General features: G+C 68.8%; 118 protein-coding genes, 1 other RNA gene and 4 pseudogenes (1 of these 123 running past the window's edge). 47 read left to right on the top strand and 76 right to left on the bottom strand.

What is annotated here, in order from left to right; all coding sequences use genetic code 11:
- A protein-coding gene (locus tag CSW60_RS14925; protein ID WP_099538121.1) for a beta-L-arabinofuranosidase domain-containing protein crosses the window boundary here: on the top strand, positions 1-607 show its final stretch. Its footprint begins 1,322 nt before the window's first position; the window shows 607 of its 1,929 coding nt (coding positions 1,323-1,929); its start codon lies off the left edge, out of view; its stop codon occupies positions 605-607.
- Here the strand turns inward: CSW60_RS14925 and folP are convergent.
- The 15 genes and pseudogenes from folP to ruvC form a co-directional block, all read right to left on the bottom strand.
- Complete coding sequence (gene folP, locus CSW60_RS14920) at positions 604-1,431, bottom strand: dihydropteroate synthase (protein ID WP_099538120.1); 828 nt, start codon at positions 1,429-1,431, stop codon at positions 604-606. The two genes, CSW60_RS14925 and folP, sit on opposite strands and share 4 nt — an antisense overlap.
- A 10-nt stretch (positions 1,432-1,441) precedes the next feature.
- Positions 1,442-3,567 (bottom strand): annotated as a pseudogene (locus tag CSW60_RS14915) (ATP-binding protein).
- A gap of 52 nt (positions 3,568-3,619) precedes the next feature.
- On the bottom strand, positions 3,620-5,500 hold the full coding sequence (gene ftsH, locus CSW60_RS14910) for an ATP-dependent zinc metalloprotease FtsH (RefSeq protein ID WP_099538118.1): 1,881 nt from the start codon (positions 5,498-5,500) through the stop codon (positions 3,620-3,622).
- 34 nt (positions 5,501-5,534) lie between these two features.
- Positions 5,535-6,761, bottom strand: coding sequence for a tRNA lysidine(34) synthetase TilS (gene tilS / locus CSW60_RS14905; protein ID WP_236634333.1), 1,227 nt, complete (start codon positions 6,759-6,761; stop codon positions 5,535-5,537).
- Between the two features lie 219 nt (positions 6,762-6,980).
- Entirely contained in the window at positions 6,981-7,841 is an 861-nt protein-coding gene (gene ybgF, locus CSW60_RS14900) for a tol-pal system protein YbgF (protein WP_099538116.1), read from the bottom strand.
- Positions 7,842-7,917: 76 nt separating this feature from the next.
- A complete protein-coding gene (gene pal / locus CSW60_RS14895) occupies positions 7,918-8,487 on the bottom strand; it encodes a peptidoglycan-associated lipoprotein Pal (protein ID WP_099538115.1) in 570 nt (189 codons plus the stop codon).
- Between the two features lie 203 nt (positions 8,488-8,690).
- Positions 8,691-9,989 carry a Tol-Pal system beta propeller repeat protein TolB gene (gene tolB / locus CSW60_RS14890; protein WP_099538114.1) on the bottom strand — a complete coding sequence of 433 codons (1,299 nt, stop codon included), beginning with the start codon at positions 9,987-9,989 and terminating at the stop codon, positions 8,691-8,693.
- Positions 9,990-10,018: 29 nt separating this feature from the next.
- Positions 10,019-10,834, bottom strand: coding sequence for an energy transducer TonB (locus CSW60_RS14885; RefSeq protein WP_099538113.1), 816 nt, complete (start codon positions 10,832-10,834; stop codon positions 10,019-10,021).
- 7 nt (positions 10,835-10,841) lie between these two features.
- Positions 10,842-11,363, bottom strand: a complete 522-nt coding sequence (locus CSW60_RS14880; RefSeq protein ID WP_099538112.1) for a biopolymer transporter ExbD — start codon at positions 11,361-11,363, stop codon at positions 10,842-10,844.
- A 4-nt stretch (positions 11,364-11,367) separates the two neighbouring features.
- Entirely contained in the window at positions 11,368-12,060 is a 693-nt protein-coding gene (gene tolQ, locus CSW60_RS14875) for a protein TolQ (protein ID WP_099538111.1), read from the bottom strand.
- Between the two features lie 119 nt (positions 12,061-12,179).
- Positions 12,180-12,626, bottom strand: a complete 447-nt coding sequence (gene ybgC, locus CSW60_RS14870) for a tol-pal system-associated acyl-CoA thioesterase (protein ID WP_099538110.1) — start codon at positions 12,624-12,626, stop codon at positions 12,180-12,182.
- Entirely contained in the window at positions 12,623-13,489 is an 867-nt protein-coding gene (locus CSW60_RS14865) for a hypothetical protein (protein WP_099538109.1), read from the bottom strand. Before CSW60_RS14865 ends, ybgC begins: the two co-directional genes overlap by 4 nt.
- Positions 13,479-14,519 carry a Holliday junction branch migration DNA helicase RuvB gene (gene ruvB / locus CSW60_RS14860; protein WP_099538108.1) on the bottom strand — a complete coding sequence of 347 codons (1,041 nt, stop codon included), beginning with the start codon at positions 14,517-14,519 and terminating at the stop codon, positions 13,479-13,481. The genes CSW60_RS14865 and ruvB overlap by 11 nt, the downstream gene beginning before the upstream one ends.
- Complete coding sequence (gene ruvA / locus CSW60_RS14855; RefSeq protein WP_099538107.1) at positions 14,516-15,136, bottom strand: Holliday junction branch migration protein RuvA; 621 nt, start codon at positions 15,134-15,136, stop codon at positions 14,516-14,518. Before ruvA ends, ruvB begins: the two co-directional genes overlap by 4 nt.
- Positions 15,133-15,654: a crossover junction endodeoxyribonuclease RuvC gene (ruvC, locus tag CSW60_RS14850; RefSeq protein ID WP_201723068.1), complete on the bottom strand. Its 522-nt coding sequence runs from the start codon at positions 15,652-15,654 to the stop codon at positions 15,133-15,135. Before ruvC ends, ruvA begins: the two co-directional genes overlap by 4 nt.
- Positions 15,655-15,755: 101 nt before the next feature.
- Here ruvC and CSW60_RS14845 point away from each other — a divergent pair, with 101 nt between their 5' ends.
- From CSW60_RS14845 to CSW60_RS14835, 3 genes are all read left to right on the top strand, one after another.
- The gene (locus CSW60_RS14845; RefSeq protein ID WP_099538105.1) at positions 15,756-16,055 is read left to right on the top strand and encodes a hypothetical protein; all 300 of its coding nucleotides are present in this window, start codon (positions 15,756-15,758) and stop codon (positions 16,053-16,055) included.
- Between the two features lie 62 nt (positions 16,056-16,117).
- Positions 16,118-16,399, top strand: coding sequence for a hypothetical protein (locus tag CSW60_RS14840; RefSeq protein WP_099538104.1), 282 nt, complete (start codon positions 16,118-16,120; stop codon positions 16,397-16,399).
- A gap of 50 nt (positions 16,400-16,449) precedes the next feature.
- A complete protein-coding gene (locus CSW60_RS14835) occupies positions 16,450-16,854 on the top strand; it encodes a GFA family protein (RefSeq protein ID WP_099538103.1) in 405 nt (134 codons plus the stop codon).
- Here CSW60_RS14835 and CSW60_RS14830 read toward each other — a convergent pair.
- The 3 genes from CSW60_RS14830 to CSW60_RS14820 form a co-directional block, all read right to left on the bottom strand.
- A complete protein-coding gene (locus tag CSW60_RS14830) occupies positions 16,851-17,783 on the bottom strand; it encodes a nucleoside hydrolase (protein WP_099539141.1) in 933 nt (310 codons plus the stop codon). The genes CSW60_RS14835 and CSW60_RS14830 overlap by 4 nt on opposite strands.
- A 49-nt stretch (positions 17,784-17,832) precedes the next feature.
- Complete coding sequence (locus CSW60_RS14825; RefSeq protein ID WP_099538102.1) at positions 17,833-18,525, bottom strand: MgtC/SapB family protein; 693 nt, start codon at positions 18,523-18,525, stop codon at positions 17,833-17,835.
- A 220-nt stretch (positions 18,526-18,745) separates the two neighbouring features.
- Positions 18,746-19,501 (bottom strand): YebC/PmpR family DNA-binding transcriptional regulator, encoded by a 756-nt coding sequence (locus CSW60_RS14820; protein WP_099538101.1) that lies wholly within the window; start codon positions 19,499-19,501, stop codon positions 18,746-18,748.
- Between the two features lie 147 nt (positions 19,502-19,648).
- On the opposite strand from CSW60_RS14820, the gene CSW60_RS14815 reads away from it, so the two are divergent.
- Positions 19,649-20,299, top strand: coding sequence for a glutathione S-transferase family protein (locus CSW60_RS14815; protein WP_099538100.1), 651 nt, complete (start codon positions 19,649-19,651; stop codon positions 20,297-20,299).
- Here CSW60_RS14815 and CSW60_RS14810 read toward each other — a convergent pair.
- The 7 genes from CSW60_RS14810 to CSW60_RS14780 all read right to left on the bottom strand — a co-directional run bounded on the left by CSW60_RS14810 (position 20,296) and on the right by CSW60_RS14780 (position 25,272).
- Positions 20,296-20,709, bottom strand: coding sequence for an organic hydroperoxide resistance protein (locus CSW60_RS14810; RefSeq protein ID WP_099538099.1), 414 nt, complete (start codon positions 20,707-20,709; stop codon positions 20,296-20,298). The genes CSW60_RS14815 and CSW60_RS14810 overlap by 4 nt on opposite strands.
- Before the next feature lie 69 nt (positions 20,710-20,778).
- Positions 20,779-21,612, bottom strand: coding sequence for a TIGR00282 family metallophosphoesterase (locus CSW60_RS14805; protein ID WP_099538098.1), 834 nt, complete (start codon positions 21,610-21,612; stop codon positions 20,779-20,781).
- A gap of 30 nt (positions 21,613-21,642) precedes the next feature.
- Positions 21,643-22,242 (bottom strand): 5-formyltetrahydrofolate cyclo-ligase, encoded by a 600-nt coding sequence (locus CSW60_RS14800; protein WP_099538097.1) that lies wholly within the window; start codon positions 22,240-22,242, stop codon positions 21,643-21,645.
- Between the two features lie 25 nt (positions 22,243-22,267).
- Positions 22,268-22,432, bottom strand: a non-coding RNA gene (gene ssrS / locus CSW60_RS14795) — 6S RNA.
- Between the two features lie 63 nt (positions 22,433-22,495).
- Entirely contained in the window at positions 22,496-24,484 is a 1,989-nt protein-coding gene (locus tag CSW60_RS14790; RefSeq protein ID WP_236634291.1) for a S9 family peptidase, read from the bottom strand.
- 83 nt (positions 24,485-24,567) lie between these two features.
- A complete protein-coding gene (locus CSW60_RS14785) occupies positions 24,568-24,894 on the bottom strand; it encodes a cell division protein ZapA (protein WP_066686679.1) in 327 nt (108 codons plus the stop codon).
- A 3-nt stretch (positions 24,895-24,897) separates the two neighbouring features.
- Positions 24,898-25,272, bottom strand: a complete 375-nt coding sequence (locus CSW60_RS14780; RefSeq protein WP_099538095.1) for a hypothetical protein — start codon at positions 25,270-25,272, stop codon at positions 24,898-24,900.
- Positions 25,273-25,575: 303 nt separating this feature from the next.
- Here CSW60_RS14780 and gap point away from each other — a divergent pair, with 303 nt between their 5' ends.
- From gap to fba, 4 genes are all read left to right on the top strand, one after another.
- Positions 25,576-26,583, top strand: coding sequence for a type I glyceraldehyde-3-phosphate dehydrogenase (gene gap / locus CSW60_RS14775; protein WP_066686673.1), 1,008 nt, complete (start codon positions 25,576-25,578; stop codon positions 26,581-26,583).
- Complete coding sequence (locus CSW60_RS23195) at positions 26,583-27,077, top strand: hypothetical protein (RefSeq protein ID WP_143324192.1); 495 nt, start codon at positions 26,583-26,585, stop codon at positions 27,075-27,077. The genes gap and CSW60_RS23195 overlap by 1 nt, the downstream gene beginning before the upstream one ends.
- A gap of 7 nt (positions 27,078-27,084) precedes the next feature.
- Positions 27,085-28,275 (top strand): phosphoglycerate kinase, encoded by a 1,191-nt coding sequence (gene pgk, locus CSW60_RS14770; RefSeq protein WP_099538094.1) that lies wholly within the window; start codon positions 27,085-27,087, stop codon positions 28,273-28,275.
- Between the two features lie 209 nt (positions 28,276-28,484).
- The gene (fba, locus tag CSW60_RS14765; protein WP_099538093.1) at positions 28,485-29,576 is read left to right on the top strand and encodes a class II fructose-bisphosphate aldolase; all 1,092 of its coding nucleotides are present in this window, start codon (positions 28,485-28,487) and stop codon (positions 29,574-29,576) included.
- Positions 29,577-29,640: 64 nt separating this feature from the next.
- Here the strand turns inward: fba and nrsF are convergent, their stop codons facing one another.
- Both nrsF and CSW60_RS14755 read right to left on the bottom strand, forming a co-directional pair.
- The gene (gene nrsF / locus CSW60_RS14760; RefSeq protein WP_099538092.1) at positions 29,641-30,279 is read right to left on the bottom strand and encodes an anti-sigma-F factor NrsF; all 639 of its coding nucleotides are present in this window, start codon (positions 30,277-30,279) and stop codon (positions 29,641-29,643) included.
- Positions 30,269-30,805 carry a sigma-70 family RNA polymerase sigma factor gene (locus CSW60_RS14755; RefSeq protein WP_099539140.1) on the bottom strand — a complete coding sequence of 179 codons (537 nt, stop codon included), beginning with the start codon at positions 30,803-30,805 and terminating at the stop codon, positions 30,269-30,271. The genes nrsF and CSW60_RS14755 overlap by 11 nt, the downstream gene beginning before the upstream one ends.
- Positions 30,806-30,992: 187 nt before the next feature.
- On the opposite strand from CSW60_RS14755, the gene CSW60_RS14750 reads away from it, so the two are divergent.
- The 4 genes from CSW60_RS14750 to CSW60_RS14735 all read left to right on the top strand — a co-directional run bounded on the left by CSW60_RS14750 (position 30,993) and on the right by CSW60_RS14735 (position 33,420).
- The gene (locus CSW60_RS14750; RefSeq protein ID WP_099538091.1) at positions 30,993-31,271 is read left to right on the top strand and encodes a DUF2282 domain-containing protein; all 279 of its coding nucleotides are present in this window, start codon (positions 30,993-30,995) and stop codon (positions 31,269-31,271) included.
- Positions 31,272-31,388: 117 nt separating this feature from the next.
- Positions 31,389-32,216, top strand: coding sequence for a DUF692 domain-containing protein (locus CSW60_RS14745; protein ID WP_099538090.1), 828 nt, complete (start codon positions 31,389-31,391; stop codon positions 32,214-32,216).
- Positions 32,209-32,955, top strand: a complete 747-nt coding sequence (locus CSW60_RS14740) for a DNA-binding domain-containing protein (RefSeq protein ID WP_099538089.1) — start codon at positions 32,209-32,211, stop codon at positions 32,953-32,955. The genes CSW60_RS14745 and CSW60_RS14740 overlap by 8 nt, the downstream gene beginning before the upstream one ends.
- 12 nt (positions 32,956-32,967) lie before the next feature.
- Positions 32,968-33,420 (top strand): DoxX family protein, encoded by a 453-nt coding sequence (locus tag CSW60_RS14735; RefSeq protein WP_099538088.1) that lies wholly within the window; start codon positions 32,968-32,970, stop codon positions 33,418-33,420.
- Positions 33,421-33,430: 10 nt separating this feature from the next.
- On the opposite strand, the gene CSW60_RS14730 is transcribed toward CSW60_RS14735, so the two are convergent.
- Positions 33,431-34,006, bottom strand: coding sequence for a tryptophan-rich sensory protein (locus CSW60_RS14730; protein ID WP_066686660.1), 576 nt, complete (start codon positions 34,004-34,006; stop codon positions 33,431-33,433).
- A 328-nt stretch (positions 34,007-34,334) separates the two neighbouring features.
- Here CSW60_RS14730 and CSW60_RS14725 point away from each other — a divergent pair, with 328 nt between their 5' ends.
- Both CSW60_RS14725 and CSW60_RS14720 read left to right on the top strand, forming a co-directional pair.
- Positions 34,335-36,140 (top strand): methyl-accepting chemotaxis protein, encoded by a 1,806-nt coding sequence (locus CSW60_RS14725; protein WP_161495652.1) that lies wholly within the window; start codon positions 34,335-34,337, stop codon positions 36,138-36,140.
- 39 nt (positions 36,141-36,179) lie between these two features.
- The gene (locus CSW60_RS14720) at positions 36,180-36,686 is read left to right on the top strand and encodes a GNAT family N-acetyltransferase (protein WP_099538086.1); all 507 of its coding nucleotides are present in this window, start codon (positions 36,180-36,182) and stop codon (positions 36,684-36,686) included.
- A gap of 6 nt (positions 36,687-36,692) precedes the next feature.
- Here CSW60_RS14720 and bfr read toward each other — a convergent pair whose 3' ends face one another.
- Positions 36,693-37,175, bottom strand: a complete 483-nt coding sequence (bfr, locus tag CSW60_RS14715; RefSeq protein ID WP_099538085.1) for a bacterioferritin — start codon at positions 37,173-37,175, stop codon at positions 36,693-36,695.
- A gap of 111 nt (positions 37,176-37,286) precedes the next feature.
- Positions 37,287-37,472, bottom strand: a complete 186-nt coding sequence (locus tag CSW60_RS14710) for a bacterioferritin-associated ferredoxin (protein ID WP_099538084.1) — start codon at positions 37,470-37,472, stop codon at positions 37,287-37,289.
- A 237-nt stretch (positions 37,473-37,709) separates the two neighbouring features.
- Between CSW60_RS14710 and thiE the strand changes: the two genes are divergently transcribed.
- The 5 genes from thiE to CSW60_RS14685 all read left to right on the top strand — a co-directional run bounded on the left by thiE (position 37,710) and on the right by CSW60_RS14685 (position 42,476).
- The gene (gene thiE, locus CSW60_RS14705) at positions 37,710-38,366 is read left to right on the top strand and encodes a thiamine phosphate synthase (protein WP_099538083.1); all 657 of its coding nucleotides are present in this window, start codon (positions 37,710-37,712) and stop codon (positions 38,364-38,366) included.
- Between the two features lie 86 nt (positions 38,367-38,452).
- The gene (locus CSW60_RS14700) at positions 38,453-38,860 is read left to right on the top strand and encodes a hypothetical protein (protein ID WP_099538082.1); all 408 of its coding nucleotides are present in this window, start codon (positions 38,453-38,455) and stop codon (positions 38,858-38,860) included.
- 172 nt (positions 38,861-39,032) lie between these two features.
- Positions 39,033-39,833 carry an inositol monophosphatase family protein gene (locus CSW60_RS14695; RefSeq protein WP_201723067.1) on the top strand — a complete coding sequence of 267 codons (801 nt, stop codon included), beginning with the start codon at positions 39,033-39,035 and terminating at the stop codon, positions 39,831-39,833.
- 203 nt (positions 39,834-40,036) lie between these two features.
- On the top strand, positions 40,037-41,107 hold the full coding sequence (locus tag CSW60_RS14690; RefSeq protein WP_099538081.1) for a glycerophosphodiester phosphodiesterase: 1,071 nt from the start codon (positions 40,037-40,039) through the stop codon (positions 41,105-41,107).
- 67 nt (positions 41,108-41,174) lie between these two features.
- Positions 41,175-42,476, top strand: a complete 1,302-nt coding sequence (locus CSW60_RS14685) for a hypothetical protein (RefSeq protein WP_099538080.1) — start codon at positions 41,175-41,177, stop codon at positions 42,474-42,476.
- Between the two features lie 121 nt (positions 42,477-42,597).
- On the opposite strand, the gene CSW60_RS14680 is transcribed toward CSW60_RS14685, so the two are convergent.
- Positions 42,598-44,451 (bottom strand): ABC transporter transmembrane domain-containing protein, encoded by a 1,854-nt coding sequence (locus tag CSW60_RS14680; RefSeq protein ID WP_201723066.1) that lies wholly within the window; start codon positions 44,449-44,451, stop codon positions 42,598-42,600.
- Between the two features lie 124 nt (positions 44,452-44,575).
- Between CSW60_RS14680 and rpmE the strand changes: the two genes are divergently transcribed.
- Entirely contained in the window at positions 44,576-44,806 is a 231-nt protein-coding gene (gene rpmE, locus CSW60_RS14675) for a 50S ribosomal protein L31 (RefSeq protein ID WP_066686633.1), read from the top strand.
- A gap of 74 nt (positions 44,807-44,880) precedes the next feature.
- Here the strand turns inward: rpmE and CSW60_RS14670 are convergent, their stop codons facing one another.
- Together CSW60_RS14670 and CSW60_RS14665 are read right to left on the bottom strand one after the other, a co-directional pair.
- Positions 44,881-45,300: a hypothetical protein gene (locus CSW60_RS14670; protein ID WP_099538078.1), complete on the bottom strand. Its 420-nt coding sequence runs from the start codon at positions 45,298-45,300 to the stop codon at positions 44,881-44,883.
- A gap of 69 nt (positions 45,301-45,369) precedes the next feature.
- Positions 45,370-45,858 (bottom strand): YcgN family cysteine cluster protein, encoded by a 489-nt coding sequence (locus CSW60_RS14665; protein ID WP_099538077.1) that lies wholly within the window; start codon positions 45,856-45,858, stop codon positions 45,370-45,372.
- Between the two features lie 54 nt (positions 45,859-45,912).
- Here CSW60_RS14665 and CSW60_RS14660 point away from each other — a divergent pair, with 54 nt between their 5' ends.
- Positions 45,913-47,973 carry a PBP1A family penicillin-binding protein gene (locus tag CSW60_RS14660; RefSeq protein WP_099538076.1) on the top strand — a complete coding sequence of 687 codons (2,061 nt, stop codon included), beginning with the start codon at positions 45,913-45,915 and terminating at the stop codon, positions 47,971-47,973.
- Positions 47,974-48,113: 140 nt separating this feature from the next.
- Here CSW60_RS14660 and CSW60_RS14655 read toward each other — a convergent pair whose 3' ends face one another.
- From CSW60_RS14655 to CSW60_RS14640, 4 genes are read right to left on the bottom strand one after another with little or no spacing between them, the layout of a single operon-like run.
- Positions 48,114-50,441, bottom strand: coding sequence for a GH92 family glycosyl hydrolase (locus CSW60_RS14655; RefSeq protein WP_099538075.1), 2,328 nt, complete (start codon positions 50,439-50,441; stop codon positions 48,114-48,116).
- 37 nt (positions 50,442-50,478) lie between these two features.
- Complete coding sequence (locus CSW60_RS14650; RefSeq protein ID WP_099538074.1) at positions 50,479-51,189, bottom strand: aspartate/glutamate racemase family protein; 711 nt, start codon at positions 51,187-51,189, stop codon at positions 50,479-50,481.
- Positions 51,190-51,238: 49 nt separating this feature from the next.
- Positions 51,239-51,964: an ABC transporter permease gene (locus CSW60_RS14645; RefSeq protein ID WP_099538073.1), complete on the bottom strand. Its 726-nt coding sequence runs from the start codon at positions 51,962-51,964 to the stop codon at positions 51,239-51,241.
- Positions 51,964-52,899, bottom strand: a complete 936-nt coding sequence (locus CSW60_RS14640) for an ATP-binding cassette domain-containing protein (protein WP_099538072.1) — start codon at positions 52,897-52,899, stop codon at positions 51,964-51,966. The genes CSW60_RS14645 and CSW60_RS14640 overlap by 1 nt, the downstream gene beginning before the upstream one ends.
- A gap of 103 nt (positions 52,900-53,002) precedes the next feature.
- Here CSW60_RS14640 and CSW60_RS14635 point away from each other — a divergent pair, with 103 nt between their 5' ends.
- The gene (locus CSW60_RS14635; RefSeq protein ID WP_099538071.1) at positions 53,003-53,467 is read left to right on the top strand and encodes a DUF2975 domain-containing protein; all 465 of its coding nucleotides are present in this window, start codon (positions 53,003-53,005) and stop codon (positions 53,465-53,467) included.
- The gene (locus tag CSW60_RS14630; RefSeq protein ID WP_099538070.1) at positions 53,467-53,706 is read left to right on the top strand and encodes a helix-turn-helix transcriptional regulator; all 240 of its coding nucleotides are present in this window, start codon (positions 53,467-53,469) and stop codon (positions 53,704-53,706) included. Before CSW60_RS14635 ends, CSW60_RS14630 begins: the two co-directional genes overlap by 1 nt.
- On the opposite strand, the gene CSW60_RS14625 is transcribed toward CSW60_RS14630, so the two are convergent.
- On the bottom strand, positions 53,673-54,236 hold the full coding sequence (locus tag CSW60_RS14625) for a GNAT family N-acetyltransferase (RefSeq protein WP_099538069.1): 564 nt from the start codon (positions 54,234-54,236) through the stop codon (positions 53,673-53,675). The two genes, CSW60_RS14630 and CSW60_RS14625, sit on opposite strands and share 34 nt — an antisense overlap.
- Before the next feature lie 77 nt (positions 54,237-54,313).
- On the opposite strand from CSW60_RS14625, the gene CSW60_RS14620 reads away from it, so the two are divergent.
- Positions 54,314-55,303, top strand: a complete 990-nt coding sequence (locus CSW60_RS14620) for an acyltransferase (RefSeq protein WP_099538068.1) — start codon at positions 54,314-54,316, stop codon at positions 55,301-55,303.
- On the opposite strand, the gene CSW60_RS14615 is transcribed toward CSW60_RS14620, so the two are convergent.
- Positions 55,275-56,360 (bottom strand): 5-(carboxyamino)imidazole ribonucleotide synthase, encoded by a 1,086-nt coding sequence (locus tag CSW60_RS14615; RefSeq protein WP_099538067.1) that lies wholly within the window; start codon positions 56,358-56,360, stop codon positions 55,275-55,277. The two genes, CSW60_RS14620 and CSW60_RS14615, sit on opposite strands and share 29 nt — an antisense overlap.
- Before the next feature lie 9 nt (positions 56,361-56,369).
- Entirely contained in the window at positions 56,370-56,861 is a 492-nt protein-coding gene (gene purE, locus CSW60_RS14610) for a 5-(carboxyamino)imidazole ribonucleotide mutase (protein WP_099539138.1), read from the bottom strand.
- A 191-nt stretch (positions 56,862-57,052) separates the two neighbouring features.
- Between purE and CSW60_RS14605 the strand changes: the two genes are divergently transcribed.
- From CSW60_RS14605 to CSW60_RS14595, 3 genes are all read left to right on the top strand, one after another.
- Positions 57,053-57,772, top strand: coding sequence for a GGDEF domain-containing protein (locus tag CSW60_RS14605; RefSeq protein WP_099538066.1), 720 nt, complete (start codon positions 57,053-57,055; stop codon positions 57,770-57,772).
- Positions 57,773-57,894: 122 nt separating this feature from the next.
- Positions 57,895-58,257 carry a response regulator gene (locus CSW60_RS14600; RefSeq protein WP_099538065.1) on the top strand — a complete coding sequence of 121 codons (363 nt, stop codon included), beginning with the start codon at positions 57,895-57,897 and terminating at the stop codon, positions 58,255-58,257.
- 67 nt (positions 58,258-58,324) lie between these two features.
- Complete coding sequence (locus CSW60_RS14595; RefSeq protein WP_236634290.1) at positions 58,325-60,034, top strand: M61 family peptidase; 1,710 nt, start codon at positions 58,325-58,327, stop codon at positions 60,032-60,034.
- Here CSW60_RS14595 and CSW60_RS14590 read toward each other — a convergent pair whose 3' ends face one another.
- From CSW60_RS14590 to CSW60_RS14580, 3 genes are read right to left on the bottom strand one after another with little or no spacing between them, the layout of a single operon-like run.
- Positions 60,035-60,265: a YdcH family protein gene (locus tag CSW60_RS14590; protein WP_201723105.1), complete on the bottom strand. Its 231-nt coding sequence runs from the start codon at positions 60,263-60,265 to the stop codon at positions 60,035-60,037.
- Positions 60,266-60,322: 57 nt separating this feature from the next.
- Positions 60,323-60,784 (bottom strand): TIGR02444 family protein, encoded by a 462-nt coding sequence (locus CSW60_RS14585; RefSeq protein WP_099538063.1) that lies wholly within the window; start codon positions 60,782-60,784, stop codon positions 60,323-60,325.
- Between the two features lie 5 nt (positions 60,785-60,789).
- On the bottom strand, positions 60,790-61,419 hold the full coding sequence (locus tag CSW60_RS14580) for a UbiX family flavin prenyltransferase (protein WP_099538062.1): 630 nt from the start codon (positions 61,417-61,419) through the stop codon (positions 60,790-60,792).
- Positions 61,420-61,548: 129 nt separating this feature from the next.
- On the opposite strand from CSW60_RS14580, the gene CSW60_RS14575 reads away from it, so the two are divergent.
- Entirely contained in the window at positions 61,549-61,722 is a 174-nt protein-coding gene (locus tag CSW60_RS14575; RefSeq protein ID WP_066686601.1) for a YdcH family protein, read from the top strand.
- Positions 61,723-61,837: 115 nt separating this feature from the next.
- Here CSW60_RS14575 and CSW60_RS14570 read toward each other — a convergent pair whose 3' ends face one another.
- The 3 genes from CSW60_RS14570 to CSW60_RS14560 all read right to left on the bottom strand — a co-directional run bounded on the left by CSW60_RS14570 (position 61,838) and on the right by CSW60_RS14560 (position 64,397).
- The gene (locus CSW60_RS14570) at positions 61,838-62,551 is read right to left on the bottom strand and encodes a DUF1013 domain-containing protein (protein WP_099538061.1); all 714 of its coding nucleotides are present in this window, start codon (positions 62,549-62,551) and stop codon (positions 61,838-61,840) included.
- A gap of 113 nt (positions 62,552-62,664) precedes the next feature.
- The gene (locus CSW60_RS14565) at positions 62,665-63,390 is read right to left on the bottom strand and encodes a DUF72 domain-containing protein (RefSeq protein ID WP_099538060.1); all 726 of its coding nucleotides are present in this window, start codon (positions 63,388-63,390) and stop codon (positions 62,665-62,667) included.
- Between the two features lie 32 nt (positions 63,391-63,422).
- Positions 63,423-64,397, bottom strand: coding sequence for an NAD(P)H-quinone oxidoreductase (locus tag CSW60_RS14560; RefSeq protein ID WP_099538059.1), 975 nt, complete (start codon positions 64,395-64,397; stop codon positions 63,423-63,425).
- Between the two features lie 74 nt (positions 64,398-64,471).
- Between CSW60_RS14560 and CSW60_RS14555 the strand changes: the two genes are divergently transcribed.
- Both CSW60_RS14555 and CSW60_RS14550 read left to right on the top strand, forming a co-directional pair.
- Complete coding sequence (locus CSW60_RS14555; RefSeq protein ID WP_066686761.1) at positions 64,472-64,678, top strand: DUF1192 domain-containing protein; 207 nt, start codon at positions 64,472-64,474, stop codon at positions 64,676-64,678.
- Between the two features lie 180 nt (positions 64,679-64,858).
- Positions 64,859-65,368, top strand: a complete 510-nt coding sequence (locus tag CSW60_RS14550; RefSeq protein WP_066686592.1) for a DUF1465 family protein — start codon at positions 64,859-64,861, stop codon at positions 65,366-65,368.
- Positions 65,369-65,380: 12 nt separating this feature from the next.
- On the opposite strand, the gene CSW60_RS14545 is transcribed toward CSW60_RS14550, so the two are convergent.
- Positions 65,381-66,061 (bottom strand): COQ9 family protein, encoded by a 681-nt coding sequence (locus CSW60_RS14545; RefSeq protein ID WP_099538058.1) that lies wholly within the window; start codon positions 66,059-66,061, stop codon positions 65,381-65,383.
- 182 nt (positions 66,062-66,243) lie between these two features.
- Between CSW60_RS14545 and rpsU the strand changes: the two genes are divergently transcribed.
- Positions 66,244-66,480 carry a 30S ribosomal protein S21 gene (rpsU, locus tag CSW60_RS14540; protein ID WP_082769410.1) on the top strand — a complete coding sequence of 79 codons (237 nt, stop codon included), beginning with the start codon at positions 66,244-66,246 and terminating at the stop codon, positions 66,478-66,480.
- Between the two features lie 82 nt (positions 66,481-66,562).
- Positions 66,563-66,680, top strand: a pseudogene (locus CSW60_RS24065) (hypothetical protein); the annotation flags it as partial.
- 20 nt (positions 66,681-66,700) lie between these two features.
- Here CSW60_RS24065 and CSW60_RS14535 read toward each other — a convergent pair.
- Entirely contained in the window at positions 66,701-67,654 is a 954-nt protein-coding gene (locus tag CSW60_RS14535) for an alpha/beta fold hydrolase (RefSeq protein WP_099539136.1), read from the bottom strand.
- Between the two features lie 60 nt (positions 67,655-67,714).
- A complete protein-coding gene (locus CSW60_RS14530; RefSeq protein WP_236634289.1) occupies positions 67,715-68,479 on the bottom strand; it encodes a M23 family metallopeptidase in 765 nt (254 codons plus the stop codon).
- 420 nt (positions 68,480-68,899) lie between these two features.
- Here CSW60_RS14530 and CSW60_RS14525 point away from each other — a divergent pair, with 420 nt between their 5' ends.
- Positions 68,900-69,241 carry a UrcA family protein gene (locus tag CSW60_RS14525; RefSeq protein WP_099538056.1) on the top strand — a complete coding sequence of 114 codons (342 nt, stop codon included), beginning with the start codon at positions 68,900-68,902 and terminating at the stop codon, positions 69,239-69,241.
- A 109-nt stretch (positions 69,242-69,350) separates the two neighbouring features.
- Here CSW60_RS14525 and CSW60_RS14520 read toward each other — a convergent pair whose 3' ends face one another.
- From CSW60_RS14520 to CSW60_RS14490, 7 genes are all read right to left on the bottom strand, one after another.
- On the bottom strand, positions 69,351-70,769 hold the full coding sequence (locus CSW60_RS14520; RefSeq protein WP_099538055.1) for an NAD(P)(+) transhydrogenase (Re/Si-specific) subunit beta: 1,419 nt from the start codon (positions 70,767-70,769) through the stop codon (positions 69,351-69,353).
- A 23-nt stretch (positions 70,770-70,792) separates the two neighbouring features.
- Positions 70,793-71,113, bottom strand: coding sequence for a proton-translocating transhydrogenase family protein (locus CSW60_RS14515; RefSeq protein WP_099538054.1), 321 nt, complete (start codon positions 71,111-71,113; stop codon positions 70,793-70,795).
- Positions 71,114-71,138: 25 nt separating this feature from the next.
- Positions 71,139-72,281 (bottom strand): Re/Si-specific NAD(P)(+) transhydrogenase subunit alpha, encoded by a 1,143-nt coding sequence (locus CSW60_RS14510; protein ID WP_201723065.1) that lies wholly within the window; start codon positions 72,279-72,281, stop codon positions 71,139-71,141.
- A gap of 118 nt (positions 72,282-72,399) precedes the next feature.
- The gene (locus tag CSW60_RS14505; RefSeq protein ID WP_099538053.1) at positions 72,400-72,630 is read right to left on the bottom strand and encodes an aa3-type cytochrome c oxidase subunit IV; all 231 of its coding nucleotides are present in this window, start codon (positions 72,628-72,630) and stop codon (positions 72,400-72,402) included.
- Between the two features lie 60 nt (positions 72,631-72,690).
- Positions 72,691-73,626, bottom strand: coding sequence for a glycosyltransferase family 9 protein (locus CSW60_RS14500; protein WP_099539134.1), 936 nt, complete (start codon positions 73,624-73,626; stop codon positions 72,691-72,693).
- 56 nt (positions 73,627-73,682) lie between these two features.
- A complete protein-coding gene (locus CSW60_RS14495; protein ID WP_099538052.1) occupies positions 73,683-74,606 on the bottom strand; it encodes an alpha/beta fold hydrolase in 924 nt (307 codons plus the stop codon).
- 3 nt (positions 74,607-74,609) lie between these two features.
- A complete protein-coding gene (locus tag CSW60_RS14490) occupies positions 74,610-75,083 on the bottom strand; it encodes a PaaI family thioesterase (protein ID WP_099538051.1) in 474 nt (157 codons plus the stop codon).
- 102 nt (positions 75,084-75,185) lie between these two features.
- Between CSW60_RS14490 and CSW60_RS14485 the strand changes: the two genes are divergently transcribed.
- Entirely contained in the window at positions 75,186-75,689 is a 504-nt protein-coding gene (locus CSW60_RS14485; protein ID WP_099539133.1) for an RNA polymerase sigma factor, read from the top strand.
- Positions 75,679-76,278 (top strand): hypothetical protein, encoded by a 600-nt coding sequence (locus tag CSW60_RS14480; RefSeq protein ID WP_099538050.1) that lies wholly within the window; start codon positions 75,679-75,681, stop codon positions 76,276-76,278. The genes CSW60_RS14485 and CSW60_RS14480 overlap by 11 nt, the downstream gene beginning before the upstream one ends.
- Here CSW60_RS14480 and CSW60_RS14475 read toward each other — a convergent pair.
- From CSW60_RS14475 to CSW60_RS14465, 4 genes and pseudogenes are all read right to left on the bottom strand, one after another.
- On the bottom strand, positions 76,275-77,627 hold the full coding sequence (locus tag CSW60_RS14475; RefSeq protein ID WP_099538049.1) for an AarF/ABC1/UbiB kinase family protein: 1,353 nt from the start codon (positions 77,625-77,627) through the stop codon (positions 76,275-76,277). The genes CSW60_RS14480 and CSW60_RS14475 overlap by 4 nt on opposite strands.
- Positions 77,628-77,630: 3 nt before the next feature.
- Positions 77,631-77,737, bottom strand: a pseudogene (locus tag CSW60_RS24060) (hypothetical protein); the annotation flags it as partial.
- Between the two features lie 24 nt (positions 77,738-77,761).
- Positions 77,762-79,552: a M3 family oligoendopeptidase gene (locus CSW60_RS14470; RefSeq protein WP_099538048.1), complete on the bottom strand. Its 1,791-nt coding sequence runs from the start codon at positions 79,550-79,552 to the stop codon at positions 77,762-77,764.
- 41 nt (positions 79,553-79,593) lie between these two features.
- Positions 79,594-79,965, bottom strand: coding sequence for an MmcQ/YjbR family DNA-binding protein (locus tag CSW60_RS14465; RefSeq protein ID WP_099538047.1), 372 nt, complete (start codon positions 79,963-79,965; stop codon positions 79,594-79,596).
- 153 nt (positions 79,966-80,118) lie between these two features.
- Here CSW60_RS14465 and CSW60_RS14460 point away from each other — a divergent pair, with 153 nt between their 5' ends.
- Positions 80,119-81,585, top strand: a complete 1,467-nt coding sequence (locus tag CSW60_RS14460; RefSeq protein WP_099538046.1) for a sigma-54 dependent transcriptional regulator — start codon at positions 80,119-80,121, stop codon at positions 81,583-81,585.
- 2 nt (positions 81,586-81,587) lie between these two features.
- Positions 81,588-81,728 carry a hypothetical protein gene (locus CSW60_RS24385; protein ID WP_201723064.1) on the top strand — a complete coding sequence of 47 codons (141 nt, stop codon included), beginning with the start codon at positions 81,588-81,590 and terminating at the stop codon, positions 81,726-81,728.
- Positions 81,729-81,896: 168 nt separating this feature from the next.
- Here the strand turns inward: CSW60_RS24385 and CSW60_RS14455 are convergent, their stop codons facing one another.
- The 6 genes from CSW60_RS14455 to ykgO form a co-directional block, all read right to left on the bottom strand.
- Positions 81,897-82,376: a hypothetical protein gene (locus CSW60_RS14455; protein WP_099538045.1), complete on the bottom strand. Its 480-nt coding sequence runs from the start codon at positions 82,374-82,376 to the stop codon at positions 81,897-81,899.
- 287 nt (positions 82,377-82,663) lie between these two features.
- The gene (locus CSW60_RS14450; protein WP_099538044.1) at positions 82,664-83,023 is read right to left on the bottom strand and encodes a hypothetical protein; all 360 of its coding nucleotides are present in this window, start codon (positions 83,021-83,023) and stop codon (positions 82,664-82,666) included.
- Between the two features lie 140 nt (positions 83,024-83,163).
- Positions 83,164-83,433 carry a DUF2312 domain-containing protein gene (locus CSW60_RS14445; protein ID WP_099538043.1) on the bottom strand — a complete coding sequence of 90 codons (270 nt, stop codon included), beginning with the start codon at positions 83,431-83,433 and terminating at the stop codon, positions 83,164-83,166.
- Between the two features lie 88 nt (positions 83,434-83,521).
- Entirely contained in the window at positions 83,522-84,397 is an 876-nt protein-coding gene (locus CSW60_RS14440) for an NAD(P)-dependent oxidoreductase (protein WP_099538042.1), read from the bottom strand.
- Between the two features lie 75 nt (positions 84,398-84,472).
- Positions 84,473-85,093, bottom strand: coding sequence for an HAD family phosphatase (locus CSW60_RS14435; RefSeq protein ID WP_099538041.1), 621 nt, complete (start codon positions 85,091-85,093; stop codon positions 84,473-84,475).
- On the bottom strand, positions 85,093-85,218 hold the full coding sequence (ykgO, locus tag CSW60_RS14430; RefSeq protein WP_004616427.1) for a type B 50S ribosomal protein L36: 126 nt from the start codon (positions 85,216-85,218) through the stop codon (positions 85,093-85,095). The genes CSW60_RS14435 and ykgO overlap by 1 nt, the downstream gene beginning before the upstream one ends.
- Positions 85,219-85,432: 214 nt before the next feature.
- Between ykgO and CSW60_RS14425 the strand changes: the two genes are divergently transcribed.
- A complete protein-coding gene (locus tag CSW60_RS14425) occupies positions 85,433-86,740 on the top strand; it encodes a lytic murein transglycosylase (RefSeq protein WP_099538040.1) in 1,308 nt (435 codons plus the stop codon).
- Here CSW60_RS14425 and CSW60_RS14420 read toward each other — a convergent pair.
- Entirely contained in the window at positions 86,730-87,575 is an 846-nt protein-coding gene (locus CSW60_RS14420) for an aldose 1-epimerase (RefSeq protein WP_099538039.1), read from the bottom strand. The two genes, CSW60_RS14425 and CSW60_RS14420, sit on opposite strands and share 11 nt — an antisense overlap.
- Positions 87,576-87,980: 405 nt before the next feature.
- Between CSW60_RS14420 and CSW60_RS14415 the strand changes: the two genes are divergently transcribed.
- The 5 genes from CSW60_RS14415 (at position 87,981) to CSW60_RS14395 (ending at position 93,704) form a co-directional block, all read left to right on the top strand.
- A complete protein-coding gene (locus tag CSW60_RS14415) occupies positions 87,981-88,481 on the top strand; it encodes an RNA polymerase sigma factor (RefSeq protein ID WP_236634288.1) in 501 nt (166 codons plus the stop codon).
- 85 nt (positions 88,482-88,566) lie between these two features.
- Positions 88,567-89,544 (top strand): FecR domain-containing protein, encoded by a 978-nt coding sequence (locus tag CSW60_RS14410; protein ID WP_099538037.1) that lies wholly within the window; start codon positions 88,567-88,569, stop codon positions 89,542-89,544.
- Positions 89,545-89,652: 108 nt separating this feature from the next.
- Positions 89,653-91,965 (top strand): TonB-dependent receptor, encoded by a 2,313-nt coding sequence (locus CSW60_RS14405; RefSeq protein ID WP_099538036.1) that lies wholly within the window; start codon positions 89,653-89,655, stop codon positions 91,963-91,965.
- A gap of 125 nt (positions 91,966-92,090) precedes the next feature.
- Entirely contained in the window at positions 92,091-92,918 is an 828-nt protein-coding gene (locus CSW60_RS14400; RefSeq protein WP_099538035.1) for a glycosyltransferase family 2 protein, read from the top strand.
- Positions 92,919-92,927: 9 nt separating this feature from the next.
- Positions 92,928-93,704: a polysaccharide deacetylase family protein gene (locus CSW60_RS14395; RefSeq protein WP_099538034.1), complete on the top strand. Its 777-nt coding sequence runs from the start codon at positions 92,928-92,930 to the stop codon at positions 93,702-93,704.
- A 2-nt stretch (positions 93,705-93,706) separates the two neighbouring features.
- On the opposite strand, the gene CSW60_RS14390 is transcribed toward CSW60_RS14395, so the two are convergent.
- Both CSW60_RS14390 and CSW60_RS14385 read right to left on the bottom strand, forming a co-directional pair.
- Entirely contained in the window at positions 93,707-93,832 is a 126-nt protein-coding gene (locus tag CSW60_RS14390) for a hypothetical protein (RefSeq protein WP_013077777.1), read from the bottom strand.
- Between the two features lie 91 nt (positions 93,833-93,923).
- Positions 93,924-95,372, bottom strand: a complete 1,449-nt coding sequence (locus tag CSW60_RS14385; protein WP_099538033.1) for a protein adenylyltransferase SelO — start codon at positions 95,370-95,372, stop codon at positions 93,924-93,926.
- Between the two features lie 246 nt (positions 95,373-95,618).
- Between CSW60_RS14385 and CSW60_RS14380 the strand changes: the two genes are divergently transcribed.
- On the top strand, positions 95,619-98,135 hold the full coding sequence (locus CSW60_RS14380) for a TonB-dependent receptor (protein WP_099538032.1): 2,517 nt from the start codon (positions 95,619-95,621) through the stop codon (positions 98,133-98,135).
- A 187-nt stretch (positions 98,136-98,322) separates the two neighbouring features.
- The gene (locus CSW60_RS14375) at positions 98,323-100,740 is read left to right on the top strand and encodes a M20/M25/M40 family metallo-hydrolase (RefSeq protein WP_099538031.1); all 2,418 of its coding nucleotides are present in this window, start codon (positions 98,323-98,325) and stop codon (positions 100,738-100,740) included.
- A gap of 4 nt (positions 100,741-100,744) precedes the next feature.
- Here CSW60_RS14375 and CSW60_RS14370 read toward each other — a convergent pair whose 3' ends face one another.
- From CSW60_RS14370 to CSW60_RS14340, 6 genes are all read right to left on the bottom strand, one after another.
- Positions 100,745-102,613, bottom strand: a complete 1,869-nt coding sequence (locus CSW60_RS14370) for an AMP-binding protein (protein ID WP_099538030.1) — start codon at positions 102,611-102,613, stop codon at positions 100,745-100,747.
- A 97-nt stretch (positions 102,614-102,710) separates the two neighbouring features.
- Positions 102,711-102,926, bottom strand: coding sequence for a hypothetical protein (locus CSW60_RS14365; protein WP_099538029.1), 216 nt, complete (start codon positions 102,924-102,926; stop codon positions 102,711-102,713).
- Positions 102,927-103,028: 102 nt separating this feature from the next.
- Positions 103,029-104,564 carry a class I SAM-dependent methyltransferase gene (locus CSW60_RS14360; RefSeq protein ID WP_099538028.1) on the bottom strand — a complete coding sequence of 512 codons (1,536 nt, stop codon included), beginning with the start codon at positions 104,562-104,564 and terminating at the stop codon, positions 103,029-103,031.
- Between the two features lie 836 nt (positions 104,565-105,400).
- The gene (locus CSW60_RS14350) at positions 105,401-105,583 is read right to left on the bottom strand and encodes a DUF3606 domain-containing protein (protein WP_099538027.1); all 183 of its coding nucleotides are present in this window, start codon (positions 105,581-105,583) and stop codon (positions 105,401-105,403) included.
- 63 nt (positions 105,584-105,646) lie between these two features.
- Positions 105,647-105,829: a DUF3606 domain-containing protein gene (locus tag CSW60_RS14345; RefSeq protein WP_066730332.1), complete on the bottom strand. Its 183-nt coding sequence runs from the start codon at positions 105,827-105,829 to the stop codon at positions 105,647-105,649.
- Positions 105,829-105,990, bottom strand: coding sequence for a hypothetical protein (locus tag CSW60_RS14340; RefSeq protein WP_099538026.1), 162 nt, complete (start codon positions 105,988-105,990; stop codon positions 105,829-105,831). Before CSW60_RS14340 ends, CSW60_RS14345 begins: the two co-directional genes overlap by 1 nt.
- 343 nt (positions 105,991-106,333) lie before the next feature.
- Between CSW60_RS14340 and CSW60_RS14335 the strand changes: the two genes are divergently transcribed.
- A complete protein-coding gene (locus tag CSW60_RS14335) occupies positions 106,334-106,846 on the top strand; it encodes a hypothetical protein (protein WP_099538025.1) in 513 nt (170 codons plus the stop codon).
- A gap of 13 nt (positions 106,847-106,859) precedes the next feature.
- On the opposite strand, the pseudogene CSW60_RS24380 reads toward CSW60_RS14335, so the two are convergent.
- Positions 106,860-106,994 (bottom strand): annotated as a pseudogene (locus tag CSW60_RS24380) (hypothetical protein); the annotation flags it as partial.
- Between the last annotated feature and the right edge of the window lie 80 nt (positions 106,995-107,074).

The following is a 107,074-nucleotide window of genomic DNA, read 5'->3' as shown; positions in this document are numbered from 1 at the left end:
CCTGTTCATTCCCTCGAAGGTCGCCTGGAAGGCCCACGACGCGACCCTGACCCAGACCACGACCTTCCCGGACGATCCGACCACCACCTTGCGCTGGAGCCTGAAGCGCCCGACCGCCCTGACCCTGAAACTGCGCCAACCGGGCTGGAGCCGCACAGCCACCGTGCTGGTCAACGGCAAGGTCGCCCTGCGCTCGAAGGTCCCGGGCTTCCTTGAGATCGCCCGGACGTGGAAGGACGGCGACACCGTCGAGCTGCGGCTGGAGATGCGGACCGGGTTCGAGACCGACCCGGCCGCCACGAGCATCGCCGCCTTCACCCATGGTCCGTTGGTGCTGGCCGCCGCCCTGGGGACCGAGGGCCTCGCGCCGGGCGCGGACATCGTCGTCAACGAGCGGCTGTATGGGAAGTACAACGACGGGCCGTTCACCCCGCCCACGCTAACGGGCGATCCGGCCTTGGTCGCCGCCCGCATCCGGCCGACGGGCAAGCCGCTGGAGTTCACCGTGACCTCGGCGGAAGGCGGCGAGGTGCGGCTGGTCCCCTATCACCGCATCGCCCACCAACGCTACGCGACCTACTGGCGGCTGAATGTCGATGAGGCTTAGGCCCCCGCGATCGCCGCCTGGACCGCCAGCGCCTGCGCCGTCTCGCGCACGTCGTGGACCCGCACCGCCGCCACGCCGGCGGCGGCCCCGGCCAGGTGCGCGGCCAGCGAGCCGCCCAGGCGGTCTTCGGCCTCGCGGGCCGACGGATCGATCCCGGCGATGAACCGCTTGCGGCTGGCGCCCAGCAGGATCGGATAGCCCAGGGCCACGAACCTCGGCAGGCCCGCTAGCAGGGCGAGGTTATGCTCCACCGTCTTGCCAAAGCCGACGCCCGGGTCGAGCCAGATCTTCTCCTTAGCCACACCGGCGGCCATGGCGGTGAAGGCGCGGGCCAGCAGGAAGGCCTCGACCTCGGCGACGACATCGTCGTAGCGCGGCGCGTCCTGCATGGTCCCCGGCTGGCCCAGCATGTGCATCAGCACGACCTCGCAGCCCAGCTCGGCGGCGACCTCGGGCGCCTCGGGCGCGAAGCGCAGGGCGCTGACATCGTTCCAGATGGTCGCCCCGGCCCGGACCGCCGCGCGGGCGACCTCGGGCTTCATGGTGTCGATCGAGATCGGAACCGCGCTGGCCGCGCGCACGGCCTCGATCAGCGGGACCACCCGGCGGATCTCCTCGAAGGCCGAAACCGGCGTCGCCCCCGGCCGGGTGCTCTCGCCGCCGATGTCGAGGATGTCGGCGCCCTGGGCGATCAGCCGCCGCGCGTGCTCGATCCCCTCGGCGGGGTCGAAGAACCGGCCGCCGTCCGAAAAGCTGTCGGGCGTGACATTGACGATCCCCATCACCTTGGGGCGCGAGAAGGCGGGGCGGGCGGCGGGGCTCATGCGCCGGGTTCTAGCCGTCCCGCAGCATCCGGTCGATGCGTCCGGTCAGATCGCCGATCGCGAACGGCTTGGTCAGCACCTCCATGCCGTGCTCGATGTGGCCGTGGTTCAGCACGGCGTTCTCGGCGTAGCCGGTGATGAACAGGACCTTCAGGTCCGGACGCAAGGCGCGGGCGGCGTCGGCCACCTGGCGTCCGTTCAGCCCGCCGGGCAAGCCGACATCGGTGATCAGCAGGTCGACCCGGCGATCGCCTTGCAGGATGCGCAGCCCCGCCGCGCCGTCCTGGGCTTCCAGGCAGGCGTAGCCGAGCTCGCTCAGGGCGTCGACCACCAGCATCCGCACCGTCGGCTCGTCGTCCACCACCAGCACCGTCTGGTCGGCGTGGGTCGCCGCGGCGTCCAGCGCGGCGGGCGTCGGCTCCTCGTCCTCCTCGCCCAGGTGGCGGGGCAGGTAGAGGCAGACCATCGTGCCCTGGCCGACCTCGGAATAGATCCGCACGTGGCCGTTCGACTGGCGGGCGAAGCCATAGACCATGGAGAGGCCCAGCCCGGTCCCCTGGCCGATCGGCTTGGTGGTGAAGAAGGGATCGAACACCCGCTCCAGCGTGGCCTTGTCGATGCCCGAGCCGGTATCGCTGACGCACACCGAAACGTACTGGCCCGACTCCAGCCCGTGCTCGCGGGCGGTGCGCTCGTCCAGCCAGCGGTTGCCGGTCTCGATCATGATCCGCCCGCCGTCCGGCATGGCGTCGCGGGCGTTGATGCACAGGTTCAGCAGGGCGTTCTCAAGCTGGTTGGAGTCGACCAGGGTCGGCCACAGGCCCGAGGCGGCCACCATCTCGACGTCGATCGACGGCCCGACCGTGCGGCGGACCAGCTCGACGAAATCGGCCATCAGCCGGTTGATGATGATCGCCTTGGGGGCCAGGGTCTGACGGCGCGAGAAGGCCAGCAGGCGGTGGGTCAGGGCCGCCGCCCGCCGCGCCGCTCCCTGCCCCGCGCCCAGATAGCGCTCGACGTCGCCGGTCCGCCCCTGGGCCAGCCGTGCGCCGATCATCTCGAAAGCGCCCGAGATTCCGGCCAGCAGGTTGTTGAAGTCGTGGGCGAGGCCGCCGGTCAGCTGGCCGACAGCCTCCATCTTCTGCGCCTGGCGCAGCTCCTCCTCGGTGCGTTCGCGCTCCGCCAGGGCCTGGGCGATACGGGCTTCAAGGGTCTCGTTCAGGTGGCGTAGCTCGGCTTCCGTACGCTTGCGATCGGTGACGTCCTGAAACAGCACGGCCACCTGCTTCAACTCGGGCGGCTCTATGCGGAACGACGACAGGGACAGATGCCGGCCGGTGGCGACCAGCTCCTGCTCGAAGCGGATCGGCGCGCCGGTGCGCAGCACCTCGCCATAGCGCGCGACCCAGGCGTCGGCCTCGTCCGGGACCATCTCGCGCAGCTTCTGCCCGACGACATTGGGAATGCCGGCGTGCCGCTCGTAAGCGGCGTTGGCCATGATGTGGATGTAGTCGCTGTCGGGGCCGTGCGGACCGTCCAGGAACTCGATGACGCAGAAGCCCTCGTCCATCGACTCGAACAGGGCGCGGTAGCGGCGTTCCTCGGCCAACCGAGCCCGATCGTCGAGAACCCGGGCGGTGATGTCGTTGCAATGGACCAGCACGCCGCGCACAACGCCGTCCTCGTCGCGCACGGGCGAGGCCAAGAGGTTGCACCAGGCCTCCTCGCCGGCCCGTGTGAACGGGACGTTCTCCAGCTTGACGCTTTCGCCGGCGCGGCCTCGCGCCAACAGGTCGCCCGCCTGGGCGATGGGCAGGACCTCGGCGAAGGGGCGGCCCGCCACGTCGGGCAGGTCCAGCATGGTCCGGGCGGCGTCGTTATGCAGGGTCGCCCCGCGCTCGCCCCAAGCCAGGAACGAGGGGATCGGCGAGGCCAGCATCATGCCGGCGGCGACCTTCAGGGCGGCCGGCCAGGCGGACGGCGAAGGCAAGCCGGCGTCCGTCCAGTCGCCCGTGGCGATGGTCGCGGCGGCCGTATTGTCTGTCAGCGTGGTGACCATCGGTCGGCGTCGCCCCAGACCGCGAACTTGCGGTGAAGCTTGAACGCCTCCCATGCGAACCCGTTGCAGCTGGGCAAGAAAAAAGCCGGCCCTCGCGAGCCGGCTTGATCCTTTACGCCTTGAGAGACGTCAGGCGGTGACGCTGGCGCCCGCGCCCGGAGACAGCGGCACCAGCGACGGGGCCACGATCGTCTCCTTGGTCTCTTCCTCTTCGCGCTTGGGCGGAACGCCCTTCAGCACGCCGGCGATCTCCTCGCCCGAGAGGGTCTCGTACTCCAGCAAGGCCTTGCCCAGGGTGTGCAGGTCCTCGATCTTCTCGGTCAGGATGCGACGGGCCTCGTCCAGGCCGTACTGCACCAGGCGCTTGACCTCGCTGTCGATCAGGCGGGCGGTCTCTTCAGAGACGTTCTGGGTGCGGGCGACCGAGTGGCCCAGGAACACCTCGTCCTGGTTGTCGCCATAGGCCACCGTGCCCAGCACGTCGGAATAGCCCCAGCGGGTGACCATGTTGCGGGCCAGGTCCGTGGCCGCCTTGATGTCGCTGCTGGCGCCCGAGGTGATGTTCTCCTTGCCGAAGATCAGCTCCTCGGCCACGCGGCCGCCCATCATGATGGCCAGGCGCGAGGTCATCTGCTGGTACTTCATCGAGTAGCGGTCGCCTTCCGGCAGCTGCATGACCATGCCCAGGGCCCGGCCGCGCGGCACGATGGTGGCCTTGTGGACCGGGTCGGCCAGCGGGACGTTCAGGGCCACGATGGCGTGACCGCCCTCGTGATAGGCCGTCAGCTTCTTTTCTTCCTCGTTCATGGCCATCGAGCGGCGCTCGGCGCCCATCATGACCTTGTCCTTGGCTTGCTCGAAGTCGCTCATGGTGACCATGCGGCGGTTCTTGCGGGCGGCCATCAGGGCGGCCTCGTTGACGAGGTTGGCGAGATCCGCGCCCGAGAAGCCCGGGGTGCCGCGCGCCAGCGTCTTGACGTCGACGTCGGCGGCCAGCGGCACGTTCTTCATGTGCACGCGGATGATCTTCTCGCGGCCCGAGACGTCCGGGTTCGGGACCACGACCTGACGGTCGAAGCGGCCCGGACGCAGCAGGGCCGGGTCCAGGACGTCCGGACGGTTGGTGGCGGCGATCAGGATGATGCCTTCATTGGCCTCGAAGCCATCCATTTCGACCAGCAGCTGGTTCAGGGTCTGCTCGCGCTCGTCGTTGCCGCCGCCCAGGCCAGCGCCCCGGTGACGACCGACGGCGTCGATCTCGTCGATGAAGATGATGCAGGGGGCGTTCTTCTTGGCCTGCTCGAACATGTCGCGGACGCGGCTGGCGCCGACGCCGACGAACATCTCGACGAAGTCCGAACCCGAAATGGTGAAGAACGGCACGCCGGCTTCGCCCGCGACCGCGCGGGCGATCAGGGTCTTACCCGTACCGGGAGGGCCGACCAGCAGGGCGCCCTTGGGGATCTTGCCGCCCAGGCGCTGGAACTTGGCCGGATCCTTCAGGAAGTCGACGACCTCCTGCAGCTCCTCCTTGGCCTCGTCGACGCCGGCGACGTCCTCGAAGGTGATGCGGTTCTTGTTCTCGGTCAGCAGCCGGGCCTTGGACTTGCCAAAGCCCATGGCGCCCTTCGCCCCGCCTTGCATCTGGCGCATAAAGAACAGCCACACGCCCACCACCAGCAGGATCGGCAGCAGCTGGACCAGGATGGCCAGGAAGCTGATCGAGCCGCTCTTGAACTTCACGTCGGCGTTCTTGGCGACCATGCGGTTGACCAGCTCATCGGAGTCGATCGGCGCGTTGACCGTCAGCACCTTGCCGCTGGCGTCCTTGGCCTGGACGACCTGGCCGGAGATCTCGGCCGACTTGATCTGACCGGCGTCGACCTGCTTGAGGAGCTGCGAATAGCTGATCTCGCCGCCGCCCTTGGTGCGCGCGTTCTGGCTCACGAAGAACACGCCCAGCAGGGCCGCCACGATCACCAGCCAGATGGCTGCGTTCCGAAAATTCATACGGGTTGTCTTCCCAACGATAGGTCTTCGCCCTTCAAGATAAGGGCTCGCGAGCGGTTGCGCCACGGACGCGACGTCCGGTCACGCATTCTTGGTCATAAAGGCCGACCGCGGCCTCGAAACGACCCAGAACGAGCAGACGCGCGCGCCCTCCCCCTTCGGCTGCAAAGTCCGGGCCGTCAAGCGTGGGCGAGCACGGCGCCGCGCCATGCCGCAGGATCAAGGGCAAGCTGGGCCGGACGGCGGCGGGCAGCTTGACCAGACGCGCGCGCTGCTCAGGCGACAGGCTGGAGGCCTGGCCCTTCAGAGCTCTGATGGTCAGAGGCGCGTCGCCGGCGGCGATCTCCCATCGGCCGTCCCACACCCCAGCCTCGCCCGGTGCCAGCGTCAGGGGCGCAAGACCGCCCCGCGCCGTCTCGCCCGCGTCGCGGCAGATCAGCACCGTTTCGTCCGCCTCGATCCGCGCGCCCGCCAGGGTGGCGGCGAAGGTCTCGTCACGCCGGAGGCGCTGGACCAGCCGCTCCAGCCGCTCGCCGCGCGGCGGCCGCTCGGTCCCGGCCGCGCACAGCAGGGCGGCGGCGAGGTGAGCGGCGGCGACGCCGCGCGGCAGGCGGATGGCGCCGGCGTCGTCGATGGCGAAGACAGGCGGCGGGCTCATGGTGTCCAGTTCCAAGACCGCCGCCTCGACCCCGCCTGCCCGCGCTCGGGCCCGGGCGTAGCGGAGGTCGGTGTTGGCCGGATCCTCCAGCCAGGTCTCGCCATCCGCGGCGAGCGCCCCCCGGATCTCGCCTCGCGTCAGGGTCAGCAGCGGCCGCAGCAGGAAGATGTCGCGCCCCTCCGGCCAGACCGGCGACGGCGACCATTCGCGGGGATCGGGCACCGTCGAGCCCTCGGCCCGCATCGCCGCGCTCTCGGCCAGATCGCTGGCGGTGTGGCCCAGCAGCAGGACGGAGGCGCCAGCCTCCCGAGCCGCGGCGGCCAGCAGGGCGTGACGGGCTCGACGAGCGGCGGCGGGCAGGCCCGTGGCGGGCTTGGGCCCGGCCCAGGCCAGAGCGCGCGCCTCGGCGCCCAAGGCTCGCGCCTGATCGACCGCGTCGGCGGTCCAGCGAGCGCTATCGGCCTGCAGCTGATGATCGACCACGAACGCCAGCACCGACCGGCCACGCGGCCGCGCCCAGTCCAGCGTCGCCTTCAGGAGGAACAGGGAGTCCCCGCCGCCGGAGAAGCCGACGGCCAGCGGGGCCTTGGACAGGGCATCCAGGCGACGATCGAAGGCGCGGCGAAATCCCTCTCTCTTTGAGAGAGGGAGGGGCCCGCCGCCGGAGGCGGTGGGAGGGTGAGTGGTTTCACCGTCCACCGGACAATCCCTAGCCCTTCATGATGCGCCATGTTCGCCAAGTTCAGTGAGAGCGTAACCTCTCACCCTCCCATCGCAAGCGATGGGCCCCTCCCTCTCTCAAAGAGAGAGGGGTTCAGGTCCTTACGAACACTTCGCCGCGACGCGGGTCGAGGCCGCGCGGGAGGTGATCTGCGACGAGGCCTTCGGATAGCGCTTGGCCAGTTCGTCCAGGGTGCGGCAGGCCTCGGTGGTCTTCTTCAGCGCCACCATCGAGCGCGCCAGCTTCAGGGTGGCGTCGGGCGCCCAGCTCGTCTGCGGCCAGCCGCGGATCGCGCCGATATAGGCGGCGGCGGCGTCGGTATAGGCCTCGCGCACGAACAGGGTCTCGCCCAGCCAGTAGCGGGCCTCGGGCGTCTTGGCGTTGTCGGGATAGTTCGTGACATAGACCGAGAAGGCCTGCTCGGCGTTAGCGTAGTCGCCGTCCAGCAGCAGCTGGCGCGCCTGCTTGAAGGCCACGGCCGGATCGGCCGGCGGCGGGGGCGGCGGCGGAACGGCCGCGCCTGCGGCGGGGGCCGAAGCGACCTGGGCCGCGGCGGCGGCCTGCAGATCGGCGAGAGTCTTCTCGATCGCCGCCAGGCGCTGCTCCAACGCGTCGGCGCGAGCCTTCTGGTCGGCGGCCGCCCTGTTGGCCTTGGTCAGCTCGAAGGTGACGGCCTCGTTCTGGCCGTTCAGCTTGGTCAGGGTCTGCTCCAGGTCCGTGACCCGGTCGTTCAGGGCGGCGATCTGGGCGTCGGTCTCGGCCGGCTGGACCACCACGGGCTTACCGGTGTCGCGGCCCTGGAAGACGATCGACCGCAGCTCGCGAACCACCTTTTCCATCCGTTCCACGCGCTTGGCCGAGCGATCGTCCAGCGGATCGGCTTCCGGCAGCGGGGTCTGAGCGACCGCCACGGCGGCGCTGGACGCGAACAGGACGGCGAGCAGGGCGGATTTGAGCTTCATGACCGTGATTTACCGGTAGGAGGCGGACAAAACTAGGGCGGCGTCTCGTGAGAGAAGCCGCCCTAGAATGCTTGGCTTAACGGGCGCCGTCCGTGATGGCCGTGTGGCCGTTACGGTTCTTGGCCCAGGCCTCTTCGGTCGAGCCGGCGTCGATCGGCTTTTCCTTGCCGAACGAGATCGTCTCGATGCGCGAGGCGGCGACGCCCTGAGCGATCAGGAAGTCGCGGATGGCGTTGGCGCGACGGGCGCCCAGGGCCAGGTTGTATTCGCGGGTGCCGCGTTCGTCGGCGTTGCCTTCGATGCGGACCTTCACGGCCGGATAGCGGTTCAGCCACTGGGCCTGGCCGGCCAGGACCGGCTGGGCGTCGGCGCGGACCGAATATTCGTCGGTATCGAAATAGACGCGGTCGCCGACATTGACGACGAAGTCCTGCACCGAGCCCGGCAGCGGGCCTTGGGCGACCGGCGGGGCCGGCGGCGGGGTGTAGGGAGCCGGTTCCTGGGCCGGCGGCGGCGCCGGCGGCGTCGGGGCGACGGGCTGGGGCTTCGGACGCGAAGCGCAGGCGGCAAGCGAGGCGGCGGCCAGGCCGACGAGCGCCAGTCTAGCGGCGCGCTGGGTGTCGAAGCTCATCCAGTTTCTCCTCAAGTCAACAACTCTGGACCTGATCCATACCTGCGACATGCCGGCAATGGACCTGCTAAATGCCTGACGTGACCTCACAATGACGTCAGAAGTCCGGCAGGCGACGTCGAAACTCTTCCGCAAGGGAAATCCCGGCGTCTGGCGACGCCGAGTTAGAGCCCTGGGAACGCGCTCGCAAGGCTAAGGTTGCGCGTCCCGACGATTTGTCAGTCCAGAAGCGGCGACCAGGCCGGATCCGAGCCCGAACCATTATAGGCGGCCGGCCGCAGGATCCGGCCGGTGATGTCCACCGTCCAGAGCTTGGGATTGCCGCCGCCGCCCTCGCGGAAGAACATCAGCACCCGGCCGTTCGGCGCCCAGGTCGGGCCCTCGTCCAGATAGCTGGTGGTCAGAAGGCGCTCGTCGCTGCCGTCGGGACGCATGACGCCGATGTGGAACTCGCCGCCGGTCTGCTTGGTGAAGGCGATGAAGTCGCCTCGCGGGCTCCAGACGGGCGTCGTATAGCGGCCGCCGCCGTACGAGATGCGACGAACGCCCGTGCCGTCGGTGTTCATCACATAGAGCTGCGCCTGGCCGCCGCGGTCGGAGTTGAACGCGATCTTGGTCCCGTCCGGCGAGAACGAGGGCGAGGTGTCGATGGCGGGATCGGTAGTGATGCGGGTCGTCGCGCGGCTGCGCAGGTCCATCACATAGATGTCGCTGTTGCCGTTCTTCTCGACCGAGAAGGCCACCTTGGCGCCGTCGGGCGAGAAGCGCGGGGCGAACACCATGCCGGGGAACTTGCCGACCGTCTCCTGGCGGCTGGTCTCGAGGTTCAGCAGGTAGATCGACGAGCCCGTCGGCCGCAGGGCCATGTAGGTCAGCTCCTGGCTCGTCGAGCTGAAGCGCGGGGTCATGACGATGTACGAGCCGTCGGTCAGGTACTGCGGGTTGGCGCCGTCCTGATCCATGATCGCCAGGCGCTTGACGCGGGCCAGCTTGGGGCCGCTCTCGGCGACGAAAGCGACGCGGGTGTCGAAATAGCCCTTCTCGCCGGTCAGCCGCTCATAGACGGCGTCGCTGATCTTGTGGGCGACCCGGCGCCAGTTGTCCGGCGTCGAGGAGAACTGCAGGCCCAAGAGCTGCTGCTGGCTGAACACGTCCCACAGGCGGAAGTCGACGCGCAGGCCGCCGTCGGGGCCGACCGTGACCTGGCCGTTGATCAGCGCCTGGGCGCCGGTGGCCTGCCAGTCGGGGAAGCGCGGCTGGATGTTGACGTCGGCCAGCTTGTCCGGAACGCCCGAGACATTCAGCGGCTGGAACAGGCCCGAGCGTTCGAGATTGCCGCTGATGACCTGGGCGATCTCGGCGCCGCGCGTCGCGCCCGAGAAGGCGGGGATGGCGATCGGCAGCGGCTTGACCGCGCCGGCGTTGATGTCGACCTCGATCTGCGCGGCGGCCGGCGTGACGAAGGCCGCGCCGCTCATCAGGGCGGCGACCATCAGCAACAGGGCTCGGAAGCGCATCGGAGTCTCCTTCTTGTTCCTTCCGGACATCAACGCGAACAGGCCTGTTTTGCGTTGAAGTTCAGGGCGATTTTCTGACCGTACAGGTCCGACGGCAGGTAGGCGAACGGCGAGGCGGCGAACAGCGCGCGGATGGCGCGGTCCGAAGCGGCCTTGACCACCGGATCGGGCGAGCTGGTGCCCGGCGACTCCGGCTGGCCGACGACGCGGCCGCCCGGCCCGATCACGAAGACCACGCGAACATTGACGTTGGCGCCGCCCTCGACCTCGCAGTTGGGGTTCCAGCGCTGCTGCACCTCGCCCTGCAGGCGGCCCAGCGCGGCGGCCGAGAGGCCCGTGGCCGCGCCCAGAGCCGGACGGGCCGAGACCGAGGTCTCCTGCCGCGCAGGGCCCTTCGGCGCGTTGGAAGTCGGCTTGCCGGTCGCCTTCTGGGACTTGGCGATCGAGGCCTCCAGCGAGGCGAAGAAGTCGTTGTTGTCGGTCTTCTTCTGCGGCGTGGGCTTGGCCGGTGTCGGGGTCGGAACGGGCTTGGGGACCGGCGTCGGCTTGGGCGGCGGCGCGGGAGCGGGCGTCGGCGTCGGGGCAGGCGTGGGCGCGGGCGGCTGCGGCGTGGCCTGCGGCTCGGGCTCGGGCGTCTGGGCGGTCTGCTCGACCGGCGCTTCCTCGGCCGGGCGGACATTGGTCGGACCGTTGGCGACGATGGTCACCGGCACCGACTCGCCGATGGTGATCGGCTTGGACGACTTCCACGGCAGGCCGAACGCGATCAGCGCCGCGACCGCGCCATGCAGCGCGATCGAGCCCAGCAGAGCCGGAGAGACCCGTTGTTCGCGGCGGGCGATCATGCCGCCCCTACTGCGCCGGCCGCAGGTCGCCCGCGTCCGCCGGCTTGGCGTCGCGCGGGGCCGCGCCCGAAGAGGGACCGCCCGTCTCGGTGATCAGGTTGATCTTGTTGAAGCCGGCGTTCGACAGGCCCGCCATCACCTGGGCGACGACCGAATAGGTCGCGCCGCCGTCGGCCCGGACGAAGATCGGCTTGTCGTAGCCGTCGCCGGCGATCGCGCTGATGCGCGGCGCCAGGTTCTCGAACGGAATCTGGGTCTCGCCGACGAAGATGCCGCCGTCCTTGCGGATCGAGACGGTGATCGGCTCGTCCTGGTTCTGCAGGGCCGCGGCTTCCGTCTTGGGCAGCTCCAGCGGCACGCCGGCGGTCAGCAGCGGCGCCGAGATCATGAAGATGATCAGCAGCACCAGCATCACGTCGACCAGGGGCGTGACGTTGATCTCGGACAGGGCCCCGCGCGTGCGGCGGCCCCGGCGGCGGCGGCCTCGGCCGCCCCCGGTGGCGAAGGCGTCGTTGGAGGACATCGCCATGGGCTTAGCGCTCGGTCAGGCGACGCTGGATCGCGGTCGACAGGTCGTCGGCGAAGCCTTCCAGGCGGCCGGCGTACTTGCCCGCGTCGGTCGAGAACTTGTTGTAGGCGATATAGGCCGGGATGGCGGCGATCAGGCCCACGGCCGTGGCGAACAGGGCCTCGGCGATCGACGGCGCGACGACGGCCAGCGAGGTGTTCTTCGACAGGGCGATGTTCTGGAAGGCGTGCATGATGCCCCAGACCGTGCCGAAGAGACCGATGAACGGGCTGGCGGTGGCGACGATGGCCAGGCTGCCCAGCCCCTCTTCGACCTTGGCGGTCTCGCGGGCGATCATGGTGTCGAGGATGCGGTCGATGCGGGCGACCAGGAAGGCCGTCTGGTTCTCGGTCATGGCCCGGGTCTTGGCGTCGCGCCATTCCTTCAGCGCCGCCTGCAGCATGCGCGGCAGGGCGTGCGGCGGATTGGCGCCGGCCTCGCCCGCCACGTCCTCCAGCGAACGTCCGCCGCTGACCTGCTCCTCGAAGCGGTCGGCCGCGCGGTTCAGGGTGTTGAAGCGGAACAGCTTGTCCAGGATCACGGCCCACGAGCCCAGCGACGCCAGGATCAGGCCGATCATCACGCCTTTGACGACCCAGTCGGCCTGCATGAACAGGGCGAAGAACGAGAAATTGGGGGCGGCGGCCGAGGCGTCCATGCGGGATAGGGCTCCGTTGGGGCGTCTGATCAGGACAGGTGTGCGCCGTATGGCATGAAGCGGCGCTTGGGTGAAACTATGACGAGGGTCGATCGATCCGAAAAAATGGGGACGCCGCCTCAAGCCTCGTTCGGCGGCGCCAGCCAGGGCGCCAGCTTGGCCGTCATCTCCGCCGTCGGGCGGCGCGGACGGCCCGAAAGACTGATGCAGACGGCGACCGCCTTGGCCTCCAGGATCGTCTCCTCGCCGCGCGTGATCCGCTGGCTGACGTGAAGCCGGACGCCCTCGACCCGCTCATACAGGGTGCGCACCACCAGGGCGTCGTCGATCTTGGCCGCGCGCTTGAAGTCCAGCTCCATGCGGATCACGGCGAAGCCCGTGTCCTGCTGGGCGAGCTCGCTGTGCGAGATGCCGACCATCCGGAAGAAGTCGCTGCGACCGCGCTCCAGATAGCGCAGGTAGTTGGCGTGGTAGACGATGCCGGTGAAGTCGGTGTCTTCATAGTAGATGCGCACGGGCAACTGATGCTCGCGGCCCTCGAAGACGCCGGCGGTGGGTTCAATCATGACGCGGGCGGGTCCTGGTTGGCGGAATCGCCGAGCACCAGCCCCAGGGACAGGCCCCAGGCCAGGATCGGCGCGGCGCCGTAGCCTAGAACGGGCGCGGGATAGTTTCCAAACAGGGCGCCGGCGATCCAGCCGGTCCACAGAGCCGCCAGCGCCAAGGCTTCGGCGCGACGTTCCGGCCGCGCCTGGGCGACGGCGAGGAAGGGCGCGGGCAGGCCGATCATCAAGACGCCCGCCACGAAGCCCAGCACCGGGTTGGCCTTCATCGTATTGGCGAGAAGTCCCTCGACATAGGGCACGGCGGGCAAGGTGTCGGGCGCGACCCAGGCGGCGTAGGCCAGGAGCCCGGCGACAATGACGCACGCCCAAGGCGTCAGCTGACGCGGGCGCTCCACCAGCGCTCCAGCGGCGAGCGCCAGGGCGAAGGCCAGCGAAGAGGCCGCGTCGTGCTGATAGAGGAGAAGGAAGGCGATCAGGGCCGCGATCGGCGCCGCGCGACGGTCGCCGAAGCCCTTGGCGAAGGCCCAGACCGCGAACGGCAGAACGATAGACGCCGTGTGGAGCTGGATCGGCCCCAGCGCCAGCCACCGCTTGGCCCCCTCCAGCGAGACGCCATTCATCAGCGTCAGGACCAGGGCCAGGCCGCAGGCGGCCATCAGCACCCAAAGCCGCCAGCGCGCTCGCCGCCAGAACCGTCCGACCAGCAGGGCCAGGCCCAGGGCCAGCACGGCGGAGAGCCCCTGGACGATCAAGGCGTTACGCGGTGCGCCGGCCGCGCCGATGGCGGCCAGGGAGACGGCGAGACCCGCGGCGGCCAGGACGGCCGTGAACAGTCGGATAACGCCCAGGTCGCTAACCTTCATCGAAAAGGCCTCCCTGCGCCTGGCCCGGCGGGGCGGCGGGCGGGGTGAGGCCCAGGTGGAGGTAGGCCTTGCCGCAGGCCATGCGGCCGCGCGGCGTGCGCTGGATGAAGCCCTGCTGCATCAGATAGGGCTCGATCACGTCCTCGACCGCGTCGCGGGCCTCGGCGATGGCGTAGGCGATGGTCTCCACGCCCACCGGCCCGCCGCCATAGTGCTCGATCATGGCCCGCAGGTAGCGACGGTCCAGGCTGTCGAGGCCGCTTTCGTCGACTTCCAGACGAGCCAGGGCGAGGCCGGCGGCCTTGCGGTCGATGATCGTCGCGCCGTCGGCGGTGGCGAAGTCGCGCACGCGGCGCAGCAGGCGGCCGGCGACGCGCGGCGTGCCCCGGGCGCGCTTGGCGATTTCGTCGGCGCCGTCGTCGGACAGCGGGGCGCCCATCTTGCGGGCGGCGTGCTGAAGCACGTGGCGCAATTCGGCCGGGGTGTAGAACTCCAGCCGGATCGGGATGCCGAAGCGGTCGCGCAAGGGCGTGGCCAGCATGCCCGCCCGCGTCGTCGCCGCCACCAGGGTGAAGGGCGCCAGGTCGATGCGGATCGAGCGCGCCGAGGGTCCCTCGCCGATCACCAGGTCCAGGACGTGGTCCTCCATGGCCGGATAGAGGATTTCCTCGACGTTCGACGACAAGCGGTGGATCTCGTCGATGAACAAGACGTCGTTGGCTTCCAGATTGGTCAGGATCGCGGCCAGGTCGCCGGGCTTGTTCAGCACCGGGCCCGAGGTGGCGCGGAAGTTCACGCCCAGCTCACGGGCGACGATCTGGGCCAGGGTGGTCTTGCCCAGGCCCGGCGGGCCGAACAGCAGCACATGGTCCAGCGCCTCGCCCCGGCCCTTGGCGGCCTCGATGAAGACGCGGAGATTGCCCTTGGCCTGCTCCTGGCCGACGAACTCGGCCAGGGTCTGGGGCCGCAGGGCGCGGTCGGCGGGCGCGAGATCGCCGTGTTGCGGCTCGCCGGAGATGACCCTCGTCATCGGCCGAGTTCCTGCAGGCCGGCCTTGATCAGGGCCTGCACGGTGGCCTCCTCGCCGAGGCGATCGGCGGCCGCCTCGACGACGCGGCGGGCGTTCACCTCGGCCACGCCCAGGCCCATCAGGGCGGCGACGGCGTCGCCGGTCGGGGCGGGCTTGGCTGGGGCCGAGGCCGCGGCGCCGGCGGCGGGCGCTGTCATCAGCACGGGCCCGTCGGTGATCGGCTTGTCCTTCAGCTCGGTGACGATGCGCAAAGCGAGCTTGGGCCCCACGCCGTTGGCGCGGCCGACGGCGGCCTTGTCCTCGCGGGCGACGGCCGAGGCCAATTCAGCCGGCGACAGGACGTCCAGCACCGCCATGGCGGCCTTGGGCCCCACGCCCTGGATCGCCTGCAGCAGCACGAAGGCGCGGCGGTCCTCGCGGGTCAGGAAACCGTAAAGCCGAAGCCCGGCGCTCTCGCTCCACTGGCTCTCGATGTGCAGCAGGGTCTCCTCGCCCAGGGCCGGCAGGCGCTGCAGCGTGCGGTGACCGCAGCGGACGACGTATCCGACGCCCATGACGTCGATCAGGGCCTCTTCCTCGCCGACCTCGGCGACGGCGCCTCTGAGACGACCGATCATGCGACCCTCCGGTGGGCGGCGCGCAGGTTGGCGTGGGTGATGGCGACGGCCAGGGCGTCGGCGCAGTCGGCCGTGGTCTTGCCCGCCGTCGGCAGCAGGCGGGCGATCATGAAGCCGATCTGGGCCTTGTCGGCCGCGCCGGTGCCGACCACAGCCTTCTTGACCAGGCGCGTGGAGTATTCCGCGACCGGCAGGCCGGCGCGGGCCGGCGCGATCAGAGCGGCGGCCCGGGCGTGGCCCAGCTTCAGCGTCGATTGGGCGTTGGTGTTGAGGAACACCTCCTCGACGGCGGCCTCGTCGGGGCGGTGCTGCTCGATCACGGCGCAGATGCCTTCGAACAGATGCAGCAGGCGCTGGGCGAAGTCGGCCTTCTCGTCAGGGACGATGACCCCGTGGGCGACGTGGCTCATGCGCGCGCCGTCGATGGTCAGCACGCCCCAGCCGGTGCGGCGAAGGCCCGGATCGAGGCCGAGGATGCGGATGGGCGTGCGATTCGCGTTCATCATGTGTTCTCGCACTTTCCTCGCTTCCGCCCCCGAGGAAAAGCCCCGACTTCGCTAACGAGTCGTAAACGCCGCGCGCTCTTGCGCCGGGAGGCGGGCGGGTCGAAAACGCCCCCATGATCGTCTCCCACTTCCGCTGCGACTGGATCCATCCGCCGAGCGACGACCCGGTCGCCATCTTCTACGAGGTGGATGGCCGAGGCGGCGTGCCGCGCCTGATCGACGTCTTCGCCGACGGCCGCCGCGCCTGCGCCGAGGCCGAGTTCGGCGGCAGCCTGGTCGAGGGCGCGTTCCGCGACATGGCCGCCAACCTGCTGGAGGGTCACGTCGCCGAGCACGAGGGGGAGCGCCTGACCCTGACGCCGATCACCGCGGCGATGTTCGAAGACGAATGGAAAGCCGGCGGCGGAATTTGATCCAAACCCTGGCGAGCCCGGCGGCGCTCCCTATCTAGCGGGCAGTCGTTAGGGAGACGCCGATGGTCAGCACGTCGGACGAAGGAATCCTGGCCGAGTACATGGTCAGCTACTGGTCGATGAAGCACGAAAAGGTCGACCGCCCCACCAAGCTGTTGGAGACCCTGCACATCGTCGAGCGATATCGCGCGGGCGACAGCTTGCAGGAGGCGCGCTCGGCCTACGACCACGCGATCTGGAACGGCGTGCCAGTCACGGAGATGGACCGCCGCCTGGCCGATCTGGACCAGTTCATGCGCGACCTGGTCCGCGAGCGCGCGGCCCAGTGGGGCCAGCCGCACTAGGGCTTGCCCACGCGCTGCGGTCCGCGCCACTCTCCGGCGAGGAGATCAGCATGACCTTGCGAACAGGCGGCTGCCGCTGCGGCGAAATTCGTTATGAGCTCTCGGCCGCGCCGATGTTCCACGTGGCCTGCCATTGCCGAGACTGCCAATACGTGGCTGGCGGCTCGCCAAACCTGACGATGGTGTTTCCCGCCGACTCCTTGAGCGTGATCCGGGGCGAGCCTCGCGTTTACAAGGCGCGCGAAACCAGCGGCGGCAGCTATTTCTGCGGAACCTGCGGTGTCCACGTCTTCTCGCGGCCGGACAAGAACCGCGACATGGTGGCGGTCAAGGTGGGCGGCTTGGACGACGCCGCCGACTTCAAGGTGCAGGCCGACATGTGGATGGCCAGCGCGCCGCCTTGGCATCGCCCCCACGACGGCGCGATGCAGTTCGAGCAAAACCCGCCAGCTTAGGCCGCCTCGACCGCCTTCGCGCCAAATAGGCCGCTGACGATCAATCGCGTCACGGCCTCGACGTCGAGCCCCACGCAGACCTCGGCGTTCGGCGCGCCGTCGATGCGTTCGACGCGACCCAGGCGCGCCCCGTCGACCGCCACGCGAACCCGCGCCGGCTCGAACGTGAAAAACTCCGGCGCGATCAGGCTGGCGGCGGCCACGGCGTCGTGCGGCCGACAGCCCTCGCCGCCCCAGACGCCCTTGTGGAAGGCGATGTAAGGCCCAGCCGCCTTGGTCAGCCGCGCCGACAACGGCGAGCCGCAGCAGTCGGCGCCGCGCGCCAGGTCAGCGGCGGTCACCTCGACCTGATGGCTAGCGTCCAAAGGCATCAGCCGCGGCATGACGCCGGACTCCAGGGTGCGCTGCAGGGCTTCCGGATCGCTCCAGCTGTTGAAGTCGGCGCCGCCCGCCGCCTTGCCCTCGACCTCGAAGGCGCCGGCCATGACCGTCGGCCGCCAGTCGCGAAAGGCGGCGGGATCCTCCAGCAGGCCCTTGGCGAGGTTGGTCAGCGGCCCGAGGAACAGGCCCGCGACCTTTCGACGGGCGGCGAAGGCCAGGAAGTTCGCCGAATGGCCGCGCTCCAGCTCCGGCAGCTTCCAGCGTTGCGAGAAGCCGGCCCCGTTCAGGCCGTCCACGCCATGGGCCGGCCGCATCCGCTCGACCCGCCGCTTGGCCAGGCCCGAGCCGGCGCCGATATAGACCTCGGCCCCGCAACCGGCGAGGCGCAGCACGCCGCGCGCATTGGCGGCCGCCTGGTCGACATAGGTGTTGCCGAACACCGCCGAGACCGAGACCACCTCGACCGCCTGACGGGCGCGCGCCAGCAGCGCCAGCGCCAGCGCGTCGTCCACGCCGCAATCGGTGTCGATGTGTACCCGCAGGACCATCCCGCCACTGTAGCCGGGCAGGATCACGGGGAGAAGACGACGCGGCGGCTCAATCCTTGCGCGGCAGGATGTCGAACTCGACGACGCGCGGATCGGACCGCAGGCGATGAGCCACCTCGCGCAGGCGCAGCGCGCCCTTGCCGGAGAAGGCGCCGGCCAGCTCGAACACCGCGCCGCCGTCGCGCAGCCTGTGATTCAGCTTCTGGCCCTTGAGGTCGTACTCGGCCATCAGGCTGCGCAGCTCCTCTTCGTCCAGCGGCGTCTCGCGGCGCGAGCGGACGCTGATCTCGGCATAGTTCTTCTGCGGCAGGCCGTGGTCCAGCCATCGCGCGGCGCTCAGGGTGGCCACCGCCAGCACCGTGCCGAGGATCGCCAGCTCGTAGAGGCCTACGCCGAACAGAGTCCCGATCGCCGAAGTTATCCACAGGGAGGCGGCGGTGGTGAGGCCATGCACCGACACGCCCTGCTGGAAGATCACCCCGCCGCACAGGAAGCCGACGCCGGTCAGCACGCCGTGGGCCATGCGGACAGGGTCGATGCGCAGGACGTCGGACGGGGTGTCGCTCATCCACCGCACCTGATGGACGGCGGCCAACATCAGCAGGGCCGAGGCGAGGCTGACCAGAATGTGGGTGCGCAGGCCCGCCGGCCGGGCGCGGTACTCACGCTCGAACCCAATGACGCCGCCGGCGACCAGCGCGCCGAGGATGGGCAGGAAGTCTGCGGGGGACAGCCAGGCCATGAGGGCTGTAACGGCTCATGGCGTTTCGTGATCCCTCTCCCCCTTGCGGGAGAGGGGGCCCCGAAGGGCCGGGTGAGGGGTCGCTGGAACGGAAAACGCCGCGACGGCGGTCGAGCCAGTCGCGGCGTTCAGGATATTCAACCCCTCATCCGTCGCCGTTGGCGACACCCCGGGTCGAGCCCGGGGCAGGCTCTTCTCCCGCAAGGGGAGAAGCGAGACCTCACCCCAGCTTGGCCAGGTCTTCCTCGCTGATGTCTTCGTTCGAGTAGACGGCCTGGACGTCGTCGTCCTCGTCCAGCATGTCGAGCAGCTTCATCAGGGTGGCGACGCTGTCGCCGGTGACCGGCACCTGCATCTTCGGACGCCAGGCGATCTTGGTGTTGGCCGCCGCGCCGAACTTGGCTTCCAGGGCCGCGGCCACTTCGTTCAGGTCCTCGAAGGCGGTGTAGATCGTGTGGCCTTCGCCTTCCTCTTCCATGTCCGAGATGACGTCGTCGGCGCCGGCCTCGATGGCGGCTTCCATCATCTCGTCTTCCGAGGCGGTCTTGGCCGGATAGCTGATCTGGCCGACGCGGTCGAAGTTGAAGGTCACCGAGCCGGTGGCGCCCATGTTGCCGCCCATCTTGGTGAAGTAGGAGCGGACGTTGGCGGCGGCGCGGTTCTTGTTGTCGGTCATCACCTCGACGATGATCCCGACGCCGCCGGCGGCCACGCCCTCGTAGCGGATTTCGGTGTAGTCGGCCGCGTCGCCCATCTGCGACTTCTTGATCGCGCGATCGATGACGTCCTTGGGCAGGCTCTCGGCCTTGGCGTTGTTCACGGCCAGGCGCAGGCGCGGGTTCATGGCCGGATCGGGCAGACCCGACTTGGCCGCGACGGTGATTTCCCGCGACAGCTTGGAGAACAGCTTGGACCGCGCGGCGTCGGCGCGACCCTTGCGGTGCATGATGTTCTTGAATTTCGAGTGGCCGGCCATTCGGAGGCTCTGTCTCTGGTCTGAAAATGGAGTGTGGGCGCGCTTCTAACGCCCGGGAGCGGGTTTTGTCACCCCCACCGCCGGGCTTGCCTCCCGATGCGCGCCGATATAGTTAGGCAATCACTTAAGTGTAGAGGAGCGACCGCCATGAGCCTGACGCTGCACGCCCACCCGCTGTCCTCCTTCTGCTGGAAGGCGCTGATCGGCCTCTACGAGAACGACACGCCCTTCGAGAACGCGATGGTTGACCTGGGCGACCCCGCCAAGCGCGAGGCGTTTCGCAAGCTGTCGCCGATGGGCAAGATGCCCGCGCTGCGTGACGAGGCGCGGGGCGAGACCGTCAACGAGACCAGCGTCATCCTCGACTACCTGGACCTTCACTATCCCGGCCCCGTTCGGTTCACGCCGATCGATCCGGACGAGGCCTGGCGCATGCGCTTCTGGGACCGCTTCTTCGACCACTATGTCCACCATCCGATGCAGCGGATCGTCGCCGATCGACTGCGTCCCAAGGAGGCCAAGGACGGCTTCGGAGTCGACGAGGCCTACGCTCAGATGTCCACGGCCTGCGACCACCTAGAGAGCGCGCTGGCCGACGGCCGGACGTGGATATGCGACGACTTCGGCCTCGCCGACTGCGCGGCCATGCCGGCGCTGTTCTACGCGAACAAGGTCCAGGCTCTGGCCGAGCGCTGGCCGCTATGCCTGGCCTATCTGGAGCGGCTGAAGGCCCGGCCCGCGGTCCAGCGCGTGCTGTCCGAGGCCGAGCCGTTCTTCCACTACTTTCCCGAAGCTTAGGCGACTTCCAGATCGACTTGGACGTTGCCGCGCGTGGCCTTCGAGTAGGGGCAGACCTCGTGGGCGGCGCGCAGCAGCTTCTCGGCCGTTTCACGGTCCAGTTCGGGCGCGCTCAGCTTCAGGCGCACGCCGACGTGGAAGCTGGTCTCGTCCTTGATCAGGTCGACCTCGGCGTCCAGGCTGTGCTCGCCCAGCTTGACGCCCTGGTTGCGAGCGACAAGACCCAGGGCGCCTAGGAAACAGGCGCTGTAGCCGGCGGCGAACAACTGCTCGGGGTTCGTGCCATTGCCGTCGCCGCCCATCGACTTCGGATAGGCCAGCTTGACGTCCAGATGGCCGTCATCGGACTTGGCCGTTCCATTGCGGCCACCGACGGCGTGGGCGTGGGCGGTGTAGATGGCGTCGGTCATGGGGAGCTCCTGTAGAGGGGGAGCCGCATCTGAGACCGCTATCGTGACAGCCGCAAGCTGAGCCTCGGATCAAACCGCCGGAATGTGAGGGCTCAGCCGCCCGCCCACCCGGATCGGCTCCACCCGCGTCGCCAGGCCGGTGCGGTCGTCCGTCTCGACGAAGACGCCGCAGACCGTGGCCGGGCCGCTGGCCGGCTGGTAGCGGCCGCCGCTGATCTTAGTGGTGAACCGCCGCAGCGGCTCTTCCTTCTGGTTGCCGATCACGCTGTCATAGTCGGCGCAGGCGCCCGCGTCGGTCTGGTAGGCGGTGCCGCCCGGCAGGACCTGGCAGTCGGCTGTCGGCACGTGGGTGTGGGTGCCCACCACCAGAGAGGCGCGGCCGTCGCAATAGTGGCCCATGGCCATCTTCTCGGACGTCGCCTCGCAGTGCATGTCGACGATCACCGCGTCGGCCACCTGGCCCAGCGGCGCCTTGTCCAGCTCGCGGTCGGCGGCGGCGAACGGATCGTCCATGGCGTCCATGTGCACCCGGCCCAGCAGGTTGACGACGAAGATCGTCTTGCCCGAGTCCGTCTGGAAGAGGTGGCTGCCCCGGCCCGGCGCGTCCGACAGGATCGGATAGTTGGCGGGACGGATCAGGCGCGGCTCGCGCACGATATAGGTCAGGGCCTCGCGCTGGTCCCAGCTGTGGTTGCCCAGGGTCAGGCAGTCGGCGCCGGCCTCGAACAGCTCGCGCGCGGTGTTCTCGGTGATGCCGAAACCCGCGGCCGCGTTCTCGGCGTTGATGATGACGAACTCCAGGCCGAGACGGCGGCGAAGGTCGGGCAGATGGTCGGCCAGGCCGTCCCGGCCCGACTTGCCGACGACATCGCCGAAAAAGGCGAAACGCATCGAGAGTCCCAAGAAACTGTATGGATCGAGCCCCTGGGGGGCTCAGGCTTTGACCGCGATATACTCTTTTTCGGTGAGAATGGCGTCCAACCTTTGATCATGCGACTCGTGCGGCAAATTCTCCGCCTGCTGACCGCTGTAGGCGACGCCCAGCACGACGACCGGCTTGCGGGCCCGCAAACTCGCCAGCGCCCGGTCGTAATAGCCCCCGCCCTGCCCCAGCCGCACGCCGTCGCGCTGGAAGGCCAGCAGCGGCGTGATGACCAGATCGGGCTCCACGACGGGGTTCTTGGCGCTGGGGGCCCGCAGGCCGATCGTGTCGTGGACCAGGTGCTCGCCGGGCGTCCAAGCGCGGAACACCATGCGATGCGCGTCGGGATCGATCACCGCCGGCAGGGCCAGGCTCCAGCCGGCCTCGCGCAGATGATCGCCCAACAGAAGCGGAGAAAGCTCCGAGCCCAGGCCGTGATAGAGCGCCGCGACCTTGCCAACGGGATCGGGGAAGAGGCGCGCCAAGGGCTCACGCCCCACCTCGGCGATCATCCAGTCGGCCTGAGGATGCTCGCGGGCCAGCTGCTTGCGCTGGTTGCGCAGGAAGACGCGCAGGGCCGTCTTGGCCGCGACGGGGTCGGCGATGGTCATGCGCCGCTTATAGAAGGAAAAGGGTGGCGGCGCCGCGAAGAACCGTGGGCGACAGTTTCAATCCACTCGGACCTGGCATGCCAGGTGGGCGCCGTATTTCCGCAGCCACGGCCACGGAAAGGCACAGCTCCCAAGAGAGTCGATTAAGGTCCCCGGGATGTGAAGTCCCCGACGCGAACCGCAGCAAGACCCGCCGGGGACATAGATAGGCGCTCGCCCCTGGAAACGCCAGCGGCGCCGTGACGCGGGGTCCTCAAAGCCCGAGAGCGGTCTTCAGGAACGCGTCGGCCTTACCCAGCATCTGGGTCCGCGCCGCGTCGTCGGCCAGCTGGTGATCCAGCCCCTTGAACTCGATCAGCTCGACCGACCGTCCCGCCGACTTCAGCTTGCGCTCCATCAGCCGGGACTCGCCGATCCCGACATTGGCGTCGAGGTCGCCGTGGAACAGCAACACGGGCGCCTTGATGGCCGTGGCGTTCTGGGCCGGCGAGCCTTCGGTCACGTGCGGTCCCTTGCCGATGAAGGCGCTGACCTGCGGGTAGTCGACGAAGTCCAGATGCTCGGACCGCAACGTCTCCAGGTCCGTCACGGGGGCGATCGCGACCACGGCCTTGAACAGGTCCGGATCCAGGACGGCCGACTGCAGGGCCGCGTAGCCGCCATAGGACCAGCCGACGATGGCCAGCTTGCCGGGCTTGGCGATGCCTTGCGCCTGCAGCCAGCGACCGCCGTCATTGACGTCGCCGATCGCCGTGCGCCAGGACTGGAAACCGTTCTTCTGGAACCAGTCCGCGCCATAGCCGGCCGAGCCGCGATAGTTGGGCTGCAGCACCGCATAGCCCTGATGGGCGAAGAACTGCGCCAGCCAGTCGAAGCCCCATTCGTCGCGCGCGCTGGGCCCACCGTGCGGCATGACGATGGCCGGCAGGTTCTTGCCGTCGCTCCCCGCCGGCAGGGTCAGATAGGCCGGGATCTGGGTCCCGTCCGCCGCCGGATAGGTGACGGCCTTTACCGTCGCCAGCTTGAACGACAGCAACTGCGGACGCGCGGGGATCAGCTCCTCCATGCGCCGCGTCTTCTTGTCGAACAGGTAGTAGATGCCCGGATCGCTGTCGCTGCCGGCGAACAGCAGCAGCTTGGACTCGTCGACCGAAGCGTCGACGAAGGTGACGAGCCGCCCCGGCAGGGCCTTGCCCAGCGCCGTCCCCAGCTTGCGCAGCTCCGGATCGAAGAATTCGGTCTCGCGCCGGTCGGTGACGAAGGACGCCCCGACCACGCGCTGCTGCCGGCCGATGCGCACGACGCCCGCCACGTCCACGTCGGGCCGCGCCAGCACCAGCTCGCGCTTCAGGGTGTCGTCCAGCGCCACCTTGAATAGCGCCCGCCGCCCGTCCTGGCCGTCGAAGCCGTAGACGACGTTCAGCTGCGGATCGACCGCATAGGGATCGAAGCCGCTATAGCCGTTGGAGCCGACCGTCAGCTGGCCCAGCGGCCGCCAGTCCCGCTTGTCCGCGGCGCGGTAGTAGTACTGGATGGTGTCGCTGGCGTAGCCCGTGGAGCGCTTGGGCCGAACGCCCATGATCCGCACGACGCCGCGACCATCGCCGATATATTCCACGGCGTTCGGGTTGGGTCGCTCGACCGGCTGACGGGCCAGGGTGACGGTGTCGACGCGGTCCACGCCAAGCCCGTCCTCCTCATTGGCCAGGTGGGTGCCCGTGCTCCGTTCGGGAACATAGTCGCGGGTCATCAGCACGCCGCCGGGCGCATAGTCGGTGGCCCAGTCGATGATCGCGCCGCCGTTCTGCGACATTCGTAAGGAACGCTCATTGGTCTGGGCGCTGAGGACCTTCAGCGGACCGCCGTCGCTGTTGATCGCGATCAGCCGGGTGAAGCCCAGCCGCCCCTGCTCGCCCTTGAGCACCACATAGATCTGGCAGACGAGCCGCGTCTCGGTGGACCAGTTGCACCGGGTCAGGCGCTCGGGATCGCCGCTGGACGCCAGGATCGCGCGCGGCTCCTTGGCGCCGGTCAGGTCCAGGATCACCAGCTGGTAGCCCCGACCCGCCGAGGGCGTGACCATCGCGGCCTGCTTGCCGTCCGGCGACAGGCTGATCTGGTGGACATATTCCCGCACGCCAAAAGCCGCGGCCGGGGCTACGTCGGCCGCCAGCGCGAGATCGCCGAACGCCCAGCCGCCAAGGCACAGGCCCGCCAGCGCAAACGCCACGCTCAGTTTCATTGGATACCTCATCCCCCAACTCAGGGAGACGATAGGCGAAGCCTCGCGCGGAACACAACCTTAGCCATCAGGGAAGCTGACAGCTACTCCGCCGCGAGCTTCTCGATCTTCTCGGCGGCGGCGTCGAGGGCGCGGATGGCGGCGATCTCGGCCTTGGTGCCTTCTTGCTGCATGCGGGCGATCTCGCTCTGGGCGTGGGCCAGGCGCAGCTTCATGTCCGACAGCTCGTCGGCCAGCAGCAGGGCGCCCATCAGGAAGAGCCGCGTCTCGCCCAGTTGGCCGACATCGGCGCTGACCTGGCGGACCTGGCGGTCGAACAGGCGGGCCAGCTCGGTCAGGTGCGGCTCCTGCCCGTCCTCGCAGCCCACGATATAGGGCCGGCCGTTCACCTGGATCGTCACCTGGGCCATGGGTCAGGCCTCCTCGGAGTCTTCGAACAGGTCATCGTCGTCGTTCGGCGCGTGCAGGTCGTTGGCGACGCCCTCCTCGCCCAGGGCGGCGCGGATCTCGGCGATGGCGCGGCCCAGCGCGACCGAGGCCTGCTCGCCGGCCTCCTCCAGCGCCTTCTCGCGCTCGCGGGCGGCTTCCAGGTCGGCGACCAGCTGGGCCTTCTCGTCCTCCTCGAACAGGCCAGGCGCGGCGGCGCTTCCGCCGCCAGCGGCGGCGGCCGCGGCGAGGGCGCGCTTGGTCTCGGCGGCCTTGGCCGCCAGGCGGTGCTCGAGCTGGCTCACCGCGCGCTCCAGACGGCGCACGGCAAGGTCGAGGGCCGTACCGTCGGCCGGGATCATCGGCGGATTTCCATCATGCGACGCAACATACAGATCGATGCCCTCTAAGCCAGCCGCGCGGGGCGACAATTGGGCGACGCAAATGCCCATAGCAGCATTCGCCGCCTTTTGTCCGCGCTCCATGCGGGCGAAAGCTTGTTTCGTTGGGGATGGGCCAAGCTCCGGGCAAGGCCCGATTTTGGCGCCGCGAGCTCCAAATCACGGCCTCCCGGGCTTGACTTCGCGCCCCCAGCCCGCAAAACGCGCAGCGAAAATAGGGAACGCCGATCGATCCCGCTCGGCGGCCAAACAGGAGAAAGACCCATGGCTGTTCGCGTCGCCATCAACGGCTTCGGCCGCATCGGACGTCTGGTCCTGCGCTCCATCGCCGAGCATGGCCGTCGCGACATCGAGGTCGTCGCCATCAACGACCTGGGCCCGGTCGAGACCAACGCCCACCTGCTGCGCTACGACAGCGTCCACGGCCGCTTCCCGGGCGTCGTCACCTCGGGTGAGGACTGGATCGACGTCGGCATGGGCAAGATCAAGGTCACGGCCATCCGCAATCCGGAAGAGCTGCCGCACAAGGACCTGGGCGTCGACATCGCCTTCGAGTGCACCGGCATCTTCACCGCCAAGGACAAGGCCAGCGCCCACCTGAAGGCCGGTGCCAAGCGCGTCCTGGTCTCGGCTCCCGCCGACGGCGCCGACAAGACCATCGTCTACAAGGTCAACCACGAGACCCTGACCGCCGACGACATCGTCGTCTCGAACGGCTCGTGCACCACCAACGCCCTGGCCCCGGTCGCCAAGGTCCTGCACGACCTGTTCGGCATCGAGCGTGGCTACATGACCACGATCCACAGCTACACCGGCGACCAGCCGACGCTGGACACCATGCACAAGGACCTCTACCGCGCCCGCGCCGCGGCCCTGAGCATGATCCCGACCTCGACCGGCGCCGCCAAGGCCCTGGGCCTGGTCCTGCCCGAACTGAAGGGCAAGCTGGACGGCAGCTCGATCCGCGTCCCGACCCCGAACGTCTCGGTCATCGACCTGAAGGTCGTCGCCGCCCGCGAAACCTCGATCGACGAGATCAACAAAGCCCTGCAGGCCGCCGCCGACGGTCCGATGAAGGGCGTCCTGGCCACGACGACCGACCCGCTGGTCTCGACCGACCTGAACCACATCGCCGCCAGCTCGACGGCCGCCCTGCCCCAGACGCAAGTCATCGAAGGCAAGCTGGCCCGCGTGCTGTCGTGGTACGACAACGAGTGGGGCTTCGCGACGCGCATGAGCGACACCGCTCTCGAAATGGCGAAGTTCCTGTAATGAAAAGACTCGCCTCTCTCGTCACGGCGGGATTGGCGATAGGCCTGGCTATGGTTTCCACTACCGCGAGCGCGGAGGAAGCCATAGCTGGCCTGAAGCTCGGGGCTCCGCGCGAAGATGTACGGCGGGCATTTGGCTTCCAAGTGTCCGTCGCGCGTATTTCAGACGGCTGGGGCGACGAGATAATGTTCGAGCCACATGGCTTCCAAGTCCAACTCTGCGATGGCCGCGCTGTGTCGATCACGGAGCATCTTCCTGGGGGTGTCCACGAGTTCGCCAGGCTCGCCAAGAACGAGACTGCAGCTCGCGGCCCAGCTCAATTAAATCCCCTCAACGGCGTCTCGGCGCAGGGTGAGACCAGCACGGTAGCTGCGGAATGGCCTGTGGCGAACGGCTTGTTCCGCCTCACCCTAAGCAGCGATCCCACGGGACAGTTGAGTATTTCCAGGCAACTTCACTGGAACAAAACTTGCGGCAAAAGCCCGAAAGAGTGACGAACCAATGACCTTCCGCACCCTCGACACCGCCGATCTCGCCGGCAAGCGCGCCCTGGTCCGCGTGGACTTCAACGTGCCCGTCGACGGCGGCAAGATCACGGACGACACCCGCCTGCGCGCGGCGCTGCCGACCATCGCCTACCTGTCCAAGCAAGGCGCCAAGGTGGTGCTGCTGGCCCACTTCGATCGGCCCAAGGGCAAGGTCGTGCCGGAGATGAGCCTGGCCTTCGTCGCCGAGCCGCTCTCCAAGCTGCTGGAACAGCCGGTCGCCTTCGCCAGCGACTGCGTCGGCCCCGCCGCCGCTGAAGTGGTGAACGGTCTCGCCAACGGCGGCGTCGCGCTGCTGGAGAATGTCCGCTTCCATGCCGGCGAAGAGAAGAACGATCCGGAGTTCGCCAAGGCCCTGGCCGCCAACGGCGACGTCTATGTCAACGACGCCTTCAGCGCCGCCCACCGCGCCCACGCCTCGACGGAAGGGCTCGCCCGCCTGCTGCCGGCCTATCCGGGCCTGTCGATGCAGCGCGAACTGGAAGCCCTGGACGCCGCGCTCGGCAAGCCCAAGAAGCCGGTCATCGGCATCGTCGGCGGCTCCAAGGTCTCGACCAAGCTGGACCTGCTGCGCAACCTGGTGACCAAGCTCGACTACCTGGCCATCGGCGGCGGCATGGCCAACACCTTCCTCTACGCGGCCAAGATCGATGTCGGCGCCTCGCTGTGCGAGACCGACATGGCCGAGACCGCCCGCCAGATCATCGACCTGGCCGGAAGCGCGGGCTGCAAGATCCTGCTGCCAACCGACGTCGTGGTCGCCCAGGAGGTCAAGCCGGGTGTCGCCTCCAGCGTTCGCAACGTCTACGAAGTCCAGCCCGACGACCGCATCCTCGACGCCGGTCCCGAGACCGTCGCCACGCTCAACGCCACGATCGACCAGTGCGAGACCCTGATCTGGAACGGCCCGTTGGGCGTTTTCGAGGTGCCTCCGTTCGACAAGGCGACCGTTTCGGCGGCGAAACATGTCTCGGAACGGGCCAAATCGGGTAAACTCGTGGCCGTGGCCGGCGGCGGTGATACGGTGGCGGCTCTGAACCACGCCGGTGTCGCGGCCGACATGACGTTCGTCTCGACCGCCGGCGGCGCGTTCCTGGAATGGATGGAGGGCAAGACCCTTCCGGGCGTCGCCGCGCTCGAGGCCTAAAAGAGTAACTTCGCTGGCGCGGATCGTGCAGATCCGCGTTCAGCCTGTGCCAGACTGAATTACGAAGCGCGTCAGGCGAACGTGTGTGCGGTTTTTCACCGCCCTGTCGCGCTTTAGACTGAAGAGAGACCGGGCAGAGAACGCACAAGCGTCACGGCCCCAACAACAAGAAACGATCCACCCACTTCACGCTTGCAGGAGAGACTTACGTGGCTCGCATCACGTTGCGACAGTTGCTGGACCATGCCGCCGAGCATGAGTACGCGCTTCCGGCCTTCAACATCAACAACATGGAACAAGGCCTGGCAATCATGGAGGCGGCCGACGCCGTCAACTCGCCGGTCATCATCCAGGCCTCGCGCGGAGCGCGCAGCTACGCCAGCGACATCGTGCTGGCCCGCCTGATCGACGGCCTCGTCGAGCTCTATCCGCACATCCCGGTCTGCATGCACCAGGACCACGGCAACGGCCCGGCGACCTGCGCCACGGCGATCCAGTACGGCTTCACCTCGGTGATGATGGACGGCTCGCTGATGGAGGACGCCAAGACCCCCGCCAGCTACGAGTACAATGTCGACGTCACCCGTCGCGTGGTCCAGATGGCCCACAGCTGCGGCGTCTCGGTCGAGGGCGAACTGGGCGTGCTGGGCTCGCTGGAGACCGGCATGGGCGAGGCCGAGGACGGCCACGGCTTCGAGGGCAAGCTGTCGCACGACGAGCTGCTGACCGATCCGGACCAGGCGGTCGAGTTCGTCCACGCCACCGGCGTCGACGCCCTGGCCATCGCCATGGGCACCAGCCACGGCGCCTACAAGTTCACGCGCAAGCCGGACGGCGACGTCCTGGCGATGAACGTGATCGAAGAGATTCACCAGCGCCTGCCCAACACCCACCTGGTGATGCACGGCTCCAGCTCGGTGCCGCAGGAGCTGCAGGACATCATCAACCAGTACGGCGGCGAGATGCCGCAGACCTGGGGCGTGCCGGTCGAAGAGATTCAGCGCGGCATCAAGCACGGCGTGCGCAAGATCAACGTTGACACCGACAACCGCCTGGCCATCACCGGCGCGATCCGCAAGGTGCTGATGGAAAAGCCCGCGGAGTTCGATCCGCGCGCCTATCTGAAGCCGGCCAAGGAAGCCATGCGCAAGGTCTGCGAAGCCCGCTTCACCGAGTTCGGCTCGGCCGGCTGGGCCGACAAGATCAAGCCGATGTCGACCGCCGCCATGGCCAAGCGCTACGCCTCGGGCGAACTGCACGCCAAGTTCGGCGACCGCCAGACCAAGGCCGCCGCCGAGTAAGGCGAGGCTGATTGTCGAGATGAAGGGCCTTCCGGAGCGATCCGGGAGGCCTTTTCCTTGCGCTCTACCAGCGCAGGACCCACCGCCCGACGACCGCGCCGATCACGGCCGGTAGCAGGACGCCCAGGCTGTACCAGAGCGCCACGAAGGTGAAGGTGTTCTCCGGGCAGTGCAGGCCATAGACCGTGGCCGCCACGCCGCCGGCGAACAGGCCCGTGGCGAAGCCGGCGGCGACGGGCCGCGTCGGGGCCATGCCACGCACGGCGACGAGGCCCAGCGCCAGCATGGGCAGGCCCAGGATCAGGATGTTGAGGCTGCACGAGTGCCACGAGTGGCCGCGCAGCATGTGCAGGGCCGCCTGGATGTCGGGGCTATGCATCGCCTGGACGACCCCGGCGACCGCGAACAGCGCCAGGGCCGCGCCGCCCAGCAGCCAGCCGCGCCGACCGCCGCCCGCCGGCCGAGATAGCCGCTCGATCGCCAGATAGCCGGCCAGTCCCAGCGCGGCGGTGTAGAGCGCCTTCATCCAGAACATGCCGCCCTGCATCGCCTGCATCAGGTCGTGACGCGGATGCAGCCAAGCGAGCACGAGCACGAGCGCCGTCAGGGCGCCGGCGGCCGCGACCGCCGCGAGACGGCGCGGCGGCGGACGGATCGGCGCGCCGTCGGCGGCCAAGGCCTCGATCAGGTCCTCAGTCCGCATGGCGCATCCTCTGGGCCAGGACCTTCAGCGCCCGGTGCAGGGCGACCTTGGCCGCGCCTTCGGAAATGCCGGCCCGCGCCCCGGCCTCGGCCAGGGACAGGCCCGTCAGCTTGACGTCGGAGACCAGGATGCGCTGCTTTTCGGGCAGGCTGGCGAGAGCCCGGTCCAGCTCGATCCCGACCGAGGGTTCGGGCTCTTCGGCGGCCAGGAATTCGATGTGGTCCTCGATCGGCAGGGTCTGGCGGATCTTCCGCCGGCGCCAGTGGTCGATCAGCTTGTAGCGCGCCACCGCGTGCGCCCAGGCGGTGAACGACTGGGACGGGTCCCACGTCGACCGCTTCAGATGCACCGCCAGCAGCGTCTCCTGCACAAGATCCTCCACATCGCCGGACGCGCCGGCCATCCGACGCGCGAAATAGGCGCGAAGCCGGGTCCCGAGCAGGGCCAGGCAAACGCGATAGGCGGCGGAGTCACCCTCCAGCCCGCGCAGCATCAGCGCCTTCAAGCGAGTCTCGGTCTCCGTCACGCTCACCCCTATTCGCGCGCGAGTCACCAATGGTTACACACCCGTCGCCGCCGCCGGAACCTGCCCCGGAAGATCGGTCGAAAATTTGTTCGCCGACCGGTGTAACCTCGAATGGTTCCGCTTCGTACTTCCCCACGACCGAGCGGTGATAGAGCCGCCTCGGCGCGAAACGCTTAGGAGAACTCCCATGAACCGCACCGCTTCCGCGGCCCTCGCCGCCATCATCGCTCTGAGCGCCGGCGTCTCGATGGCCGCCGCCGACGACCATAAGGCCAAGAACGACAGCGAAAAGTGCTACGGCGTGGCCAAGGCCGGCCAGAACGACTGCAAGGCGGGCGCGGGCACCTCGTGCGCCGGCACCTCCAAGGTCGACTACCAGGGCGACGCCTGGAAGCACGTGCCGAAGGGCACCTGCGTCACGATGAAGACCCCCAAGGGCATGGGTTCGCTGACGCCGAAGGCCTAAGCCCCGCCAACCCGCCGCCGGCGTTCGCAGGTCCCGCGCCTCCCCCCACATCGCGCGGACCTACAGCGACCTCGTCGGCGGCGGGCCCCTCTCCCCACAGCAGCGCTCGTGCCTCCCATGATCACCGCCGGCCTTGGCCTGAAACCCGAGCACTATGCCGACGCCCTGGCGGCGACGGCGAGCGGCCTGTGGTTCGAGGTCCATCCAGAGAACTACATGTCGGCTGGCGGCCCGAGGCTCGCGGCGCTGGAGGCGATCCGGCAGCGCCGGCCGCTCTCTCTGCACGGCGTGGGCCTGTCGTTGGCCGCCGACGCCGACCCGGACCGGGATCACTTGGCCGCCCTGAAGCGCCTGGTCGACCGGTTCGAACCGTTCGTCGTCTCCGAGCACCTGGCCTGGTCGACCCATCGGGGAACGCACCAACCCGACCTGCTGCCCTTTCCCCGCACGAACGCGGCGCTGGCGCGCATCGCCGACAATATCGACCAGATGCAGGAGGCCCTGGGTCGCCGCGTGCTGATCGAGAACCCGTCCCTTTATTTGCCGCTGACGGGCCACGACCTCGACGAGGTCGACTTCCTGAAGGCCCTGGTCGCACGCACCGGCTGCGGCCTGCTGGTCGATGTCAACAACGTCTTCGTCAGCGCCAGCAATCTCGGCTACGGCGCCGAAGCCTATCTCGACGCCCTGCCGGCCGAGGCGATCGGCGAGATCCATCTGGCGGGGCACGGCCCCGACGAAGGCGGCTCGGGCCTGCTGATCGACACCCACGGCGCGCCGGTGGCCGAGACCGTCTGGACCCTCTACCGTCGCCTGATCCGCCGCATTGGCCCGCGCCCGACGCTCATTGAGCGTGATGACGACATCCCGGCTTTCGCCACGCTGATGGCCGAGCGCGACCGCGCCGCCGCCGAGCTCTCCGCCCTGGAGAGGGTCGATGCCTGAGCTGCTCGATTTCCAGGACGCGTTCGTCGCCGCGATCGGCGGCCAGCGCGCGGCCCTGTCGCCGTGGCTGGACGAGGGAGAACACCCCGGCCTCTCGGTCTATCGCAACACGATCGCCAAGGGCTGCGTCGACGCCCTGGCCGCCAACTTTCCGACCGTCCAGGCGATGGTCGGCGAGGACTGGTTTCGCGCCGCCGCCGCGCTGTTCGCCCGCGAGGCGCCGCCGACCACCGCCGCTTTGCTGAACTACGGCGAGGGCTTCCCGGCCTGGCTGGAGCGCTTCCCGCCAGCCGCCGATCTGCCCTACCTCGCGGGCATCGCCCACCTCGATCGCCTGTGGACCGAGGCGCTGTTCGCCGCCGAGGCGCCGCCTCTGCAAGCCGACGCGCTGTCTCGCCTCGCGCCGGAAGTCCTGGCCGAGACGCGCCTGCCGCTTCACCCCAGCGTCCGCTTCGCCGCCTTCGACGCCGGCCTGCCCAGCCTGTGGCGCGCGGCCCGCGACGGCGTGGAGGACCTCGAGCTTGCCGAGACGCCCGAGACCCTGCTGCTGGTCCGCCAGGGTCAGGCCGTCGCCAGCCGCGTCGTCGGCGCCGCCGAGACCGCTTTCCTGAGCGCCTGCCGCGACGGCCTTTCGGCGGGCGAGGCCGCTCAAGCCGCCGCGACCGCCGATCCCGACACCCCGTTCGCTCCGCTTTTCGCCGCCCTGATCGCCGACGGCGTCTTCGCCGGCTCACCCTAGAGGACCATCCCGATGACCGACTTTTCGACGGCGCTGCGCGCGCCGATGACCCTGCTCGCCCGCACCGCTGAAAAGCTGCTGCCCGAGGACCTGCTGCTACTGGTCGCCCGTCTGGGGATCGCCAGCGTCTTCTTCCTGTCGGGCCGCACCAAGGTGGACGGCATCCTGCACATCACGGACGGGACCTACGACCTGTTCGAGAGCGAGTACCACGTGCCGCTGCTGCCGCCCGACATCGCGGCCCACGCGGCGACCTATTCGGAACACCTGTTCTCGATCCTGCTGGTGCTGGGCCTCTTTACCCGTTTCTCGGCCTTGGCCTTCCTGGGCATGACGGCGGTGATCGAGATCTTCGTCTATCCCGACGCCTGGCCGACCCACCTGTCCTGGGCGGGCCTGCTGCTGCCGCTGATCGCGCGCGGCGGCGGTCGGTTCGGACTGGATCGGCTGCTGAAGATCCCTTGAGCCCCTGGGGCTAGTGGATCGTCGGCGCGCGGGGCACGGGCTTGCGCCACAGCTGCGAGCTCAGGGCGTTGGCCAGGCCGACCCAGCCGAGGTCGGGCGCCGTGCCGCCGCCGACCTTGCGCGCCTCGATCGCATAGGCCGCCGACGCCGCCAGCGACGCGGTCGCGGCGCTTAGCTGACCGCCCAGGCGCTTGGCGCCCAGGCCCAGCCACAGGGCGTTGAAGCCCTGCACCAGGCTCCAGATCGTCAAGGCGCGGGTGCGGGCCGGGCTGGACGGCGCGTTCCAGGTGCGCAGGCCAGACAGCGTCATGGCGATGAACAGCGGCGGCAACAGCAGGCTGGTCAGGGGCTTGGGCTGGTGGGCCACCGGCTCGTGCATCTCGGCGAACTCGACGGCGTACATCTCGTCGTCCAGCACCTTCTCGTGCCGCCGGCCCATGACCAGCGCCGCGATGATGGCGCCGCTGGCGAGCGCCGCGCCAACGGCGATCTGGCCGACCGGATGGAAGTCCTTCCGTTGCTCCAGCTCGAACGCCTCGCGGCCGGCCAGAGCGCGCTCGCGCGACTTTCCGTGGGCGATGTGCATGGCGGAACTCCCTGTTGAACTCGAAGGTCAAACAGCCCAGTTGAAGCCTTGGTTCCAGGGCGACCGGGCTCGCCTCATCATGGCGCGATCCTGACGATGCGCCACCCGAAAATGGCGCGTCGGCGGCCTCGGACAGCCGCCTCGAAAAGCGTGGCCGCCCCCTGCGTCAATTCGCCGCAGACTCGGGCCGCTGATAGGAAAAACCTTGCGCCAAAAACGGTTGCGCATGCGCAAAGCACCCCATTCTGAGTAGGCAGCTTGAGCGATTAAGGCGCGGTTCACGCCTGCTATGGCGTTTCTAGACCTCTGTTTGGGGGGAGTGGGCGTTATGCGTCTCAAGTTGTCCGGAGCCATGAGCCTGTTTGGCGCGGCCTTGGCCGTGGGCCTGGTGCTGTTGACCGCGGGCTCGTGGAACGCGATCGCCAACCAGCGCGTCGGCGGACCGCTGTACCGCGAGATCGTCGCCGGCAAGGACCTGACCGCCGACATCCTGCCGCCGCCGATGTACGTGATCGAGGCCTATCTCGACGCCCAGACCGCCTATTTCACTCGCACGCCGGACTCCGCCCGCTGGGCCGCCGGCGAGATCAAGCGCCTGCGCGGCGAATACGAGGCGCGCACCAGCTTTTGGCGCACGACGGACGTCGATCCGCAGGTGAAGCAGATCCTGCTCGTCGACTCCGACACCCATGCCAAGGCGATGCTGGGCGCCGCCGACCGACTGGTCGCCGCCGTCGAGGCCGGCGATCAGGCGACGGCCGACGCGGCCTATGCCGAGCTGAAGACCACCTATGCGGCCCACCGCGCCCAGGTCGACAAGGCCACGCCGGTCATCGCGGCCGATAACGCCGCCATCGAGGCCTTTGCGCATCGCAAGCAGTTTTGGGACCTGGGCCTCATGGCTGGGCTCACGCTGCTGTTGGGCGCGCTGATCTTCGGCGGCATCTGGGCCATGCGCCGCGCCGTCGTGCGTCCGATCGAAGCCATCACCGCCTACATGGCCAAGCTGGCCAAGGGCGACTACGACAGCGAGGTCCCCTTCGCCAAGCGCTCGGACGAGCTGGGCGAAATGGCCAAGTCCATCGCCGTCTTCCGTGAGGCCGCGCTCGAACGTCGGGCGATGCGCGACCGCGAGGACCAGGCCCGCCTGGACGCCGAGCACAATCGCGCCGCGGCCGAAGCCGAGCGACGCGCCGCCGAGGAAGCCCGCCGCGAGGCCATGGACGGCCTGGCCCAGGGCCTCGCGCGCCTTGCCGGCGGCCACATTGGCGTGCGCCTGAACAAGGCCTTCCACGCCGATTACGAGCGCCTGCGTCACGACTTCAACGCCACCGCCGAGACCCTGAACGCCACGCTCGGCGACATCGGGACCTCCTCGCGCGGCGTCCATGTCGGCGCGGCCGAGATCGCCCAGGCCGCCGACGACCTGTCGCGCCGGACCGAACAGCAGGCCGCCAGCCTGGAAGAGACCGCGGCGGCCCTCAACGAAATCACCGGCGCCGTGCGTCAAGCCGCCGACAGCGCCGGCCGCGCCAACGGCATGGTCGACGCCGCTCGCGAGGAGGCCCGCGCGACCGAGGTGTCGGTGCGCGACGCCGTCATCGCCGTGCGCGAGATCGAGACCGCCTCGTCCCAGATCGGCCAGATCATCGGGGTGATCGACGAGATCGCCTTCCAGACCAACCTCTTGGCCCTGAACGCCGGCGTTGAGGCCGCTCGCGCCGGCGAGAGCGGCAAGGGCTTCGCCGTGGTCGCGCAGGAAGTCCGGGCCCTGGCCCAGCGCTCGGCCGAGGCCGCCAAGGAGATCAAGGTCCTGATCGGCGCCGCCACCGACAAGGTGGAGGTCGGCGTCACCCTGGTCGACCGCACCGGCACGGCCCTGGGCAGCATCATCCAGCGCGTCAGCGACATCTCCGAGCTGGTCGCCGAGATCGCCACCGCCGCGAAGGAGCAGGCCACGAGTCTCGGCCAGCTCAACAGCGCCGTGAACCAGATGGACCAGATGACCCAGCAGAACGCGGCCATGGTCGAGCAGACCACCGCCGCCGCGCATTCGCTGAAGGGCGAAGCCTCGCGCCTGGGCGAACTGGTCGAGAAGTTCGACGATCAGCCCGAGCAGCGCGCGGCCGCCTGACGCTTCGCCTCGACAGGGGCCTCGGATACGGTGGCGGGCATGACGCTCGCCATCCGCCCCGCCCTGGAGACCGAGATCGACGCGATCCGTGATCTGGAGCGCGCGTCCTCGCGACGCTTCCTGGGCGTGATGGACGCCCTGGCCGCCGACGATCCCACGCCCGCGAGCGTGCTGGCCGACCGCATCGCGGCGGGTGGCCTTCTGGCGGCGCTGATGGACGGGACGCTCGCGGCCTTCGTGATGTTTCGCCCGCTGGAGGACAGCCTTTATATCGAGCAGATCGACGTGGCGCCCACGTTCGAGGGTCGGCGCATAGGCGCGGCCCTGATCGACGCCGTGGCGGAACGCGCGGCGAGCGCGGGACTGGCGCGCCTGACGCTCTCGACGTTTCGCGACGTGCCGTGGAACGCCCCGTACTATCGGCGTCTGGGCTTCGTGGATATCGCCGACGTCGCGCTCTCGGACGCCTTGCTCGCGGTTCGCCGGGAGCACGAGGCGCGCGGTCTCGACGAGCGCGCGCGCCTGTTCATGCGGCGGCCGGTCTAGGCGCGGCTACGACGACGGCAGCTCGCCCATGGCCGACTGCAGGTAGTTGGCTTCGCCCAGCGACTTGACCAGCGACAGCTGGGTCTCGAGGAAGTCGATATGCTCCTCGGTGTCGCTGAGGATCTCGCGCAGCAGCTCGCGGCTGACATAGTCGCGGGCCTGCTCGCACTGGACGATGCCGGGGATCAGGGTCTCGCGACCGCCCAGCTCGACCTGCAGGTCGGCGTTCAGGCATTCGGGGACCGTCTCGCCGATCTTCAGCTTGTGCAGATCCTGGAGGTTCGGAAGCCCTTCCAGGAACAGGATGCGGTTGATCAGCATGTCGGCGTGCTTCATCTCGCCGATCGACTCGTCATAGGTGATCTTGCCGAGGCGCTTGAAGCCCCAGTTGTCGTACATCCGCGCGTGCAAGAAGTACTGGTTGACCGCCGTCAGCTCGTTGGTGAGCACCGCGTTGAGCAGTCGGATGATGCCGGGATCGCCCTGCATGGCGGCCTCCTAGGATTCGTCTTCGGGCGAACCTGAAGCAGGCCGGAAGCGGCTTCAACAGGATTGTCTGCGACTGTCTCGCGGTCTCACGAAAAGTCGTGGATGCGTCGCCTATTCGGCGGCGTAAGCCAGGGCCTCGCGGCTTTCCTGGATCATCTGGCGCATCTCGCACACGCATTTGGCGCACTGCGCCTGGCAGCCGTGATGACGGAAGATCTCCACCGGGCGCTGGGCGCCGGCGTCGATCGCGGCGCGCACTTGGCGCTCGCGGATGCCGTTACAATTGCAGACGTACAAGGAAGAACGCCCTACCGAATGAGTTTCATTCTCATCTAGCTTAACGCGGGGCGTTTTGCAACTGACTCGCATTGCGACGAATGATCCTCCCCCGCGATGCGGGGGAGGTGGCCCAGAGGGCCGGAGGGGGCTAGCTGGTCCTAGACAGCACTTGCCCCCTCAGTCGCTCCGCGACAGCTCCCCCGCATCGCGGGGGAGCATCTACTCTCGCGAGCCGATTTAGCCTAAAGCCAGCGCATGACGCTCGACTGCCGCCTCTATCTGATCACCCCGCCCGCCCTGCCCGACCTGGCCGCGTTCGGCCGGACGCTGGCCCAGGCCCTGGAAGGCGGCGACGTCGCCGCGCTGCAGATCCGACTGAAGGACGCGCCGGACGACGTCGTGGCCGCCGCCGTCGACGCCCTGGCGCCGATCGCCCAGGCGCGCGACGTGGCCGTGATCCTAAACGATCGCCCCGACCTGGCCGCCCGCCTCGCCGTCGACGGCGTCCACATCGGCCAGTCGGACATGCCCTACAAGGACGCCCGCAAGCTGATGGGCCAGCGGATGATCGGGGTCACCTGCCACGACAGTCGCCACCTGGCGATGGAGGCTTCCGAGGCCGGCGCGGACTATGTCGCCTTCGGCGCCTTCTTCCCGACCACGACCAAGGACGCCCCGACCACCGCCGATCCCGAGATCCTGACCATCTGGCAGGAGACGATGGAGACGCCGTGCGTCGCCATCGGCGGGATCACCGCCGCCAACGCCGCCGGCCTGGCGACGGCGGGTGCGGACTTCCTGGCGGTCTCGGCCGGGGTCTGGGCCCATCCGGAAGGCCCGGCGGTCGCCGTCGACGCCCTGAACGCCGCCATCGCCGAAGGCCTGACGGCGCGCGCCGAGGCCCGTAAGTAAAACGAGGTTCCCGCGCAGCCTTGTGACGCGCCGCACACAGGCCTAGCGTCCTTTCCAGCGAACAAAACCTGGGGAGGGCGCTCGACATGAAGCGGCTCGTAGTGTGTTTGCTTAGCTTACCGGTCCTGGCCGTCTCGACGGCCGCCATCGCCGAGACCTGGAAACTGGCGCCAGGGGAAACCAAGACCTATTACGACGCGGACTTCTCCCGCGTGGACCAGTCCACCGGACTGATCGTCACCCGCATCGCCGAGGGCAAGGCCAACGGCCCCTATAAGAACTGGCCCGCCTCGAAGGGACCTATCCTGCTGTTCGCGCTGGACTGCGCGGCCGACAAGTGGATGGACCTGGGCATGGATTTCGACGGGACCAAGGGCCTGCCCAAGGGCTGGCGCAAGGAGGCCAAGATCGAGGACATCTCCGGCGCGGTGGGCAAGTCCGGCAAGCTCCTGTGCGAGACCAAGGACAGTCTGCCGAAGGTGGAATTGCCCTGAGCGCTTCCATTTGAGGGAACGGGCGCGCCATTAACCCCACCAGAATCGGCGCGCCTTGCCTTCGCGCCTGTGGACGACTAGGTTCCGCGCCCGTTCTTTCACACCGTCGACCTACCGCTCCGCCGCCGGACTTTCCGGCGGGCGTCGACGGCTTCATTGAGGATAGCCGCCCGTGCCCACGCCTTCCGCCCTCCTGAACGTCATGATCGACGCGGCCCGGAAGGCCGCCCGGGGCCTGGCCCGCGACTTCGGCGAAGTCACCGAACTGCAGGTCTCCAAGAAGGGCGCGGCCGACTTCGTCTCCAACGCCGACCTGAAGGCCGAGCAGACCCTGTTCGAGATCCTGACCAAGGCCCGTCCTGGCTACGGCTTCCTGGGCGAAGAGCGCGGCATGATCGAGGGCACCGACAAGACCCACACCTGGATCGTCGACCCGCTGGACGGCACCACCAACTTCCTGCACGCCATCCCGCACTTCGCGGTCAACATCGCCCTGCAGCGCGAGGGTGAAGGCATCGTCGCCGGCGTGACCTACAATCCGATCAGCAACGACCTGTTCTGGGTCGAAAAGGGCAAGGGCGCGTTCCTGGGCGCCGAGAAGCGCCTGCGCGTCGCCGCCCGCCGTCACCTGGACGAGAGCGTCCTCGCCACGGGCGTGCCCTTCGCCGGCAAGCCGGGCCACGCCCAGTTCCTGAAGGAGCTGCACCAGGTCAGCCAGAAGGTCGCCGGCGTCCGCCGCTTCGGCTCGGCCGCCCTGGACCTAGCCTGGGTCGCCGCCGGCCGCTTCGACGCCTACTGGGAGCGCAACCTCAATCCGTGGGACGTGGCGGCCGGCATCCTGATGATCCAGGAGTCGGGCGGCAAGATCACCACCATCGACGAAAGCGACCTGGACCTCGTGTCCGGCAAGTCGCTGCTGGCCTCGAACCAGGACCTGCACCCGCAGATCCTGGAGCGTCTGCGGGCGGCTTAAGAGTCCTCGTTAGCGCCCCCTCCGTCACGTCGCGTGTCCGCGCCGCGCCACCTCCCCCGCTCCGCGAGGGAGGAGGAAGCATCATCCTCCCTCGTGCAACGGGGGAGGTGGATCGCTGCGGCTACGCAGCGAGACGGAGGGGGCGCTAAACAGCCCACTCCCCCCTAGCCAAACCGTCACATCCGCGCGCTAAATCGCGCGCCATGACCTTGCTGACCCGTCGCGCCCTGACCACCGCCGCCCTCGCCGGCACGTTCCTCCCGGGCCTTTCTCGCGCCCAGAGCCGCAAGCCGATCGTCATCGGCCACCGCGGCTGCAGCGGCGAGCGGCCCGAGCACACGGCCCTGGCCTATCAGCGCGCCATCGAGCAGGGCGCCGACTTCATCGAGCCGGACCTCGTCCCGACCAAGGACGGCCATCTGGTCGCGCGCCACGAGAACGAGATCGGCGGCACGACCGACGTCGGCGGCCGCCCTGAGTTCGCGGCGCGCAAGACGACCAAGACCATCGACGGCGAACAGGTCACCGGCTGGTTCACGGAAGACTTCACCCTGGCCGAGCTGAAGACCCTGCGCGCCCGCGAGCGCCTGCCGCAGTTGCGCCCGGCCAGCGCCGCCTTCGACGGCCGGGCCCACATCCTGACCTTCGAGGAGGTCGTGGCCATCGCCCACGCCGGCAGCCGCCTTACCGGCCGGACGATCGGCGTCTATCCCGAGCTGAAGCACCCGACCTATTTCGCCTCGATCGGCCTGCCGACCGAGGACCGCCTGGTCGCCAAGCTCAAGACCCTCGATCTGAATTCGGCCAAGGCGCCGGTGTTCGTGCAGTGCTTCGAGGTCGGCGCGCTGAAGCGCCTGCGGGCCAAGACCCCCGCGCGCTTGGTCTTCCTGGTCGCCGGCGAAGGCGGCCCGGCCGATCTGCCGAACGTCAAGTACGCCGACCTGGTGACCGCCCAGGGCCTGAAGGAGGTGGCGATCTACGCCGACGGCCTGGGCCCGGAGAAGACCATGGTCGTCCCGCAGAGCGCCGACGCCCTGTTGCCGGCCACGGACCTCGTCAAGAACGCCCACGCCGCCGGCTTGGTGGTCCATCCCTGGACGGTGCGGGCCGAGAACTACTTCCTGCCCGCGACCTTGCGGCAAGGCGACCCGAAGGATCCGGCCTTCCTGGCCCAGCACGGCGACGCCACCGCGGTCCTGAAGGCCCTGTACGCCGCCGGCGTGGACGGCGTATTCAGCGACTTCCCCGCCCTGGCCGTCGCCGCGCGGGGCTAAGGCCGCTCTTGCCCAAAGGCCGCGGACCGGTGCAGCGTGCCGGCCTCCGACCGCTTGGGTGAGTTCCATGAAGTTCCGTCACGCCGCCGCTCCGCTAGCGGCCACCGTCGCCCTGTCGCTTGGCGTTCCGGCCCTGGCCTCGCCCGGTTCCGACCTGCTGGACCGCGTGGCCGTCGACTTCGTGCGCCTGACCCTTGAGGCCGGCGAACGCGAGCCCGGCTATGTCGACGCCTATTACGGCCCGCGCGAGTATCTGAACGCGGCCAAACTGGCCCCGCGCCCCGTCTCGGTCCTGCGCAAGGAAGCCGACCGGCTGCAAGGCTTGCTGACCAAGGTCTCCGACAAGGACCTGACGCCCGACCAGCGCCGCCGCAAGCTGTTCCTGAAGGGCCAGGTCAAGGCCGCCCAGACGCGGCTGGCGATGATCGCGGGCGACAAGTTCAGCTTCCAGGACGAGGCCCAGGGCCTGTTCGGCGTGCGGCCCGCGATCAAGCCGCTGAAGACCTACGACCCGATCCTGGCGCGGATCGACAGGCTGGTCCCCGGCAAGGGCGACCTGGCCGCCCGGGTCGACGCTTTCCAGGCCGCCTATGTGATCCCGACCGACCGGCTGGAGCCGGTGATGAAGGCCGGTATCGCCGCCTGCAAGGCCAAGACCGAGGAACACATCAAGCTGCCGGCCGGCGAGCGCTTTGACCTGTCGTTCGTCACCAAGAAGCCCTGGAGCGGTTACAACTGGTACCAGGGCGGCGCCCACAGCCTGATCGAGATCAACACCGACCTGCCGATCTATATCAGCCGCGCCTTGGACCTGGGGTGCCACGAGGGCTATCCCGGCCACCACGTGCTGAACGCCCTGCTGGAAGAGAAGCTGACCAAGGAAAAAGGCTGGGTCGAGTTCAGCGTCTATCCGCTGTTCTCGCCGCAGTCGCTGATCGCCGAGGGCAGCGCCAACTACGGCATCGCCCTGGCCTTCCCAGGCAAGGCCAAGACCGAGTTCGAGCGCGACAAGCTCTATCCGCTGGCCGGCCTGGATCCCAAGACGGCCGCGGCCTACGGCGCGCTGATGGACGCCAAGGCGGCCCTGGCCCGGAGCGAGATCACCATCGCGGCGGCCTATCTGGACGGCAAGATGAAGAAGCCCGAGGCGATCAAGGCTCTCGCCAAGTACGGCCTGACCTCGACGGCCCGCGCCGAGAAGCGCCTGTCCTTCATCGAGACCTATCGCGCCTACATCATCAACTACAGCCTGGGCCAGGACTTGGTCCGCGCCCATGTCGAGCGGGCCGGCAAGACCGAGGCCGCGCGCTGGGCGGCGATGGAGCGCGTGATCAGCGAGCCGACGACGCCGGCTGATCTGGCGAAGTAACGAGACCCCCTCGCCCTTGCGGGGAGGGGCAGGGGTGGGGGTGTCGGCGCCAAGCCCGGCCGACACGGAACTCACACCCCCATCCCCAACCCCTTCCCCGCAAGGGGGAAGGGGCTACGACCTAGGCCGCCTCGACCCCGAACTGCAGGCGGGCCAGGCGGGCGTAGAGGCCGCCCTTGGCGAAGAGCTCGGCGTGCGTGCCCTGCTCGACCACGCGCCCCTCCTCCATGACCACGATCCGATCGGCTTTCAGCACCGTCGCCAGGCGGTGGGCGATGACCAGGGTGGTGCGGCCGGCCATGGCCGCGTGCAGGGCCTGCTGGACCAGGCGCTCGCTCTCGGCGTCGAGGGCGCTGGTGGCCTCGTCGAGCAGCAGGATGGGCGCCTCGCGGGCCAGGGCGCGGGCGATGGCCAGGCGCTGACGCTGGCCGCCGGACAGGGTCTTGGCCCGCTCGCCCACCGGGGTGTCGAAGCCCTGCGGCAGGGCCGACAAGAAGCCGGCGGCCTGGGCGGCCTCGGCGGCGGCCTTCAGCTGCTCGTCCGTCGCGTCCTGGCGGCCGAAGCGGATGTTGTCCAGGGCCGAGCCCGAGAACAGCGGCGAATCCTGGGCGACCAGGGCCATGCGGGCGCGAACCTCGGCCGGATCGGCGTCGCGCAGGTTCACCCCATCCAGGCGGATCGCGCCGTGCTGGGGGTCATAGAAGCGCAGGAGCAGCCGCAGGACGGTGCTCTTGCCCGCGCCGGAGGGGCCGACCAGGGCGACGGTCTCGCCAGCCTTCACGGACAGATCAAAGCCGTTCAGCGCCGGCAGGTCCGGACGACCGGGATAGGCGAAGGTCACGTTCTCGAACGCGATCTCGCCGCGCGCCGGAACAGGCAGCGGCGTGGGAACCGCCGGGGCGGCGATGCCGGGACGCGCGTTCAAGAGCTCGGAGATCCGGTCCATGGCCCCAGAGGCCTTCTGGACGTCGCCCCAGACCTCGCCCAGGGCGCCGATGGAGCCGGCGGCCATCACCGCCAGCATGGCGAACTGGGCCAGGGTGCCGCCGGTCATCTCGCCCGACAGCACCAGCCGCGCGCCGCTCCATAGCAGCAAGGTGATGCCGCCGAAGGCCAGGATGATGACGATGCCGGTCATGCTGGCCCGCGTGACGATGCGCTTGACCGAGGCCCTGTAGGCCGTCTCGACAGCGGCGGCGAAACGGCTCGACGAGGCTTTCTCGCGGCCGAAGGCCTGCACCGTCTCCAGGGCGTCCAGGCTCTCGCCGGCGTAGCCGACGGCGTCCGCGAACTTGTCCTGGGCGGTGACGGTCAGCTTGCGCACCCGGCGACCGACCAGGAACATCGGCGCCAGGATCACCGGCACCATCAAGACGATGAAGCCCGCCAACTTCGGCGAGACCACCGCCATGTAGGTGAGGCCCCCGACCAGGCTGAGGATGTTGCGCAGGGCGATCGAGGCCGAGGCCCCGACCAGTTGCTCGATCAAAGCCACGTCGGTCGTCAGGCGCGACAGCACCTCGCCGGTGCGGGTCTTGAGGAAATATTCCTGGTCCAGCGTCAGGGTGTGGGCGTAGAGCGCCCGGCGCACATCGGCCACGACCCGCTCGCCCAGCCGGGTGATGAAAAAGAATCGCAGGGCCGTCGCCACCGCCAGCACCATGGCGACCGCGCCGAGGCCGACGAAGGCGCTGTTGATCTCGCTTCCCTGCCCCTTGGCGAATCCGTGGTCGATGACCTCCTTGAAGGCCGCCGTGAGGCCCAGGGTCGCGCCCGTCGAGAACAGCAGGAAAAAGCCCGCCGCCAGGCCGTCGCCCTTGTGGGCGGCGACGAAAGGCAGCAGGTGGGCCAGGGGACGGATGTCCTTGCGGCGCGGCCGCCGGGCCTTGGCCTCGGCCATGCCCTGGACCAATTCCGCCCCCGCGCCGGGGCGGCCTTCGGCCTTTTGGTCGCCGGCGGTCACGTCGGTCATCAACTGTCCCTTGCCAAAATCGCGCGCGTTCTTTATAGCCGCGCGTCTTCGAGGGCCACCCCGCGCGTGCGCGGTTTGGCGCTTACCCCATTCTCACTCGCCGGCTTAGTCGGTCTGGATCGCCGCCATGAAACAAGACATTCACCCCGACTACCACTTCATCACCGTCACCCTGACCGACGGTTCGAGCTACAAGACCCGCTCGACCTACGGCAAGGAAGGCGCGACCCTGGCGCTGGATATCGATCCGCGCACCCATCCGGCGTGGACGGGCGGCAACGCCCAGCTGATGGACCGCGGCGGCCGCGTCTCGCGCTTCAACGCCAAGTTCGCCGGCTTCACCGGCAAGAAGGCCTAAAAACCCTTCTCGCCGTAAGGGCGACGGAAAGCCGGCTCCGCGCATCGCGGGCCGGCTTTTTCTGTGTCTGGACATCAGGCGAAGACCGGCGCCCAAGCCGCGGGGTCGGGATCATCGGACGTTTTGACCGAACGACGCGCGCGTCGGGGGCGGCTTTCCCTCAACCGTTCACGCCGGCCCGGCGAGATCCGCGAGACCCAGGCCTTGAACATCCGCCAACCGGGCGCCAGCCGCGTCACGACCAACACGGCGGCGAAGAGCTCGATCCAGGCGACGATATCGGCGGCCAGGACCCAGGCCATATCCATCAGCACCAGTTCCGACGCGCCGAAAGCCATCACCAGGACGATGGCTGTGACCAGCATCTGCCGCCACGTCATGGCGTCCAGCTTGCGCGCAGGGGCCTCGATCAGCATCCGCCAGAGCCGGCCGCCCGGTTCGCGCGCGACGGCCAGGGCCAAAAGCCCGATCAGGGCGGCGATCAGCAGCGACATGCACGACTCCAGCAAGCTCTACCGGAGATGGGCACGACCGCGATCACCGCAAGCGTCCCTCAAGGACAGCTATTCAGGCGTCGGATCATACGGATCATCGCCCTTATCGCGCATCAGGTCGGTCGCCGTGAAATCCAGGGCGTCCTCGGCGTCGTCGAAGCATAGCTCCGACACCGTCTGGTCGCGCACCGAGATCCCGGCCTTGTGGGTGCTCTCCGGATCGCCGGTGACCAGCGGATGCCATTGCGGCAGGTCCTTGCCCTCGTGCAGCCGCCGATAGGCGCAGGAGCGCGGCATCCACTCCAGGTCCTCGATATTGTACGGCGTCAGCTTGATGCAGTCCGGCACCGTCTTCTTGCGGTTCGGATAGTCCTTGCAGCGGCACAGGTGCTCGTCGAACAGCTGGCAGTGGACGCGGGTGGGAACGATCTCGCCGGTGTCCTCGTCCTCGAAGCGGACCAGGCAGCACAGGCCGCAGCCGTCGCACAGGCTCTCCCACTCGGGGACGGTCATCTCGGCCAGCGTCTTGGTCAGCCAGAAAGGTTTGCTTGAATTCATGGCCCCGTCCTAAACCCGAATGACCCGGCGACCAAACAGAGCCTAACCTTAGACGTGACCGACTCGACGCCGCCGACCGATGAGACCCCGCCCCCGGAGCCCTCCGCCCCCGCGCCCGCGCCGGTGGAAAGGCCGCATCGCTTCGAGACGAAGCCCGCGAAGACCCGCGGCGCCTGGCGGGTCTGGGCTTGGGTGCTCACCGGACTACTGGCCGCGATGCTGGTCGCCGCCCTGGCCGTGGCCGGCGGCGCCTATGTCGTCTGGGACAAGTACCTGAAGGACACGCCCCAACTGCCGCCGCGCGAGGCGCTGTTCGCCCTGAACCGCGCGCCCGCCATCCGCTTCGAGGACCGCTACGGCCAGGTCATCGCCACGCGCGGTCCGCGCTATGGCCGGCCGGTCAAGGTCGAGGAGCTCCCGCCCTATGTGTCCCAGGCCTTCCTGGCCGCCGAGGACCGCCGTTTCTACGACCACGGCCCGATCGATGTTCAAGGCGTCTTCCGGGCCGCCTGGATCAACTGGCGGGCCGGGCGCACGGTGCAGGGCGCCTCGACGCTCAGCCAGCAGCTGGCCAAGGGCCTGTTCCTCAGCCCCGACCGGATCATCAAGCGCAAGCTGCAGGAGATGCTGCTGGCCTATCGGCTGGAGCAGGTGCTGACCAAGGACGAGATCCTCGAGATCTATCTGAACCGCATCTATTTCGGGGCCGGGACCTATGGCCTGGACGGCGCGGCCCAGACCTATTTCGGCAAGTCCGCCAGCCAGCTGACCCTGTCGGAGGCGGCCCTGCTCGCCAGCCTGCCCAAGGCCCCCTCGCGCCTGGCCCTGAACCGCGACCTGGAGCGGGCTCTGATCCGCTCGCGCCTGATCCTGGCCAACATGCGCGCCGAGGGCTGGATCAGCGCCCGGCAGGAGCGCGAGGCGCTGGAGGACCGCCCCGCCCTCTCCCCCATCGGCCAGGACGAGGGCGACTTTGGCTGGGTGCTCGACTACGCCACCACCGAGGCGGTGAAGATCGCGGGCCCGAACGCGCCGGATCTGGTCGTGCGCCTGACGATCGACCCGCTGCTGCAGCGCGAGGCGGCCGAGACGATCCGCCAGACCATCGCGGTCGACGGCCCGGTCTCCGGCGTCTCCCAAGCCGCCCTGCTGTCGCTGTCGGCCGACGGGGCGATCCGGGCGATGATCGGCGGGACCGACTATGTCGAAAGTCCGTTCAACCGCGCGATCCAGGCCCGCCGCCAGCCCGGCTCGACCTTCAAGCCGTTCGTCTATGCGACCGCCGTGGAGCATGGCGTGCTGCCGACCGACATCCGCGTCGACGAGCCGGTGAAGTTCGGCGACTGGGCGCCGGAGAACTACGGCGGCGGCTATCGCGGGCCGATGACCGTCGAGCAGGCCCTGATCGCCTCGACCAACACCATCGCCGCGCAGCTGGGCCATGAGGTCGGCGGCGCGGCGATCGGCGAGCTGGCCCATCGCTTCGGCTTCACCAGCCTGCCAGACGCCCCGGACCTGTCGGTGGCGCTGGGCTCCTACGAGGTGACCCTGCTGCAGCTGACCTCGGGCTTCCAGGTGTTCCAGCTGGGCGGGATCCGGCTGGAGCCCTATCTGATCGAGTCGATCGGCACCCAGGGCGGCCAGGAGATCTGGACCCACCAGCCGCCGGCCGGCGAGCGGCGCGTCTATGACCTTGGCCACGCCAGCACCATGGTGCGGATGATGGAGAAGGTGGTGACCGAGGGCACCGCCCGCCGCGCCGAGTTCGGCCGTCCCGCCGCCGGCAAGACCGGCACCAGCCAGAACTGGCGCGACGCCTGGTTCGTCGGCTTCACGCCCGACTACGTCACCGGCGTCTGGGTCGGCAACGACGACGAACGGCCGATGAATAAGGTGGTCGGCGGCGACATTCCGGCGGCCGTCTGGCGGCGCTTCATGGTCGCGGCCCACGCCTCCCTGGCCGTCAGCGACTTCCCGTGGCTGCTGGACGATCCGGTGGCCGAGACGAAGCCCGACCCGCGCAACGGCTTCTACGAGACGCTGGCCGCCGAGTTGGCCCGGACGGCGTCGGAGCGGGAGGACGCCGGGGCGCCGGCGACGGAACCTAGCAACTAAGTCCCTTCTCCCCTTGCGGGAGAAGGTGTCAGCGAAGCTGACGGATGAGGGGTCGAAAAGCTTGTCCGGACAGCGGAGCAAGACCCCTCACCCGCCCCGCTTCGCGGGCCACCCTCTCCCGCAAGGGGAGAGGGATTTGCCTACCGATACCCCGTCATCGAGGTCGGCCGATCCTGCGGCCGGGTCGCCCAGGTCTTGTTCGGCGTCGCGCTCATCGTGAAGACCAGCTCGCCGCCAGCGATGATCTCCTCGTGCCTCAGGAACGCGCGGGTCAGCGGCTGGCCGTTCAGGGTGACCTTGGCGACGTAGGGCGCGGCGTCGGACAGTCCCACCGTCCGCACGGCGAAGCGTTTGCCGTTCGGCAGGTTCAGGCTCGCCCGCTCCACGAACGGCCGGCCGATCGCGTACTCGTTCGAGGCCGGGGTCACGGGATAGAAGCCCAGCGACGTAAACATCAGCCAGGCCGACATCTGGCCCAGGTCGTCATTGCCCGACAGGCCGTCCGGCGTCGGCTTGTACTGGCTTTTCACGATCTGCGTCAGCCGCGCCTGGGTCCGCCAGGGCGCGCCGGCGTAGTCGTACAAGTAGGCCACGTGGTGGCTGGGCTCGTTGCCGTGGATGTACTGGCCGATCAGGCCGGCGATGTCCTCGGCGTGCGAGTAGTCGACCTTCGAATTGTCGAAGTCGAACATGGCGTCCAGCTTCTTCGCCGTCGCCGCGTCGCCGCCCAGCGTCTTGACCACCCCGCCCAGGTCCTGCGGCGCGAACCAAGAGTACTGCCAGGCGTTGCCCTCGGTGTAGTCCGAGCCGTAGTTGATGGCGGTCGGGTTGAAGGGCTCGCGATAGGTCCCGTCGCTCTTACGCGCCCGCAAGAAGCCGGTCTTGGCGTCGAAGCTGTTGCGCCAGTAAGCGGCGCGCTTCTCGAACGTCGTGGCAACCTCGGCCTGGCCCAGGTCGCGGGCCATGCGGGCGATGGTCCAGTCGTCATAGGCGTATTCGACCGTCTTGGAGGCCGCCTCGGGCTCCTTATCGATCGGGACGTAGCCCAGCGTCATGTAGTCGCCCAAGCCCCCGTACGGCGCGTAGGTCGCGCTCTTGACCATGGCGTCGAGGGCGGCCTTGCCGTCATAGCCGCGGATGCCCTTCATCCAGGCGTCGGCGATGACCGGAACGGCGTGATAGCCGATCATCGTCCACGTCTCCTGGCCGTGGAACTGCCAGACCGGCAGGATCTGGTAGGGGCTCTGACGCTGCGAGGCGATCAGCGAATTGACGACGTCGTTGGTGTAGTCCGCCGGCTGCACCAGGGTCAGCAGCGGATGCTCGGCCCGGAAGGTGTCCCACAGCGAGAAAGTCGAGTGGAAGGTGAACGGCCGGCCGTCCAAGGTCCCATCGTGCACCTGGTCGTCGGGGCCGCGATAGCGGCCGTCGGCGTCGGCGAAGACGCTGGGGGCCAAGAGCGTGTGATAGAGCGCCGTGTAGAGCGTCTTGCGCATCGGCGCGGGCGCCGCGATGTCGACCGCTCCCAGGGCCTTCTCCCAGGCCGCCTTGGCGCGGGCGCGCTGGGCGTCGAAATCGAAGCCTGGCTCGTCGCTGGCGAGATTGGCGATCGCCCCGTCCTCGCTGACCGACGACAGCGCCACCTTCACCGTCAGCGGGCCATCGATCTGGCCAAAGTCGAAGACGCCGACCAAGGCCCGGCCCTGGATCTGAGCGCGGTCGTTGGGCGTCCGTCCCGGCTGGGCGAAGCCCTTGTAGGGCACGTCCGTCTCGCGGTTGTGGAAGGCCTGGCCGACCAGCGGCTTGTCGAAGCGGATGGCGAAGAACAGCTTGCGCCCCGGCGCCCAGCCGCGCGTCTCGCGATAGCCGGTGACCGTCCCGTCCGGCGCGACGCGCAGCCGCGACCACAGCACCTTGCCCGGATAGTTGTAGATCGAGCTCCTCAGATCGATCAGCACCTGGGCGCGCTGGCCCTTGGGAAAGGCGTAGCGGTGCAGACCCGTGCGCAGGCCGGCCGTGAGTTCGGCGCGCACCTGGCTGTCGCTCAAGGTCACCGCATAGTAGCCCGGCTGGGCGACCTCGCTGTCGTGGCTGTAGCGCGAGCGGTAACCGCTTCCCGGCTTGTCCGCGTCGCCCGGCTCCAGCTTGGCCTCGCCGACCACCGGGGTCAGCAGGATGTCGCCCAGGTCGGAGTGGCCGGCGCCCGAGAAATGAGTGTGCGAGAAGCCCAGGATCGTCGGATCGCCGAAGCGATAGCCGGCCGCCCGGGCATAGCTCTGCTTGAACGGCAGGATGTCGGTGTCCGGGCTCAGCTGCACCATGCCGAACGGAGCCACAGCGCCGGGGAAGGTGTGACCGTCGCCGCCCGTGCCGATAAAGGGATCGACGGCGTCGTAGGCGGAGGTTTGGGCCTGCGCCGCCGCCGCCAGGAGGGTGAGGCTCGCGGTCAGAACGGGAAGCAGGCGCATTGGAGAACTCCGGCACGGGGCGGAGGCACCCTATCGGCTAGGCGGCGCCTTTCAAGGCCCGCTCCACCGCCGCCATGGCGTGCAAGGTGGTGGTGTCGAACACGGGGACCGGGCTGTCGTCCTGGCCGATCAGCAGCATGATCTCGGTGCAGCCCAGGATGATCGCCTGCGCGCCGCGCTCGACCAGACGCGCGATCGCCGCCCGATAGGCCTCGCGCGAGGCGTCCATCACCCGGCCGGCGACCAGCTCCTCGTAGATGATGCGGTGGACGACGGCGCGGTCCTCGGCGTCTGGCGTCAGCACGGTCAGGCCGTGGTTCTTCTCCAGCCGCTCGCGATAGAAGCCGTGCTCCATCGTGAAGGCCGTGCCGAGCAGGCCGACGGTGGCAAGGCCCGCCGCCTTGATCGCCTCGCCCGTCGGATCGGCGATGTGCAGCAGCGGGATACGGACCGCGGCCTCGATGGTTTCGGCCTCGCGGTGCATCGTGTTGGTGCAGAGCACCAGGAAGTCGGCGCCGCCGGCCTCCAGCGCCCGGGCCGCGTCGGCCAGCCGCCGCGACAGCTCGGGCCATTGGCCGGCGTGCTGCAGGCGCTCGATCTCGGCGAAGTCGAACGACCACATCAAGGTCCGCGCCGAAGCCACGCCGCCCAGCCGCTCGCGCACGGCCTCGTTGATCAGCCGGTAGTACTGGGCCGAGCTCTCCCAGCTCATGCCGCCGATCAATCCGATGAGCGCCTGTTCGGTCATGGCGTGCTCCGCGTTGTGGACGCGACGCCCTCTAGCAGGCGGTGGCGCGTTAAAGAACCTCCCGCCGCGCCAAGTGGGCGATGGCGACGACCAGGGCTAGCAAGCCCAGTCCTCCGCCCAGCGCCAAGGCGGTCTCGACGCGCCAAGGCTGGCTCGCCAGCATGTTGACCGGCATCTGCCAAGGGAAGAACACCCCCTGCTTGGCGCTGGTCGCCACCACGGAAAAGAAGGTCCCGCCGATCCCTAAGGCCAGGGCTGGCGCGAAGCTGGCGAACCGCAGCGCCGTCCATATCTGGATGGCGATCATTAGCAGGGCGGCGGCCACGACCTTGGCGTTCAGCGCCATCGCCTTGGCGACATCAAGCGGTCCGGCCGGCGCCACGGCGGGCTTCAGCGCCGACGCGGCGGAGATCGCGCCCCAGGTGATCACCTGGTTCAGCAAGGTCATGACCACGACCAGGGCCACAACGCAGATCGCCTTGGCCGCGTAGAGCTTCCAGCGCGCCACCGGCAAGGCGCGCAGATGATCCCAGGCGCGCGGGGTGTGCTCCATCTGAGCGACCAAGGCCGTCAGGGCGGTGACGCTCATCGGCAGCATGAAAAAGGCCCAGATGCCCGTTGATGTCTGGAGCAAGGTCTCCCACGGCGACGGGTGCTTGTTCCGCAGCAGGGCGAAGAACGTGAAGAAGCCGATCAGACACGGCGCGGCCAGGACCAGCACGGCGGCCAGGGATCGGTTCAATTTGCGAAGTTCGACGGACAGGACGGCGAGCATCAGGCGGCCTCGGCTAGGGACGGACGGGAACCAGCGACGCGGCGATAGATGTCCTCCAAGGACTGTTCGCGCGGGCCGATGGCGAAGACAGACGCGCCGTTCTCGACCAGCAGGCGGGTGATGGCGGCGGCGGCCTGGTCGGCGTCCTCTCCGGCCCTCAGCGCCACGGTCAGGCCCGTCTCGGCGGCAACGGGCGAGCGGCCGTGCGCCAGCAGCAGACTCACGGCCCGCATATCGTCGCCGGTCCGCAGGATCAGTTCGGGCGCCAGCTCGGCCTTCAGCCGCGCCAGCTCGCCCTCCAGCACCAGGCGGCCCGCGTCCACGACGCCCACGTGGGTGGCGGTCTGCTCGATCTCGCCCAGCAGGTGGCTGGACAGCAGCACCGTGGCGCCGGCGCGCTCCGGCAGGCTCTTCAGGAAGCGGCGCATGTCGGCGATGCCGTCCGGATCCAGACCATTTGTCGGCTCGTCCAACAGCAGCACGGGCGGCGCGCCCAGCATGGCGCGGGCCAGTCCCAGCCGCTGGCGCATGCCCAGGGAGTAGCCGCCGACCTTGCGGCCCGCGTCGGAACGCATCTCGACCACCTCCAGCACCCGCTCGACCTCGGTCGCGCTAAGGCCCAGCAGGGTCGCCGTCAGGGCCAGATTCTCGCGCCCGGTCAGGTTGCCGTAGAAGCCGTGCGCCTCCAGCAGCGCCCCGATTCGACGCACCGCCGCCATCCGCTGGCGAGCGACATCCAGACCAAGAACACGCACGCGTCCAGCGGAGGGCCGCAGCAAGCCCAGCACCATCTTCAGCGTCGTGGTCTTGCCCGCGCCGTTGCGACCCAGGAAGCCGTACACCGCCTGTTCGGGCACGGTCATGGACACCCCGTCGACAGCCAGGCGGTCGCCAAAGCGTCGGGAAAGGCCTTCGGTCTCTATCGCGGCGATCATGCTTCAGCGCCCCTCGATCTTTAAGTTAGATATAAAGTTGCGAGCGGTCGATCTTTAAGTCAAGATTAAAGACACGACACAAACTCACGCTTGGAGAAGGACCGTGGGCCAGCCCGACATCGACCGTTTTCGCCGCCGGTGCGGCCAGTTTCGCTGGCTGGCCGTGTTCATGGTGGTCAGCGTGGGCGCGATCCTTGGCCTGGCGCTGGCGATCATTCCGCGCGGCTTCAAGTTGGAACTGCTCATCTCGAACCTTCCGGCCGTCTGTTACCTGTTCGGGGTCTGGTCGATCGGCCAGGCGCTGGGCGAGGTGTCGAAAGGTCGGCCGCTTCAAGCCGCGCTGCCCGGAGCGATGCGCAAGGTCGGAATCTCGCTGGCGATCGGCGGCGTGATCAGCGTCTTCGTCGTCACCAACCTGATGAGGCTGGCCGGCCAGGCCAAGGGCGGCTATCTGCACTTCGACGTGGCCGGCATGACGCTGGGCATGATCGGCGGCGCGCTTTTCCTGCTCGGCCGCGTCATGGACCAGGCCCTGGCGGCCCAGGCCGAACTCGACGAGATGATTTGATGCCCGTCCGCGTCACTCTGGACGCCCTGATCGTCGCCAAGGGCATCAAGGCCCGCGACCTGGCGGCCGAGGTCGGCCTCAGCGAGACCCAGCTGTCGCTGTTCCGCTCTGGGAAGGTGAAGGGTATCCGCTTCCGCACCTTGGCGCGCCTATGCGCGGCCTTGGACTGCAAGCCGGGCGATCTGCTGGACTACGCCTTCGACGCTCAGGACCTGGACGCGGCGGACGAGGGCGACTGAGCCGCTCGCCAATCCTCCGCCGTCTGGCCCCACATCTGGGTCGGCCCGGCCGCGTCCATCGGCGGCGGCAGAGTGACCAACTCGACCAGACGCGCCCCCAGCCGCTGGGCCACCGCTTGGGACGGCAGGTTGTCCGGATGGATCATGTGGCCGACGAAGTCCCAGCCCAGGGTTTCGAAGACATGTCCCAGGCAAGCCCTCGCCGCCTCGGTCGCGTAGCCCTTGCCCCAGGCGTCGCGATGGAACAGCCACCCCACCTCGGGCGCCGGCCAGCCTTCGGGGCGCCAGGGTCCGACGCGGCCGACCCAGCGGCCGGTGGCCTTCTCGATCGCCGAGAACTGGCCAAAGCCCAGCAGCGACCACATTCCGACCACCTGGGCTAGAGCCCGCCAAGCAACGCTTCGCGCCATCGCGCCGCCCAGATAGCGCATGCATTCAGGATCGGTGTGAAACTCGGCCCAGCCCGCGTCGAAGTCCGCTTGCTGGGGCAGGCGCAGGATCAGCCGGTCCGTTTCAAGGATCACCGCCACGCAAATCTCCCCTCGTTCTTGCCGGGCCAGGCGATCCGGGCTCTAAATTCAGTCGGGGACTGGATCATGAGGGGGCCATGGGGGGCTACGACTATTTGCGGCTGGCCGCGGCGATCCTGGTGATCGCCCACCACGCGCGGGTGCTGGACGGGCGACCGCCCCTCATGCTCGGCGGCGGCGCTGACTTGGGCGCGCTGGGCGTGGGGATCTTCTTCGTGATCAGCGGCTATCTGGTCGCCGGCAGCCTCGCGCGGGCGCCCAGCCTCGGCGTCTTCGTCGCCAAACGCGCGCTGCGGATCTTTCCCGGCCTGGCGATCGCGCTGCTGTTCACCGCCTTCGTCCTGGGTCCGCTGGTCAGCACGGTGGGCCTTGGCGACTATCTCCGAGATCAGGCCCCCTACGGCTACGTGCTGAGGAACCTCAGCCTCTATGCCGTCACCTACGACCTGCCGGGCGTGTTCCTGGCCGCGCCGATGGCCGGCGTCGTCAACGGCTCGCTGTGGACGCTGCGGCTGGAGTTCACCGCCTATCTCGCCCTCGCCGCCCTCGGCGCGGCGCGCCAGGCGACGACCAGGCCCCTGGCGTCGCTCGCGATCATCGCGGCGGGCGTGACGATCGGCTTGCACGTCGCCGGCCTCGACGCGCGGGGCGACTTCTTCCGCATCGTCTATCTGGCCAGTCTGAACGGTTTCCTGTTCCTGGCGGGCGCCGGGTTCTGGACAAGCCGCGCGGCGCCGCCGGTCTGGCTTGCGATCGTGACGATCCCGCTCCTGCTCACGCCACTCTGGTTCCTGGCCCTGCCCGCCCTGGTCGTCCGGCTGGGCGCCTTGCCCCTGCCCAGGCCCCCGGTCGACCTGTCGTACGGGCTCTACATCTACAGCTTTCCGCTGCAGCAGATGCTGGCCGAGCGCGGCGCGCTGAACCTGCTAAGCTCGCTAGCGCTCGCCTTGCCCTGCGCGGCCCTGTCCTGGTTGCTGGTCGAAAAGCCGGCGTTGCGACTGAAGACGCGGCTCACGCCCCCGACGCCGCGGACTGTCCTCAGTCCCGCAGCGGCCTTAAGCGATTGACGTGGCCCATCTTGCGGCCGGGGCGGGCCTCGCCCTTGCCGTAGAGGTGGACGCGGGTCTCCGGCTCGGCGGCCAGCTTCTTCCAGGCGTCGACGTCGGCGCCCAGCAGGTTGGTCATCTCGACGTGATGGTGCGGCTGGGTGGGACCCAGCGGCCAGCCGGCGACGGCGCGGATGTGCTGCTCGAACTGGTCGACCTCGCAGCCGTCCTGGGTCCAGTGGCCGGTGTTGTGGACGCGCGGGGCGAACTCGTTGACCAGCAGCTTGCCGCCAGCCAGCTCGAACAGCTCGACCCCGATCACGCCGACATAGTCCAGCGCGGTGAGGATCTTGGCGGCGATGGCCTCGGCCTGGTCGCGGGTCGCCGGCGTGATCTTGGCCGGGGCGACGGTGCGGCGCAGGACCCCGCCCTCGTGGTGGTTCTCGCTGACCGGATAGCAGGCGATCTCGCCGTCGCGACCGCGCGCGGCGATCACCGACAGCTCACGGCCGAAGTCGGCCGGGGCCTCGAGGATCGCGGCCTGACGGCCGATGCGGTCATAGGCTTCCTCGGCCTCGCCAGCGCGCTGGATCCAGGCCTGGCCCTTGCCGTCATAGCCTTCGCGACGGGTCTTCAGCAGAGACGGCGCGCCGATGCGGGCCACGGCCTGCGCCAAGCTCTCGCTGTCGTGGACGGCGGCGAAAGCCACGGTGGGCACGCCGATCTCGGCCAGGAAGCTCTTCTCGGCGACGCGGTCCTGGGCGGCGGCCAGGGCCTTGGCGCCGGGCGAGACCACCGCGCCCAGGGCGGCCAGCTCGGCCACCGTGTCGGCGGGGACGTTCTCGAACTCGTAGGTGACGACGTCGCAGGCCTCGGCCAGGCGCTTGAGGGCCCAGCGGTCGTCATAGGCGGCGACGATCTGGCGGGCGGCGACGCGGCCGGCGGGCGAGGCCTCTTCCGGATCCTGGATCACCACGTCGAAGCCGAGACGCGCGGCGGCCAGGGCCAGCATGCGGCCCAGCTGTCCGCCGCCCAGGATGCCGATGGTCGAGCCGGGGGCCAGGGGGAACTCAGCCATCTTGATCTCTTAGTCCTCGACGCTTTCGGCGACGCTGTCGGTCTGGGCCGCGCGGAAGGCCGCCAGACGCTGGGCGAGATTCGCGTCCGACAGGGCCAGGATCTGGGCGGCCAAGAGGCCGGCGTTCTTGGCCCCGGCCTCGCCGATCGCCAGGGTGGCGACGGGAACGCCGCCCGGCATCTGGACGATCGAGAGCAGGGAATCGAGACCCGACAGCGCCTTGGACTGCACCGGCACGCCCAGCACCGGCAGGTTGGTCATCGAGGCGGCCATGCCCGGCAGGTGCGCCGCGCCGCCGGCGCCGGCGATGATCACCTTGTAGCCGGCCTTTTCCGCGCCCGTGGCGAAGTCGAACAGACGCTGCGGGGTGCGGTGGGCCGAGACCACCTTCGCCTCCCAGGCCACGCCCAGGCTGTCCAGCGCATCGGCGGCGCCCTTCATGGTTGGCCAGTCCGAACGGCTGCCCATGATGATGGCGACAGGCGGGGTGGTCGAAGACATCGGCGTCATCCCGTTGATGAAAGCCGCCCCGTATGCGGGCGGCCCCCTCCGCGCAAGCCCAAAACGTCACCAAACGCCTGAAACACGAGCGCGCGGCGTCCTACGACCACGCCCTGGGTACGCCGCGATTGCGCCTGACGCGGTTGCCGTTAACCATATTCAAGCTGTGCCATTTCGATTCGCGTAGGGTCATGAAGATTACCGGCGCCCGGACCGAACCCTTCGCCGCCATCCGCAAGCGCGCCTTGGCGCGAGCGGGCGCCCAGGTCGCGGTCCGCGAGGTGTCCGCGCCCGACAGCGCCGCCTTCCTGGGTCTCGGCGAGACGGACCTGACACCCAAGGTGATCGAGGCCCTCCAGACCCTGATGACCGAGATCGAGGACCTGCGGAACGAGGTCTCGGCCCTGAAGCTGCGGCTGAACGAGGCCCAGAACCTGGCGGACATGGACGCCCTGACCCCGGTGCTGAACCGCCGCGCCTTCCTGCGCGAGATGAAGCGCGTCGCCGCCTTCGCCCAGCGCTACGGCTCGCCGGCCAGCGTGGTGTTCTTCGACCTCGATGGCTTCAAGTGGGTCAACGACCGCTTCGGCCACGCCGCCGGCGACCAGGCCCTGAAGGCTGTCGCCAAGCGCCTGCTGAACAATGTCCGCGAAAGCGACATCGTCGGGCGCATGGGCGGCGACGAGTTCGCCGTGCTGCTGGCCCAGGCCGATCGAGAGACCGCCCTGACCAAGGCCCGCGCCCTGGCCGATGCGGTCATGGGCGCGCCGGTCGAGTTCGGAGAGTGGTCTGCGCCGCTGCACATCTCGTACGGCGTGCGCGAGATCGAGCCCGGCGCCGATCCCGAGGTCGCCCTGGCCGAGGCCGACGCGGCCATGTTCCTGCGCAAGCGAAAAGCGGCCGTCGCCTAGATCCTTTTCAGGCCGCGTCGGGCTCGGACAACCGAAGATCGTGCGACCTTATCGCGCGGCGACCGAGAGTCATTCGCAGACTATGCTCTTCAGGGTCTGTTAAGCATGGCGGCGCGGGACGGATGCAGAAAATTCTGATCGCCGAGGACGATCCCGTCCTGTCGATGATCTACGAGATCACCCTGACCGAGGCCGGCTTCGAGGTCTTGCTGTGCCATGACGGCCAGGAAGCCTTCGAGGCGCTGGACAGTTTTTCCCCCGACCTGGTGATCACCGACCATTCGATGCCGCGCATGAGCGGCGGCGACCTGATCAGCGCCGTCCGCCGCGCCTGCCCGCACGCCGCGACCTTGATGGCCTCGGGCGTCGACACCCGCCTGCTGCGCGCCGACCAGCACGCCGACGCGCGGCTGGAGAAGCCGATCACGCCAGGGCGATTGCTGGATACGGTCCGCGCGCTGGAGGCCGCGCGCGGCTTAGCCTGACAGAAGTTTAAGCTGACCCGGACCGCCCGCCCAACCTAGGGTGCGGCCAAGTTCCGGGGGACTTTCCTTGATCCGCAGATCTCTCGCGGCGGCGCTGGCCGCCCTGTTCGCCGCGCCTGCGCTGGCCGCGACGCCCAAACCTTCGGTCAATGTCTATCGCGTCGCGCCCGTGATCGAGGATGGCAAGGTCAGCGCCCTGGCGATGACCGTCAGCCTGACCGCCGACGCCGATGGCGAAACGCGCCTGGATCTTCCGGACGACTGGGGCGGCGGAGAACGATTGTGGCGGTTCATCAAGGACCCCGTCGTCATCGGCGGCCGACTCTCGACGCCGGACGAGAGGACCTGGATCGTTCGGTCCAAGGCCCGCGCGCCGCTCACCGTGCGCTATCGCGTCGTCAGCGCCTATGAGGGCCCGCCGCCGGTCGATAGCATCACATACGCCCAGCCGATCATTGGGCCCGACGGCTTCTATGTCGTGGGGCATACCGTCTTCGTTCGCCCCAAGGATCGCGACCGCGACCGGGTCCGCTTCGTCTGGGCGCCCGGCACCTCGGGCCTGACGCTGGCGTCCGATCTGGAGCGCCTCGAGAAGACCCCCGGCAAGATGGACGACCTTGGCGACAGCGTGATGATCGCCAGCAAGGATTTGCGGATCCTGACCCGCGACGCCGTCGGCGCGCCGGCCCGCCTGGCCGTCCGGGGGAGCTTCGGCTTTACGGACGACGACTTTGTCGACATGACCGCCCGCATCATCCGCGCTGTCCGCGGCTTCTGGGGCGACAAGGGCGAGCCATTCCTGGTCACCCTGATGGCCCAGGACGCGCCCAAGGGCTGGCGCTCGATGCGCGGCTCGGGCCTGGGCGACGCCTTCGCCGTGATCTCGACGCGCGAGCAGCCGCTTGAGGACTACCGGATTTTCCTCACGCACGAGTACTTCCACACCTGGAACTCAAGCCAGGTCGGCGGGCTGGCGGATGGTCCGGACGAGCCAGCGGGTTACTGGTTCAGCGAAGGGTTCACCGACTACTACGCTCGTCGACTGGCCCTGCGGTCGGGGCTGATCAGCCTCGAGGCTTTCGCCGCCGACTGGAACGCGGCGCTGGAGGCCTACGGGACGTCACCGGCCCGCTCGACGCCCAACGCCGAGATCGCCAAGCGCTTCTGGGGCGACAAGTTCGTGCACAAGCTGCCCTATCAGCGTGGCGCCCTGTTCGCCGCCCTGATGGACGCCCAGTTCAAGGACAGGGGCGGGCTTGATGCGATCATGCGGGCCATGCGCGACGACGCCAAGGGACGCGACCCGGCCGCCTGGGGTCATACGGCCGCGACGCTGTTCCCAAGGGTCGTCAAGGCCAGGACCGGCGTCGACGTCGCGCCTCAGATCAAGCGGTACATCACCGAGGGCGAGCCCATCGTCCTTTCGCCCGGCGTGTTCGGCGGCTGCCTTTCGGTGGAAACTCGAACGCGCGCGAGCTTCGACCCTGGCTTCGACCTCGACGAGACGCGCAGGACCCGGATTGTCAGCGGAGTCATCCCTGATGGCCCCGCCTATGCCGCCGGGCTACGTGACGGCATGAAATATATGGGTCGCGACCGGGGCGTGGACGGCGACGGCTCGATAGAAGCCGGCTACGCGGTGCGAGACGGAGGGCCAACCCGCGTCATCCGCTACATGCCCGCCGGCAAGGGAACGGTGACTGTCCAGAGGGTCATGGTCCCCGCCGCCCTGACGCCCGAAGCCCGCGCCGCCTGCGCGAAGGCTGTCGCCGGCTAGCTAGGCGATGATGTCCGGCATCAGCAGGTCTTCCAGACGGATGATCTCGTCCTTCAGGGCCAGCTTCTTCCGCTTCAAGCGGGCGATCTGCAGCATGTCGGGCTGGTAGCGCTCTTCCAGGGCCTGGATGGCGTCGTCGAGATCCTTGTGCTCCTCGCGCAGGTCGGCGAGGCGGCGTTCGATCGCGATGTCGGAGTCGTCCGACGGATCGTCGTCGTTCATGGACATGATCTCAGATGGGCCCGCTGACTAGATAGATGGGAAAGCCTGACGACCGGTAAAGGCCGCCTAAGACGTTTGATTTTCAAGAGCCTTGGCGAGCTGTTCGAGCGCGGCCCGGCGCGGCGGGTCGCCGGAGGCCTCGGCGGCGGCCACGAGGCCCTCGATCACCGAGGCCGGCGCGCCCGCGGGACCGCTCAAGGCTTCCAGGCTTTCCAGCAGCACCCGCTCGCCCTGAAGCTCCACGGCCTTGACCGCGTCGCGCAGGGCCTCCTTGGCGGCGTCGTCGACCGGAGGACGCGGCGGCTTCAGGGCCCGGCGCACGCCCCGCAGCGGCGCGCCGATCTCGGCGTCCCAGTCGCGCATCAACCGGGCCGCTTCCTTGAGGTCGGCCGAGCGCCCCTCGCCCGCCGCCCAGGCGGCCCACAGCAGGTAGGGCACGTTCTGACCGTGGCCGTCCTGCAGGTTCAGGCACGCGGCCGCGACAGGTTGTCGCGCATAGACCTCCAAGGCCCAGTCCCAGATGCGCATCGGCGTTAACCCTCACCCTTGCTGGTGATGGTCTCCCCAATCGACGGCAAGTCCTCGCCCCAGCGCTTCACCGGTCGCCAGGAGAGGTCGAAGAGGTCCAGGACCCGGCCCACCGACTGGTCGACCATCTCGGCGATCGAGGCGGGCTTGGCGTAGAAGGCCGGCAGCGGCGGGGCGATCACCGCGCCCATCTCGGCCAGCTTGGTCATGGTCCGTAGATGGCCCAGGTGCAGCGGCGTCTCGCGGATCATCAGCACCAGGGTCCGGCGCTCTTTCAGGGTCACGTCGGCGGCGCGGGTCAGCAGCGAAGACGTTACGCCCGTGGCGATCTCGCTCATCGTCCGCACCGAGCAGGGCGCGATGATCATGCCCAGCGTCCGGAACGAGCCCGAGGCGATCGACGCCCCGACGTCGGCGGCGCGGTGGACCACATCGGCCTTGGCGTTGACCTCGGCGACGCTGAGACCTGCCTCTTGAGCGAGCGTCAACGCCGCGGATTTAGACAGGACGAGGTGGCTCTCGACGCCCAGCTCGCGCAAGGCGTCCAGCGTCCGCAGGCCGTAGACGACGCCGGAAGCCCCCGTGATCCCGACCGCTAGCCTTTGTCGATCAACGGTCTTCGAAACGTCGGTCATGGTGAATGTTCGTCCGTCATGGGAGCAAAAACGGCCCCGTCAAGCGCCGCCTGTTGCAATCATATGTGATCTGACAGCGTCGCGCAGCGGGTGTTCACTTTCCTCTCCAACAGCAAGGAGCCGAGAGCCATGGCCATCGAATCCCGTATCCGCGAGCTTGGGTCCCGTCACGAGAACCTCGACCGCAAGATCCAGGAGGAGACCAACCGACCCGGTTATGATCCGACGCTGCTTCGAGAGCTGAAGCGTCAGAAGCTTAGGCTGAAGGAAGAGATCGAGGGCCTCAGGGCCCGAATGCACTAGCTGCGACGAGCAGCCGAAAAACGAGAGGCCCCGCTCCGGCAAGGAGCGGGGCCTTTGTTTTTTCAGGCCGGCCGATGGTTCCGACGCCCGCCGGATGATCGGCCTCCTTGGGTCGTTACTCTTCGTCTTCCTCATCGACGTAAGCCGTCGACTTGCCGAACACGTCCTCGGCCTTGATGTCGCCGCGGGGCGCGCGGAAGTCTTCTTCCTCTTCCTCGACTTCCGGCTCGAACTGGCCGGCTTCCGAGGCGGGACGCAGGGTCGGGTCTTCCGGCAGGATGCCCTTCTTCAGGTCGTCCTTGGCCTTCTTCTCGGCGGCCTTCTTGACCAGGGCGTCGAGTTCCAGCTGGCCGACCAGGCCCAGGGTCACCGGGTCGACCGGCTTGATGTTGGCCGCGTTCCAGTGCGTGCGGGCCCGGACCTGCTCGATCGTGGCCTTGGTGGTGCCGAGGATCTTGGAGATCTGGGCGTCGGTCACTTCGGGGTGGTGGCGCAGGAACCAGGCGATGGCGTCCGGGCGGTCCTGGCGACGCGACACCGGCGTGTAGCGCGGCGCCTTCTTCTGCGGCTTCAGCAGTTCGGCGTGACGGCTGACCTGGGCCTTCATCCGGTAGTCCGGATTGGACTGGGCGCGGTCCAGCTCCTCGCGGGTCAGCTGGCCGTTGCCGATCGGGTCGGCGCCGCGGATGTCGCGCGCCACTTCACCGTCGGCGATGCCGCGCACTTCCAGCGGGTGCAGGCCGCAGAAATCGGCGATCTGCTCGAAGCTGAGCGAGGTGTTGTCCACCAACCAGACGGCGGTCGCCTTGGGCATCAGGATGTCGGACATGCGGTCCTCCAGAAATGACGGCGCCCGGCCTTTCGGCCGGGCGGGATGTAGTCACCGCTATAATGCGGTTCTCGGAAAAAGGGAACGGGGGACAAGCGCCTAACCACCCTATTCTATTGCGCGACCAAGGCCTTGAGGACATCGGCGTCCTGGGGCGCGGCGCTTTTGATGTCGTTATCGAAGTAGCTGTAGACGTCGCGGCCGGCCCTGCGTTGGTCGTCGAGGAACGTGGCCCAGGCCTGGAGGTCCTTTTCCGGGTAGCGGCCGACGTAGCGCCCGCCCGGTCCATGCCCTCGCACATAGGCGAAATCGGCGGTGACGAGCCACGGCGACGGGGCGTCGTGGTGGTCGGAGATGCAGAGCGCGACGCCGTGGTCGCGCAGGATCGAATAGACGCCCTCGTCGTACCAACTGTCGCGCCGGAACTCGACGGTGACCCGCTGTCCCTTGGGCAGCCAGGACAGGAACCGCTTCAGCCGCTCGTCGTCCCGATGCAGCATTGGGGGCAGCTGGACCAGGGCGGGCCCCAGATGCTCGGCCAACGGCGCCATCCGGCCGAAGACCAGGTCCACGCTGTCCTGGCAGTCCTTCAGCTTCTTGTTGTGGGTGATGTAGCGCGAGACCTTCCAGGCGAAGACGAAGCCATCGGGCGCCTGGTCCGCCCATCGCCGCACGGCGTCTTCCGTGGGAAGCCGGTAGAAGCTGCCGTTGATCTCGGTCGTGTCGAAACGGGACGCGTAATAGGCGAAGTGGTCCTTCAGCCGGATCGTCTCCGGATAGAACGGCCCGCGCCAGTCCTTGTAGGCCCAGCCGGAGCACCCGATGCGCGTCTCGCTCATGCGAGAGAGAACGCCCGGCGCTCCGCGAGGGTTCAGACCACCAGCACCACCTTGCCCACGTGCTCGCCGGCCTCGAGGTGCGCGTGGGCCTTGGCGGCGTCGGCCAGCGGGAAGGTCGCGTCGACGATCGGCTTCAGCTTGCCGGCCGCCACCCAGGGCCAGGCCACGCGCTCGACCTCGGCGGAGAGGCGCGCCTTCTCGTCGGCCGAGCGGGGACGCAGGGTCGAGCCGGTGATCACCGCCCGCTTCTGCATGATCTTCATCACCGGGACCTCCAGCGTCGAGCCGCCCAGGCTGGCGATGTAGACGATGCGGCCGCCGGTGTTCAGGGCGTCGAGGTTCTTCTCGAAATAGCTGGCGCCGACCATGTCGAGGATCACGTCCGCCCCGCCGGCGGCCTTGACCACCTCGGCGAAATCCTCGGTCTTGGCGTCGACGGCGATGTCGGCGCCGAGTTCCAGCGCCTTGGCCTTCTTGTCGGCGCCGCGGCCGGTGGCGATGACCTTGGCGCCGGCGGCCTTGGCCATGGCGATCGCGGTCGTCCCAATTCCGGACGTCCCACCATGAACCAACAGGGTCTCGCCCGCCTTCAGGCCGCCATGCTCGAACACATTGGCGAAGACCGTGAACACCGTCTCGGGCAGGGCGGCGGCGTGGATCAGGTCCAGATCGCCGGGGATCGGCAGGGCGTGGCGGGCGTCGACCACGGCGTATTGCGCATAGCCTCCGCCGCCCAGCAGGGCGCAGACCTTGTCGCCGGCTTTCCAGCGGCCAGCGCCCACAACCACCTCGCCCGCGACCTCCAGTCCCAGGGTCGTCGGCGCGCCTGGCGGCGGCGGATAGAAGCCCAGGCGCTGTAGAAGATCCGGACGGTTCACGCCGGCGGCGGCGACCTTGATCAGAATTTGGCCCGGTCCCGGTTCGGGACGGTCGGCGCTCACGGCCTTCAGGGCCTCGGCGGGTCCCTTGCCGCCTTCGATCGCGATCGCGGTCATCGTCTCGCCCATGGGCGGCTTCCCTCTGTGACTTGCCTTGCGGCCTAGGTAGGCGTCAGATGACGGCTGGAAAAGGGAGAATGCCGATGTTCGAGGATGCCGCGGAGCCGCGCGCCTTCAGCGGACGCGCTCTAAGCGAAGCCACGCATGAGGATCTGGAGATCTACGGCGTTGCGGAATTGGAAGAGCGGATCGAGGCCCTGCAGGCCGAAATCGAGCGCACCAAGGCCCAGCTGGCCAAGAAAAAGGCCGGCCGCGACGCGGCCAATGCGCTGTTTGGTCGCCTCGACTAACGGTTCTTTTAAGGTTTCGGTGAGGTTACTGACGTCTTAAAGCATTCCAATCCGCTTTCGGACGGTCTTAAAGGCGGGGGGCGGGTCGCGAAACGGGACATCGAGCTCTGGCACGAGGGTTGCAGCACCCTTAATCCAGCGAGACGTCCTCGCGGCCTTTCGAAGGGGCATTGAGTAGCTATGACCGAAGTCAACGCGTTGGCCGATACGCCTTGGCGCGCCGGAGTCATCCAGGACTTCGCCCGATCGGAGCTGTTTGACCGCACGTTCGAGGAAGGCATGCAGCTGGTCGAGGAGACCGCCGCCTATCTCGACGGCGCCGGCCGGCATGACAGCAAGATCCTCTCGCGCAACGCCGCGCTCAGCTACGCCAGCGAAAGCATGCGCCTGACCACCCGCCTGATGCAGGTGGCCTCGTGGCTTCTGGTCCAGCGCGCCGTCCGCGAGGGCGAGATGCCGCCGGAAGCCGCCTGCGCCGAGAACTATCGCCTGGCCGAGGAGATGATCGGCGATCCCTCCCCGATCGAGGACCTGCCGTTCGGCCTGACCAACCTGCTGCACCGGTCCGAGCGCCTGTACGAGCGCGTCCGGCACCTGGACCGCCGCATGTACGTGGAATCGCCCAGCGAGGAAGCGCCGCGCCCCGTGCAGGCCCACTTCGACCGGCTGGCGGCCGCGTTCGGGGGCTGACGCCCCCGCGACCTATTTCGCGCCGTACCGCATCTTCGCCAGGCCCTCGACCATCTCGGTGGCCAGATCCATCGGCTTCAGGCCCGCCTTCCACTTCTCGAAGGCCATGACATTGTCGATGCGGGCGTCCAGGTGCGACAGCGCCGAGGTCCGGCCCGAGGCCATGTCGACCGCCAGGGTCGAGACCAGGATCCCCGACAGGATCGCGCGCTTGGAATAGTGGTTCTCGTCGGTCGCCGTATCGCCGGCCCAACGCCAGATCGCGTCGGCAGATTCCCAGGTCAACCGAGCGGCCAAGGGCAGATTCGTCGGGAAGGCCAGGAACACGGCCAGAGGCCGCAGCACGTCGCCATTTTCCTGAGCCGCCTCGAGGCGGGCGATGACGCCCTCGCGAATCCGCTGTCGAATCTTCAACGTCGCCAGGTCCAAGGCCCGTAGGCGTTGCAGCGCCGCCGCGTCATGGCGTCGCGACAGCAGGGCGGCTAGGTCGCGCGGCCCTTCAGGCAGCAGCAGCTGGCCCTCGGCCTCGGAAAGGCCCACAGCGCTCAGGGCGCGACTGACGAGTCCGGCGTTCCAACCGGCGCTCGGCGCCAGGCGCAGGGCCTCATCCAGGACGCGTTGCTCCGTCGAGTCGGCCCAGCTGGCGCCCGCCTGACCCGAAGCTTGACCGGATGTGTCGATATTTTCGCTCATGAATCCGAGTCTACACCGTGGTTTAAGCCGCGTCGCGCATGGACAGGACGCGCGCGCTCTGCTATCAGCCCCGCCTCATCGCCTGGGAGCACCCCTTCCAGGTTACCCGGTTTTGTTCGCCCGCCCGGCCCCTCAAGAGGGACTTGGGAATATTGGTCGGGCTGTCGAATGGAGAGATACCCCTGGTCCAGATTTTCGTCCGCGACAACAACGTCGATCAGGCCCTGAAGGCTCTGAAGAAGAAGATGCAACGCGAAGGCTCGTTCCGCGAAATGAAGCGGCACGTGCACTACGAAAAGCCGTCGGAAAAGCGCGCTCGCCAAAAGGCTGAAGCCGTCCGTCGCGCTCGCAAGCTGGCCCGCAAGCGCGCTCAGCGCGAAGGCCTGCTGCCGATGCCGAAGAAGGCTGGCGGTCGCTAAGACCTCTTCCCTTCGCATCGCCGAAGATTTCGAAGGCCGCGCGGCGATCCGCGCGGCCTTCGTCGTTTCTGGATCGGCGCGACCTCAGCGCCCCCTCCGTCACGAGGCTTCGCCTCGCGACACCTCCCCCGTTGCACGGGTGAGGAGGAAGCGGCTCCCCTCCTGCCCCGCTCGCGGGGGAGGTGGATCGGCGCCGATAGGCGACGAGACGGAGGGGGCGCTATCCCTTCCGCGCGTCCGCCACGAACGCCACCGCGCGGACGATGTGGTCGGCGAAGCGGCGGCCGATCAGCAGGGTGTGATTGGCGGCCTCAACATGGTCGACCATGCCGTGCTCCGAACGGCGGGCGGGGGCGGCCTGCATTTCCTTCCAAGCCTCTCGGCCGGCCAATGGGCCCGCCGTGACGACCGCCACCGGCCACTTCGGGTCGAAGGGCGGCTGCTGGCCGGCCTGGGCCGAGGCCTGCGCCCACAGGCCGACCTCCTCGGCCGCCGTGCGGTTGTGGCGGCCGTTGGCGAACGCCCAGCCCTTCTCGGCCTTGGCGGCCGGCGGCAGGTCGATCTTGTCGCCCAGGCGCGTATGGGCCAGCGGCTTGTAGAGCCCGATGGAGGCCCCGCGCGCCGCCCATTTCGATAGGCTGGCGAAGGCCTTGATGAAGCCCCGCACCTGCGGGTTCTGCGCGGCCTCGGGCGTGGCGGCGTCGGCCAGGACCAGACCCGCCACCTTGTCCGGATTACGACCGGCGTACTCCCTCAAGCGCAGCCCGGCCATGGAGTGGCCGACCAGGATGTAAGGCCCCGGCTCGCCGGAGGCGGCGATCAGCTTCTCGAAGTCGGAGACGATCGCCAGGCCATCGCGCGGCGAAGGTCCGGGCGGCGAGAAGCCCATGCCGGCGCGATCATAGGCGCAGGAGCGCCAGCCAGCGGCGGTCAGGGCCTCCTGCACGGCGCCCCAGTCGGCGGCCAGGCCGAACGCGCCGGCCTCCAGCCAGACGACGGGACGGTCGCTCTTGGGTCCTTCGCAGACCAGCCGCAGCGTCCGCCCCGGCTCGATCTCGACCATCTGGCCTCGGGCCTTGGGCGCGCCGGCGGCGCTCATCAGCCCTCCGACCGCGATATAGGAGACAAGCAGGAGCGCGAAGCCCGCGACGCCACGGCCGAGAAACTGGATCATGGCGTTCAATGTAGGGACGGTTTGTGACGCGTCGAGGCGCGTTGCGCCGGGTGCGGAGATTTATCCTTCCGAGACGGGAATCCGCGTCCGCACACGGCCGCTCTTGGCGCGCGTGACCGGCCCGCCCTTCACGCCGTCGGGCCATTTCGACACGACCGCCAGCCGCACCTTCTTGGAGACCCGGCCCGCCGCGCGGATCGGCATGTCGTCGGCCTCGGCGAAGCTGCGTCCGATGAAGAAGGCCGGGTTCAGCGGCTTGTCGCCCTTGCGGATCTCGAAGTGCAGGTGCGAGCCGGTCGAGCGCCCCGAATTGCCGACGAAGGCCACGGTCGCCCCGCGCCGGACAAAGGCGCCCTTCTTGACGCTCCGGGCGGGGGCCTTGAGGTGGGCGTAGAGGGTGGTCATGCCGCCCTTGTGCATCACCTCGACGAAACGGCCGTAGGTGGGGCTGACGCCGGTGCGCTTGACCACGCCGTCGGCCGAGGCCTTGACCGGCGCGCCGGCGGGAGCGGCGATGTCGACGCCCTGGTGCAGGCGGCCATTCTCTTCCCAAGGCAACTGGCGCAGGCCGAACGGCGAGTCGATGACCCGACCGGGCAGCGGCGCGTCGAACACGAAAGCGGGCGGCGGCGGCGCCGGGGCTTCGAACTCCGTGACGGGCGGGGCGACATCCTCTTCGACCGTCGCGACCGCGGGCGGCTCGGACATCCAGGCTCCAAGGACCGCGACGCCGTTCAAGGCGCCGATCGTGGCCGCCACGCCCAACGCCACGAGAAACACCACGCGCAGTTGTTGAGCTGGAATAGCCAGGCTTCTAGAAATCAAACCACTACCTCTCGGGATATCCGGTCAATCGAGAGGACCGCGCCAAGGCGGCTCAGATCTCATAATTGACCTTTCGGGATCATGAATGGCGGGCTCTATGACTGGCGGTTTTGACCAAAACAGGGCGCAGCTTAACCATTCGTTTGCGATAATCTGGGTTTTGAGCGCGATTTGCTTCTGAAGACAAGGTCGCTTCACTTGAACTTGGCAAGCGAAACCTTGAAGTCCGCCATCATGGAAAGCACGACACGGACGGAAATGTCGCGGCGCCCAACTACATTACGACAAAGTCATCTGTTAATAGTCGTTCATTCGCTTAATTACGCGTCATGAAACAGACGTAACGGGACTTTGGGATATCATGAAATTAGACAGTATTCATTGGCGCAAGAAACAGCGCCATCAAGAGGGATACTTCTAATGCGCAAGTTCATCATGAGCATCACCACGGTCGCCAGCCTGAGCCTGGCCGCCGTTCCGATCCTGGGCCTGACCCAGGCCGCCAACGCCGCCGAACCGACCGCCCGTGTCGCCTATGGCGACCTGAACATGGCCGACCCGGCGCAAGCCAAGATCTTCGACGCCCGCGTCGAACGCGCCGGCCTGGACCTGTGCCGTTCGATGATGCGCAGCGGCGACCTGGCCATGCCCGTCCGCGCCTGCGTCGCCAACGCTCACCGCGAAGCCGATATCCAGGTCGCTCGCGCCAAACATCAGGCCCGCCCGGCTCAAGCCAAGACCGTCGAGGTCGCCGCGAAGTGATCCTTGCCCGACAGCGGGGACGCCCCTGAAGCGTCTCCGCCCGGACCACACGAAAAAGGCCCCGGCGTCACCGCCGGGGCCTTTCGCATTTCACCTTTGGATGGGTCGATTAGAGCGCCTTCACGATGCCTTCGACCATCTTCTTGGCGTCGGCGAACAGCATCATGGTGTTGTCCTTGAAGAACAGCTCGTTCTCGACGCCGGCGTAGCCCGAGGACATGCCCCGCTTGACGAAGAGGACCGTGCGGGCCTTCTCGACGTCCAGGATCGGCATGCCGAAGATCGGGCTCTGCGGATCGGTCTTGGCCGCCGGGTTGGTGACGTCGTTGGCGCCGATCACGAAGGCGACGTCCGCCGTCGAGAACTCGCTGTTGATGTCTTCCAGCTCGAACACCTCGTCGTAAGGCACGTTGGCTTCGGCCAGCAGCACGTTCATGTGGCCCGGCATGCGGCCGGCGACGGGGTGGATGGCGTACTTCACCTCGACGCCCTCCTCCTTCAGCTTGTCGGCCATTTCGCGCAGGGCGTGCTGAGCCTGGGAGACGGCCATGCCGTAGCCCGGGACGATGATCACCTTGCTGGCGTTCTTCATGATGAAGGCCGCGTCGTCGGCCGAGCCTTGCTTGACCGGACGCGTCTCAACCTTGCCGCCTGGACCAGCCGCCGCGGCGTCGGCGCCGAAGCCGCCCAGGATCACCGAGATGAAGCTGCGGTTCATGCCCTTGCACATGATGTAGGACAGGATCGCGCCCGACGAGCCGACGAGGGCGCCGGTGATGATCAGGGTCGTGTTCTCGAGCGTGAAGCCCAGGGCCGCCGCCGCCCAGCCGGAATAGCTGTTCAGCATCGACACCACGACGGGCATGTCCGCGCCGCCGATCGGGATGATCAGGGTGACGCCGATCAAGAGGCTCAGGGCGAAGATGCCCCAGAAGGCCCAGATGGCCGAACCGCCGCTGACGACCAGCACCACGACCAGAGCGACGATCGCCAGCGCGATCACGATGTTCAGCAGGTGTCGGGCCGGCAGCAGGATCGGCGCGCCGCCCATGTTGCCGTTCAGCTTGGCGAAGGCGATCACCGAACCGGTGAAGGTGATGGCGCCGATGGCCAGGCCCAGCGACAGCTCGATCAAGCTGTTGAGGTGGATATGGCCGTCCGCGCCCACGATGCCGTAGGCGGCGGGCGTATAGATGGCGGCCACGGCCACGAGGCAGGCGGCCATGCCGACCAGCGAGTGGAAGGCGGCGACCAGTTGCGGCATCGAGGTCATCGGCACCTTGCGGGCGATCACCGCGCCCACGCCGCCGCCGACGGCGACGCCGGCGATGATCAGGCCCAGAGTGACGGCGTCCAGCGCGCCTTGGCTCCATAGCGTGGAGAGCACGGTGGCCACGGCGATGGCCATGCCGACCATGCCGTAGGTGTTGCCCTTGCGGCTGGTCTCGGGGCTGGACAGCCCGCGCAGCGCCAGGATGAACAGCACCCCCGAGACGAGGTACAGGATGGCGGCGAGATTGGCGTTCATGGTGTTTATCCCCTCTCGACCGCTTACTTCTGCTTCTTCTTGTACATCGCCAGCATTCGCTGGGTGACCAAGAAGCCGCCGAAGATGTTGACCGCCGCGAAGGCCGCGGCGACGGCGCCGGCCCCCTTTGAGATCCAGACCGAGCCGGCGACGGCCTCGCCCGACGCGCCGTGGGCGGCGGCGGCCAGCAGGGCGCCAACGATGATCACCGACGAGATGGCGTTGGTCACGGCCATCAGCGGCGTGTGCAGCGCGGGCGTCACGCTCCAGACGACGTAGTAGCCGACGAAGATGGCGAGCACGAAGATCGCCAGACGGAACACGGTGGGGTCGACGGCTTCCATGGGAGCCTCCCTTTCGATGGCGTGGTTAGGCGGTCTTCAGGTTCGGGTGGACGATCGCGCCGCCCTGGGTGACGACGGCGGCCTTGAGGATCTCGTCCTCGAAATCGGGGGCGAAGGCGCCCTCCTTGTTCGTGAACAGGGCCGACAGGGCCACCAGGTTGCGCGAATAGAGCGCGCTGGCGTCGGCGGCGATGCGGCCGGGCAGGTTGGCGTGGCCGAGAATCTTCACGCCGTTCGGGGTGACGACCGTCTCGTTCAGCTTGGCGCCCTCGACATTGCCGCCCTGCTCGATGGCCAGGTCGACCAGGATCGAGCCCGGCTTCATCGAGGCGACCTGGGCGGCCGTGACCAGCTTCGGCGCCGGACGGCCCGGGATCAGGGCGGTGGTGATGACGATGTCCTGCTTGGCGATGTGGCTGGAGACCAGTTCAGCCTGCTTGGCCTGGTATTCCTTGGACATCTCCTTGGCGTAACCGCCGGCCGTCTGGGCGTTCTTGAACTCCTCGTCCTCGACGGCCAGGAACTTGGCGCCCAGCGACTCGACCTGCTCCTTGGTGGCCGGACGCACGTCGGTGGCGGTCACGACCGCGCCCAGGCGGCGGGCCGTGGCGATGGCCTGCAGGCCGGCGACGCCGACGCCCATGATGAACACCTTGGCGGCGGCGACGGTGCCGGCGGCGGTCATCATCATCGGCAGGGCCTTGCCGTAGGCCTCGGCCCCTTCGATCACGGCGCGATAGCCGGCGAGGTTGGCCTGGGACGAGAGCATGTCCATCACCTGGGCGCGAGTGATGCGCGGGATGAACTCCATGGCGATCGCCGTCGCGCCGGCCTTGGCCAGGGCGTCCAGCGTCTCCTTGTCCTGGTAGGGATTGAGCGCGGCGGCGACGATCGCGCCGCTCTTCAGGGCCGCGATCTCGGCGGCCTCGGGCGCACGGACCTTGAACAGGACATCGGCGCCCTGGATCGCGTCCTTGGCGGTCTTGGCGATCTTGGCGCCCGCCGCCTCGTAGTCGGCGTCCGGATAGGACGCGGCCGTCCCGGCGCCCGCCTGCACGACCACCGAGAAGCCGGCCGCGCCGAGCTTCTTGACGGTTTCAGGCGTGGCCGCGACCCGCGTCTCGTTCGCGCGGGTTTCTTTTGTGACGGCGATGACGGCCATCGGCATACCCCTCCCAGAGCGCTGGTTTCCCCATCAGGATGAGGCGCTCTGTAGGGGATAGTCTTGCCTCTTGTCGAGGCGTGACGTGCAGGTCAGGGAAAAAATATGCCGATGTCTACCGGTGTCAGTGGGCCGGAGCGGGCTTTTCGCGAAGCAGAACAATGCCCAGCGCCAGCAGCACGACAGCAGCGATAGCGCTACCAACGAAACCGGCCGGGGTGCAGAACAGCAGGGTGATGAACAGCAGCAGCGTGGCGACCGCCAGCGAACCCCACTTCGTCATCTTGCCGAACGCGGCGTAGGTCGCCGCCTGTTCCGAGATATCCATTTCACCGCGGTGATAGTCGCCGGCCATGTGTCGTCCTCAGTGGAAAAGAATTACGCCCTCGCCCGATACAACGCGGGCCGCCGGGGCTCAAGCGTCCGAATTGACCCAGGCCTCGGCAGTGAACCTACCGCGCACGGCGTCGACAGCCTGGTCGACGGTGATGTCGGCGATTCGGCCCTCGCCCGCGTCGAGGCGGGTCAGCCAGCGCGAATAGGCCGGCACGGGCGCCGTGCCCATCAGCCCAACGCACGGCGTGCCGACGGCGGCGGCGACGTTCAGCGCGCCGGAGTCGTTGCCGAGGAAGCCCGCCGACAGGGCGATCAGGGCCGCCGACTGGTCCAGCGGCAGGTCGCAGGCGACGAGATTGCCGGGCAGCTCGCCGATCGCGGCCTTGGCGGCCTGGGCCTCGTGCGGCCCGCCGACCCAGAACACCGTGCCGAACAGGTCCGAGAGCCGCTGGGCGGTCTCGGCGAAGCGCTCGGCCGGCCAGGTGCGCGCCGGCTCGCTGGCGCCGATCCCCAGGCACAGCCAGGGCCCCGGCCGGTCCCCGTAGCGCGCCTTCACCGCGGCGACGGCGACGGGGTCGAGCTTCAGCGCCGGCTCTCTGCTTTCGACCGCCAAACCATGCGCCGTCTCGAAGGCCGCCAGCTTGTCGAGCCGGTGGGCGGGGCGCATGGCCTTCGGCAGGAACGGCCCCTTGTTCAGGAACCGCTCCTGGCTGTGTCCCAGGCCAAAGCCGCGCCGCTCGGGCACGCCCGCCAGAAAGGCGGCGATGGCGGGTCGGTCGATCTTCTCCAGGATCCAGACCGCGCGCGGCTTCTCGGCCTTGCACAGGCGGAGGAAGTCGAGGGTCTCGCGCACGCCCTTCAGGCGGCCCTTGTAGTGCGGCGCATGGAGCACGCGCGCGACGGTCGGTTCGACCTTCAGCACCTCGGCCGCCCGACTGGAAGGTCGGGCCACCAGGACCACCGCGCCCTCCGGCGTCGTCGCCGCGATCGCGCGGATGGTCGGCAGGTGCCACATCAGGTCGCCGATCCCGCGATCGGGCGCATAGACGAGGACGGGTCCGGTCACGGCCGTCAGGCCCAGGCCGCCAGCAGTCCTCGCAACCCGGCCACGAAGGCCAGGGGCTGATCGATCATCACGTGGTGGTCGGCGTCGGGAATAGGCAAGAGCAGGACGTCCTTGGGCATTTGCCCAAGCATATAGTCGACGGTCTCGGCATGCATCAGGTTCGAGCGCTCGCCCCACATCAAGGCGGCGGGACAGGCGATCTGGGGCAACAGAGCCCCGAGATCGGGCATGCGGAAATTGTGCCAGAGGTCTGGATCGAACTTCCAGGTCCAGGCGCCGTCGACCTCTTTCAGAGAGCGGCGGGCGATGAAGTCGGCGATGTAGAGGTTCTCGCAGGGCTGCGGCGGCGCCAGGCGGAACCGCGTCAGCGCTTCTTCCAGGCTCGGATAGGACGGCAGGCCTTGGCCCGAGCGCGGCGGCGGGCCTTTCCAGCGCTTCTCCGGCGGCTGGATGCTGCTGTCGACCATGATCGCCCCGCGCAGGCGCTCGGGATGGCGCGCGGCGCAATAGAGGGTCGGGAAACCGCCGAACGAGTGGCCGACCACGATCGGCTTGCCCCCGCCGGCCTCAAGCCCCGCCGCCTCGACCGCCGCGAAGATCTCGGCCGCGAACAGCTCGGCGCTGTAGGCGGGCCGCCAGTCGCTGCCGCCCATGCCCGACCACGAGATCGCGGCCACCCGCCAATCTTTCGCGAAGAACGGGGCGATGAAGCTCCACCAGTCGGCGTGGGCGCCGTTGCCGTGCAGGAACAAGAGGCCCGGCTTGCCGACCTCGCCCCAGGTCAGAAGCTCGATGTTCGCGCCCTCGACCGTGATGGTCGAGCGCTCGGGCGGATGATCGATAGCTGCGTAGAACCACACGGGCGCGGGCGGAGGCTCGCCGCCGAACGGCGCGAGCAGCGAGACGGGCGCGGCCCGATCGTCGGCCATGCCTTAAGCCTCTTCCTTGTAGTTCAGCTCGCCCGGACGCGGCTTGCGCGGGCTCAGGGCCTTGAAGATCCCGGTGCCGGTAATCAGGGTCCGGTCGCCGGACCAGATGCGGCCGCGCACGGTGAAGACCAGGTCCTCCTCGGCGATCAGTTCGCCCTCGCCTTCCACCCAGTCCCCCAGCTTGGCCCCCGACAGGAAGTCGCACATCAGCCGCACGGTGACCCAGCTGTAGGACTTCTGGAGTGAGATGATCCGCCCCCAGGCCATGTCGGCGAAGCTCATCAGCATGCCGCCATGGCAGTTGCCCAGACCGTTGGTGTGGTGCTCCTCGACCCGGAAGGCCAGGCGCGCCTGGCCAGGGCCTTCGCGATGCTCGAACAGCGGCCCGATCTGCCGGCCAAAGCCCCGCGACCAGTTCAGTTGCGAGAAGCCTTCGGGGATTGCCGCGGTCTGGGCGTCTGTCAGGTCGTCGGACATGCGGTCAGGCTAACGAGCGTTTGAAAAAAGAAAAGCCTTCCGTAAGGACGGCGCGGCGTCCGGCATCTAACCTTTCGAAACGGGGGATCGATGGGCCGGGATATCGCCAGAGACGCCGATAGGGACTTCGCCGACTGGCTGGGGCCGCATCTGCCGATGCTGCACCGGACGGCGCGGGCCTTCGCCGAGCCGGCGGACCAGCACGACCTGCTGCAGGAGATGATCCTGGCGCTGTGGAGGGCGCGGCCGAGGTTCCGCGCCGAAAGCGCGGCGGGCACCTTTGTCCACCGCGTGGCGCACAACGCCGCGCTCACCTGGCGACGGGGCGAGACACGTCGGCGCCTGCGCGGCGTCGCGATCGAGGCCGAGCTGCTGATGCGCGAGGCGGGGAGCGATCCGCAGGACGCCCTGCTGGAGCGGCTCTACGCCGCCATCCGTCGGCTTCCGCCTGTCGAGCGCTCGCTGATCCTGCTGTCGCTGGACGGCCTGCCCTACGCCGAGATCGCCCGCCTGCACGGCCTTTCGGAAACCAATGTCGGCGCGCGGCTGACCCGGATCCGCCAGCGCGTCGCCAGCCTCGTGGAGGAGGCCGACCATGGAGTTTGACCGCCTGGAAGCCGCCTGGCGCTCGCCGGCCAACACGCCCGACGACAAGGTTCGGGCCTATCTGATGGAGACCCTGATGCGCACTCTGAAAGCTCGCCGGCGGGGCGAAATCCTGCTGTTCGCCATCCCCGCGACCACCATGACGATCTTCACCGTCATCATGGCGCGAACGATCGCCGGCGGCCGCATGGACGTCGCCCGCGAATGGGGCGCTCTCGCGATGATGGGCGTGTGCTGGCTGGTGCTGCTGGGCGTGTTCGCGGCGGGCGCGCTGCTGCGCCATCGCCGCCAGCCTGGAGAGCCGGCGGTGCTCGACACGCTCAGGGCCATGCTGGCCGCCAACCGCCGGGCGCGGACCAACATGAGGATTTTCTGGATGATGCTGCCGGTGTTCCTGGTTCCGATGGCGATCGGCGTCACACAGCTGCGCGAGGTCGGCAAGGCCAGCGAGCGCGACGCCTGGCAGATGCTGCTGGTCTTCGGCCTGGCCCTCGGCGCCAGCGTCACCTGGAACGCGGCGCGGTACTTCGGGGTCATGAAGCCGGAGCAGCGGCGATTGGAGGCGCTGCTGAAGGAGTACGAGGCCTAGACCCCGACCGCCGCCAGAGCCTTGGCCTGCCGTTCGGCGACCGCCTCTTCCGAGAACCCTTCCAGCGACGCCTCGAACAGCTGCTTCCAGTTATGGCGCGCCCCAAGGTGGAGGAAGGCCGCGCCCAGACCGATGGCGGCGCGGTCCATGAACACGAACTCGCGCGGGATGGTGATGCCGCCGACCGCCTTCAGGGCCTGGCGCACCTTGAAGGCTTCGCGGCGGCCGTACTCGCCGGGCGGCACGTCGTCGGCGACGGTGCGCACCCGGTCGTCCAGCAGCGGGCCGTAGATGAAGCGCGCCCAGACGTTCAGGGTGTCGACCAGGTCATCGGTCAGCCCCTGGAAGCCCCAGGTGCGATAGGCCTCCATCTGCTCGGCGCGGTCGTCGTTGGACAGCGCCCGATAGAGCCGCACGACCCCGGCCACGAACTTTGGCGGGAAGATGCGGATGCAGCCGAAATCGAGCAGGTTCAGGTGCGAGGCGCCCTCTCCGGCGAAGGTGTAGTTCCCAAGATGCGGGTCGCCGTGGATGACGCCCAGATGGGTCATCGGGCTCCACCAGGCCTCGAACAGCAGGGCGGCGATGTGGTCGCGGACTTCCTGCGGCGCGGTCTTGAAGGTCAGAAGTCCCTGCCCGTCCAGCCAGGTCATCGACAGCAGGCGCCCCGTGGACAGCTCCCGAACGGGCGTCGGCGTGCGGATAGCCTCGCGGCCGGCGAAGAACTCGCCGTACAGCGCCATCAGCTTGGCCTCGCGGCCGTAGTCCAGCTCCTCGCGCAAGCGGTCGCCGATCTCGACGATCATCTCCGACGGGTCGATCGAGCCGTCCATCCGCTTGAACAGGTTGATCAGGGCGCGCAGCTGGCCAAGGTCGCTTTCGACAGCGCTCTGCATGTCCGGATACTGCAGCTTCACCGCCAGGGCCCGGCCGTCATGGGCAGTGGCGCGGTGGACCTGGCCTAGCGAGGCGGCGGCGGCGGCCTCGTGCTCGAAGCTGGCGAACTTGGCTTGCCAATCGGGCCCCAGCTCGGCCGCCATCCGTCGGCGCACGAACGGCCAGCCCATGGCCGGCGCGTTGGTCTGCAGCTCGGCCAGCTCCTTGGCGAACTCGGGCGGCAGCAGGTCCGGCACCGTGGCGAACATCTGGGCCGCCTTCATCAGCGGGCCCTTGAGGCCGCCCAGCGCCGCCTTCAGCGCCTTGGCGTTGCGCGCGTCGGCCTCGTCGCCGCCGAACATGCGGTTTGCGCCATAGCTGACGGCGGCGCCCGATAAACCCGCGCCCACCTTGGCGAAGCGGGAGAGGCGGCCGGAAAGCCGGTCGCGTTCAGGGTCGTCGCGGTCAGCCATCTAGATCCTCCCCCCAGCGGGGGAGGTGTCGGCGCAGCCGACGGAGGGGGAAGAGGCAAGCCCAGCAGGACTTCCCCCTCCGGCGCTTCGCGCCGCCTCCCCCGCTGGGGGGAGGATTTGGATCGGCGATCCGCTCACACCAAAGCCTCGAACTCATCCACCAGACGCTCCAGCTGGGCGCAGCCGGCGGCCCAGAAGGCCTTTTCGCGCGGGTTCAGCCCGAACGGCGCCAGGGCCTCGACATAGGTCTTGGTCCCGCCCGCCGCCAGCAGCTGCTCGTAGAGCGGCGCGAACCTGGCGGGGTCCTCGCGGCGCTTTTCCATCAGGCCTCGCACCAGGAGGTCCCCGAACGCATAGGCGTAGACGTAGAACGGCGCGTGGCAGAAGTGGCTGACATAGGCCCAGTAATGCTCGTAGCCCGGGTTCAGCTTCACGGCCGGGCCGAGACTTTCGCCCATCACATCCAGCCACAGGGCGCCGATCTGGTCGGGCGACAGCTCGCCCTCCAGCCGGGCCTCGTGGAACCGTCGCTCGAAGCGGTGGAAGGCGATCTGGCGCACCACGGTGTTGAGGCCGTCCTCGATCTTGCCAGCCAAGAGGCCCTTGCGGTCCTCCGGCGAGGCCTCGGCCAATAGGCGGTCGAACACCAGGCCCTCGCCGAAGATCGAGGCCGTCTCGGCCAGGGTCAGGGGCGTGTCGGCCAGCAGGGTGCCCAGCGGCTGGCACAGGGTCTGGTGGACGGCGTGACCCAGCTCGTGGGCCAGGGTCAGCACGTCGCGCCGCTCGCCCATGTAGTTCATGAACACGAACGGGTGGCGGTCGGCCGTCACCGGGTGGGCGAAGGCGCCCGACTGCTTGCCGGGACGCGGCTTGGCGTCGATCCACGGCTTGTCGAAGAACACCCGCGCGGCGTCGGCGAACTGGGGCGCCAGGTCCTGGAAGCTCTCCAGCACCATGCCCTTGGCCTCGTCCCAGGCGTAAGCGCGCGGGGCGGCGGCGGTCAACGGCGCGTTGCGGTCCCAATAGTCCAGGACCTCCAGGCCCATGACCTTGGCCTTGAGCGCGTAGTAGCGGTGCGACAGGCGCGGATAGGCCTCGACCACCGCCTGCTCCAGGGCGTCGACCGCGTCGGCGTCGACCTCGTTGGCGAGGTGGCGCGACTGGGCCGGCGTCTCGTAGCGGCGCCAGCGGTCCTCGACCTGCTTTTCGAAGGCCAGGGTGTTGAGCACCAGGGCCTGGGTCGAGGCGCGCTCTTCCAGAGCCTTGGCGAGCCCCTCGGCGGCGGCCTTGCGGCGGGCGACGTCCGGGTCGGAGAGACGATTCAGCGCCTCGGACAGAGTCAGGCTCTCGTCGCCGACATTGGCGGTGAGCTTGGCCAGGGTCTCGTCCCACAGCCGCACCCAGTTGGCGACGGCGGGGGCCTTGTCGACGATGAAGCGCTCCAGCTCGGGCGACAGCTCGTGCGGCCGCGACAGGCGCACGCGACGCAGCCACGGCGCCCAGCGCGCGGCCTCGGGATGGGCGTCGAGCGCCTTGGCGATCTCGCTGTCCTCCAGCTGGTTCAGCTCCAGGGTGAAGAACAGGCTCTCGGCGGCGATCTGGGAGGAGCGGGCCCTCAGGTCCGCCTCGAACTTGGCCCAGGCCGGATCGTCGCGCGCGACCGAAGCCGCGAGGGCGGCGTAGGCGCCGACGCCCCACAAGCCGTTGGTGGCCTGCTCATAAAGCGTGATCCCGCGATCCAGCAGCACGCCCAGGCGCTGGGGCTCCTTGCGGGCCTCCAGGAACATGCCCTCCAGCGAGGCCAGCTCGTCATTGGCGGCCTTGGCGGCGGAAAGGTCGGTCTCGATGCGGGGATCGTCGCGGCCGACATAGAGGTCGGCCAGGTTCCATTCGGGCGGGGTGTCGGGCTTGAAGGGCGCGTTCATGGATCAGCAGATAGGCCTCCGCCCCCCGCCCGCGCAATGCGTCAAACGTGCGGATGCCGTTTCTTGACGGCGGCCGGCGCGACGGTCTTCCACGCGCCGCGCAGCAGGCTCTCTAGTTCGTCCGGCTCGATCGTCTCCAGTCTGACCAGCACCGCCGGATAGTTCCGATAATGGTCGTCGGTGAAGAAGCGGTCGGGCGCGGCCTCGAGGAGCATATTCTTGGTCTCGGTCGGGCAACGAACGGCGAGCACGCCCGGAACCAGGACGCGCTTGGCCTTGGGGGCGGGACGCGCCAGATAGCTCCAGGCCAAACCCTTGCCGCCGACATCGAAGCCGACTTGGCCGCCGTCGCCGATCCCGCCCGAGACCTCCGGCAAGGCCAGGGCGAGCTTGACCGCGCCCTCCATGTCCATCACGCACGCTCCCCGCGTAAGACCCTGTTAAGGCTAAACCTTAAGGTTCGCGACACCTCTCCGAAAGCCGGTGTTTACCCCGCGAGTGTATCACTCTGAACCAACAAGAGCCTCGCTCCACGTGGGCGTGGCCGGTTCTGGTGGATGTGCCCAATGACCAAGACGGTGCTGGTCGTCGATGACGACCCGACCCAACGTCGATTGATCCAGGCGGTGCTCGAGCGCGAAGGTTTCGCTGTCTCGCACGCCGACAGCGGCGACGCGGCCATCGCGCACCTGACCTCGGGCGCGCCGGCGGATGTCGTGCTCCTGGATCTCGTCATGCCCGGCCTGTCGGGCCAGGACGCGCTGGCCGAGATGCGCGCGCGCGGCTTCACTCAACCCGTCATCGTCCTGACCGCCAGCGGCGGCGTCGACACCGTGGTCAAGGCCATGCAGGCCGGCGCCAGCGACTTCTTCATCAAGCCGGCTAGCCCCGAACGCATCACCGTCTCGATCCGCAACGTCCTGTCGATGGGCGAGCTGAAGGGCGAGGTCGAGCGCCTGACCAAGCGCGCCGTGGGCAAGACCACCTTCTCGGACCTGATCGGCGCCTCGCCGGTCATGAGCATGGTCAAGCGCATGGGCGAGCGCGCGGCCAAGAGCGCCATTCCCGTGCTGATCACCGGCGAAAGCGGCGTCGGCAAGGAGCTGATCGCCCGCGCCGTGCATGGCTCGTCCGACCGCGCCGGCAAGCCGTTCGTGGCCGTCAACTGCGGCGCGATCCCCGAAAACCTCGTGGAGTCGATCCTGTTCGGCCACGAGAAGGGCAGCTTCACCGGCGCCACCGACAAGCACCTGGGCAAGTTCAAGGAAGCCGACGGCGGCACCCTGTTCCTCGACGAGGTCGGCGAGCTGCCGCTCGATGTGCAGGTCAAGCTGCTGCGCGCCCTGCAGGAAGGCGAGATCGACCCGATCGGCTCCAAGCGCTCGATCAAGGTCGACGTCCGCATCGTCTCGGCCACCAATCGCGACCTGGCCCAGGCCGTCTCGGCCGGCCGGTTCCGCGAGGACCTCTACTACCGCCTGAACGTCTTTCCGATCGAGGCCCCGTCCCTGCGCGAGCGTCGCGAGGACATCCCGGCCCTGGTCGAGGCCTTCATCCGCCGTTTCAACGTCGAGGAAGGCAAGCGCGTCATCGGCGCCGCGCCCGAAACGCTGCAACTGCTGACCGCCTTCGACTGGCCCGGCAACGTGCGACAGCTGGAGAACGCGGTCTATCGCGCCATCGTCTTGGCCGACGCGCCCTATCTGCAGCCCTACGATTTCCCGGCCATCTCGGGCCAGGCCGCGCCGCTGGAGGCCGCGACCTCGACCCCGCCGCCGACGGCGGCCGCCATGCTGCAGGCCGCCCACGCCGCCATGGCCGCCCCTGCCGCCGAGGCTCCGGTGCGCATCCTCGACGAGCGCGGTCACCTGCGGACGCTGGAAGAGATCGAGCGCGACCTGATCCAGCACGCCATCGACGTCTATGCCGGCCACATGAGCGAGGTGGCCCGCCGCCTCGGCATCGGCCGCTCGACCCTGTATCGCAAGGTTCGCGAGCAGGGCATCGAAGTTGATCTGAAGGAAGCCGGCTGAACATGCGTCCAACCGACATCGAACCGGCGCCGCAAGGCCGCGCGCCCGCGCCCCTGATGATGTTCCGCCCTGTCTCCCGGGAGCAGCGGCTGAAGAGCCTGCTGAAGCCGGCGCGGCTGTTGGGGAAGATGCCGCGGCGGTAGGATTCGGCGTTCTTTAATCCGACCCTCCCGACGAAGGCCGGAACCCAGATGGCATGGCTCTGAGGGGCATGCAAAGACGCCCGCGATCCTTCCAGGACGCGGGCGCTCTTGCATCTGGGCCCGGCGTTCGCCGGGGAAATCGGTATCCCCCAGAGGGGCGGCGCGAGCCTAGTGCCCCGCAGCCACGCTGAGGCGCTCTTCGTCCTCGACTTCGGCGCGCGGGGTTTCGGCGGCGGTGAGGTCCAGGCGGATCCAGCCCGGGCCCGAGCGGCGGGTCAGGCCTTCGGCCGCCATCGCCTCCAACTCGCGCCCCACGGCCGTCGGGGTCACCGGGCGGCTCCAGCGGTGGTCCAGCTGGCGGGCGATCTCGGCTTCGTTGAGGCCCGGCGACTGGGCCAGGGCCATCAGGATCATGTCGCGGGTGGTGCGGCCGCGGCGGCCGCGGCGGCTGGGCTGGGGCGCGGCGAAGGCCGCCGGCTCACCCGACGACAGACGCTCGGCCATGCCCGCCTGCTTGAGGGCGTCGAGCGCCAGCACGATGGCGCGCAGCTCGCTCTCGAACGGCGCCTGGGCGCGTCGCTGCGCCTCGATCATGCGGTTTTCGAGCTCCGACTTGCGGCGCATCAGCATCTGATAGGTGGTCGCCATAGTCCCTAATCCAGCGAATGGCAGGGTTCGCTCTGCGCCGAGCCAGGCCCAAGGGCCCGTGCGCATCGAGGGCGGGTCGCCGTGAGCACACGACCCGGAACCCCACGTCCATTAAGACTTTAAACCATTACAATCGTTTGTATTTTCGGGGCGTATGATTACCAAGGCCTTAACGCAACGGGGCGAACACGGGTTTTTGGTAAGCCTTTCGGGAATTATTTAGGGTGGCGTCGCAAATCGCGGCACACGCCATCCGGGTTATGCTCAAGCTTCCTGCGAAACGGCGATCACGCGTCGTCCTCCGGACGCGCCGTTTCGCGGCGCGCGGCCCGTCCGAAGCCGCCGCTCCGGCGCATCGGCTTGCGCCCGCCCTTGGGCTCGGCCGCCTTGTCGCCCTTGGCCTTGGCGGCGATTTCCCTGAGCTTGATGGCCTGGTTGCCCGACAGGGCCTGGCCCCGCGCGCCCTTCTCGGGATCGGCGAAGGCCCGGCCGTAGGTCTCGACGCGCTGGGCGACGCTGGTCAGGAACTCGCCCTCCCATTCGGAGAGCTCGACGCCCGACTTCTCGGCCGCCCGGCGGGCGCGCTTGAGAGCGTTCAGCGCGGCGCGCTTGGCCTGCTCTTTCGGGTTGGGCGGCTTGGCGCGCATGGCGCAACGCTAGCGCGATCCCTCTCCCATGGGGAGAGGGGTAAGGGTGAGTGGGTAAGACGTCAGCCGCTGAAGCCCCTCACCCTTCCCATCGCGACGCGATGGGTCCTTCCCTCTCCCTCTGGGAGAGGGACGCATTCTTAAATCTCGCCGATGGCCGACAGATACAGGTCGAGGATCGCATCCTCTTCCTGGCGCTTGGCGCGGTCCTGCTTGCGGATGCGGACCACCTTCTTGAGGATCTTCACGTCGAAGCCGTTGCCCTTGGCCTCGGCGTAGACCTCCTTCATCTGCTCCATGATCTCGGTCTTCTCGACCTCGAGGCGCTCGACGCGCTCGATGATCGACTTCAGCTGGTTCTGAGCGGTGGAGTTCAGGACGTCGGCGTGGGGAATGGCGTCGTCGGCCATGGGCGGTCTCGCGGAAAGGCTGGAAATCGGAGGCGCGGAACCTAGTTCGAAGCCGCGCCGCTGGGAAGCGCGATTCAGCGGCCGTCCACTACCTTCCTTCAACCCGGCCGCGCGCCACCTCGGCCAGGGCCGCCAGGTCGAGATTCTTGTCCCCGCCGCCCAGCAGCATCTCCAGGCTCGCTTCCGCCAGATCGGCCTGCGGCATCGACAGGCCCTTGGCCTCGGCGGCGTCGAGCACCAGGCGCACGTCCTTCAGGCCAAGCTCGGCGGCGAAGCCGGGCGGGCTGTAGCGGCGCTCGGCGATCATGGCGCCATAGATCTTGTAGATCGGCGCGGCGAACAGGGTGCTGCTCAGCATGTCCAGAAGCTCGGGCGCGGGCACGCCATAGGCCTCTCCCAGCGCGACGGCCTCGCCCATCGACTCGATGGCCGAGACGATCATGAAGTTGCCGGCCAGCTTCAGGGCGTTGGCGCGGACGGGGTCCTCGCCCAGCGGCCAGACCTTGGCGGCCAGCATCTCGAGCACCGGCATGGCGGTCGTGACGGCGTCGGACGCGCCGGCGGCCAGCACGTTCAGCCCACCGGCCTGGGCGACGGGCGGGCGACCGAACACAGGCGCGGCGACATAGCCAAGGCCAAGCCCGGCGTGCAGCGCCGCCAGCTCGCCGGCCAGGGCGGTGGAAATGGTGGCGAGATTGACGTGGACCAGCCCTTTGCGCGCCCGCGCCAGCGCGCCGCTGTCGACCAGCACCTCCTTCACCGCCTGGTCGTGGGCCAGCATCGACAGCACGATGTCGGCCTTGAAGGCCTCGTCCACGCCGGCGGCGGGGATCGCGCCCTCGGCGGCCAGCTCATCGACGATGGCGCGCGATCGGTTCCACACCGTCACCTTAACGCCCTTGGCCAGCAGATTGCGGACCATCGCCGCGCCCATGGCGCCGAGGCCGATCATCGAGACGTTCATGGAGAGGCTCCGCATCTGTGTAGGAGCCCCAGATAGGCGCCTTCGCCCCACAGCGCCATGGCGGCGTAGCCTTGATCAGATCAGGCCGTGCGCCTCGACCGCCCCGCGCAGCCGCGCCGGGTCGGTGAAGTGGTGGGTGTGGAAGCCCAGCTCGCGAGCCGCGGCGATGTTGGCGGCGCTGTCGTCGATGAACAGCAGGTCGTTCGCCGACAGCCCCGTCCGCTCCAGCACGATCTCGTAGATCCTGCGGTGGGGCTTGATGACCTTCTCGTCGCCCGAGACGATCGCGTCACGGAACAGGCCAAAGTGCGCCGGCGAGATCGCCTGGACGGCGGGCCATTTGCTTTGCGGCATGTTGGTCAGGGCGAACTGCGGCACGTCGCGGGCGGCCAGGGCCTCGATCACGGCGGCGGTCTCGGGGATCGGTCCCGACAGCATCTCGTCGAAGCGCTCGTCCCAGGCGCGGATCTCGGCCTCGTGCTCGGGGAATCGCGCGATCAGCGGCGCGGCGTTCCGCACGAAGTCGACGCCCTTGTCGTGTTCGACGTGCCAATCCAGGGTGCAGACATGCGAAAGGAACCGGTCGAGATCGGCCGGTTCCTTGAAGATCTTCGCGTAGAGTGCGCGGGGATCCCAGCGCACGATGACATTGCCGACATCCCAGAGAACGGCTCTGGGAGACGCGGCAGCCGTCATCAGCCCTGCTTGGCCTTGAAGCGCGGGTCGGTCTTGTTGATGATGTAGATGACGCCCTTGCGGCGAACCATCTTGCAGTCGCGGTGGCGACCCTTCAGCGACTTCAGCGAGCTGCGAACCTTCATGACCGTCTCTGTACTCAGCGGAGAGGTTCGGGCGCGCCAAGAGAGCGGCCGGAACATCCGGGTGTTTCGGAGGCGGTGCGTATAAGTGCGACGGGCCCTTGAGTCAATGCGCTAGTCTATGCGCTCCGGGGCTCTGACGCACGTTTGAGGGAACTTACCCCGGGCCGCGCGCTTGTGATTGAACCCATCGTCCGAACGCCGGTAGCTTCCCAGTATGGCTCTTGATCGTCGCGTATTCCTTGTCCTGTTCCTCGCCGGCTGCGCGGAGACCGCCACGCACCCGCAGATGACCCCCGCGCCGGCCCCCAAGCCGGCGTCCCAGCCCCAGACGCCGCGACCGCCTTCGCCCACGCCCGCCGCGCCGCAGACGCCGGTCGACGCCGAGACCCAGGCGTTCGACGCCTGGCTGGCCGACTTCCGCCCCCGAGCCATCGCCGCGGGTCTGTCCCCCGCCCTGCTGGACCGCGAACTCTCGGGCCTGACGCCCGATCCGAAGGTCATCAGCCTGGACGGCCGGCAGCCCGAATTCTCCAAGCCCGTCGGCGCCTATATCGCCGGCGTGGTCAGCGACGACCGCATCGCCATCGGCCGCGCCAAGCGCGAACAGCTCACCTTCCTGCCCCAGATCGAGGCGCGGTACGGCGTGCCGCGCGACATCCTGCTGGCCGTCTGGGCCATGGAATCGGCGTTCGGCCAGCTGCAGGGCCGCTTCGACGTCGTCCGCTCGATGGCCAGCCTGGCCGCCGACGGTCGTCGCCGGACCTGGGCCGAGGGCGAGTTGATCGCCGCGCTGAAGATCATCGATTCCGGCGAGGTGAGCCGCGAGCAATTGAAGGGATCCTGGGCCGGAGCCATGGGCCAGACCCAGTTCCTGCCCAGCAGCTATCGCGCCACGGCCGTGGACTTCGACGGCGACGGCCGGCGCGACATCTGGGGCTCGGACGCCGATTCTCTGGCCTCGGCCGCCAATCTGCTGATCAAGGGCGGCTGGAAGCCGGGCGTTGGCTGGGCCAAGGAGGTGATCCTGCCGCCCGACTTCGACTATTCCCTCGCCGAAGGGCCGCGCGAGATCCCAGCCTGGTGGGAGGCCAAGGGCGTTCGCCGCGCCGACGGCCTGCCCTGGACCGAGACGGACGCCGCCCAGCCCGCTGGCCTGATCCTGCCCGCGGGCGCGGCCGGCCCGGCGTTCCTGGCCCTGCCGAACCACTTCGCGATCCGGACCTATAACAACTCGACGTCCTACGCCTTGGGCATCGGCCTGCTGGCCGACCGCTTTGGCGGCGGCGGACCGCTGGTCACGGCCTGGCCGCAGGAGACGGCCCTGTCGCTATCGGACCGCATGGCCGCCCAGATCGCCCTCGCCCGCGTCGGTTTCAGTCCGGGCCCCGCCGACGGCGTGATCGGCGCCGGCACCCGAAGGGCCCTGCGCGCCTGGCAGCAGAGCCAGCAACTGCCCGCCGACGGCTATCTCTCGAGCGACATGGTCGCCCGGCTGAAGGCCCAGGCGGGGATCAACCCGTAACGATCTGCATCCAGATCGAGCGACGCTCGCCCGGCCGCAGCACGACCATGCCGGTGTCACCCTCGCCGAACGGGTTGGGGCGGCTAGCGCAGGGCTCGACGCACAGGAAGCCCTCTCCCGGCGGCACATAGACATGCAGCCAGCGGCATTCTGGCGAGGCGGTGATCACCGTTTCCGGCTGGCCCGGGGCGCGGAGCACCGCGCGCTGGTCCCAGCCGGTGTAGCAGTGGTCGATCAGGCCATGGCCGGCGACCGCCGCGCCGGCCGCCCAGTCGGCCTCCCACGGCCCCGGATGATGCTCGGTCGGCAGGACGTCGGTGTCGATCAGCCAGACGCCGTCATTGGCGGCGGTCAGGGTCTCGCCCGGGCGACGCGGGAAATAAGGATGGAAGCCCAGGCCCGCCGGCATCGCCGTCTCGCTGGCGTTGATCACCGTCAGTTCGACGCGGAAACCCGAGTCGAGGAGCTGGAAGCGCTGCTCGGCGCGATAGGCCCAGGGCCATGCGTCCGGCGCGTGCTCATACGATAGCAGCGCCTCGCCATCGGCGGCGTTTTCGACGGCCCAGGCCGAGCGCCAGCCCTGGCCGTGCAGCGGATGCGGGTGTCCGGCCAGGTTCGGCGGCAACACGACCTCGCGCCCCTCGAACACGAACCGGCCGTGCGGGATGCGGTTGCAGAACGGGACCAGCGGAAAGCTGGCCGTCATCAGGGCGTCGCTGGTCCCAGGCGCGGCGGGCCGCAGCACATCGCGGCCGCCGACCGTGAAGCGTGACACCGCGCCGCCGACCTCGGGAACGAACGACAGGCGGGACTGGCCCTTGTCGATGGCGGTCATGCGGCGGCTCCCGAAGATTGACGGCGCATCGGTAGGATCATTCGCCGCAGAGGCCAAGCGCGATGGGAGCGCTACCGTGGCGATCATGGCGACGGCGATGGACGCCGGCGCTCGACAACCCCAACACGACCACCGCGACATTTCGCCACATGATGCAGAGCCTATTCGAGCGACGTTGCGCCTTTCGCGGGGCCGTGATCGCTTCAGAACATGACGCGACAGGACTTTTCGCGCTCAAGGCGCGGACGCCGGAGACTTCGCCAATGAGACGTTGTCCGACACCGGTGTCCTGCGATCGCAACAAACGATCGTCTTTCCGCCCAAAAGATGGATATTGCTCCGCTGCGGGGGACGCGTTGTGTGGATGCGGGTGATCTTTTGAGCGCAACAGGCTCGGACAAGGCCGTGCTGTTGAGCCTTTATGAGGAGAAACGGGCCAATCTGGTGCGCTTCTTCGCCGCGCGACTGAGTTCGCGCGCCGAAGCGGAGGACCTGGTGCAGGATCTCTATCTGCGGCTTATGGCGATGGAGGCGGACACCGCGGTGGACAACCCGTCCGCCCTGCTGCACCGCATCGGCTCGAACCTCATGCTGGATCGCCTGCGCAGCCAGAAGCGCTCTGGCGCGCGTGATCACGACTGGCGCGAAGCCAACACCACGGTCCTTGCGGGACATGAGGTGGCCGACGAGCCGGCGGCCGACGAGGTCGTCCATTCCCGCCAGCGCCTCAGGGCTTTGGTCGAGGCCGTCGACGACCTCCCCGAAAAGACCCGCCACGCCTTTCAACTGCACAAGCTGGAGGGCCTCAGCCATGCCGAAACAGCCCGTCGCATGGGCATCAGCACCAGTACGGTGGAAAAGCACATAAGCTCGGCCCTAAAGACCCTGACGAGGCGACTGCGTTGATTTATGCATCTGTCAATGGAGGGCGAGGCGTCGTTGCGACGTCCTTCCCGTGGGGGATGATGGGTCCTCGTCGGAGCAAAACCGGATGAGCCGGTCAGCGCAGCATCTGCAGGAGGCGGCCGATTGGCTGACCCGATTGCAGCGGCCGGAGGTCGATGAGACCGACTGGCTGGCGTTTGACGCCTGGCTTTCCGAGCCGGGCGCGCAGGAGGCGTATGACGCCATCCAGGCCGTCGACGAGGAGATCTTCCAGCGAGGGGCGGCCGTCCGGGGGGAATTGGCCGAACCCAGGCGCGCCGCGGCTAGGCGGGCGTTCACGATCGACTGGCGTTGGCTGGGCGGTCTGGGCGCCGCCGCCGCCGCGGCCGCCATCGCGATCACGGTGGCGCCGTGGGGCGAACTGCTGCCCCAGCCCGATACGCTCTACTCCACAGCCAAGGGCGAGAGCCGCACCCTGGACCTGGCCGACGGCACCCGTATCGACCTGAACACCGACTCGCACCTGTCGGTCCGTCTGGAAAAGGACGCGCGGCGCGTCACGGTCCATGACGGCCAGGCCCTGTTCGACGTGGCGCACGACAGCGCCCGCCCCTTCCTGATCACCGCCGGCGACGAGACGGTGCGCGTGGTTGGCACCAAGTTCGACGTCCGCCGCCGCGACGGCCAGCTCAGCGTCACCGTCCTGCGCGGCCTGGTCGAGGTCTCGACCGACGGCGAGGATACGCCCGTCCGGCTGCGTCCCGGCCAGATGCTGGAGCATGTCGAAGGCGCTTCCGGCGTCTCGGTGCGGTCGGTTGCCGCCGAGGATCAGGTGGGCTGGCGCTCGGGCCGCCTGGTCTATCGCGACCAGCCGCTGGGTCGCATCGTCAGCGACATGAACCACTATTTCGACCGCCCCATTCGCCTTGAGGGTGAAAATACGGCCACTCTTCGGTTTTCCGGCGTATTGATCGTGGATGGACAGGATGCGATGGTTCGCCGCCTGTCCAGCCTGATGCCTATTTCGGCGACGCCGACCGATGATGCCATTGTCCTGCGCGGAAGGCCGTCCGCTTCGAACTGACGCGCGTAAGCGGGCCCGACCCTGAGGCGGGCCCTTCTCCTTTTCGCCGCCAGCTTCCTGGGACTAGGCCTTAGCGGACGCGGCGCCGTCGCCGCTGTCGACGGTCGCGTGCGCCTGGACATCCGCAAGACCACCGCCTCGGAAACCTTGATCGAGCTGGGCGTCCGCATGGGCGTCAGCGTTGGCGGCGTCGAGGCCTGCAAAGGCCCAGGCGTTCCGCTGGTCGGGTCGTTCACGCTCCGCGAGGCCCTCGACCGCGCCGTCGCCGGACGCGGTTGCGCCTACGCCCTGGTCGACGCGCGCGCGGTCCGCTTTTCTCCGCTCAAGCCGCCGGCGCGCCCACAGATCGTCGCGCGCCCTGTCGCGCCGACCGCGATCGAGCCTGTCGCTCCCCTGGCGCCGCTGATCATCACCGCCGGCAAGCGTCCCGCGCGGCTGGGCAGCCTGCCGGGCGGCGTCAGCGTCATCGGCTCGCCCCAGCTGCAGGACACCGGGGTCGGCGAAACGGGATCGGTGGCGCGCCAGACCGCCGGCTTCATCACCACAAACCTCGGCGCGGCGCGCAACAAGATCCTGTTGCGCGGGCTGTCGGACGGCACCTTCACCGGACGCACCCAGTCGACGGTCGGGACCTATCTCGACGACCTGCCCGTCAACTACAACGCCCCCGACCCCGACCTTCGGCTGATCGACGTCGATCGCGTCGAGGTGCTGCGGGGGCCGCAAGGCGCGCTCTACGGCGGCGGCTCGCTCAGCGGCATCTATCGCATCGTCACGCGCGCGCCAGAGCTTGGCGCCTATACGGCATCGGCTGGCGCGACCTTCGCCGACACCGAGTCCGGCTCAAACAGCTATCGCTTCGAGGGCGTGGTCAATGTGCCGACCAGCGCCCAGTCGGCCTTGCGGGCGACGTTCTATCACGACGTCGACGGCGGCTATCTGGACGATGTGAACCTGCGCCTTTCGAACGTGGACAAGACCGCGCGCCGGGGCGGGCGCGTGGCGTGGCGGGTCGAGCGCGGCCAATGGGAGATCCGGCTGGGCGTAGCCGGCCAGAGCGTTTCGTCCAAGGACACCCAGTACGTCACCTTGATGCCCGGCGGTCCGCGCCGCGCCAACCAGGTGCGCGAGACGCATCGCAATCGGCTGGGCCAGACGTCGCTGAAGATCAGCGGTTCGGGCGATTGGGGGCAGTTCGAGTCCGTGACTGGCTACGTCACCCACAAGTTCGCCAGCCGCTACGACGCCACCCTGGCCCTGACGCAGTTCGCCGAAGAAGGCGTGGAGCTGGGCCTCTACGACGAAAGCTCGCGCGTGCGCATGGCCGTCCAGGACGCGCTCTACACGGGTCCGGAGCGAGGCCGGCTGCGCTGGATGGTGGGCCTCTTCGCCGCCAACAGCATCGAGGAGGGCGACGCGGACCTCCGCGCCCGCAGCGCGAACGTCACCCGCACGGTCTACAATGAGGACCGCAAGGACCTGCTGAACGAATACGCGGCCTATGGCGAGGCCAGCTACGATCTCGGCGCCGGCTGGAAGGCCTCGGTGGGCGGACGCCGGTTCAAGACCACGGTCCACACGCGATCCTACGTGCTGGCGCCGTCTCCCGGGACGTCGCGGGATCTCGATCGCAAGGCCTCCTTCGGCGGCTTCTCGCCCAAGGTTTCGCTGCAGCGCGATCTGTCCGGCGGCGGCATGATCTATGTGCTGACCTCGGAGGGCTATCGCGCCGGCGGGTTCAACTCCGGCGGCCTGGTTGTCCCCGCCGAGACGCGCCGCGTCTTCCGCCCCGACCACCTGCGCAACTACGAGATCGGCGCCACCCTGACCCCGTTCCGAGGCCGCCTGAACCTGCGCACGGCTCTGTTCTACGACGACTGGCGCAACATCCAGACCGACCAGTACTTCTCCTCGGGCCTGTCCTACACCGCCAATATCGGCGACGGTCGCAATCGAGGCGTCGAGATCGAGGCCGCCTGGCGCGCCACCAGCCGCCTCACCGTCTCGGGCAACGCCCTGTTCAACGAGCCCAAGCTGACCCGCATCGCCCCGGGCTTTGGCATCGGCGAGACCGCCAGCCTTCCCGGCGTGCCGGACGTCTCCTTCGGCAGCCTGGTCACCTATCACCGGCCGCTGACGTCAAGCGCCTCGCTGATGCTGACGGCCGAGACCGGCTATATCGGCCGTTCGCGCCTGACCTTCGACCCGCGCTATTCACCGTCCATGGGCGGCTATTACACCGGCAAGCTGTCGGCCCAAGTGATGACCGACCGCTGGCGCGCGGCGGTGTTCGTCAGCAATCCCTGGAACAGCTCCAGCGACACCTTCGCCTACGGCAATCCGTTCAGCTTTGGCCAGGTCCGCCAGGTGACGCCGCAACGGCCCCGCACGTGGAGCCTGTCGCTGTCGGCCAATTTCTAAGTCCCCACTGTTGCAAAGCTTACATATTTCTTAGCGCCGGCGCGGGGGGCCGCCGCTGGCGGCGCCGTCATCTTCTGTGAGAGCGACCGCGGGGGCGCGGGACGCTCGACCAGGGATTTCGAGTGATGACCAAGCTTACCGCGCTGCTCTGCGTCCACAATGAAGAGCAACGTCTGCCCGCCTGTCTGGCCGCCCTGTCGTTTTGCGACGAGATCGTCGTGGTGGCCGACCGCTGCAGCGACGGCACCGAGGCCATCGCGCGCCAGTACGGCGCCCGGGTGATCTCCGGCATCTTCCCGATCGAGGGCGCGCGCAAGCACGCCGGCCTGGCGCGTTGCACCGGCGACTGGATCCTGGAGCTGGACGCGGACGAGGGCGTCACCCCGGCCTTCGCCCACGAGGTGCGCGAGACCATCGCCCGCGCCGGCGCGGCCGACTGGTATCAGGTGCCGATCGACAACTACATCGGCGACCAGCTGGTCCGTCACGGCTGGGGCGGCTCGTTCGGCACGTCCTCGGCCGCGCGCCTGTTCCGCCTGGGCGTGAAGTCTTGGAAATCCGAACGCGTGCATCCGGGCGCGAAGCTGGACGGCGTCTACGGCGGTCGCCTGAAAGAGCCGCTACGCCACATGGTCGACGAGGACATCGGCGACATGTTCGCCCGCCTGTCCCGCTACACCGCCCTGCGGGCCCAGGACCTGGCCGACAGCGGCAAGGTCAAGAGCATCCCCGACGACGCCTTCCGGGGCGTGCGCCGGTTCTTCAAGTGCTACGTGTCGCGCAAGGGCTATCGGGAAGGCGATCTGGGCTTCCTGATCTCGCTGATGGCGGGCCTTTATCCGATCCTCTCGAACCTGCGCGCCCGTGAGATCCTGCGCAACCGCGCCCGCGAGACGGTCAAGCCGGCCCCGGCCGCCCTGCCGCTGCGCCGGGCCGAAGCCGCGAGCCATTAGTCCCGCGCCATGCGGCGGCTCGCCCCCCTCGCGTTTCGCCTGATCCTTGGCCGGGAGCTGCGGCTTTGGGCTGAGGCTGGACGCGCGCCGATCCTGTGGTGGCGCGACGACGACGCGCGCGCGCCGGGCGAGGCCCTGGACAGGCTGCTGGCCCTGTCACGCCGATACGCGGCGCCGCTGACCCTGGCCGCCATCGCAAACCCTCACCTCGCCGCCCTGGTTCGCCGGGTCGAGGTCGAACCGGCGGTCGAGATCGCCGTCCATGGGTTCAAGCACATCAACCGTCAACCTGAGGGGCGGGGCTTTGGCGAGGTGGTCGCCGAGGACAGTCTTGAGTGGGTCCGCGCTCAACTCCGGGCGACCGTCATGGCGTTCCACAAGGCCGGCGCGCAGCCCACCCTGTTCGTGCCGCCCTGGAACAATCTGCAGCCTCGGCTGATCGACGCGCTCGGCGACTCGCCGATCATCGCCGTCTCGGCCTTCGATCAAGCGCGCGGCGTGTCCGAGGGCGTAGCGCGCCTTGACGCGCACCTCGACGTGCTACGCTGGAAGGGCGGCGGGCGTTTCCGCGGACGCTGGCGATTTCTGTCGCGCATGCGCCGCCTGATGGCGCAGCGGCGGATTTCCGAAAATTGGGACGAGCCGATGGGCCTGTTGACCCATCACCTCGATCACGACGCGGCGACCTGGGCGTTCCTGGACCAGTTCCTGGCCGCGTTCCAGATCAGCGCGCGACAGAACCTGACGCCGGCCAGCCCACGCGCATCTGAAGCGCTCAGCGCCTAGCCTTAAGCCAGTTCGGGACGGTCGCGCAGGCACTCGCCGATCGCGCGGGCGCAGCCCGGCAGGCCAAGGGCCCCCACGAACGACATGGCTACGGCGCAAACCAGCATGATCGGTTGGAAGATGCGCATCGGGAATCTCCACACGGCGTTCGTCGGTGGCACTGTGCCGGAACAGTAAGACGGAACCTTGACGATTGTTCCGCGCTCGAACGGAAAAATTTCAGAGGGCGGCTTTTTCGCTACGCGGCGCGCCTAGACCATAGGCTTGGCGCGCCGCTTCGATCCGCTCAAGCTTGGCGTTCAGCGGCGACCAGTCGTCCGCCTGATCGATCGGCGCCCACAGGGCCTCGACCTCGCCGATGATCAGCTCCTCGGGCTCGGGACGCTGGAAGATCGGGTCGGCCAGACGCTCGGGCCGGTCCGGCGAATAGTCGCTCAGGCGCGCGCGGAAAGCCCGGAACGCTTCGCTGTCATAGAGGCCGGCGCGCGGGCCCGACAGCGCCCGCGCCTCGGACGCCTCGCCGCCGAACCAATCGAAGAAGAACGGCTCCCAACGCAGCGCCTCGCCCCCGTCGGCCAGGGCCCGGAAGGCGGCGTTGACCAGCTCGATGTCGGTCTCGACGCCCCGGCTCCGCAAGCCAAGCCGGTCCAGGATCGCCTCGCGCAGCGCCGTGCGATAGGCGTCCGAGAAGCCGTTCAGCGCCGCCAGCAGCCCGGCCTGCTCGCCGACCAGGGTGAAGCAGGCGGCCAGCTGCTGCAGGTTCCAGAACACCGCCTCGGGCTGGCGGCCGAAGCTGTAAAGGCCCGACTGGTCGAAATAGGCGGCGACGAAGTTCGGGTCGTTGCGCGGCAGGAAGCGCCAGGGGCCGTAGTCGAAGCTCTCGCCCGTGACGACCATGTTGTCGGTGTTGAGCACGCCGTGCACGAAGCCGGCCGCCATCCAGCGCGCCAGCAGGCGAGCGCTGGCGGCGACCACCGCCTCCAGCAGCGCCGCCGGGCGGTCCGGCGCATCGGCCAGAGACGGATAATAGGTCTCGACGACGTGGTCGATCAGGACGCTGATCAGATCCCGGCGGTCGAAATAGGCCAGGCGCTGGAACGTACCGAAGCGGATATGGCTGTGCGACAGCCGGGTCAGTACGGCCGAGCGGGTCGGGCTGGGCTCGTCGCCCCGGGTCAGGGCCTCGCCGGTCTCGATCAACGAGAAGGCCCGGGACGTCGGGACGCCCAAGGCCTCCAGCAGGCTGGCGGCCAGGACCTCGCGCACCCCGCCCTTCAGGGTCAGTCGGCCGTCGCCCGAGCGCGACCACGGCGTCTGGCCCGAGCCCTTGGTGGCCAGGTCCAGCAGGCGATCGCTTCCCGCCTCCCGCAGCTGGCCGAACAGGAAGCCGCGGCCATCGCCCAGGTCGGGGTTGTAAACGCGGAACTGATGGCCGTGATAACGCATGGCCAGGGGAACCGGCTGGTTGTCTGGCAGCGGCGCGAAGCGGCCAAAGCGCTCGATCCATTCCGCGTCGGTCAAGCCCTCCAGGCCCACGCTCGCCGCGGCCCGATTGTTCCGATAACGGAGGATTGCCTCCGGAAAGTCCGCGGCCTCGACCGGATCGGCGAAATCGCGCCCCAAGGACTGGAAACGCGGGTCGGGACGGTAAGCGGAGGACAAGGTCATGGTCGCCAGATGAGGCCGCCGCCGCCCTCGCGCAACCCTTCTTCGAAAGTACGTGATGCTCGGCGAACGCTGTCACATCCCAGCAACAGAGGCCGCTAGGCCTTTTTGTCACAAGGGATTTCGCTTGCCAACGCCATGAGGCCGGCTAACCCTTGGTCATCCATTCGAACGATCGTTCGAGCGGAGCAACGAAAAACAAGCCTGGGGACGGGCAAGCGTCTCCGGGCCAACGAACCGAGGTAGGAAATGCGCTTCACCCAGGTGCTTTGCGGCACTGCGTCCGCTGTCGTCCTCGCTGGTCTTGGCGCTTCGAGCGCCGCGCAGGCTCAAACGAGCGACGCCCAAACCGTCGATAGTATTATCGTCACCGCCCAGAAGCGGGAACAGAACCTGCAGGACGTGCCGGTCGTGGTCACCGCCGTCGGCGCCAAGCTGCTGCAGGACACCGGCGTCAAGGACATCAAGGATCTGACGATCCTGACTCCCGGCCTGACGGTGACCTCGACCTCGTCCGAAGCCTCAACCACCGCCCGCGTGCGCGGCGTCGGCACGGTCGGCGACAACCCCGGCCTCGAAAGCTCGGTCGGCGTCGTGATCGACGGCGTCTATCGCCCGCGTAACGGCGTCGGCTTCGGCGACCTCGGCGAGATGGAACGCATCGAAGTGCTGAAGGGTCCGCAGGGCACCCTGTTCGGCAAGAACACCTCGGCCGGCGTCATCAACGTCATGACCAAGGAGCCGGAGTTCGGCTTCGGCGCCAATGGCGAGCTGACCTTCGGCAACTACGGCGCCAAGGGCGCGGCCGCCTCGGTCACGGGTCCGCTGTACGAAGACAAGCTGGCCGGCCGGCTCTATGTCGCCGCCCGCAAGCGCGATGGTTACAACGACGTGATCACCGGCAACGGCCCGTCCAAGCGCGACCAGGACGCCGACCAGAACTTCTACACCGTCCGCGGCCAGCTGCTGTTCGTTCCGGACGACCGCGCCACCTTCCGCGTGATCGCCGACTACAGCCGTCGCGACGAGAACTGCTGCGGCGCGGTCCAGATCCGCACCGGCCCGACGGCCGCCCTCTTGGCGGCGGTTTCCGGCCAGGCCGCTCCGGTGGCCGCCACGGCCGACCCGTTCAAGCGCGTGGCCTATTCGAACCGCGGCGCGCCGGCCAAGATCGAAGACAAGGGCGTTTCGCTGCAAGGCGACCTCGACCTGCCCTTCGGTTCGCTGACCAGCATCTCGGCCATCCGCAACTGGCGCACTGACAACGGCCAGGATTCCGACTTCAGCACGGCCGACATCACCTATCGCAACAAGGACGGCACGAACTATTCCGAGTTCACGACCTACAGCCAGGAACTGCGACTGGCGGGCCGTAGCGACAAGTTTGACTGGCTGGTCGGCGCCTTCCTGGCCGATGAACGCCTCGAGAACCGCGCCAACTTCTACTACGGCAACGACTACGAGCAGTATCTGGGCCGCCTGCTGTCGCGCTCTGCGGCCAACCCGACGGGTATCCCCAACTTCATCGCCCTGCTGCTGAACCGCGCGCCCAACACCTCCTTCGCGGGGGGGCAAGGCCTGAAGGACCGCTACGACCAGCGCGCCACCACGATCGCTCTGTTCACCAACGACACCTGGCACGTGACCGACGCGTTCGAGATCACCGCCGGCCTGCGCTACACCTCCGAGAAAAAGAAGCTCGACACCTACCAGACCAATACCGACGGCGGCGTCGCCTGCGGCACGGCCCTGTCGGCCGCCGGCCAGGCCCGGATCGCCAGCATCGTCGGCGCGGCGGCTACGCCGACCATCATCGGCAACCTCTGCCTGCCCTGGGCCAACACGCTGTTCAACGGCCGCGGCACGAAGCAGGAGCGGACGGACAAGGAGTGGAGCGGCACGATCAAGGCCTCGTACCGCTTCTCGCCGGAAGTGTTCAGCTACGCGTCGTTCGCGCGCGGCTACAAGGGCGGCGGCTTCAACCTGGACCGCACCCAGTCGTCGAACGGCCTGCCCTCGGGCGGTTCCGGCGTGACGCCGATCTATGACACCTCGTTCCCGGCCGAGTTCGTCGACAGCTATGAAGTCGGCCTGAAGAACACTCTCTTCAACCGCACCGTCCTGTTCAACGTCAGCGTCTTCCAGCAGAAGTTCACCGACTTCCAGCTGAATACCTTCCTGGGCACCTCGTTCGTGGTGCGCTCGATCCCCGAGGTGAAGTCCAAGGGCGTCGACGCCGACTTCCTGTGGTTCACGCCGATCCATGGCCTGACGGTCCAGAGCGGCTTCACCTACGCCGACACCAAGTACGGCAAGCAGGCGATCCCGAACGATCCGGGCAACGCCCTGGCCCTGCTGCCGGGCAGCCGCCTGTCGCTGGCGCCGAAGTACTCGACCTCGGGCTCGCTGACCTATGAGACCCCGGTCGGGGACAACATGAAGGCCCGCTTCAACATCGGCGCGAAGTACTCGTCGTCGTACAACACCGGCTCGGACCTGTTCCCGCCCAAGGTCCAGAAGTCCTACACCGTCGTGAACGGTCGCGTGGGTCTGGGCTCGGCCGACGAGCGCTGGACCATGGAGCTGTGGGCCCAGAACCTGCTGAACGAGAAGTACATGCAGGTGGCCTTCAACGGCCCGCTGCAAGGCTCCTCGGGCCTCAGCGCGACCCAGAGCACCTACAACGCGGCGCTGGATACGATCACCTACGACGCGTTCCTCGGCGCGCCGCGCACCTACGGCGTGACCCTGCGCTCAAGGTTCTAACCGGGAGGGGGAACCCTCGGGCCGCCAAGGGCCCAGAGGGCTTTCGGAAGAGGGAAGGGCGATCCGGGCGACCGGGTCGCCCTTTTCCTTCGCCGGGCTCAACTTTTCCGATTTCAGGTCTTCCGGACGACGCCGCATCACCTCAGCATGGCGCGGGGGTATCGATGGACGCCGGGAGACCGCCAGCATGAAGACGATCCGCTTCCTCGGAGTCTGGATCTGCCTCGTGATCGGCCTGGCGCTGGGGGTGTGGAGCCTGCGGACGCCCGCGCCCCTGCCCGCCAACGCGCCGCCGGCCGCCTTTTCGGCCCAGCGGGCCATGGCCGACGTCGCCGCCCTGGCCCAGGCTCCGCATCCGACCGGCTCGGTCCAGATCGCCAAGGTTCGCGACCATCTGCTGATGCGGATGGGCGAGCTGGGCCTGGAGGTCTCGGTCCGCCCTGACCAGGGCTTCTACGCCAAGGCCAGCAACCCGCGCGTCCTGACCGTCGCCGCGGTCCAGAACCTGGCGGGCGTGCTGCCTGGGACCCAGCGCGACCTGCCGGCCGTGCTGGTCATGAGCCACTATGACTCGGTCCACAATTCGCCTGGCGCGGCCGATGACGCGGCCGGAGTCGCCGCCGCGCTCGAGATCGCCCGCGCCCTGAAGGCCGGCGGCCCAGCCAAGCGCGACGTCATCTTCCTGTTCACCGACGCCGAGGAAGCGGGTCTGCTGGGCGCCGAGGCGTTCTTCGCCCGCGACCCGCTGGCGGGACGCGTCGGCCTGGTCGTGAACCTCGAGGCGCGCGGCGACGCCGGCCGGGCCTCCATGTTCCAGACCGGCCCCGGCAACGGGGCGCTGATCAGCGTCTTCGCCCGCGCCGCCAAGGGCCCCTCGGCCAATTCCCTGGCCTCGGCCGTCTACGCCAAGATGCCCAACGACACCGACTTCACCCACGCGGTGCGCAAGGGCCTGCCCGGCCTGAACCTGGCCTTCATCGACGACCAGCTGGCCTATCACACGCCGTTGGCCAAGCCTGATCACCTGGAAAAAGGCAGCCTCCAGCACGTGGGCGACCAGACCCTGCCGACGATCCGGGCGCTGGCCGACGCAACCGAGCTGCCGCCGCCCGCGCCGGACGCGATCTATTCCGACGTGCTGGGGCAGTTCCTGGTCAGCTATCCGCCCGTCGTCGGCTGGGCGCTCTTGGGCCTCGCCGCGGCGCTGCTGGCGTTCGCCGGCTGGCGCACCCTGAGCCTCGGCGCCGCCAGCGGCTGGGAGATCGCCCGGGGCGCGGCCGGCCTGCTGCTGCTGGCCTCCGCCGCCGCTCTCGTCCTGCACCTGGCCGGTCGGCTGCTGATGGTCCAGGACGTCCAGCGCTATTACGACCTGCTGGTCAGCTTCGACTATGTGCTGTGGGGCGCGGGCCTGCTGGCGATCGCGACGGGACTGGGCGTCGCCACGGCCATGGCGCGCGGCGCCGGCCGGATCATCCCGTGCGTCGCCGCGCTGGTCCTGGGCGGCGCTGGCAGCCTAGTCGGCGGCTTCGATCCCGTAGGCCTGGGCCTGGGCGTCGCGACCGCCGTGCTGGCGGCGCTGGCCCTCGGCTACCGAACCGACGCCCTGGGCGGCTGGATCGGCGGTCTCGTCGTGCTGCTCATCCTCGCCGCGGCCGCCCAGGTCCTGGCGCCCGGCGCGACGGTGATGCTGACATGGCCGCTGCTGATCGCGGCCCTGGGCGTGGCCCTGGTCATCGGGATCGGCGGGACCCGGGACAAGCGCGTGGCCCTGGCCCTGACCGTCGTGATCGGCGTCCTCGCCATCGTCTCTCTGGCCCAGCTGACCGCGTGGGCGGCCTTCACCTTCGCCGGCCTGGGCCTGCAGGAGCTGGCCGTGCTGGCCTTGTTCGCCATGCTGGCCGCCCCCGCCCTGTCGCCCCTGACCCACGATTTCGCCGCCACCCGCTGGGCCTGGCGCGCGGCGCTCGTCCTCGTCCTGGCCGGCGGCGGCCTGATCGGCTACGCGGCCCTGGCGGAGGGGACCGCCGCCCGCCCGGCTCCCACCGGCGCCCTGCACCTGGCCGACCTCTCGACCGGCAAGGCCTGGCGGGTCGCCGAGCATCCGCGCCTCGACGCCTGGACCAAGGCCGCTCTGCCCGACGACGGCGGCGGCCAGCCCGTTCGCCAAGCGCTTTCGCCCTTCTGGCGCAAGCCCGTCTGGATGTCAGAGACCCGCGCCGCGCCGGTCGAGGTCCCGCAGCTGTCGATCGACCGCGCCGAGGACCGCCTGCTGGTCCGGCTGATCCCGGCCCCCGGCGCCGAGACGGTCAGCCTGCGCCTGAAGCCTAGCGCCCCGCTCAGCCAGCCGCGCCTCAACGGCCGCCCGATCAGCCTGAAGACGGAGGCCGGCGAGTGGTCGAGCCTGACCTATCACGCGCCGGACCCGAACGGCGTGACGCTCAGCTTCACGACGCAGGGACCGGGCTCCGTCGAGGTCGCGGCGCTGGAGTATCACAACGGCTGGCCGGCCCTGGCCAAGGCGCCGCCGCCCAAGCCCGCCAGCCTGATGGCCTTCGGCATGTCGGACAAGACGGCGGTGCTGGTGCGCGGCCAGATGAGCTGGTGAGGCCTCAGACCGCGAAGACCCCCTCGCCCGGCTCCTTGGCGTAGAGGGCTTCGACCCGGTCGGCGCGGCGTTCCAGCGTCGCCCGCTGGTTGACGTAGCCCTTGTCGGTGATCTCGCCGGCGTCGATCGAGGGCGGCTCGGTCAGGATCGTGAAGCGCGCCACGCGCCGCGACGACCCGCCCGCCGCCGCGTTGAAGGCCGACAGCCGCTCGCGCAGGATCGCCACCAGTTTCTCCAGCGGCGTGCCCGGCCCCGGGTCCGCGACCAGGGCCGCGAGGCCCGCGGGCGAGGGCCACAGCATCGCGCCGATGAACGGCTTGTCCTGGCCGGTGATCACCGCGTCGTGGATGTAGGGGCTGCAGGCGGCGACGAGGTCGGGTCGCAGCACGCCGACGCTGACCCAGGTGCCGGTGTCCAGCTTGAAGTCCTCGGTCACCCGGCCGTCGAACACCAGGCCCTTCGCAGGATCCTCCGGATCGACGAAGCGCGCCGCGTCGCCCAGGCGGTAGAAGCCCTCCTCGTCGAAGGCCGCCGCGGTCTTCTCCGGGTCCTTGTGATAGCCGGCCGCCACGGTTGGCCCCTTGACCCGGACCTCGTACTTCGAGCCGCTGGGCGCCAGCTTCAGCTGGACGCCCGGCAGGGGAAGGCCGACCAACCCGACCCGTTCGGTGACCCAGTGGGTGACGGTGACGCCTTGCGTCTCGGTCGCGCCGTACATGGTGGTCAGCGGGATCCGGTGGCCGGTCTCGGCCACGGCCAGGGCCTGGATCCGCTCATAGACGTCGTTGGACAGGGTCGCGCCGCCATAGCCCATGTAGCGCAGGTTCTTGAAAAACGACCGCCGCAGCGCGGGGTCCTTCTCCATCGCCTCGGCCAGCATCGAGAAGGCGATCGGGGCCGAGCCGAACACGACCGGCGAGACCTCGTAGAGGTTCTTGATCGTGGTCTCGAACATCCCCGGCAGCGGCTTGCCCTCGTCGATGTGCAGGGTGCCGCCGCCCCAGATCACCGCGTTGAAGGTGATGTTGCCGGCCGAGATGTGGCTCCAGGGCATCCACTCAAGGCTTTGCGAGACCTCGCCGGTCTCTGGCTCCTCGGCGCGCAAACCTTCCTGGCCGGCGATGACCCCGGCCATCATGCCGTGGGTCTGGGGGACGGCCTTGGGCAGGCCGGTCGAGCCGGAGGTGAACAGGTACTTGGCCACGGTCTCGGGACCCACGCCCTCCAGAGCCGCCCGCAGCGCCGGGGTCGGCGCGGTGGCCGCCACGGTCGCATAGGGGATCGCCCCTTCGCCCGTCCCGTCGGCGGTGACGATCAGCAGGCTCGGGTCCAGCGCCTTCAAGGTCTCGATCGCCTTGGCGAACATCGCCCCGCTCTGGGCGAAGACGACGCGCGGCGCCACGCGCTCGAAGCAGTGCTTGAGCTTGGCGTGGTCGGTCGAGATCAGGCTGTAGGCGGGGCTGACCGGCGCGGCCGGGACGCCGGCGGCGTAGGCGCCCAGCGTCATCAGGGCGTGCTCGATCGCGTTGGAGGACAGGATCATGACGCTGTCGGCCGGCGTCAGGCCTTGGTCCAGCAGCCACTGGCCGATCCCCTCGACCTGGCGCAGGGCCTCGCCATAGGTCACCTGCCGCCAGGGGCCGTGGTTCGGCTCGCGCTGCTTCAGATAGGGCCGCTCCGGATGTTCGGCGGCCTTCTGGGCGAACAGATGGGCGATCGAGCGCGGACCCTCGCCCGGCGCGTGGTTCGAGGTGATGACGATCGAGCCGTCGGCCCGGCGCTCGACGCTGACGTCGGGGCCCTTCATCGGCAGCGGCTTGAACGGAGCGGTCGAAGGCTCGCGCACCGGCGAGCCGCCGTCGGGCGGCGTCATGGTTTCACTCCCTCAAGTTATCGTTGTTCTGTTGAGCGTGAGCCCAAACCCGCCGCGCGGCAAGGCTGACGTAGGGAGAACGTCCTTGTCGGCCGTGTCAGGCCCGGCGGCGCGCCCGCCGAGCGGCCTTGGCCGCGGCCTCGGCGGACGAGACCTGCTGGGCGAAGGTCTCCAGGCAGACGCCGAACCGCTCGCCGCAGGCGCAGTCGATCACCGGCAGGAACCGCACCGCCTCGATCGTCGCGCGGGCGGCGCCGCCGCAGCGCGGACAGGCGAACTCAAGCTCAACGCCCCCCACGTCCAGACCCGCCATGCCGGTCCCTCCCGCCGTGCGCGACTTTCGAATCCCTCGAAAGACGTCTCGACGATGGCAGGCCTGACGCCGCCCGTCCCTGCGACGTTCTGTCCCTCTGAGCTAAGCGATGCCCAGCCCGCGCCAGCACGGCAGCACGGTGTCCGCCCAGGCGACCGCCTGAGCCTGCAGCGCCGCCTGGGCCGCGTCGCCTTGCAGGGGCGAACCGCCGGCCAGCAGCGCCTGGCCCTGCTCGGCCAGGGCGCGGGCCGCGAAGGCCGCCCAGTCGGCCGGACCGCCGCCGTCCCGCTCCCGCGCCAGCCAGAACAGCTGGTGGAAGCGCTGGGCGGTCACCGCGCCGCCGGTCACGGGCGAGGCCAGGAAGCCCAGGTTCGTCGCCTCGGCCGCCCGTCGCGCCAGCTCCAGGTTCAGGGCCCGCGCCGTTCCGGCCCCGCGCGCTGCGGTCTCCGCGCCTTGCGCCGAGGCGACCACGCCCTGGGCCATCAGCAGGGCCAAGGCCGTGGTCAGCTGCGGCAAGGGCGTGCCGGCGGGCGCGGCGGCCTCCAGCTCGCCGATCGGGCGGGGCTGGCCGTCGCCGAGGGTCTCGAGGATCGCGTCGTACAGCGGGCCGCCCAGGGCGACCTCGGCGAAGGTCCCGCGCGCCTTCTCCAGCGGCTGGCCGGCGGGCCGGGCCAGCACCACGCGCTGGTCGCGCAGGGCCCGGCGCTGGTCGGCGGCGGCCAGGGGCGAGAGACCGCGCAGCCAGTAGTCGCGGCGGAACTGGGCCTGGACGGCGAAGTCGCGGAAGGTCTCGCGCAGCGACGGATCGGGCAGCTCGCGCAGGAAGCCGGCCATGCCGGGCGAGACGTTCAGCTCCTCGACCTGGTCGGGCATGTAGGCCGAGGTCGCGAACGACAGCTTGGCGTTCGCCAGCCGCGCCTCGACGTCGGCGAACCACATCGGATGCCAGTCGCGGTTCATGTATTCGTGGACCATGTAGGCGCGGTCCTGCTTCAGCAGGCCCTCCAGCCGGTCGATCACGCCGGGATTGAGCCGCGAATAAACGGGGTCCTCGGCGAAGAAGCGCTGCATGGTCAAAAGCGCCGCGTCCAGGTTGGCGGCGGGGCCCAGGCCCGGCGCGCCCAGGGTCTCGGCGTGGCGCTTCATCAGGTGGCGCAGCGGCGCGGCCATCGCCCAGCCCGGCTGGGTGTTGTACGAGATGTAGACGAGGCCGCCGGGCTTCAGCTTGCGGCGCAGGAACGCGACGATCTTCTCGCGCGCCGCGTCGTTGACCCAGCTCCACACGCCGTGCAGCGAGACAAAATCGAACTCCGGCATCCCCGGCCGCTCGGCGAACTCGTCGAAGGCGTCGTCGAAGAAGTGGGCCCGCGCGCCGCTGGCCGCCACGAGGTCGCGAGCGAACACCGCCTGGGCCGGGGCGAAGTCGCAGCCCCACCAGTCGATGTCGGCCTGGGTCGCCGCGTGCACCGCCGCCGAGCAGCCCTGGCCGAAGCCCAGCTCGCAGGCCGCCTCGATCTTCGGCGCCCGCAGGCCCTTCAGCAGCAGCGGAAAGGCCGAGCGGACCGGGTTCAGCTCCGGATAGGCGCCGTAGGTGTACCCCGTCTCGACCACATAGCCGGCGCTCCAGTCTTCGTTCATCCGCGCTCTCCCCGAGTCAGGGTCACGGTGGGCCGGGGATCGGGCGGGGGCAAGGGGGTGAGCGTTTCAAGTTCCTCCCCCCCGCTATGCGGGGGAGGTGTCGCGGAGCGACGGAGGGGGCGAGTTGGACGGGCGCCGAGCTAGCCCCCTCCGGCCCTCTGGGCCACCTCCCCCGCATCGCGGGGGAGGATCTGGTCAGCCCAAGACACGCCGCCGCCGCTTCACGCGATCGCTCGCTGAAGGTGTGGAAGGGGACGCGGAGCGCCCGGACATCCGTCCGGATTATGGGTAGTGAGTACCGTTTCGACGAAGCCAAACGCTCCGCGCAGCCGTTATCCGGTGAGCCTTCGACGCGCGGGGTTTTAACCCGCTTCCGAAAGAGGCCCCCGGCGGGCGGGCCGGGCTGGCGACCCGGTCCCCGGACCGTCCGGGCGATTTCAGCCCAGACCCTGTCCCGCTCGACCACCCCCGACAGCCGTCACGATCGCCGGCCGGACGTCCCTTCCAAGCCATCGGGTGAGGAAAAGTATGGGGCGCGATTCAACGCGGATCACAGAGCGGCGTGTAAAAGTGAGAAGTCATTGAAATCGTTCGTTTCGATTCTGGATACGCGGATGATAGAGCGCCGCGAACGCTCGTAGATCCGCTCTCCTCCCCCATCGGGGGAGGGGGACCGCCGAACGGCGGTGGAGGGGCCAGCCGAGCTGGCGACGGTCCGTAAGATCAAGACGACGCAACGGCCGATCACAGGATGTAGCCCCTCCGCACAGGGCCCCTTCCACCAGCTTCGCTGGTCCCCCTCCCCCAAAGGGGGAGGAGAGAGACATTGCCGCCCCTCAGCTATTGCTGGCGATATAGGCCCGCACGTCCTCGGCGCTGGTTCCGGCGCGTTCGACGGCTTCGTTCAGGACGTCCTCGGTGACGCCCAGGACCTCGGTCCAGTAGCGCACCTCGTAGGGCTCGTTGACATTGATCCGGGCGGCGTCTTGCGGGCCGGTCTTGGTCTTGTCGTCTGACATGGCGGTCTCCTTCTCTCCCGAGTCGAATCCGGGAGAGCGGCAGGAGGTTCCGCCCGACGCCCCTCAGCGCTTCTTGCCGAGCTCGGCGGCGATGTCCTTGGTCATCTTGCCGACCTTGCGGTGGGCGGCGGTGATCTGGTCGCGGGTCACGCCCCAGCGCTTCATCCAGTACTCGACGGCCTGGCGCTCTGAGAGGTCCAGCCGGTCCTTGTCGATGAAGCCGCGCTTGTCCTTGAGGCCGGCCATCAGCGGCTCATCCACGGCTTGGCGGCGCCGGTCGCGACCCGCGCGGCCTGCTGGCGCTGGAACTTGCCCCCGCGCGGCGGCTTGGGCCGCGCATCGAGCGCCGCCTGCTTCAGGCGCAGGGCGCGCTGGATGGGGGTCTCGTCAGGCGGGGCGGTGGTCATGGGGGGAGCGTACCTGAAACCCTCTCCCACGGGGAGAGGGAGGGACCCGCGCGAAGCGCGGGAGGGTGAGGGGTTGCGCCCCGTCGGGCCGAAGTAGGGAACGACCGCGCCTGGACCGGCCGACCTTGGAGCCCCTCACCCTCCCACCGCCTCCGGCGGCGGGCCCCGCCCTCTCCCGATGGGAGAGGGTTTTCGCGCGCGCCTTCCCGCCTCGGGAAGGGAGCCATCCTTACATCTCGCGGCGAGACGATCGCCGCCCAATACCCAAGAACGCAGTTATCCAACCTGGACGCCCGGATAACTAGGCCATAGCCTCCCTCGCAACTTTGGGGGGATACATCACATGAAGACCATCACGGCTCTGGGCCTCGTCGCGGCCCTGCTGGCTGGCCCTGCCTTGGCCGGACCCGTCGTTTCCGAGGGAACCGAGTTCCAGATCCGGGTCGAGGACGCCCTGTCCAGCTCGACCGCCCACGAAGGCGACCGCTTCACCATCAGCCTGGACGACGACGTCAAGCTGTCCGACGGAACGGTGCTGCGCGCCGGCTATCGCGGCGTCGGCGAGGTTGTCGAGGCCCGCGACAACGGCATGCTGGGCAAGAACGGCAAGCTGAACATCCGGCTGCTGTATCTGAAGGTCGGAGACGACCGCATCCGCCTGCGCGCCAACAAGGGCGCCAAGGGCGAGACCAGGGTGGGCGCGACGGTGGCGACCGTGATCCTGTTCTGGCCCGCCGCGCCCTTCATCAAGGGCAAGGACGTCAGCATCAAGAAGGGCACGATGATGACCGCCTATGCGGACCAGGACCTGACCCTGCCCTCGCCTGTTCCGCCGCCGCCGGAAGGCGCGAACTAACCTCTGCCAACCGTCATTCCCGCCCTTGTGGCGGGAACCCCTGGTTCAGCCCGCACGTGCGGCGCAAGCGGATCGCCAGCGATCCGCCTCTCCCGCCCTTGCGGCGGATAGAGGGGTTCCCGCCACGAGGGCGGGAATGACGGAGCTTGTTGTAGGTTTCGTGGGAGACCCCTTCCCGCCCCGGGAAGGGAGCCATCCTTACATCTCACGGCGAGACGATCGCCGGGC

Origin of the sequence: Caulobacter sp. X, from assembly GCF_002742635.1 — a bacterium.
In the GTDB taxonomy this organism is placed as follows: domain Bacteria; phylum Pseudomonadota; class Alphaproteobacteria; order Caulobacterales; family Caulobacteraceae; genus Caulobacter.
The sequence above is the reverse complement of the archived record's forward strand: the minus strand, read 5'-3'. Positions and strand labels throughout refer to the sequence as shown.

What these genes read in the sequence shown, in the direction of transcription:
- folP (WP_099538120.1), bottom strand. Translation starts at nt 1,431, where the DNA reads ATGAGCCCCGCCGCCCGCCCCGCCTTCTCGCGCCCCAAGGTGATGGGG.
- ftsH (WP_099538118.1), bottom strand. Translation starts at nt 5,500, where the DNA reads ATGAATTTTCGGAACGCAGCCATCTGGCTGGTGATCGTGGCGGCCCTG.
- ybgF (WP_099538116.1), bottom strand. Translation starts at nt 7,841, where the DNA reads ATGAAGCTCAAATCCGCCCTGCTCGCCGTCCTGTTCGCGTCCAGCGCC.
- tolB (WP_099538114.1), bottom strand. Translation starts at nt 9,989, where the DNA reads ATGCGCTTCCGAGCCCTGTTGCTGATGGTCGCCGCCCTGATGAGCGGC.
- CSW60_RS14885 (WP_099538113.1), bottom strand. Translation starts at nt 10,834, where the DNA reads ATGATCGCCCGCCGCGAACAACGGGTCTCTCCGGCTCTGCTGGGCTCG.
- CSW60_RS14880 (WP_099538112.1), bottom strand. Translation starts at nt 11,363, where the DNA reads ATGGCGATGTCCTCCAACGACGCCTTCGCCACCGGGGGCGGCCGAGGC.
- tolQ (WP_099538111.1), bottom strand. Translation starts at nt 12,060, where the DNA reads ATGGACGCCTCGGCCGCCGCCCCCAATTTCTCGTTCTTCGCCCTGTTC.
- ybgC (WP_099538110.1), bottom strand. Translation starts at nt 12,626, where the DNA reads ATGATTGAACCCACCGCCGGCGTCTTCGAGGGCCGCGAGCATCAGTTG.
- CSW60_RS14865 (WP_099538109.1), bottom strand. Translation starts at nt 13,489, where the DNA reads ATGAAGGTTAGCGACCTGGGCGTTATCCGACTGTTCACGGCCGTCCTG.
- ruvB (WP_099538108.1), bottom strand. Translation starts at nt 14,519, where the DNA reads ATGACGAGGGTCATCTCCGGCGAGCCGCAACACGGCGATCTCGCGCCC.
- ruvA (WP_099538107.1), bottom strand. Translation starts at nt 15,136, where the DNA reads ATGATCGGTCGTCTCAGAGGCGCCGTCGCCGAGGTCGGCGAGGAAGAG.
- CSW60_RS14845 (WP_099538105.1), top strand. Translation starts at nt 15,756, where the DNA reads ATGATCGTCTCCCACTTCCGCTGCGACTGGATCCATCCGCCGAGCGAC.
- CSW60_RS14840 (WP_099538104.1), top strand. Translation starts at nt 16,118, where the DNA reads ATGGTCAGCACGTCGGACGAAGGAATCCTGGCCGAGTACATGGTCAGC.
- CSW60_RS14835 (WP_099538103.1), top strand. Translation starts at nt 16,450, where the DNA reads ATGACCTTGCGAACAGGCGGCTGCCGCTGCGGCGAAATTCGTTATGAG.
- CSW60_RS14830 (WP_099539141.1), bottom strand. Translation starts at nt 17,783, where the DNA reads ATGGTCCTGCGGGTACACATCGACACCGATTGCGGCGTGGACGACGCG.
- CSW60_RS14825 (WP_099538102.1), bottom strand. Translation starts at nt 18,525, where the DNA reads ATGGCCTGGCTGTCCCCCGCAGACTTCCTGCCCATCCTCGGCGCGCTG.
- CSW60_RS14820 (WP_099538101.1), bottom strand. Translation starts at nt 19,501, where the DNA reads ATGGCCGGCCACTCGAAATTCAAGAACATCATGCACCGCAAGGGTCGC.
- CSW60_RS14815 (WP_099538100.1), top strand. Translation starts at nt 19,649, where the DNA reads ATGAGCCTGACGCTGCACGCCCACCCGCTGTCCTCCTTCTGCTGGAAG.
- CSW60_RS14810 (WP_099538099.1), bottom strand. Translation starts at nt 20,709, where the DNA reads ATGACCGACGCCATCTACACCGCCCACGCCCACGCCGTCGGTGGCCGC.
- CSW60_RS14800 (WP_099538097.1), bottom strand. Translation starts at nt 22,242, where the DNA reads ATGACCATCGCCGACCCCGTCGCGGCCAAGACGGCCCTGCGCGTCTTC.
- CSW60_RS14790 (WP_236634291.1), bottom strand. Translation starts at nt 24,484, where the DNA reads ATGAAACTGAGCGTGGCGTTTGCGCTGGCGGGCCTGTGCCTTGGCGGC.
- CSW60_RS14785 (WP_066686679.1), bottom strand. Translation starts at nt 24,894, where the DNA reads ATGGCCCAGGTGACGATCCAGGTGAACGGCCGGCCCTATATCGTGGGC.
- CSW60_RS14780 (WP_099538095.1), bottom strand. Translation starts at nt 25,272, where the DNA reads ATGATCCCGGCCGACGGTACGGCCCTCGACCTTGCCGTGCGCCGTCTG.
- gap (WP_066686673.1), top strand. Translation starts at nt 25,576, where the DNA reads ATGGCTGTTCGCGTCGCCATCAACGGCTTCGGCCGCATCGGACGTCTG.
- CSW60_RS23195 (WP_143324192.1), top strand. Translation starts at nt 26,583, where the DNA reads ATGAAAAGACTCGCCTCTCTCGTCACGGCGGGATTGGCGATAGGCCTG.
- pgk (WP_099538094.1), top strand. Translation starts at nt 27,085, where the DNA reads ATGACCTTCCGCACCCTCGACACCGCCGATCTCGCCGGCAAGCGCGCC.
- nrsF (WP_099538092.1), bottom strand. Translation starts at nt 30,279, where the DNA reads ATGCGGACTGAGGACCTGATCGAGGCCTTGGCCGCCGACGGCGCGCCG.
- CSW60_RS14750 (WP_099538091.1), top strand. Translation starts at nt 30,993, where the DNA reads ATGAACCGCACCGCTTCCGCGGCCCTCGCCGCCATCATCGCTCTGAGC.
- CSW60_RS14745 (WP_099538090.1), top strand. Translation starts at nt 31,389, where the DNA reads ATGATCACCGCCGGCCTTGGCCTGAAACCCGAGCACTATGCCGACGCC.
- CSW60_RS14740 (WP_099538089.1), top strand. Translation starts at nt 32,209, where the DNA reads ATGCCTGAGCTGCTCGATTTCCAGGACGCGTTCGTCGCCGCGATCGGC.
- CSW60_RS14735 (WP_099538088.1), top strand. Translation starts at nt 32,968, where the DNA reads ATGACCGACTTTTCGACGGCGCTGCGCGCGCCGATGACCCTGCTCGCC.
- CSW60_RS14730 (WP_066686660.1), bottom strand. Translation starts at nt 34,006, where the DNA reads ATGCACATCGCCCACGGAAAGTCGCGCGAGCGCGCTCTGGCCGGCCGC.
- CSW60_RS14725 (WP_161495652.1), top strand. Translation starts at nt 34,335, where the DNA reads ATGCGTCTCAAGTTGTCCGGAGCCATGAGCCTGTTTGGCGCGGCCTTG.
- CSW60_RS14720 (WP_099538086.1), top strand. Translation starts at nt 36,180, where the DNA reads ATGACGCTCGCCATCCGCCCCGCCCTGGAGACCGAGATCGACGCGATC.
- bfr (WP_099538085.1), bottom strand. Translation starts at nt 37,175, where the DNA reads ATGCAGGGCGATCCCGGCATCATCCGACTGCTCAACGCGGTGCTCACC.
- thiE (WP_099538083.1), top strand. Translation starts at nt 37,710, where the DNA reads ATGACGCTCGACTGCCGCCTCTATCTGATCACCCCGCCCGCCCTGCCC.
- CSW60_RS14700 (WP_099538082.1), top strand. Translation starts at nt 38,453, where the DNA reads ATGAAGCGGCTCGTAGTGTGTTTGCTTAGCTTACCGGTCCTGGCCGTC.
- CSW60_RS14690 (WP_099538081.1), top strand. Translation starts at nt 40,037, where the DNA reads ATGACCTTGCTGACCCGTCGCGCCCTGACCACCGCCGCCCTCGCCGGC.
- CSW60_RS14685 (WP_099538080.1), top strand. Translation starts at nt 41,175, where the DNA reads ATGAAGTTCCGTCACGCCGCCGCTCCGCTAGCGGCCACCGTCGCCCTG.
- rpmE (WP_066686633.1), top strand. Translation starts at nt 44,576, where the DNA reads ATGAAACAAGACATTCACCCCGACTACCACTTCATCACCGTCACCCTG.
- CSW60_RS14670 (WP_099538078.1), bottom strand. Translation starts at nt 45,300, where the DNA reads ATGTCGCTGCTGATCGCCGCCCTGATCGGGCTTTTGGCCCTGGCCGTC.
- CSW60_RS14665 (WP_099538077.1), bottom strand. Translation starts at nt 45,858, where the DNA reads ATGAATTCAAGCAAACCTTTCTGGCTGACCAAGACGCTGGCCGAGATG.
- CSW60_RS14655 (WP_099538075.1), bottom strand. Translation starts at nt 50,441, where the DNA reads ATGCGCCTGCTTCCCGTTCTGACCGCGAGCCTCACCCTCCTGGCGGCG.
- CSW60_RS14650 (WP_099538074.1), bottom strand. Translation starts at nt 51,189, where the DNA reads ATGACCGAACAGGCGCTCATCGGATTGATCGGCGGCATGAGCTGGGAG.
- CSW60_RS14645 (WP_099538073.1), bottom strand. Translation starts at nt 51,964, where the DNA reads ATGCTCGCCGTCCTGTCCGTCGAACTTCGCAAATTGAACCGATCCCTG.
- CSW60_RS14640 (WP_099538072.1), bottom strand. Translation starts at nt 52,899, where the DNA reads ATGATCGCCGCGATAGAGACCGAAGGCCTTTCCCGACGCTTTGGCGAC.
- CSW60_RS14630 (WP_099538070.1), top strand. Translation starts at nt 53,467, where the DNA reads ATGCCCGTCCGCGTCACTCTGGACGCCCTGATCGTCGCCAAGGGCATC.
- CSW60_RS14620 (WP_099538068.1), top strand. Translation starts at nt 54,314, where the DNA reads ATGGGGGGCTACGACTATTTGCGGCTGGCCGCGGCGATCCTGGTGATC.
- CSW60_RS14615 (WP_099538067.1), bottom strand. Translation starts at nt 56,360, where the DNA reads ATGGCTGAGTTCCCCCTGGCCCCCGGCTCGACCATCGGCATCCTGGGC.
- purE (WP_099539138.1), bottom strand. Translation starts at nt 56,861, where the DNA reads ATGTCTTCGACCACCCCGCCTGTCGCCATCATCATGGGCAGCCGTTCG.
- CSW60_RS14605 (WP_099538066.1), top strand. Translation starts at nt 57,053, where the DNA reads ATGAAGATTACCGGCGCCCGGACCGAACCCTTCGCCGCCATCCGCAAG.
- CSW60_RS14600 (WP_099538065.1), top strand. Translation starts at nt 57,895, where the DNA reads ATGCAGAAAATTCTGATCGCCGAGGACGATCCCGTCCTGTCGATGATC.
- CSW60_RS14585 (WP_099538063.1), bottom strand. Translation starts at nt 60,784, where the DNA reads ATGCGCATCTGGGACTGGGCCTTGGAGGTCTATGCGCGACAACCTGTC.
- CSW60_RS14580 (WP_099538062.1), bottom strand. Translation starts at nt 61,419, where the DNA reads ATGACCGACGTTTCGAAGACCGTTGATCGACAAAGGCTAGCGGTCGGG.
- CSW60_RS14575 (WP_066686601.1), top strand. Translation starts at nt 61,549, where the DNA reads ATGGCCATCGAATCCCGTATCCGCGAGCTTGGGTCCCGTCACGAGAAC.
- CSW60_RS14570 (WP_099538061.1), bottom strand. Translation starts at nt 62,551, where the DNA reads ATGTCCGACATCCTGATGCCCAAGGCGACCGCCGTCTGGTTGGTGGAC.
- CSW60_RS14565 (WP_099538060.1), bottom strand. Translation starts at nt 63,390, where the DNA reads ATGAGCGAGACGCGCATCGGGTGCTCCGGCTGGGCCTACAAGGACTGG.
- CSW60_RS14560 (WP_099538059.1), bottom strand. Translation starts at nt 64,397, where the DNA reads ATGGGCGAGACGATGACCGCGATCGCGATCGAAGGCGGCAAGGGACCC.
- CSW60_RS14555 (WP_066686761.1), top strand. Translation starts at nt 64,472, where the DNA reads ATGTTCGAGGATGCCGCGGAGCCGCGCGCCTTCAGCGGACGCGCTCTA.
- CSW60_RS14550 (WP_066686592.1), top strand. Translation starts at nt 64,859, where the DNA reads ATGACCGAAGTCAACGCGTTGGCCGATACGCCTTGGCGCGCCGGAGTC.
- CSW60_RS14545 (WP_099538058.1), bottom strand. Translation starts at nt 66,061, where the DNA reads ATGAGCGAAAATATCGACACATCCGGTCAAGCTTCGGGTCAGGCGGGC.
- CSW60_RS14535 (WP_099539136.1), bottom strand. Translation starts at nt 67,654, where the DNA reads ATGATCCAGTTTCTCGGCCGTGGCGTCGCGGGCTTCGCGCTCCTGCTT.
- CSW60_RS14525 (WP_099538056.1), top strand. Translation starts at nt 68,900, where the DNA reads ATGCGCAAGTTCATCATGAGCATCACCACGGTCGCCAGCCTGAGCCTG.
- CSW60_RS14520 (WP_099538055.1), bottom strand. Translation starts at nt 70,769, where the DNA reads ATGAACGCCAATCTCGCCGCCATCCTGTACCTCGTCTCGGGGGTGCTG.
- CSW60_RS14515 (WP_099538054.1), bottom strand. Translation starts at nt 71,113, where the DNA reads ATGGAAGCCGTCGACCCCACCGTGTTCCGTCTGGCGATCTTCGTGCTC.
- CSW60_RS14510 (WP_201723065.1), bottom strand. Translation starts at nt 72,281, where the DNA reads ATGCCGATGGCCGTCATCGCCGTCACAAAAGAAACCCGCGCGAACGAG.
- CSW60_RS14505 (WP_099538053.1), bottom strand. Translation starts at nt 72,630, where the DNA reads ATGGCCGGCGACTATCACCGCGGTGAAATGGATATCTCGGAACAGGCG.
- CSW60_RS14500 (WP_099539134.1), bottom strand. Translation starts at nt 73,626, where the DNA reads ATGTGGCACCTGCCGACCATCCGCGCGATCGCGGCGACGACGCCGGAG.
- CSW60_RS14495 (WP_099538052.1), bottom strand. Translation starts at nt 74,606, where the DNA reads ATGGCCGACGATCGGGCCGCGCCCGTCTCGCTGCTCGCGCCGTTCGGC.
- CSW60_RS14490 (WP_099538051.1), bottom strand. Translation starts at nt 75,083, where the DNA reads ATGTCCGACGACCTGACAGACGCCCAGACCGCGGCAATCCCCGAAGGC.
- CSW60_RS14480 (WP_099538050.1), top strand. Translation starts at nt 75,679, where the DNA reads ATGGAGTTTGACCGCCTGGAAGCCGCCTGGCGCTCGCCGGCCAACACG.
- CSW60_RS14475 (WP_099538049.1), bottom strand. Translation starts at nt 77,627, where the DNA reads ATGGCTGACCGCGACGACCCTGAACGCGACCGGCTTTCCGGCCGCCTC.
- CSW60_RS14470 (WP_099538048.1), bottom strand. Translation starts at nt 79,552, where the DNA reads ATGAACGCGCCCTTCAAGCCCGACACCCCGCCCGAATGGAACCTGGCC.
- CSW60_RS14465 (WP_099538047.1), bottom strand. Translation starts at nt 79,965, where the DNA reads ATGGACATGGAGGGCGCGGTCAAGCTCGCCCTGGCCTTGCCGGAGGTC.
- CSW60_RS14460 (WP_099538046.1), top strand. Translation starts at nt 80,119, where the DNA reads ATGACCAAGACGGTGCTGGTCGTCGATGACGACCCGACCCAACGTCGA.
- CSW60_RS24385 (WP_201723064.1), top strand. Translation starts at nt 81,588, where the DNA reads ATGCGTCCAACCGACATCGAACCGGCGCCGCAAGGCCGCGCGCCCGCG.
- CSW60_RS14455 (WP_099538045.1), bottom strand. Translation starts at nt 82,376, where the DNA reads ATGGCGACCACCTATCAGATGCTGATGCGCCGCAAGTCGGAGCTCGAA.
- CSW60_RS14450 (WP_099538044.1), bottom strand. Translation starts at nt 83,023, where the DNA reads ATGCGCGCCAAGCCGCCCAACCCGAAAGAGCAGGCCAAGCGCGCCGCG.
- CSW60_RS14445 (WP_099538043.1), bottom strand. Translation starts at nt 83,433, where the DNA reads ATGGCCGACGACGCCATTCCCCACGCCGACGTCCTGAACTCCACCGCT.
- CSW60_RS14440 (WP_099538042.1), bottom strand. Translation starts at nt 84,397, where the DNA reads ATGAACGTCTCGATGATCGGCCTCGGCGCCATGGGCGCGGCGATGGTC.
- CSW60_RS14435 (WP_099538041.1), bottom strand. Translation starts at nt 85,093, where the DNA reads ATGACGGCTGCCGCGTCTCCCAGAGCCGTTCTCTGGGATGTCGGCAAT.
- ykgO (WP_004616427.1), bottom strand. Translation starts at nt 85,218, where the DNA reads ATGAAGGTTCGCAGCTCGCTGAAGTCGCTGAAGGGTCGCCACCGCGAC.
- CSW60_RS14425 (WP_099538040.1), top strand. Translation starts at nt 85,433, where the DNA reads ATGGCTCTTGATCGTCGCGTATTCCTTGTCCTGTTCCTCGCCGGCTGC.
- CSW60_RS14420 (WP_099538039.1), bottom strand. Translation starts at nt 87,575, where the DNA reads ATGACCGCCATCGACAAGGGCCAGTCCCGCCTGTCGTTCGTTCCCGAG.
- CSW60_RS14410 (WP_099538037.1), top strand. Translation starts at nt 88,567, where the DNA reads ATGAGCCGGTCAGCGCAGCATCTGCAGGAGGCGGCCGATTGGCTGACC.
- CSW60_RS14400 (WP_099538035.1), top strand. Translation starts at nt 92,091, where the DNA reads ATGACCAAGCTTACCGCGCTGCTCTGCGTCCACAATGAAGAGCAACGT.
- CSW60_RS14395 (WP_099538034.1), top strand. Translation starts at nt 92,928, where the DNA reads ATGCGGCGGCTCGCCCCCCTCGCGTTTCGCCTGATCCTTGGCCGGGAG.
- CSW60_RS14390 (WP_013077777.1), bottom strand. Translation starts at nt 93,832, where the DNA reads ATGCGCATCTTCCAACCGATCATGCTGGTTTGCGCCGTAGCCATGTCG.
- CSW60_RS14385 (WP_099538033.1), bottom strand. Translation starts at nt 95,372, where the DNA reads ATGACCTTGTCCTCCGCTTACCGTCCCGACCCGCGTTTCCAGTCCTTG.
- CSW60_RS14380 (WP_099538032.1), top strand. Translation starts at nt 95,619, where the DNA reads ATGCGCTTCACCCAGGTGCTTTGCGGCACTGCGTCCGCTGTCGTCCTC.
- CSW60_RS14375 (WP_099538031.1), top strand. Translation starts at nt 98,323, where the DNA reads ATGAAGACGATCCGCTTCCTCGGAGTCTGGATCTGCCTCGTGATCGGC.
- CSW60_RS14370 (WP_099538030.1), bottom strand. Translation starts at nt 102,613, where the DNA reads ATGACGCCGCCCGACGGCGGCTCGCCGGTGCGCGAGCCTTCGACCGCT.
- CSW60_RS14365 (WP_099538029.1), bottom strand. Translation starts at nt 102,926, where the DNA reads ATGGCGGGTCTGGACGTGGGGGGCGTTGAGCTTGAGTTCGCCTGTCCG.
- CSW60_RS14360 (WP_099538028.1), bottom strand. Translation starts at nt 104,564, where the DNA reads ATGAACGAAGACTGGAGCGCCGGCTATGTGGTCGAGACGGGGTACACC.
- CSW60_RS14350 (WP_099538027.1), bottom strand. Translation starts at nt 105,583, where the DNA reads ATGTCAGACGACAAGACCAAGACCGGCCCGCAAGACGCCGCCCGGATC.
- CSW60_RS14345 (WP_066730332.1), bottom strand. Translation starts at nt 105,829, where the DNA reads ATGGCCGGCCTCAAGGACAAGCGCGGCTTCATCGACAAGGACCGGCTG.
- CSW60_RS14340 (WP_099538026.1), bottom strand. Translation starts at nt 105,990, where the DNA reads ATGACCACCGCCCCGCCTGACGAGACCCCCATCCAGCGCGCCCTGCGC.
- CSW60_RS14335 (WP_099538025.1), top strand. Translation starts at nt 106,334, where the DNA reads ATGAAGACCATCACGGCTCTGGGCCTCGTCGCGGCCCTGCTGGCTGGC.